This is a genomic window from Nocardia sp. NPDC020380, from assembly GCF_044386975.1.
GTDB lineage: Bacteria > Actinomycetota > Actinomycetes > Mycobacteriales > Mycobacteriaceae > Nocardia.
Genome location: NZ_JBIRVQ010000015.1, coordinates 1 through 110,727 on the forward strand (window position 1 = coordinate 1; position 110,727 = coordinate 110,727).

The 110,727-nt window shown below is 67.9% G+C and carries 120 protein-coding genes, 1 tRNA gene and 1 riboswitch (1 of these 122 only partly in view); of the genes, 72 read left to right on the forward strand and 49 right to left on the reverse strand.

The window, feature by feature from the left end; genetic code table 11:
* Positions 1–521: 521 nt before the first annotated feature.
* From ACH438_RS35010 to ACH438_RS35020, 3 genes are all read right to left on the reverse strand, one after another.
* Positions 522–1,025, reverse strand: a complete 504-nt coding sequence (locus tag ACH438_RS35010) for a GrpB family protein (RefSeq protein ID WP_397013278.1) — start codon at positions 1,023–1,025, stop codon at positions 522–524.
* Positions 1,026–1,371: 346 nt separating this feature from the next.
* Positions 1,372–2,283, reverse strand: coding sequence for a hypothetical protein (locus ACH438_RS35015; RefSeq protein ID WP_397013884.1), 912 nt, complete (start codon positions 2,281–2,283; stop codon positions 1,372–1,374).
* Between the two features lie 719 nt (positions 2,284–3,002).
* Positions 3,003–3,869 (reverse strand): helix-turn-helix transcriptional regulator, encoded by an 867-nt coding sequence (locus ACH438_RS35020; RefSeq protein WP_397013280.1) that lies wholly within the window; start codon positions 3,867–3,869, stop codon positions 3,003–3,005.
* A 123-nt stretch (positions 3,870–3,992) separates the two neighbouring features.
* Here ACH438_RS35020 and ACH438_RS35025 point away from each other — a divergent pair, with 123 nt between their 5' ends.
* Complete coding sequence (locus ACH438_RS35025; RefSeq protein ID WP_397013282.1) at positions 3,993–4,715, forward strand: SDR family oxidoreductase; 723 nt, start codon at positions 3,993–3,995, stop codon at positions 4,713–4,715.
* A 7-nt stretch (positions 4,716–4,722) separates the two neighbouring features.
* Here ACH438_RS35025 and ACH438_RS35030 read toward each other — a convergent pair whose 3' ends face one another.
* Both ACH438_RS35030 and ACH438_RS35035 read right to left on the reverse strand, forming a co-directional pair.
* A complete protein-coding gene (locus ACH438_RS35030; protein WP_397013284.1) occupies positions 4,723–5,379 on the reverse strand; it encodes a maleylpyruvate isomerase N-terminal domain-containing protein in 657 nt (218 codons plus the stop codon).
* A gap of 9 nt (positions 5,380–5,388) precedes the next feature.
* Positions 5,389–5,532, reverse strand: a complete 144-nt coding sequence (locus ACH438_RS35035) for a hypothetical protein (RefSeq protein WP_397013286.1) — start codon at positions 5,530–5,532, stop codon at positions 5,389–5,391.
* A 95-nt stretch (positions 5,533–5,627) separates the two neighbouring features.
* Between ACH438_RS35035 and ACH438_RS35040 the strand changes: the two genes are divergently transcribed.
* Positions 5,628–6,113 (forward strand): nitroreductase/quinone reductase family protein, encoded by a 486-nt coding sequence (locus ACH438_RS35040; RefSeq protein WP_397013288.1) that lies wholly within the window; start codon positions 5,628–5,630, stop codon positions 6,111–6,113.
* A gap of 8 nt (positions 6,114–6,121) precedes the next feature.
* Here ACH438_RS35040 and ACH438_RS35045 read toward each other — a convergent pair whose 3' ends face one another.
* Entirely contained in the window at positions 6,122–6,853 is a 732-nt protein-coding gene (locus tag ACH438_RS35045; RefSeq protein WP_397013290.1) for a TetR/AcrR family transcriptional regulator, read from the reverse strand.
* 129 nt (positions 6,854–6,982) lie between these two features.
* Between ACH438_RS35045 and ACH438_RS35050 the strand changes: the two genes are divergently transcribed.
* Positions 6,983–7,360: a VOC family protein gene (locus ACH438_RS35050; protein ID WP_397013292.1), complete on the forward strand. Its 378-nt coding sequence runs from the start codon at positions 6,983–6,985 to the stop codon at positions 7,358–7,360.
* Between the two features lie 61 nt (positions 7,361–7,421).
* Here the strand turns inward: ACH438_RS35050 and ACH438_RS35055 are convergent, their stop codons facing one another.
* Positions 7,422–8,117: a response regulator transcription factor gene (locus ACH438_RS35055; protein WP_397013294.1), complete on the reverse strand. Its 696-nt coding sequence runs from the start codon at positions 8,115–8,117 to the stop codon at positions 7,422–7,424.
* Positions 8,118–8,335: 218 nt separating this feature from the next.
* On the opposite strand from ACH438_RS35055, the gene ACH438_RS35060 reads away from it, so the two are divergent.
* A complete protein-coding gene (locus tag ACH438_RS35060) occupies positions 8,336–9,580 on the forward strand; it encodes a DUF2235 domain-containing protein (protein ID WP_397013296.1) in 1,245 nt (414 codons plus the stop codon).
* Here the strand turns inward: ACH438_RS35060 and treY are convergent.
* The 3 genes from treY to ACH438_RS35075 are packed head-to-tail and all read right to left on the reverse strand — an operon-like array spanning position 9,566 to position 15,078.
* Complete coding sequence (gene treY / locus ACH438_RS35065) at positions 9,566–11,974, reverse strand: malto-oligosyltrehalose synthase (protein WP_397013850.1); 2,409 nt, start codon at positions 11,972–11,974, stop codon at positions 9,566–9,568. The two genes, ACH438_RS35060 and treY, sit on opposite strands and share 15 nt — an antisense overlap.
* 11 nt (positions 11,975–11,985) lie before the next feature.
* The gene (gene glgX, locus ACH438_RS35070) at positions 11,986–14,103 is read right to left on the reverse strand and encodes a glycogen debranching protein GlgX (protein WP_397013298.1); all 2,118 of its coding nucleotides are present in this window, start codon (positions 14,101–14,103) and stop codon (positions 11,986–11,988) included.
* 33 nt (positions 14,104–14,136) lie between these two features.
* Positions 14,137–15,078 (reverse strand): GNAT family N-acetyltransferase, encoded by a 942-nt coding sequence (locus tag ACH438_RS35075; RefSeq protein WP_397013300.1) that lies wholly within the window; start codon positions 15,076–15,078, stop codon positions 14,137–14,139.
* A 109-nt stretch (positions 15,079–15,187) separates the two neighbouring features.
* On the opposite strand from ACH438_RS35075, the gene ACH438_RS35080 reads away from it, so the two are divergent.
* From ACH438_RS35080 to ACH438_RS35095, 4 genes are all read left to right on the forward strand, one after another.
* A complete protein-coding gene (locus tag ACH438_RS35080; protein ID WP_397013302.1) occupies positions 15,188–16,456 on the forward strand; it encodes an adenosylmethionine--8-amino-7-oxononanoate transaminase in 1,269 nt (422 codons plus the stop codon).
* 74 nt (positions 16,457–16,530) lie between these two features.
* Positions 16,531–17,028 carry a MarR family winged helix-turn-helix transcriptional regulator gene (locus tag ACH438_RS35085; protein WP_397013304.1) on the forward strand — a complete coding sequence of 166 codons (498 nt, stop codon included), beginning with the start codon at positions 16,531–16,533 and terminating at the stop codon, positions 17,026–17,028.
* Complete coding sequence (locus ACH438_RS35090) at positions 17,025–17,861, forward strand: ABC transporter ATP-binding protein (RefSeq protein WP_397013306.1); 837 nt, start codon at positions 17,025–17,027, stop codon at positions 17,859–17,861. Before ACH438_RS35085 ends, ACH438_RS35090 begins: the two co-directional genes overlap by 4 nt.
* Positions 17,821–18,666 (forward strand): ABC transporter permease, encoded by an 846-nt coding sequence (locus ACH438_RS35095; protein ID WP_397013308.1) that lies wholly within the window; start codon positions 17,821–17,823, stop codon positions 18,664–18,666. The genes ACH438_RS35090 and ACH438_RS35095 overlap by 41 nt, the downstream gene beginning before the upstream one ends.
* 36 nt (positions 18,667–18,702) lie before the next feature.
* Here the strand turns inward: ACH438_RS35095 and ACH438_RS35100 are convergent, their stop codons facing one another.
* A complete protein-coding gene (locus ACH438_RS35100; protein ID WP_397013310.1) occupies positions 18,703–19,014 on the reverse strand; it encodes a hypothetical protein in 312 nt (103 codons plus the stop codon).
* Between the two features lie 76 nt (positions 19,015–19,090).
* Here ACH438_RS35100 and ACH438_RS35105 point away from each other — a divergent pair, with 76 nt between their 5' ends.
* Both ACH438_RS35105 and bioD read left to right on the forward strand, forming a co-directional pair.
* Positions 19,091–20,245, forward strand: a complete 1,155-nt coding sequence (locus tag ACH438_RS35105) for an 8-amino-7-oxononanoate synthase (protein WP_397013312.1) — start codon at positions 19,091–19,093, stop codon at positions 20,243–20,245.
* Between the two features lie 37 nt (positions 20,246–20,282).
* Entirely contained in the window at positions 20,283–20,966 is a 684-nt protein-coding gene (gene bioD, locus ACH438_RS35110) for a dethiobiotin synthase (protein WP_397013314.1), read from the forward strand.
* Between the two features lie 10 nt (positions 20,967–20,976).
* Here bioD and ACH438_RS35115 read toward each other — a convergent pair whose 3' ends face one another.
* Complete coding sequence (locus ACH438_RS35115) at positions 20,977–21,174, reverse strand: TetR-like C-terminal domain-containing protein (protein WP_397013316.1); 198 nt, start codon at positions 21,172–21,174, stop codon at positions 20,977–20,979.
* Positions 21,175–21,214: 40 nt separating this feature from the next.
* Here ACH438_RS35115 and ACH438_RS35120 point away from each other — a divergent pair, with 40 nt between their 5' ends.
* Entirely contained in the window at positions 21,215–21,385 is a 171-nt protein-coding gene (locus ACH438_RS35120) for a hypothetical protein (protein ID WP_397013318.1), read from the forward strand.
* 157 nt (positions 21,386–21,542) lie between these two features.
* On the opposite strand, the gene ACH438_RS35125 is transcribed toward ACH438_RS35120, so the two are convergent.
* Complete coding sequence (locus ACH438_RS35125) at positions 21,543–22,118, reverse strand: TetR/AcrR family transcriptional regulator (protein WP_397013320.1); 576 nt, start codon at positions 22,116–22,118, stop codon at positions 21,543–21,545.
* Between the two features lie 389 nt (positions 22,119–22,507).
* On the opposite strand from ACH438_RS35125, the gene ACH438_RS35130 reads away from it, so the two are divergent.
* The 6 genes from ACH438_RS35130 (at position 22,508) to ACH438_RS35155 (ending at position 28,900) form a co-directional block, all read left to right on the forward strand.
* A complete protein-coding gene (locus tag ACH438_RS35130) occupies positions 22,508–23,716 on the forward strand; it encodes a DUF1800 family protein (RefSeq protein WP_397013323.1) in 1,209 nt (402 codons plus the stop codon).
* Positions 23,717–23,733: 17 nt separating this feature from the next.
* Positions 23,734–24,975 (forward strand): DUF1501 domain-containing protein, encoded by a 1,242-nt coding sequence (locus tag ACH438_RS35135; RefSeq protein WP_397013326.1) that lies wholly within the window; start codon positions 23,734–23,736, stop codon positions 24,973–24,975.
* Positions 24,972–25,661 carry a response regulator transcription factor gene (locus ACH438_RS35140; RefSeq protein ID WP_397013329.1) on the forward strand — a complete coding sequence of 230 codons (690 nt, stop codon included), beginning with the start codon at positions 24,972–24,974 and terminating at the stop codon, positions 25,659–25,661. The genes ACH438_RS35135 and ACH438_RS35140 overlap by 4 nt, the downstream gene beginning before the upstream one ends.
* 2 nt (positions 25,662–25,663) lie before the next feature.
* The gene (locus tag ACH438_RS35145; RefSeq protein WP_397013333.1) at positions 25,664–27,025 is read left to right on the forward strand and encodes a sensor histidine kinase; all 1,362 of its coding nucleotides are present in this window, start codon (positions 25,664–25,666) and stop codon (positions 27,023–27,025) included.
* Between the two features lie 165 nt (positions 27,026–27,190).
* Complete coding sequence (locus ACH438_RS35150) at positions 27,191–27,667, forward strand: SRPBCC domain-containing protein (protein WP_397013337.1); 477 nt, start codon at positions 27,191–27,193, stop codon at positions 27,665–27,667.
* Between the two features lie 84 nt (positions 27,668–27,751).
* A complete protein-coding gene (locus tag ACH438_RS35155; protein ID WP_397013340.1) occupies positions 27,752–28,900 on the forward strand; it encodes an alpha/beta fold hydrolase in 1,149 nt (382 codons plus the stop codon).
* Here ACH438_RS35155 and ACH438_RS35160 read toward each other — a convergent pair whose 3' ends face one another.
* From ACH438_RS35160 to ACH438_RS35175, 4 genes are all read right to left on the reverse strand, one after another.
* Positions 28,901–29,926, reverse strand: coding sequence for an ABC transporter substrate-binding protein (locus ACH438_RS35160; protein WP_397013852.1), 1,026 nt, complete (start codon positions 29,924–29,926; stop codon positions 28,901–28,903).
* An 8-nt stretch (positions 29,927–29,934) separates the two neighbouring features.
* Positions 29,935–30,732, reverse strand: a complete 798-nt coding sequence (locus ACH438_RS35165; protein WP_397013343.1) for an ABC transporter ATP-binding protein — start codon at positions 30,730–30,732, stop codon at positions 29,935–29,937.
* The gene (locus tag ACH438_RS35170) at positions 30,729–31,760 is read right to left on the reverse strand and encodes a FecCD family ABC transporter permease (protein ID WP_397013346.1); all 1,032 of its coding nucleotides are present in this window, start codon (positions 31,758–31,760) and stop codon (positions 30,729–30,731) included. The genes ACH438_RS35165 and ACH438_RS35170 overlap by 4 nt, the downstream gene beginning before the upstream one ends.
* Positions 31,761–31,792: 32 nt before the next feature.
* Positions 31,793–31,928: riboswitch (cobalamin riboswitch) on the reverse strand.
* Position 31,929: 1 nt separating this feature from the next.
* Entirely contained in the window at positions 31,930–32,514 is a 585-nt protein-coding gene (locus tag ACH438_RS35175) for a TetR/AcrR family transcriptional regulator C-terminal domain-containing protein (RefSeq protein WP_397013348.1), read from the reverse strand.
* A 140-nt stretch (positions 32,515–32,654) separates the two neighbouring features.
* Between ACH438_RS35175 and bioB the strand changes: the two genes are divergently transcribed.
* From bioB to ACH438_RS35210, 7 genes are all read left to right on the forward strand, one after another.
* Complete coding sequence (bioB, locus tag ACH438_RS35180) at positions 32,655–33,692, forward strand: biotin synthase BioB (RefSeq protein ID WP_397013350.1); 1,038 nt, start codon at positions 32,655–32,657, stop codon at positions 33,690–33,692.
* Positions 33,693–33,822: 130 nt separating this feature from the next.
* Positions 33,823–34,038, forward strand: coding sequence for a hypothetical protein (locus ACH438_RS35185; RefSeq protein WP_397013854.1), 216 nt, complete (start codon positions 33,823–33,825; stop codon positions 34,036–34,038).
* Positions 34,038–34,763 carry a DUF2567 domain-containing protein gene (locus ACH438_RS35190; protein WP_397013352.1) on the forward strand — a complete coding sequence of 242 codons (726 nt, stop codon included), beginning with the start codon at positions 34,038–34,040 and terminating at the stop codon, positions 34,761–34,763. Before ACH438_RS35185 ends, ACH438_RS35190 begins: the two co-directional genes overlap by 1 nt.
* A 60-nt stretch (positions 34,764–34,823) precedes the next feature.
* Positions 34,824–35,057 carry a hypothetical protein gene (locus tag ACH438_RS35195; RefSeq protein ID WP_397013354.1) on the forward strand — a complete coding sequence of 78 codons (234 nt, stop codon included), beginning with the start codon at positions 34,824–34,826 and terminating at the stop codon, positions 35,055–35,057.
* A 90-nt stretch (positions 35,058–35,147) separates the two neighbouring features.
* Positions 35,148–35,519 (forward strand): MmpS family transport accessory protein, encoded by a 372-nt coding sequence (locus ACH438_RS35200; protein ID WP_397013356.1) that lies wholly within the window; start codon positions 35,148–35,150, stop codon positions 35,517–35,519.
* Positions 35,520–35,926: 407 nt separating this feature from the next.
* Positions 35,927–36,589: an HAD-IA family hydrolase gene (locus ACH438_RS35205; RefSeq protein ID WP_397013358.1), complete on the forward strand. Its 663-nt coding sequence runs from the start codon at positions 35,927–35,929 to the stop codon at positions 36,587–36,589.
* A gap of 159 nt (positions 36,590–36,748) precedes the next feature.
* Positions 36,749–37,123, forward strand: a complete 375-nt coding sequence (locus ACH438_RS35210) for a nitroreductase family deazaflavin-dependent oxidoreductase (RefSeq protein ID WP_397013360.1) — start codon at positions 36,749–36,751, stop codon at positions 37,121–37,123.
* 5 nt (positions 37,124–37,128) lie between these two features.
* Here ACH438_RS35210 and ACH438_RS35215 read toward each other — a convergent pair whose 3' ends face one another.
* Positions 37,129–38,205 (reverse strand): methyltransferase, encoded by a 1,077-nt coding sequence (locus ACH438_RS35215; RefSeq protein ID WP_397013856.1) that lies wholly within the window; start codon positions 38,203–38,205, stop codon positions 37,129–37,131.
* Positions 38,148–39,020, reverse strand: coding sequence for an FAD-dependent monooxygenase (locus tag ACH438_RS35220; RefSeq protein WP_397013362.1), 873 nt, complete (start codon positions 39,018–39,020; stop codon positions 38,148–38,150). Before ACH438_RS35220 ends, ACH438_RS35215 begins: the two co-directional genes overlap by 58 nt.
* 250 nt (positions 39,021–39,270) lie before the next feature.
* Here ACH438_RS35220 and ACH438_RS35225 point away from each other — a divergent pair, with 250 nt between their 5' ends.
* Positions 39,271–39,804, forward strand: coding sequence for a DUF6069 family protein (locus ACH438_RS35225; RefSeq protein WP_397013364.1), 534 nt, complete (start codon positions 39,271–39,273; stop codon positions 39,802–39,804).
* Here the strand turns inward: ACH438_RS35225 and ACH438_RS35230 are convergent.
* A complete protein-coding gene (locus ACH438_RS35230) occupies positions 39,767–40,513 on the reverse strand; it encodes an NrtR DNA-binding winged helix domain-containing protein (protein WP_397013366.1) in 747 nt (248 codons plus the stop codon). The two genes, ACH438_RS35225 and ACH438_RS35230, sit on opposite strands and share 38 nt — an antisense overlap.
* A gap of 78 nt (positions 40,514–40,591) precedes the next feature.
* Here ACH438_RS35230 and nadA point away from each other — a divergent pair, with 78 nt between their 5' ends.
* The 3 genes from nadA (at position 40,592) to nadC (ending at position 44,313) form a co-directional block, all read left to right on the forward strand.
* Positions 40,592–41,653 carry a quinolinate synthase NadA gene (nadA, locus tag ACH438_RS35235; RefSeq protein WP_397013368.1) on the forward strand — a complete coding sequence of 354 codons (1,062 nt, stop codon included), beginning with the start codon at positions 40,592–40,594 and terminating at the stop codon, positions 41,651–41,653.
* 52 nt (positions 41,654–41,705) lie between these two features.
* On the forward strand, positions 41,706–43,367 hold the full coding sequence (locus ACH438_RS35240; RefSeq protein WP_397013370.1) for an L-aspartate oxidase: 1,662 nt from the start codon (positions 41,706–41,708) through the stop codon (positions 43,365–43,367).
* Between the two features lie 85 nt (positions 43,368–43,452).
* Entirely contained in the window at positions 43,453–44,313 is an 861-nt protein-coding gene (gene nadC, locus ACH438_RS35245) for a carboxylating nicotinate-nucleotide diphosphorylase (protein WP_397013372.1), read from the forward strand.
* A 32-nt stretch (positions 44,314–44,345) separates the two neighbouring features.
* On the opposite strand, the gene ACH438_RS35250 is transcribed toward nadC, so the two are convergent.
* The 4 genes from ACH438_RS35250 to ACH438_RS35265 all read right to left on the reverse strand — a co-directional run bounded on the left by ACH438_RS35250 (position 44,346) and on the right by ACH438_RS35265 (position 47,297).
* Positions 44,346–44,510 (reverse strand): hypothetical protein, encoded by a 165-nt coding sequence (locus ACH438_RS35250; protein WP_397013374.1) that lies wholly within the window; start codon positions 44,508–44,510, stop codon positions 44,346–44,348.
* A 147-nt stretch (positions 44,511–44,657) separates the two neighbouring features.
* Positions 44,658–45,143, reverse strand: coding sequence for a tellurite resistance TerB family protein (locus ACH438_RS35255; RefSeq protein ID WP_397013376.1), 486 nt, complete (start codon positions 45,141–45,143; stop codon positions 44,658–44,660).
* Between the two features lie 187 nt (positions 45,144–45,330).
* Entirely contained in the window at positions 45,331–46,509 is a 1,179-nt protein-coding gene (locus ACH438_RS35260; protein ID WP_397013378.1) for a winged helix DNA-binding domain-containing protein, read from the reverse strand.
* A gap of 68 nt (positions 46,510–46,577) precedes the next feature.
* The gene (locus ACH438_RS35265; RefSeq protein ID WP_397013380.1) at positions 46,578–47,297 is read right to left on the reverse strand and encodes an SDR family NAD(P)-dependent oxidoreductase; all 720 of its coding nucleotides are present in this window, start codon (positions 47,295–47,297) and stop codon (positions 46,578–46,580) included.
* Positions 47,298–47,380: 83 nt separating this feature from the next.
* On the opposite strand from ACH438_RS35265, the gene ACH438_RS35270 reads away from it, so the two are divergent.
* Entirely contained in the window at positions 47,381–48,028 is a 648-nt protein-coding gene (locus ACH438_RS35270; RefSeq protein WP_397013382.1) for a TetR/AcrR family transcriptional regulator, read from the forward strand.
* Between the two features lie 40 nt (positions 48,029–48,068).
* Complete coding sequence (locus ACH438_RS35275; RefSeq protein WP_397013385.1) at positions 48,069–49,031, forward strand: alpha/beta hydrolase family protein; 963 nt, start codon at positions 48,069–48,071, stop codon at positions 49,029–49,031.
* A 12-nt stretch (positions 49,032–49,043) separates the two neighbouring features.
* On the opposite strand, the gene ACH438_RS35280 is transcribed toward ACH438_RS35275, so the two are convergent.
* On the reverse strand, positions 49,044–51,533 hold the full coding sequence (locus ACH438_RS35280) for an FtsX-like permease family protein (RefSeq protein WP_397013388.1): 2,490 nt from the start codon (positions 51,531–51,533) through the stop codon (positions 49,044–49,046).
* Positions 51,534–51,677: 144 nt separating this feature from the next.
* Here ACH438_RS35280 and ACH438_RS35285 point away from each other — a divergent pair, with 144 nt between their 5' ends.
* From ACH438_RS35285 to ACH438_RS35300, 4 genes are all read left to right on the forward strand, one after another.
* Entirely contained in the window at positions 51,678–52,610 is a 933-nt protein-coding gene (locus ACH438_RS35285; protein WP_397013390.1) for an NAD-dependent epimerase/dehydratase family protein, read from the forward strand.
* A gap of 85 nt (positions 52,611–52,695) precedes the next feature.
* Entirely contained in the window at positions 52,696–53,577 is an 882-nt protein-coding gene (locus ACH438_RS35290; protein ID WP_397013392.1) for an arylamine N-acetyltransferase, read from the forward strand.
* A gap of 293 nt (positions 53,578–53,870) precedes the next feature.
* Positions 53,871–55,430 (forward strand): serine/threonine-protein kinase, encoded by a 1,560-nt coding sequence (locus ACH438_RS35295; RefSeq protein WP_397013858.1) that lies wholly within the window; start codon positions 53,871–53,873, stop codon positions 55,428–55,430.
* 70 nt (positions 55,431–55,500) lie between these two features.
* Positions 55,501–56,100, forward strand: a complete 600-nt coding sequence (locus ACH438_RS35300; protein WP_397013396.1) for a maleylpyruvate isomerase family mycothiol-dependent enzyme — start codon at positions 55,501–55,503, stop codon at positions 56,098–56,100.
* A gap of 47 nt (positions 56,101–56,147) precedes the next feature.
* Here ACH438_RS35300 and ACH438_RS35305 read toward each other — a convergent pair whose 3' ends face one another.
* Positions 56,148–57,038, reverse strand: coding sequence for a helix-turn-helix transcriptional regulator (locus tag ACH438_RS35305; protein ID WP_397013400.1), 891 nt, complete (start codon positions 57,036–57,038; stop codon positions 56,148–56,150).
* A 146-nt stretch (positions 57,039–57,184) separates the two neighbouring features.
* Between ACH438_RS35305 and ACH438_RS35310 the strand changes: the two genes are divergently transcribed.
* The 3 genes from ACH438_RS35310 (at position 57,185) to yidC (ending at position 58,683) form a co-directional block, all read left to right on the forward strand.
* Positions 57,185–57,472, forward strand: coding sequence for a putative quinol monooxygenase (locus tag ACH438_RS35310; RefSeq protein WP_397013405.1), 288 nt, complete (start codon positions 57,185–57,187; stop codon positions 57,470–57,472).
* 47 nt (positions 57,473–57,519) lie between these two features.
* The gene (locus ACH438_RS35315) at positions 57,520–57,813 is read left to right on the forward strand and encodes a DUF6412 domain-containing protein (RefSeq protein ID WP_397013409.1); all 294 of its coding nucleotides are present in this window, start codon (positions 57,520–57,522) and stop codon (positions 57,811–57,813) included.
* A 72-nt stretch (positions 57,814–57,885) separates the two neighbouring features.
* Positions 57,886–58,683 (forward strand): membrane protein insertase YidC, encoded by a 798-nt coding sequence (yidC, locus tag ACH438_RS35320; RefSeq protein WP_397013413.1) that lies wholly within the window; start codon positions 57,886–57,888, stop codon positions 58,681–58,683.
* Here yidC and ACH438_RS35325 read toward each other — a convergent pair.
* From ACH438_RS35325 to ACH438_RS35350, 6 genes are all read right to left on the reverse strand, one after another.
* Positions 58,620–60,437, reverse strand: coding sequence for a hypothetical protein (locus ACH438_RS35325; protein WP_397013416.1), 1,818 nt, complete (start codon positions 60,435–60,437; stop codon positions 58,620–58,622). The two genes, yidC and ACH438_RS35325, sit on opposite strands and share 64 nt — an antisense overlap.
* Positions 60,438–60,458: 21 nt before the next feature.
* Positions 60,459–61,037 (reverse strand): hypothetical protein, encoded by a 579-nt coding sequence (locus ACH438_RS35330; protein WP_397013418.1) that lies wholly within the window; start codon positions 61,035–61,037, stop codon positions 60,459–60,461.
* Positions 61,038–61,077: 40 nt separating this feature from the next.
* A complete protein-coding gene (locus ACH438_RS35335) occupies positions 61,078–61,365 on the reverse strand; it encodes a hypothetical protein (RefSeq protein WP_397013420.1) in 288 nt (95 codons plus the stop codon).
* Between the two features lie 43 nt (positions 61,366–61,408).
* Positions 61,409–61,948 (reverse strand): hypothetical protein, encoded by a 540-nt coding sequence (locus ACH438_RS35340; protein ID WP_397013422.1) that lies wholly within the window; start codon positions 61,946–61,948, stop codon positions 61,409–61,411.
* 70 nt (positions 61,949–62,018) lie between these two features.
* Positions 62,019–66,392 (reverse strand): hypothetical protein, encoded by a 4,374-nt coding sequence (locus ACH438_RS35345; RefSeq protein WP_397013424.1) that lies wholly within the window; start codon positions 66,390–66,392, stop codon positions 62,019–62,021.
* 79 nt (positions 66,393–66,471) lie between these two features.
* Positions 66,472–66,780, reverse strand: coding sequence for a hypothetical protein (locus tag ACH438_RS35350; RefSeq protein ID WP_397013426.1), 309 nt, complete (start codon positions 66,778–66,780; stop codon positions 66,472–66,474).
* A gap of 196 nt (positions 66,781–66,976) precedes the next feature.
* On the opposite strand from ACH438_RS35350, the gene ACH438_RS35355 reads away from it, so the two are divergent.
* The 5 genes from ACH438_RS35355 (at position 66,977) to hisH (ending at position 71,543) form a co-directional block, all read left to right on the forward strand.
* Positions 66,977–67,699, forward strand: a complete 723-nt coding sequence (locus tag ACH438_RS35355) for a DsbA family protein (protein WP_397013860.1) — start codon at positions 66,977–66,979, stop codon at positions 67,697–67,699.
* 79 nt (positions 67,700–67,778) lie between these two features.
* Positions 67,779–69,116, forward strand: coding sequence for a histidinol dehydrogenase (gene hisD / locus ACH438_RS35360; RefSeq protein WP_397013428.1), 1,338 nt, complete (start codon positions 67,779–67,781; stop codon positions 69,114–69,116).
* Positions 69,117–69,145: 29 nt separating this feature from the next.
* Entirely contained in the window at positions 69,146–70,267 is a 1,122-nt protein-coding gene (locus ACH438_RS35365) for a histidinol-phosphate transaminase (protein WP_397013430.1), read from the forward strand.
* On the forward strand, positions 70,264–70,908 hold the full coding sequence (hisB, locus tag ACH438_RS35370; protein WP_397013432.1) for an imidazoleglycerol-phosphate dehydratase HisB: 645 nt from the start codon (positions 70,264–70,266) through the stop codon (positions 70,906–70,908). Before ACH438_RS35365 ends, hisB begins: the two co-directional genes overlap by 4 nt.
* Positions 70,905–71,543, forward strand: coding sequence for an imidazole glycerol phosphate synthase subunit HisH (gene hisH, locus ACH438_RS35375; protein WP_397013434.1), 639 nt, complete (start codon positions 70,905–70,907; stop codon positions 71,541–71,543). The genes hisB and hisH overlap by 4 nt, the downstream gene beginning before the upstream one ends.
* Before the next feature lie 26 nt (positions 71,544–71,569).
* Here hisH and ACH438_RS35380 read toward each other — a convergent pair whose 3' ends face one another.
* On the reverse strand, positions 71,570–72,031 hold the full coding sequence (locus tag ACH438_RS35380) for a hypothetical protein (protein WP_397013436.1): 462 nt from the start codon (positions 72,029–72,031) through the stop codon (positions 71,570–71,572).
* Between the two features lie 173 nt (positions 72,032–72,204).
* Between ACH438_RS35380 and ACH438_RS35385 the strand changes: the two genes are divergently transcribed.
* The gene (locus ACH438_RS35385) at positions 72,205–72,657 is read left to right on the forward strand and encodes a MarR family winged helix-turn-helix transcriptional regulator (protein ID WP_397013438.1); all 453 of its coding nucleotides are present in this window, start codon (positions 72,205–72,207) and stop codon (positions 72,655–72,657) included.
* Positions 72,658–72,669: 12 nt separating this feature from the next.
* Here the strand turns inward: ACH438_RS35385 and ACH438_RS35390 are convergent, their stop codons facing one another.
* Entirely contained in the window at positions 72,670–73,344 is a 675-nt protein-coding gene (locus tag ACH438_RS35390) for an LppP/LprE family lipoprotein (RefSeq protein WP_397013441.1), read from the reverse strand.
* A 126-nt stretch (positions 73,345–73,470) separates the two neighbouring features.
* Here ACH438_RS35390 and priA point away from each other — a divergent pair, with 126 nt between their 5' ends.
* Genes priA through hisI form a run of 4 tightly spaced genes read left to right on the forward strand, consistent with a single transcriptional unit; the run spans position 73,471 to position 76,177 of the window.
* Complete coding sequence (priA, locus tag ACH438_RS35395) at positions 73,471–74,202, forward strand: bifunctional 1-(5-phosphoribosyl)-5-((5-phosphoribosylamino)methylideneamino)imidazole-4-carboxamide isomerase/phosphoribosylanthranilate isomerase PriA (protein WP_397013443.1); 732 nt, start codon at positions 73,471–73,473, stop codon at positions 74,200–74,202.
* 4 nt (positions 74,203–74,206) lie between these two features.
* A complete protein-coding gene (locus ACH438_RS35400) occupies positions 74,207–75,022 on the forward strand; it encodes an inositol monophosphatase family protein (protein WP_397013445.1) in 816 nt (271 codons plus the stop codon).
* A gap of 16 nt (positions 75,023–75,038) precedes the next feature.
* The gene (hisF, locus tag ACH438_RS35405; RefSeq protein ID WP_397013447.1) at positions 75,039–75,812 is read left to right on the forward strand and encodes an imidazole glycerol phosphate synthase subunit HisF; all 774 of its coding nucleotides are present in this window, start codon (positions 75,039–75,041) and stop codon (positions 75,810–75,812) included.
* Positions 75,809–76,177 (forward strand): phosphoribosyl-AMP cyclohydrolase, encoded by a 369-nt coding sequence (gene hisI, locus ACH438_RS35410; protein WP_397013449.1) that lies wholly within the window; start codon positions 75,809–75,811, stop codon positions 76,175–76,177. The genes hisF and hisI overlap by 4 nt, the downstream gene beginning before the upstream one ends.
* 48 nt (positions 76,178–76,225) lie before the next feature.
* On the opposite strand, the gene ACH438_RS35415 is transcribed toward hisI, so the two are convergent.
* From ACH438_RS35415 to ACH438_RS35430, 4 genes are all read right to left on the reverse strand, one after another.
* Positions 76,226–76,723, reverse strand: a complete 498-nt coding sequence (locus tag ACH438_RS35415) for a MarR family winged helix-turn-helix transcriptional regulator (RefSeq protein WP_397013862.1) — start codon at positions 76,721–76,723, stop codon at positions 76,226–76,228.
* A gap of 190 nt (positions 76,724–76,913) precedes the next feature.
* On the reverse strand, positions 76,914–77,510 hold the full coding sequence (locus tag ACH438_RS35420; protein WP_397013451.1) for a permease: 597 nt from the start codon (positions 77,508–77,510) through the stop codon (positions 76,914–76,916).
* Between the two features lie 81 nt (positions 77,511–77,591).
* Positions 77,592–78,050, reverse strand: coding sequence for a peroxiredoxin (locus ACH438_RS35425; RefSeq protein WP_397013453.1), 459 nt, complete (start codon positions 78,048–78,050; stop codon positions 77,592–77,594).
* 143 nt (positions 78,051–78,193) lie between these two features.
* Complete coding sequence (locus tag ACH438_RS35430) at positions 78,194–78,499, reverse strand: hypothetical protein (protein WP_397013455.1); 306 nt, start codon at positions 78,497–78,499, stop codon at positions 78,194–78,196.
* A 172-nt stretch (positions 78,500–78,671) separates the two neighbouring features.
* Between ACH438_RS35430 and ACH438_RS35435 the strand changes: the two genes are divergently transcribed.
* From ACH438_RS35435 to ACH438_RS35490, 12 genes are all read left to right on the forward strand, one after another.
* Complete coding sequence (locus tag ACH438_RS35435) at positions 78,672–80,237, forward strand: anthranilate synthase component I (RefSeq protein ID WP_397013457.1); 1,566 nt, start codon at positions 78,672–78,674, stop codon at positions 80,235–80,237.
* Entirely contained in the window at positions 80,234–81,109 is an 876-nt protein-coding gene (locus ACH438_RS35440; protein WP_397013459.1) for a TIGR02234 family membrane protein, read from the forward strand. The genes ACH438_RS35435 and ACH438_RS35440 overlap by 4 nt, the downstream gene beginning before the upstream one ends.
* A gap of 149 nt (positions 81,110–81,258) precedes the next feature.
* Positions 81,259–82,077 carry an indole-3-glycerol phosphate synthase TrpC gene (gene trpC, locus ACH438_RS35445; RefSeq protein ID WP_397013462.1) on the forward strand — a complete coding sequence of 273 codons (819 nt, stop codon included), beginning with the start codon at positions 81,259–81,261 and terminating at the stop codon, positions 82,075–82,077.
* A gap of 8 nt (positions 82,078–82,085) precedes the next feature.
* The gene (gene trpB / locus ACH438_RS35450) at positions 82,086–83,372 is read left to right on the forward strand and encodes a tryptophan synthase subunit beta (RefSeq protein ID WP_397013464.1); all 1,287 of its coding nucleotides are present in this window, start codon (positions 82,086–82,088) and stop codon (positions 83,370–83,372) included.
* Entirely contained in the window at positions 83,369–84,169 is an 801-nt protein-coding gene (trpA, locus tag ACH438_RS35455) for a tryptophan synthase subunit alpha (RefSeq protein ID WP_397013467.1), read from the forward strand. The genes trpB and trpA overlap by 4 nt, the downstream gene beginning before the upstream one ends.
* 86 nt (positions 84,170–84,255) lie before the next feature.
* Positions 84,256–85,620, forward strand: coding sequence for a glycerol-3-phosphate transporter (gene glpT / locus ACH438_RS35460; RefSeq protein ID WP_397013471.1), 1,365 nt, complete (start codon positions 84,256–84,258; stop codon positions 85,618–85,620).
* A gap of 49 nt (positions 85,621–85,669) precedes the next feature.
* Positions 85,670–86,881: a prolipoprotein diacylglyceryl transferase gene (lgt, locus tag ACH438_RS35465; RefSeq protein ID WP_397013476.1), complete on the forward strand. Its 1,212-nt coding sequence runs from the start codon at positions 85,670–85,672 to the stop codon at positions 86,879–86,881.
* A 77-nt stretch (positions 86,882–86,958) separates the two neighbouring features.
* Positions 86,959–87,552, forward strand: coding sequence for an NINE protein (locus ACH438_RS35470; protein WP_397013481.1), 594 nt, complete (start codon positions 86,959–86,961; stop codon positions 87,550–87,552).
* 296 nt (positions 87,553–87,848) lie between these two features.
* Positions 87,849–88,607 carry a transporter substrate-binding domain-containing protein gene (locus ACH438_RS35475; RefSeq protein WP_397013485.1) on the forward strand — a complete coding sequence of 253 codons (759 nt, stop codon included), beginning with the start codon at positions 87,849–87,851 and terminating at the stop codon, positions 88,605–88,607.
* Positions 88,608–88,628: 21 nt separating this feature from the next.
* Complete coding sequence (locus tag ACH438_RS35480; RefSeq protein WP_397013489.1) at positions 88,629–89,297, forward strand: amino acid ABC transporter permease; 669 nt, start codon at positions 88,629–88,631, stop codon at positions 89,295–89,297.
* A 90-nt stretch (positions 89,298–89,387) separates the two neighbouring features.
* Positions 89,388–90,809, forward strand: coding sequence for a pyruvate kinase (gene pyk, locus ACH438_RS35485; RefSeq protein ID WP_397013491.1), 1,422 nt, complete (start codon positions 89,388–89,390; stop codon positions 90,807–90,809).
* 12 nt (positions 90,810–90,821) lie between these two features.
* Positions 90,822–91,733 carry an acyl-CoA thioesterase gene (locus tag ACH438_RS35490; RefSeq protein ID WP_397013864.1) on the forward strand — a complete coding sequence of 304 codons (912 nt, stop codon included), beginning with the start codon at positions 90,822–90,824 and terminating at the stop codon, positions 91,731–91,733.
* A gap of 68 nt (positions 91,734–91,801) precedes the next feature.
* Here the strand turns inward: ACH438_RS35490 and ACH438_RS35495 are convergent, their stop codons facing one another.
* The 4 genes from ACH438_RS35495 to ACH438_RS35510 form a co-directional block, all read right to left on the reverse strand.
* Positions 91,802–92,206 (reverse strand): hypothetical protein, encoded by a 405-nt coding sequence (locus ACH438_RS35495; RefSeq protein WP_397013492.1) that lies wholly within the window; start codon positions 92,204–92,206, stop codon positions 91,802–91,804.
* 181 nt (positions 92,207–92,387) lie between these two features.
* Complete coding sequence (locus ACH438_RS35500) at positions 92,388–93,089, reverse strand: low molecular weight phosphatase family protein (protein ID WP_397013494.1); 702 nt, start codon at positions 93,087–93,089, stop codon at positions 92,388–92,390.
* Between the two features lie 51 nt (positions 93,090–93,140).
* Entirely contained in the window at positions 93,141–93,623 is a 483-nt protein-coding gene (locus ACH438_RS35505) for a phenylacetaldoxime dehydratase family protein (RefSeq protein WP_397013496.1), read from the reverse strand.
* Between the two features lie 179 nt (positions 93,624–93,802).
* Positions 93,803–94,720, reverse strand: a complete 918-nt coding sequence (locus ACH438_RS35510; protein WP_397013498.1) for a LysR family transcriptional regulator — start codon at positions 94,718–94,720, stop codon at positions 93,803–93,805.
* Between the two features lie 133 nt (positions 94,721–94,853).
* Between ACH438_RS35510 and ACH438_RS35515 the strand changes: the two genes are divergently transcribed.
* Together ACH438_RS35515 and ACH438_RS35520 are read left to right on the forward strand one after the other, a co-directional pair.
* On the forward strand, positions 94,854–95,171 hold the full coding sequence (locus ACH438_RS35515; RefSeq protein ID WP_397013500.1) for a muconolactone Delta-isomerase family protein: 318 nt from the start codon (positions 94,854–94,856) through the stop codon (positions 95,169–95,171).
* Between the two features lie 10 nt (positions 95,172–95,181).
* A complete protein-coding gene (locus ACH438_RS35520; RefSeq protein WP_397013502.1) occupies positions 95,182–96,360 on the forward strand; it encodes a YbfB/YjiJ family MFS transporter in 1,179 nt (392 codons plus the stop codon).
* 50 nt (positions 96,361–96,410) lie between these two features.
* On the opposite strand, the gene ACH438_RS35525 is transcribed toward ACH438_RS35520, so the two are convergent.
* The 3 genes from ACH438_RS35525 to ACH438_RS35535 are packed head-to-tail and all read right to left on the reverse strand — an operon-like array spanning position 96,411 to position 98,233.
* On the reverse strand, positions 96,411–96,755 hold the full coding sequence (locus ACH438_RS35525) for a hypothetical protein (RefSeq protein WP_397013504.1): 345 nt from the start codon (positions 96,753–96,755) through the stop codon (positions 96,411–96,413).
* Positions 96,756–96,772: 17 nt separating this feature from the next.
* Positions 96,773–97,306, reverse strand: coding sequence for an AAA family ATPase (locus tag ACH438_RS35530; RefSeq protein WP_397013506.1), 534 nt, complete (start codon positions 97,304–97,306; stop codon positions 96,773–96,775).
* 48 nt (positions 97,307–97,354) lie between these two features.
* On the reverse strand, positions 97,355–98,233 hold the full coding sequence (locus tag ACH438_RS35535; RefSeq protein WP_397013508.1) for a hypothetical protein: 879 nt from the start codon (positions 98,231–98,233) through the stop codon (positions 97,355–97,357).
* 432 nt (positions 98,234–98,665) lie between these two features.
* On the opposite strand from ACH438_RS35535, the gene ACH438_RS35540 reads away from it, so the two are divergent.
* The 3 genes from ACH438_RS35540 to ACH438_RS35550 are packed head-to-tail and all read left to right on the forward strand — an operon-like array spanning position 98,666 to position 101,602.
* Positions 98,666–99,007, forward strand: a complete 342-nt coding sequence (locus tag ACH438_RS35540) for a hypothetical protein (protein ID WP_397013510.1) — start codon at positions 98,666–98,668, stop codon at positions 99,005–99,007.
* A 3-nt stretch (positions 99,008–99,010) separates the two neighbouring features.
* On the forward strand, positions 99,011–100,441 hold the full coding sequence (locus ACH438_RS35545) for a hypothetical protein (RefSeq protein WP_397013512.1): 1,431 nt from the start codon (positions 99,011–99,013) through the stop codon (positions 100,439–100,441).
* 12 nt (positions 100,442–100,453) lie between these two features.
* Positions 100,454–101,602, forward strand: coding sequence for a hypothetical protein (locus ACH438_RS35550; RefSeq protein ID WP_397013514.1), 1,149 nt, complete (start codon positions 100,454–100,456; stop codon positions 101,600–101,602).
* A gap of 48 nt (positions 101,603–101,650) precedes the next feature.
* Here the strand turns inward: ACH438_RS35550 and ACH438_RS35555 are convergent, their stop codons facing one another.
* Together ACH438_RS35555 and ACH438_RS35560 are read right to left on the reverse strand one after the other, a co-directional pair.
* Entirely contained in the window at positions 101,651–101,914 is a 264-nt protein-coding gene (locus ACH438_RS35555; protein ID WP_397013516.1) for a hypothetical protein, read from the reverse strand.
* Between the two features lie 563 nt (positions 101,915–102,477).
* On the reverse strand, positions 102,478–103,002 hold the full coding sequence (locus tag ACH438_RS35560; RefSeq protein ID WP_397013518.1) for a lytic polysaccharide monooxygenase auxiliary activity family 9 protein: 525 nt from the start codon (positions 103,000–103,002) through the stop codon (positions 102,478–102,480).
* A gap of 245 nt (positions 103,003–103,247) precedes the next feature.
* Here ACH438_RS35560 and ACH438_RS35565 point away from each other — a divergent pair, with 245 nt between their 5' ends.
* A complete protein-coding gene (locus ACH438_RS35565) occupies positions 103,248–103,661 on the forward strand; it encodes a secondary thiamine-phosphate synthase enzyme YjbQ (protein WP_397013520.1) in 414 nt (137 codons plus the stop codon).
* A gap of 10 nt (positions 103,662–103,671) precedes the next feature.
* Here ACH438_RS35565 and ACH438_RS35570 read toward each other — a convergent pair whose 3' ends face one another.
* Entirely contained in the window at positions 103,672–103,947 is a 276-nt protein-coding gene (locus tag ACH438_RS35570; protein WP_397013522.1) for a hypothetical protein, read from the reverse strand.
* A gap of 13 nt (positions 103,948–103,960) precedes the next feature.
* Here ACH438_RS35570 and ACH438_RS35575 point away from each other — a divergent pair, with 13 nt between their 5' ends.
* On the forward strand, positions 103,961–104,404 hold the full coding sequence (locus ACH438_RS35575) for a tyrosine-type recombinase/integrase (protein WP_397013524.1): 444 nt from the start codon (positions 103,961–103,963) through the stop codon (positions 104,402–104,404).
* A 40-nt stretch (positions 104,405–104,444) separates the two neighbouring features.
* On the opposite strand, the gene ACH438_RS35580 is transcribed toward ACH438_RS35575, so the two are convergent.
* A tRNA-Leu gene (locus ACH438_RS35580) sits at positions 104,445–104,531 on the reverse strand.
* A 222-nt stretch (positions 104,532–104,753) separates the two neighbouring features.
* Here ACH438_RS35580 and ACH438_RS35585 point away from each other — a divergent pair.
* The 6 genes from ACH438_RS35585 to ACH438_RS35610 form a co-directional block, all read left to right on the forward strand.
* Positions 104,754–105,377, forward strand: a complete 624-nt coding sequence (locus tag ACH438_RS35585; RefSeq protein ID WP_397013526.1) for an ANTAR domain-containing response regulator — start codon at positions 104,754–104,756, stop codon at positions 105,375–105,377.
* A 228-nt stretch (positions 105,378–105,605) separates the two neighbouring features.
* A complete protein-coding gene (locus ACH438_RS35590) occupies positions 105,606–106,832 on the forward strand; it encodes a branched-chain amino acid ABC transporter substrate-binding protein (RefSeq protein ID WP_397013528.1) in 1,227 nt (408 codons plus the stop codon).
* 84 nt (positions 106,833–106,916) lie between these two features.
* Positions 106,917–107,966, forward strand: a complete 1,050-nt coding sequence (locus ACH438_RS35595; protein WP_397013530.1) for a branched-chain amino acid ABC transporter permease — start codon at positions 106,917–106,919, stop codon at positions 107,964–107,966.
* Positions 107,963–109,189 (forward strand): branched-chain amino acid ABC transporter permease, encoded by a 1,227-nt coding sequence (locus ACH438_RS35600; protein ID WP_397013533.1) that lies wholly within the window; start codon positions 107,963–107,965, stop codon positions 109,187–109,189. The genes ACH438_RS35595 and ACH438_RS35600 overlap by 4 nt, the downstream gene beginning before the upstream one ends.
* Complete coding sequence (locus ACH438_RS35605; RefSeq protein WP_397013536.1) at positions 109,186–110,154, forward strand: ABC transporter ATP-binding protein; 969 nt, start codon at positions 109,186–109,188, stop codon at positions 110,152–110,154. The genes ACH438_RS35600 and ACH438_RS35605 overlap by 4 nt, the downstream gene beginning before the upstream one ends.
* Positions 110,151–110,727, forward strand: partial view of an ABC transporter ATP-binding protein gene (locus ACH438_RS35610; protein WP_397013539.1) — the 5' portion only. It continues 197 nt past the right edge of the window; the window shows 577 of its 774 coding nt (coding positions 1–577); its start codon is at positions 110,151–110,153; the stop codon falls past the right edge of the window. Before ACH438_RS35605 ends, ACH438_RS35610 begins: the two co-directional genes overlap by 4 nt.

Here is a 110,727-nt window from a genome sequence, read left to right on the forward strand (position 1 = left end):
CGCCAAGTGAACAGCACACCACCTGCACGAGTACGTCGCGAGTCCTCGGCAGCAGTGTCCGGTCGCCTGCCACCTCGGACATCCTGAAATCGGCAGTGCAGTACGTTCCGCCGGCCCCGGCTCGGCTCGTTGATCTTCGCCTCGATCGCGCCGGCCGGTTCGGTCAGCGCGGTCAGCGGCAGATGAGTGCGTTCGCCCGTTGCGTCGAAGTTCAGGGATAGATCAACAGCACACGACTGAGGGGATTTGCCGGAATCTGGTGCGACAGTGCGCTTCTCGTCGTCTCGTGCATGGGGTGGACGCCGTCGAGTGGCACATCAGGGCTGTTCTCTCTCGGCGTTTGCGACCGTCATGTGCCACTCGGCATTCGGCTGCCAGCGCAGGACGTGCCGCCCTGCCTCAGATCGGCTCAGTCCGTTGATCTTCGGCCCGCCAGCGCTGGCCGGTTCGGTTAGCGCGACCAGCGGCAATAGCGTGCGTATGCCTGCGGCTCCGGTCGCCGGTGTTCGTAAACGGCGGGTTCAGACGCGGGTCCGAGTGAGCACGTCCTCGACGAACATGGATTTGGCTTCGGTGTACGCGACGCGGTCAGCGCCGAACCGGTGAGCGTTGGTCTTCTTCAGTTGCGCGTAGACGCGGGCGAGGTCGGGATGGTTGCGCAGCGCGTTGCGGAAGGTGAGGTGGCGGTCGAGTTCGCGACTGTCGGTCGCGCAGACGTAGAGATGGTGGGCCGGGCGGTCGGGCGGTGTGGTGAATGCTTCCCGCTGGGCGATGCCCTGGTTTCCCACGTGCTGGTAGCCCTGTGGCCGCAAGGCGTCGGTGACCGCAGGGAGAAGGTCCCAGGACTCGATGACCACGTCGATGTCGATAATTGGTTTGGCTGCCAGACCCGGCACCGCGGTGCTTCCTACGTGTTCGATGCGCTGCGCGAGTGATCCGAGAACAGTGGCGATCTCGCCGGCGATCTCCTCGAAGGTGAGGGGCCACTGCGGATCGTACTCGGCGATCTCCACTCGATTGTTCATGCGCAGCGCACCCTCCCATGCCTCGGCCAAACACGATACGACATCGAGAGTGCGGTGTAGCTGTCCAGCCGCCGCATGGCCGATTCGATCCGCACGGGTCGCGGCATTTTCGGACGTCCAGATCACCGCCCGTCATGCCGACCCGCGCACCATCATGCGCTACGACCGCGGCCCGTACCAACCTCGACCGCCACGCGGCCTACATGCCTCGGGCACCTAACAACTCAACGCGCGCTCTTGCAGATTTCAGTACGGTCTCTGGCCCCGACCCCGCCGGTAAACGAGACAAACCGGCTGCCGGAGACGTCTGGCAGCCGGTGGTAGCCCTCGTCGTCGAACGGCGGGGTCAATCTCCGGAACGCTGGTGGTTCGCGACTGACAGCGTTTGGTCAATCAGGGCGTCGGTCCAGTTCTTGTCGATAGCAAAAAAGCGGGACGTGTTCGTTGCCGCATCCACGATCTCGACGCGTAGCGGAACCTGATGCTCTTTGACCACCGTGAGCAGGGGAACGCCGTCGATGTAGGTCAACGTCAGTGGCGGCCTATCTTGACTCGGCGGCCTCGTCACGGGTGCCCAAGTCTCGCGGGTTAAGGCGTAGGCGCGGGCAAGCTCTACCAATGCCGCAGACGCATTACCCGGCTGGGCCCCAGCGACATTCACTGCTTCCCCACCAATGGCGTACAACAACTGATCGCGGGCCACGGTTGCAGCAGAGGGCTTAGCCTGGGCCAGCGGTTCACCCTCCGCGCCCTCCACGCTGGATGTATTCGCATCCTCTGCCGTGGTCGACGCTACACGTACGAGAATTATCGGCTCAGCTGCGTCGCAGAGAGTCTCGCCAATGGTGACATCCTTCATGCCAATTAGCGCCGCGATATCTCCCGCCTTTGTCGAGACGTAGGCGCGGGCAAGTTCTACCAATGCCCCTGACGCGTTACCCGATTGAGACTCGGCGACGTTCGCAGCCTCCCTGCCGATGGCATACAGCAACTGATTGCGGGCCACGTTTGCGGCGGACACCGAGTCCAGAGCGACTTGGACTTCGTCGCCGACGTTGATGGTCAGTTCACCTGCATCGTTGATGAACTGCTCCAGCGGTAGGAGTGCCACGGACTTCTTCAGGCCCGAGAGGACGGTTACCCACCGAGCTTCATGGTCGATCGAGAGGACCCTGACGGTCGTCGTTGCCGGGGTGTCCTCCTGCGGAGCGATTGTCTCCGGTGTGGGACCGTTGGTTTGGGGTCGCGGATCTGTCATTCGAATCCTCCTGTGGCCGTTGGTCATTGAGGGACGGATTCCCCGGTAACAGTGTGACGTCGGCGCGGTGCACTGGCAGACAAACGGCAAAATCTGCATCGGTATCGACCTACCCAACGCTTCGAGTCCGGCCGCCAGGCCCGACTTCCACGCCCGGCACGTGCCGTCGCACGATAGTCGGCAATGCCGGACACCGCCGGCGTCTGAGATGATCTCGGCCCGTTGGTCTTCCGGAGTGCCGCGTTAGCCGGTTCGATCGGCGCGGTCCGCGGCAGTGCAGGATTTGGACCGATCGTATAGAGGTTCGGGAAAGATTATCAGTACGCTGCTGAGGGGAATTGCCGGAATCGGCCGCGGCGGTGTATTTCTCGTCGTTCGCGCTGGGCGGAAGCGTGTTCGAGTGGCACCTCGGTGTGAGATTTGGTCCGGATTTTGACGCTCAGGTGCCACTCGGTCATCGGCAATGCAGGATGTTTCGGCTTTCGTGGCGAGCCCTGCCCTATCGAGGGCGCCACGCAAGACGTCTACCTGCCGACACCAGGCAGGTTTGCGGTCAACCCTCGCATACCCGCCTGGTGGTCGCGGTAACGCCACATTTCGGCCGCTGCCGCAGGTCTCGATCGGCCGCGGACTGATCCGGTTTGCCGCCACAGATTCTCGATGCTGGCCCTGCTGACAGAAGCGTGCGCTGTGGCCGTTCAAAACGCTGTTTGGTCCGGTCAGTGCGCGTGGTCGGCCTGGGGCGCTTCGGGGTGGGCGAGTAGCCACTCCACGCGCTTCAGGTCTTCGTCCGTGGCGGGGGTGTAGACGACCATGCGGGTTTCCGGATCGCCGAGTAGGCCGAACGCGGTGACCGAGACCGCGATATCGCCCGCCGAGGCATGCCGGTACACCTTGATCCGATTGACCGGGGCGGCCACATCGTGGAACGACCACATGGCGGCGAATTCCGGACTGGCCGAGGACAGGCGATCGATGAGGGCCGTCCACTCCGGATCCTGTAGGTGCCGGGCGTATCCGGCGCGGAAGGTGGCCACCATATCGGCCAGTTCGGCTTCCCGGTCGGCGCCGAAAGGCGTGCAGCACAAGGGAATCAGGAAGGCCTGCCACAGTACGTTTCGTTCGGCGGGTGGGGCGTCGAGGGTGCGGCTCCACATGACGGCGTAGGGCGCGTTCCAGGCCAGCACGTCGTAGCGGGTGTTGAGGACGCAGGCCGGGTAGGGCGCTAGTTGATCCAGTACGCGCTGTACTTCGGGTTCGACGGCCGGGGCGTCGGTGACGGCCGGCGTCTCGACCAGTTGCGGGACATCGGCCAGTCGGTACAGGTGGGCGCGCTCGATATCGTCCAGCCGCAGGGTGCGCGCGACGGCGTCGAGGACCTGACCGCTCACATTGATCGGCCGGCCCTGCTCCAGCCACGTGTACCAGGTGATGCCCACGCCGGACAGCAGTGCGACCTCCTCGCGGCGCAGGCCGGGGGTGCGGCGGTTCGGGCCGGGCGGCAGGCCCGCCTGGGCGGGGGTGACCCGCTTGCGTCTGCTGCGCAGGAAGTCCGCCAGTTCCGAGCGGCGCGCGGTGCGTGTCATGGCACTCCTGGTAGATCCGGGCACTCCTGGTGTTCGTAGTACCAGTGTCATCAGGCTCTCCCCACGGCAATCCGGCGGCATCGAAGCTGAAGAGCGTCAATACCACTCACGAAGGAGAAACCCATGCGAATCGAGGGTGTCACGGCGCTGGTCACCGGCGCCAACCGGGGATTGGGCCGCGCCTTCACCCGCGTCCTCCTGGAGCGAGGCGCCACTGTGTACGCGGGCGCCCGCAAGCCGGAGGATGTCACCGAACCGGGCGTGATTCCGGTCCGCCTCGATATCACCGATCCCGAGCAGGTCGCGGCCGTGGCGGCCCGCTGTGGTGAGGTGGCGCTGCTGATCAACAATGCCGCCTGCGCGACCCGGAGCCCGCTGGTCGCCACACCCACCTTGGGCGCCGCGCGACTCGAGATGGAGACCAACTACTTCGGCACGCTGTCCATGTGCCGGGCCTTCGCGCCCGTGCTGGCCCGCAATGGTGGTGGGGCGCTGGTCAATATGGGGTCGATCGTGTCCTTCTTCAACAATGGCTCCATGGGTTCCTTCTGTGCGACCAAGGCCGCACTGTGGTCCATGACCAACGGTTTGCGCGTGGAACTCCGTCCGCAGCAGACGCTGGTGGTCTCCGCCCATTCGGGTTTCATCGACACCGAGCTGGCCGCCGGTTTCGATGTTCCCAAACACGACCCGCGCGCGGTCGCGGCCGGCATCCTCGATGCGGTCGAGACCGGTCGTGAGGAAGTCCTCTACGACGAGGCCACCCGCGCGATGAAGGCCGCCCTGCCGGACGACCTCGAGCTCATCTACCCGGAGGTGGAACGCCAATGGCTCGCTCGCGCATAGCGATCGGTCAGCCGAGGTAGAGCGGGAACGGTGCGGGCAGGTCGTCCAGTACGGCCTGCTCCGCCGCGGTCGGCGCGCGCCGGCCGGTGGCGACCAGCAGTACGTCCTTGTCCGAGAACGAATCCGGAAACTGCTCCCCGACAATCTCTTCCAGCATTTCCCGGGTGCGGGCCATGCTCTCCGCGGGCGGATCCTCCGCCTCCGGTAGCTGTGCGATCAGGTCCAGATGGTGCAAGGTCCATTCCAGGACGTAGGCGCCGAGATAGTCACCGACGGTGAGGATTTCGTCCCGCGTCCCGACTCGCACCGCCGGATCGGCGAGCGCGGCCGCCCGTCCGGCCGCGGAACCGACATCGTCGAGATGGAACTTCAGCAATTGCGGATCCCGGTAGGCGGTGGCCAGTCGCACGATGAGCGCATCGAGCTGATCGTCGCCGGTGGGGGCCGTCTCGGTGACGTTCCAGTAGGTCACGGCATCGCGGGTCGGTTCCTTCTCGACCGGTGTCACCAGCGTGATCAGTACGTCCTGCGCGTCGATGATCAAGTGGCACACGAGATCCCGCACCAGCCATCCGGTACACCCGGAGGGCAGTGCGAAGTCCTCGTTCGGAAGTTCGGCGACCGCCGACCGCAATGCTGCCCAAGACCGTGCGAAGAGATCCACACCCCTAACCTATCCGGCGGCGACCGGTTCGCAATCGGGAAGGGCCGCAAGTTGAACCAAGACGGTGTCGCCTTCGGCGGGGACTTCGATGGCGGGGCCGACTGCGTCGGTGAAGGCGTCCATCAGGACTGCACCGACCGCTTCATCGCTCACCACTTGATCGACACCCTGGCCCCCGTACTCCAGCCCCCGCAAACCGATCAGGAATCAAGAAGCCCAGGTCACCGCCTCCTGCCTACCGTAGGTTCATGACCTCGAACAAGCACCTCATCCCCCAGGAATCCCGCAAAACCGCCAAGCCCAAAGCCATCTCACGCTGGTTCATGCGAAAAATGAACGCCCGCACCACCTCCCGCATCCGCCGCGGCGTCGGCACCACCATGGGCATGAACCAACTGATCCTCCACACCGCAGGCCGCCGCACCGGCGCCCCCCGTCAATCCCCGATCACCTGGTTCGAGGACGGCAGCACCCGCCTGATAGTCGCCTCCGGCGCCTTCGGCTTCGACCAGCACGCCCACCCCGACTGGTACCTCAACCTCATGGCCCACCCCAACTCCGCCGCAATAGAACTCCCCACCAACGAAACCCGCCCGGTAACCCCTCACCTCCTCGAAGGCGCCGACCGAGCCCGGGCGTGGCAGCTCATCGTCGCCGCCCAACCCCGCTACGAAAAGTTCCAGCACAAAACCACCCGCGAATACCCCCTCATCCGCCTGGCCTTGCGTGACTGAGGCGACCGTTATGGCCGCGTGTGGGTGTGGGGGAGGTTGTCGATGAGGAGGGTGAGGGTGAAGTCGAAGCGGGCGTGGGCGGTGCCGGAGGTTAGTTCGGCTGCGTAGCGTTTGGTTTGGGGGAAGCGGTCTTCGGGGAGGGCGGTGAAGCGGGTTATGAGGTCTTGGCGGCTGAGGATCCAGTCGTCGCCGGCTTTGGCTTGGCGTTGGGTGACTAGGGAGTGCTCGAGGGCGTAGGCGCTGACGTAGAGGTAGAGGGAGTCGATTGCCCAGGCTGCTGTTTGGGGGTCGACGGCGCCGGCCAGCAGGATGCTGAGCATGCCTTCGCTGACTCGCATGACGTCGAGGTTGGTGGAGACCATGGCCAGGGCGGCTCGGGAGATGCCGGGGTATTGGAGGTATTGGTCGCGGATCTGGGTGCAGACGTCGCGGATTTGTTCGCGCCAGGTTGCCGGATCGGGGTGGGGGAGAACCAGTTGGGCGCAGAGGCGGCCGATGATCAGTTCGTCGATGTCGGCCTTGTTGACGACGTGGGCGTAGAGGGAGGCGGGGCCGGTGTCGAGGACGGCGGCGACGCTGCGCATGGTCAGGGCGTCGTAGCCCTGGGTGGCGACGACCTCGAGGGCGGCGTCGGTGATGCGGTCGACGGTGATCGGCGCTTTCCGGCGGGCCGTCGGCACTGCGGCATCGACCGGTTGGGCGTGCCGGGCGGCGCGGCGCTGCTTCGGATCCACTGGCATGCGGTCGAGTTTACCTTCGGGCGAACATAGTTCGATAATCGGAACTTAGTTTGCGTTCAGCGAACGGGGTTCGTCGGACGACAGGCCCTGCGCCGATGAGTTTCGCGGGGCGGCGACGTCTGCTCTCTTATGACGAAGACGATTTGTACCGCCGTGATCACCATTGCCGTGCCCGTGGCCGACCAGGATCGTAGTAAGGCGTTGTACGAACAGCTCGGGCTGGAGACGCGGTTCGATGCCGAGCTGCAGCCGGGGTTCCGGTGGCTGGAGCTGGGTATGGCGGGGGCGGAGACGACCCTGTCCCTGGTGCAGGCGCGCCCCGACCTGCCGTCCGGCATCGACACCGGAATTCGGTTGGCCACCACGGACGCCCGCGCCGCACACGCGGCGATCGGTGAGCTCGGCTGCACGGTCGGAGAACTGCTGGATTGGGAGAGCGCGCCGTTGATGTTCAGCTTCGCGGACCCGGACGGCAACCGCTTCTACGTGACTCAGGTGGATGAATAGCCGGGGGCACAGCAGAATTCCACCATCCGCACGAGCGTCGCCGCAGACGTGGTCGCCGGCCTCATCCGGCACGCGAGCCGCTGAGCTCGCCGGTGTGCAGCAGGTAGCCCGCCGGTGAGGCGTGGATCATGCTGGGGTCGCCGAGTTTCCGGTCCACGCGGGTGATGACGTCGTCGATGCCGCCGGAATCGTCGCAGTAGACGGCGAATTCGGCGGGCGTCACGACGCTGCCCGCGTGCGCGGCGAGCAGTTCCAGGGCGCAGAATTCGCGCCCGGTCAGCGTGAGCAGAATGCCGCTGCGCTGCACGCGGCGCCGCAGGCGGTCCACCACGAGATCGCCGATGGTGATGACCGGGCCGTGCGCGCGCGCCCGCGTGCCGCAGAGTGTCCGTACGCGCGTGGCGAGTTCGCGTAGTGAGAACGGTTTGGTCAGGTAGTCGTTCACGCCGCCCGCGTAGCCTTCCGCGCGATCGCGGGGGTTGTCGCGCGCGGTCATGATGAGCACCGGGGTGGACTGCCCCGATTCCCGTTGCCGCCGCACCAGTTCCAGTCCGTCGCCGTCGGGCAGTCCGCGGTCGAGGACGAGGCAGTCGTAGTCGTGGGCGCCGGTCTGTTCGCGCGCCTGCGCGAGACTGCGGGTGAGATGCACGGTGAATCCGGCGTCGCGCAGCCCGTCGGCCACCCGCTTGCCCAGCGCCTCGTCGTCCTCGCACACCAGGACCCAGATGTCACGGGAGCTGCTGTCGTCGTCGGGCATGACTCCACCGTGCCACAGCGATCGTGAACGAATCGTGAGCGATCGATGAGCGACCGGCCCGCGTTAACGTTCCGTACGAAAAATGCACGGATCCGGGTCGGCGGTTAACGGACATGCGCGTGCCGCGCGATGACACGCGTAGTGGGTGGCACAGGGGGACAATTCGAGTAGTCCGCTACCCATGAAACCGAACGGTCATTAATGGGAGGGTGACGTTCATGAAAAGGCTGGTGGTGTGCTGCGACGGCACTTGGAAGGCCGAATCCAGCACGACAGTGTCGAACATCGTGAAGATCGCGCAGACGGTCTGCCTGACCGGGGCAGACAAGGCGGGGAACTCGGTCGGGCAGCGCATCTACTACGTCTCGGGTCCCGGCACCCTGGGCTTCACCGCGGACCGCGTACTGGGCGGGGCCTTCGGCCTCGGCCTGGAAGCCAATCTGGCGGCCGCCTACTGGCAGCTCGCCCTCAACTGGGAACCCGGCGACGAGATCTACATCTTCGGATTCAGCCGTGGCGCGTACACCGCCCGCAGCCTGTCCGGAATGATCAACCGCCTCGGCATCCTGACCTACCGGGCCATGATCGACGGCAAATACCCGGAGGCGCTGCGGATCTACCGCACCCCCAAACCGCATCCGGATGCCCCGGACCCGCCGGAATGGGCCGAATTCCGCAGGCAGAACAGCTATCCCGATCCGGTGACCATCAACTTCCTGGGCGTCTTCGACACCGTCGGCGCCATGGGCGTCCCGGGCCTCACCGCCCGCCGGCACCGTTTCCACGACGTGAACCTGTCCCGCATCGTGCTGTGCGCCCGTCAGGCGCTGGCCATGGACGAACGCCGCCGGGTCTTCGCCCCCTGCCTGTGGGAGGTTCCGGCCGGTGAGCAGCAACTCTACGACCGCCCCGATCGGGTGAAACAGGTCTGGTTCGAGGGCGTGCACAGCGATGTCGGCGGCGGCTACGCCGATTGCGGCCTGTCCGATATCACCCTGCGCTGGATGATCGCCGAAGCCGAGGCCGAGGGTCTGGCCTTCGACCACGATCGCCTGGCCGCCCTGCTGAGTACCTGCCCCCGCGATTCGGTGGACCTGCACAATTCGTTGAGCACGGCCTACCGCGTCCTGAACTTCCTGCGCATGCTCCGCAGCCCGCGCAGCATGCGGTTCTACTGGGATTCGTGGCGCAAGATATTGCAACCGCAGGACCAGGACAGCTACCTGGCGGCCACGGTCCAGAATCGCGCCGGTTACCGCCCGGCCAACCTGCGCCGGTGGGCGGACGACCACCCGGGCCCGGTCCCCGCCGAGCTCATCGAGCCGACGGAGACACCGGTGACCGTGCCGCCGCCCGCACCGACCGGTGCGACGCGGACCGGCACCCACCTGCCCGGAACCGGCACCCGCCCGGTCGATTCCGGTGAGCTGCCCGTCACGACCGGCGTGTCAGCGCACCAGTAGCGCGACCGGCAGCCGGGCGAACAGTTTCTCCAGCCGGGCACGGCCGGAGAAGGTGTGCCCGGTGAGCCGGTCGGTCCAATGTCCTTGCGGCAGATCGAGAACCGTGTCCGCCCAGCCGCCGGCTTCGTCGAGCCGGATGCTGTGGCGGGTGGCGGCGACGATCACTTCCGGGCTCTCGCCGACGCGCCCGCGCGCGTAGGAGATGAGGTGGTTGGCGTGATCACCGGACGCGAAGAGCGGCGTGTAGGTGCCGCCCACGAAGCAGTCCGGGCGTTCGCGCCGCAGCCACAGCGCATAGGCCACGATCCACATCTTCACCGCGCCGGTCGGGTCGAGCTCCGGTGTGCCGGTGAGTGATTGCAGCAGCAGCGTGCGGTGGGTGAAGTCGACGGGCCGCCGGTTGTCCGGATCGACGAGGGCGTCCTCCCACAGCTCGCAACCCTGGTAGATGTCCGGGACCCCGGGCCCGCACAGTTGCAGCAGCTTCTGAGCGAGCGAATCCGACCAGGCGTGCGAGGCCAGATCGGTGACGAACTCCCCGAGTTCCGCGCCGACCGGTCCGTCGATGACCGCATCGATCCAGCGGTGCACGGCCGTCTCGAACTCGGTATCCGGTTCCTCCCAGGAGGATTGGGTGCCGGCCTCGCGCACCGCCTTCTCCGCGAACCGGTGGATGCGTTCCCGGAAGCCGGGCACTGCCGCGGCGGTGCGCCCGTCGGCGGGCCAGACGCCGAACATGTTCTGCAGCAGGAACAGTGTGGTCGCCCCGTCGGGTCCGGGTGCGATCTCGTTCCACGCGCTGACCCCGCGCGCCCAGATGTCGGGAACCTGCGAGAGCATGCCGATGCGGGCGCGCACATCCTCGCCGCGCTTGGTGTCGTGGGTGGACAGGGTGGTCATGGTGGCCGGCCAGCGCACCGCCCGCGCGGCATTGGCGAGATGGAATTCGATGAGCGAGCGCCCGAAACGCGCCGGGTCCGCACCCATCTCCTGCAGCGACACCAGCCGCGCGGCACGGTAGAACATGGTGTCCTCCACGGCCTTCGCGGTGATGGCCCCGCCCACCTGATGGAAGCGCGTGGTGGCCTCGCCGTTCACCGACAGGGCGGTCACCAGCACCTGCAATGGCGCGGTGAGTTCGCTGTTGCGCCTTGCCACTTCGGCGACGACCGCGCCGATCATGCCCGCGAGGGGCGCGTAGTCGGTGCGGTACACCGGCATGAAGGACAGCACTTCGATGGTGGCGTTGGTGAGCGCCATGGTGTCGAAGGCGTCGGCGCGGGCATCGCGTTTGACGGCGGCCACCAGCCGCCGCACCTCGGGCACCAGCATGGTCTCGGCGACGGCGCGTTTGATGCGGTGCTCGTTCTCGGCGAACCAGGCGCGGTCGCTGCCGTGCCCGGTGAACTGGCGCGAGAGTTCGGTGAGCTGCTTCTCCCCGTCCGGATCGATGAGCACGCCACCGAGGTCCGCGAGCGCGTCGTAACCGGTGGTGCCGTCGATGGGCAGGGTAGCGTCGAGCGGTTCGCGGTTGGACAGCACCTTCTCCACCAGCAGCAGCCGCCGCGGCCCGATGAGCTTGCGCAGTCGCTGCAGGTATTCGGCGGGCCGGGTGAGCCCGTCCGGATGGTCCACGCGCACACCGTCGATGAGGTCGTGTTCGCACCAGGCGGCGAGTTCGCGGTGGGTGGCCTCGAAGACCGCGGGGTCCTCCTGCCGCAACGCGGCGAGCCCGCCGACGGTGAAGTAGCGCCGGTAGCCGCACAGCCCGGATTTCCAGTTGACCAGGCGGTAGTGCTGTTTGTCGTGGATGCGCAGCGCGTTGTCGCCCTCGGTGCCGGGTGCGATGGGGAAGCGCAGATCGTGCAGTGCCAGCATGGGTTCGGGGCCGGTGCGGTCCACGCTGAGGGCGGCGGGATCGTTCTCGCCGGCGAGCACCGGCAGCGCGATGCGCCCGCCCGCGCCGTTGCCGGGACTCCAGTCGATATCGAAGAACTTGGCGTACTGCGATTCCTTGCCGTTCCGCAGCACATCCCACCACCACGGGTTCTGCCGCGGGTCGGCGACGCTCACGTGGTTGGGGACGATGTCCACGATGAGTCCCATGCCGCGGCTGCGTACTTCATCGGAGAGGGCCTTGAGCCCGCCGGGCCCGCCCAGGGCCGCCGACACGGTGGTCGGGTCGATGATGTCGTAGCCGTGCGTGGAGCCGCGGGCGGCGGTCAGCACCGGTGACAGGTACAGGTGCGAAATCCCCAGTTGCTGCAGGTATTCCGCGATGGCGCGGGCGTCGGCGAAGGTGAGCGCGTCGGGTCGCAGCTGCAGTCGGTAGGTGCTGCGCACGGGCGTCTGCCGGGCTATGGGGCCGGTGTGGTGTTCGATCGAGACGGTCATGGCGGTATCGATCATGCCGTACGACGGAGCACGAGTAGGCAGCGTGCGGGGACTTCCACGCGCGCGGCGGCGGGGCGGGTGGCGGTGTCGGCGGGCGCACCGGTCGGTGTGGAGCAGTCGAGCTCCACCGACCAGGCATTCCCGTAGCCGGAATCGGGGAGGACGAACGGCAGCGTCTGATCGTGTGCGTTGAAGCACAGCAGGAACGAGTCGTCGCCGATGTGCTCACCGCGCGGGCCGGGTTCGCGGATGCCGTCGCCGTTCAGGAACACCGCGAGGGAGCGGCCGAACCCGGTTTCCCAGTCGGCGTCGGTCATGGCCGCGCCGTCGGGGGTGAACCAGGCGATGTCGAGGGGATGATCCTGCCCGGGCGCAGGGCGGCCGTCGAAGAACCGCCGCCGCCGGAAGACCGGGTGCGCGGCGCGCAGAGCGACTGCGCGGCGGGTGAATTCGAGCAGATCGGCGTGGGTGCGCAGCTGCGACCAGTCCATCCAGGACAGGGCGGAATCCTGGCAGTAGGCATTGTTGTTGCCGCGCTGGGTGCGGCCCAGTTCGTCGCCGTGCAGCAGCATGGGCGTGCCCTGCGAGAGCATGAGGGTGGCGAGCAGATTGCGGGATTGCCTGGCGCGCAGGGCGAGTATCTCCGGATCCTCGGTCGGGCCTTCGATGCCGCAGTTCCAGGAGCGATTGTAGGTTTCGCCGTCGTGATTGCCCTCGCCGTTGGCGTCATTGTGTTTGTCGTTGTAGGAGACCAGGTCCGCGAGGGTGAAGCCGTCGTGCGCGGTGACGAAGTTGATGCTGGCGCTGGGGCGGCGGCCGGTGACCTCGTACAGATCGGACGAGCCGGTGAGCCGGGACGCGAATTCGCCCAATGTCGCGGGTTGCCCGCGCCAGTAATCCCGCACGGTGTCACGGTATTTCCCGTTCCATTCGGTCCAGGCGGCCGGGAAATTGCCGACCTGATAACCGCCCTCGCCGACATCCCAGGGTTCGGCGATGAGTTTCACCTGGCTCACCACCGGATCCTGGTGCACCAGATCGAAGAAGGTGGAGAGCCGGTCGACATCGTGCAGTTCGCGGGCGAGGGTGGCGGCCAGATCGAAGCGGAAGCCGTCCACGTGCATGTCCAGCACCCAGTAGCGCAGCGAATCCATGATCAGTTGCAGGGCGTGCGGATGCCGCATGTTGAAGCTGTTGCCGGTGCCGGTGTAGTCCATGTAATGCTGCGGATCATCGTCCACCAGACGGTAATACGCGGCATTGTCGATGCCTCGGAACGAGAGCGTGGGCCCGAATTCATTGCCCTCGGCGGTGTGGTTGTAGACCACGTCCAGGATCACCTCGATGCCCGCCGCGTGAAAGGCGCGCACCATGGCCTTGAATTCGGTGACGGCCGCGCCGGGCGCCGTGCTGGAGGCGTATTCCCGGTGCGGTGCGAAGTAGCCGAAACTGTTGTAGCCCCAATAGTTCCGCAGTCCCCGATCGAGCAGCATCCGATCGTGCAGGAATTGGTGCACGGGCATGAGTTCGACCGCCGTGATCCCGAGCCGCAGCAGGTGTTCCACGATGGCCGGATGCGCCATGCCCGCGAAGGTGCCGCGCAATTCCGGCGGCACCTCCGGGTGCGTGATGGTCATGCCTTTGACGTGTGCCTCGTAGATGACCGTCCGGTGGTAGGGCTGGCGCGGCGCGCGGTCGTCGGCCCAGTCGAAGAACGGGTTGATGACCACTCCGGCCATGGTGTGCCCGAGCGTGTTCTGCCCGTAGTTGTAGGGTGCCGCGGAGGCCCCGTAGTCACCGGCGAAGGCCTTGCCGTAGGGATCGAGCAGCAGTTTGCTCGGATCGCAGCGCAGGCCCAGTTCCGGCTGGAATTTGCCGTGCACCCGGAACCCGTACCGCTGCCCGGGCTCGATGCCGGGCAGGTAGGCGTGCCACATATAGCCGTCGACCTCGTCGAGCGGGATGCGGGTCTCGTGGTCGCCGGCGTCCAGCAGGCACAGTTCCACGCGCCGGGCCACCTCGGAGAACAGCGAGAAATTGGTGCCGGCTCCGTCGTAGGTGGCGCCCAGCGGGTATGCCGTTCCCGGCCATACACCCGGTGGTGTGGTGGTCGGGTTCGCGGGAGCCATGTCCAGACCCTATCGGTCCGGAATGTCGGTCGATCAGAGTGCCCGCCGCCAGGTCTGGCCGACCAGGTCGGCGCCGAAGCTGTGGTGCGGATTCGATTCGGCCAGTGTGAATCCCGCGCGCTGGTAGATGTGCCGGGCGGAGGCCAGGACGTCATTGGTCCACAGCACCATCTCGGTGTATCCGGCGGCCTTCGCGAACCGCAGGCATTCGTCGACGAGTGCGCTGCCGACACCGAGCCCGCGGGCCGAGGGTTCCACCAGCAGCAGGCGCAGGCGGGCGGTGGTGTCGTTCTCGGCCACGCACATGACGCTGCCCACGGAGATGCCGTCGTATTCGGCGATCCAGGTGCGTTCCCGTTGCGGGTCATGGGAATTCAGGAAGTCGGCGACGATGCGGGCCACCAGCTGCTCGTATTCGCCGTTCCAGCCGAATTCCCGGTGGTAGAGCACGGCATTGCGCTGGATGATCCAGCCGTGGTCGCCGGGGCGGGGTTCGCGCAGGGTGACGGCGGGCGGGTCGGCGGGGGTGTCCAGGATGCGTTCGATGGTGGCCATGGCCTCGAGCAATCGGCTGCGGGTGGCGGGGGAGTGGGGTTCCAGGAGGCTCTCGATATCGCGTTGGGACAGCCCGTCGAGTTCGCCGAACAGGGTCCGGCCGGCCTCGGTCAGTTCGACGACCTGCCGGCGCCCGTCGGTGTCGGAGCGTTTGCGGGCGACGAGTCCCTTGTCCTCGAAGCGGGTCAGGATGCGGCTGAGGTACCCGGCGTCCAGGTCCAGGGTGCGGCGCAGCGAGACCACCTCGGCGGCCCCGAAATTGGCCAGTTCGAACAGGATCCGCGCCTCGGTCAGCGAGTATTCGGTGCTCACCAGGCCCTCGCCGAGCACGCCGATGATGCGGGTGTAGTGCCGGTTGAAGGCTCGCACGGCGGAGATCTGCCGATCGTCGACGGCCGCCGCGGCCAGGCTTATCGTCACAATGACTCCAATCCTTTGACTGAGTCAAAGATTACCTCCGGGCGGTCGATCGCGCCCGTGTTCGTGGTAACTTGAACGCTGTTCAAGCCTGCCGTTCGAAGGACGAATCGTGGCACTGACACCGCATGAGATCACCGCCCTCGACGCCGCCCACGTGTGGCATCCCTACGGCGGATTCCCCGCGACCACCGAACCGCTGATCGTCGCCTCGGCGGCCGGCACCCGGCTCACGCTGGCCGACGGACGTGAGCTGATCGACGGCATGAGTTCGTGGTGGGCGGCGGTGCACGGGTATCGGCACCCGGTGCTGGACGCGGCGCTGGTGGCGCAGGCGCAGCGGATGAGTCACGTGATGTTCGGCGGGCTCACCCACGAACCGGCGGTGCGGTTGTCGCAATTGCTGGTCGAGCTGACGCCCGCCGGGCTGGACAAGGTCTTCCTCTGCGACTCCGGATCGGTGTCGGTGGAGGTCGCGGTGAAGATGTGCCTGCAGTACCAGCGCGCGATAGGACGGCCGCGCAAGCATCGGCTGCTCACCTGGCGCGGCGGATACCACGGGGACACGTTCACGCCGATGAGCGTGTGCGATCCCGAGGGCGGCATGCACGCGCTGTGGACCGACATCCTCGCCGAGCAGATCTTCGCGCCCGCACCGCCGAAAGACTACGAGCCCGAGTACGTTTCGGAGCTCGAGCGGTTGATCGCCCGGCACGCGGGCGAACTCGCGGCGGTCATCGTCGAGCCGGTCGTGCAGGGCGCGGGCGGCATGCGTTTCCACGATCCGCGCTACCTGGCCGCGCTGCGACGGATCTGCGACGAACACGACGTGCTGCTGGTGTTCGACGAGATCGCCACCGGATTCGGCCGCACCGGAAGGCTTTTCGCGGCCGAGCATGCCGGGGTGCGGCCGGATGTCATGTGCGTGGGCAAGGCGCTGACCGGTGGCTACCTCACCCTGGCCGCGGCGCTGTGCACGCCGGAGATCGCGGAGACCATCAGCCGCGAGCACGGCGGCCTCATGCACGGGCCGACCTTCATGGGCAATCCGCTCGCCTGCGCGGTGGCGGTGGCGTCGATCGAGCTACTGCTGTCGCGGGATTGGCAGGGGGAAGTGCGCCGCATCGAATTCGAACTGAACGAGGGTCTCGCGCCCGCGCGTGCGATCCCGGGTGTGGCCGATGTCCGGGTGTTCGGTGCGATCGGTGTCATCGAGCTGGATCATCCGGTGGATATGCGCAAGACCACCCATGCCGCAGTGGAATCCGGTGTGTGGCTGCGGCCCTTCCGGAATCTGATCTATTGCATGCCGCCGTTCATCAGCAGCAGCGCCGATGTGCGCGGCATTACCGCGGCCATGGTTGCCGCGGCCTCGGTCTGACCTCTTCGACTGTTCCGCTCGGTTCGAGCGGAACCCTCTCGAAATACCTCTGAATCAGAGGTATTGTGGAGCACGTGCGAGATCCACGCCGCCCAGCCGCATTCGATGAGGCCCACGCCGAACTGTTCACCCTGTTGTTCAGCTCGATGGGCCGCTTGCGGCGGCAGGTGGCGCGGCTGGCCGGACGGTCGTTCGACGAGCCGGGGCTGTCGGGGGCGCAGTCGGAGTTCCTCCGGCTGATCGGGCGGCGGCCCGGGATCTCGGTGAAAGAGGCCGCGGCCGAACTGGGTTCGGCCGCCAACAGCGTCTCCACCCTGGTCACCGAACTGGTGAAGACCGGTCTGGTGCTGCGCGAACCCGATCCGCAGGACCGCCGCACCATGCGGCTGTCCCTGACCCCCGATGCCCAGCGCATTGCCGACGAGACCCGCCGGCAGCGGATCGCGCTGGTCGCCGGCGCCTTCGATCAGCTCACCGACGCCGAACGCGCGGATCTGCGTGCGGGCCTGCGGGTCATGGCGCGGCTGACCGACCTGCTACACGAAGACGAGCACAGCGGAGCCGCCCGATGAGCAATGCACAACCGGCCTTCGAGACCGCGCCGCACTACGCGGTCGAATGCGCCGGCCTCACGCACCGCTACGGCGACAATGTCGTCGTCGACGACCTCACCCTGAGCATCGAGCGCGGCGAGGTGTTCGGCCTGCTCGGCCCGAACGGCGCGGGCAAATCGACCACCATCAAGCTGATCACCACGCTCGCGCCGATCCAGCAGGGGTCGGTCACGGTGTTCGGCCTGAACGTCACCACCCGCGCCGTCGATGTCCGCTACAACCTCGGCTATGTGCCGCAACAGCTTTCGATCGAGGCCGGGTTGACCGGGCGGCAGAACGTGGCCTGGTTCGCGCGGCTGTTCGATGTGCCGCGGCGGGAACGCGACGAGCGGGTGAACGAGGCGATGGCCGCCATGAACCTGCTCGACGTGGCCGACCGGCTTGCGGGTGGCTACTCCGGCGGCATGATCCGCCGCCTCGAACTGGCGCAGGCCCTGGTCAATCGGCCCGCGCTGCTGGTGCTCGACGAGCCCACGGTGGGCCTGGATCCCATTGCGCGCGACAGCGTCTGGGAGCGGGTCGCCGATCTGCGTGCGGAGTACGGCACCACGGTGCTGCTGACGACGCACTACATGGAGGAGGCCGATGCGTTGTGCGATCGGATCGCCTTGCTGCACAAGGGCGTGCTGCGCGCTACCGGATCGCCCGCCGAACTGAAGGCGGGCATCGGCCCCTCCGCCACCCTCGAGGATGTGTTCCGGCATCTCGCGGGCGGTGAGCTCGAAGATTCGACCGAAGGGAATCTGCGCAATGTCCGAAGCACTCGCCGGTCGGCCCGGCGCATGGGCTGATACCGAGTTCACGCCGGTCCTGGCCCCGCGCGGCTGGGCGCGGTTGCCCCGGCTGTTCTCGCGGATCGGGACCTTCGCGCTGGTGGAGATCCAGAAGCTGCGCCACGATCAGACCGAAGTCCTCACGCGCGCAATACAACCCGTGCTGTGGATGGTGATCTTCGGGACCACCTTCTCGCGGATTCGCGCGCTGCCCACCGGGAATGTCAAGTACCTGGATTTCCTGGCGCCGGGCATCATCGCGCAGTCGGCGTTGTTCATCGCGATCTTCTATGGCATTCAGATCATCTGGGATCGCGATGCGGGGATTCTGACCAAACTGCTGGTGACGCCGACGCCGCGGGCGGCCTTGATCGCCGGGAAGTGTTTCGCGGCGGGGGTGCGGGCGATCGCGCAGATCGTGGTGATCTTCATCGTGGCGCTGCTGATGGGCGTCGGGCTGACCGACAATCCGCTGCGCATCCTGTTGACCGTGCCCGCGGTGTTCCTCGGGACCGCGTTCTTCGCGTGCCTGTCGATGACCATCGCCGGGCTGGTGCAGGCGCGCGATCGGCTGATGGGTATCGGTCAGGCCATCACCATGCCGTTGTTCTTCGCGTCGAACGCGCTGTATCCGGTGAGCCTGATGCCGGGCTGGCTGCAGGTGGTCAGCCATGTGAATCCGCTCAGCTACGAGGTGGATGCGCTGCGCGGCCTGATGATCGGGACGCCCGCGAATCTCTGGCTCGATTTCGGGGTGCTGACGGGCGCGGCGGCGCTCGGCGTCGCCACCGCGTCCGCGCTGCTGGGCCGGCTGGTGCGCTGAATCCTGGTGCGCGGAGGATCGCAGCGCACGCGGGGCTCAGCGACTGACCCGTTTTTCGCGGACTTTGTCCGGATTGTCGCTGTCCGAGAGGATCTCCCAGACCTTGAATACACAGTGATAACTGTCCGACCAGCCGCGCGCGATCAACATGTAGGTGTCGCCGTCGCGCAGGATGGTGCGGCGGCTGATCAACTTCGGATGATCGGGAATGAACTTCGAGACAAGGTCGGGCACCTTGGCGAGGGCTTGTTCGCGGGTGCCCACGACCTCGGTGAGGACCTTCGGGGACCAGGTTTTGCTGTCGCCGAAGCCGGCCGTCTGCTCGACCACTATTGCCCAACGTGGCATCGTGCAGCCTCCTTCGCAACACCCAGCATAGTCCGGCCATGGTCACCTGAACGGCGTTCAAGTATGCTCACGAGCTGTGACTGTCGATCCGTTGAGCTGGCTGGACGAGCGGGCCGCCGAGCGCGTGGACGCCGGCCTGCGCCGCGAACTGCGGGCGCGTGCCCCCGAGGCCGCGACCATCGACCTGGCGTCCAACGACTACCTCGGACTGGTACGCCACCCCGAGGTTGTCGAGGGGGCTGTCGAAGCGGTCCGCAAATGGGGTGCGGGCGCGACCGGTTCCCGCTTGGTCACCGGCACCACCACCGAGCATGAACAACTGGAGACCGAACTCGCCGAATTCGTCGGCGCGGAAGCCGGTTTGGTCTTCGCCTCCGGATACGCCGCCAACCTCGGCGCGGTGACGGCGCTGGCCGGGCGTGGGGCACTGGTGGTTTCGGATGCGGGCAGCCACGCGTCGCTGGTGGACGCCTGCCGGCTCTCGCGCGCCCGGGTCGAGATCGCGCCGCATCAGGATCCCGTCGCCGTGGATCGGCTGCTGGCGGGGCGCACCGAGGAACGGGCGCTGGTGATCACCGATTCCGTGTTCAGCGCCGACGGTGACCTCGCGCCGCTGGCCGAACTGCACCGCGTGACAAGGGCGAACGGTGCGGTGCTGCTCGTCGACGAGGCGCACGGCATCGGTGTGCGCGGTGCGGGCGGGCGCGGTTTGGTGCACGAGGTCGGGCTGGCCGGTGAACCGGATCTGGTGATCACCGCGACGCTGTCCAAAGCGCTTGCCGCGCAGGGCGGTGCGGTGCTGGCCAGTGCGCGCATCCGGGCGCACCTCATCGACTCGGCGCGCACCTTCATCTTCGATACCGGGCTGGCGCCCGCCGCCGTGGGCGCGGCCCTGGCGGCCCTGCGCATTCTCCGCAACGATCCGGGAATGGCTGGGTGGGTGCTGGACCGGGCCGCCGATCTGGCTCGGATCGCCGGTGTGCCGCAGCCGGATTCGGCGGTGGTCTCGGTGGTGCTGGGGGAGGCGCAGATCGCCTACGACGCGGCGCAGGCGTGTATCGCCCGTGGTTTGAGCGTCGGCTGCTTCCGGCCGCCGTCGGTGCCGGAGGGCACCTCTCGCCTGCGGCTGACCGCGCGGGCCAATCTCACCGAGGCCGAACTGGCCACCATCGCAACCGTTCTCGGTGAGGTGCTCGCCGAAGCGCGGGCCCGCCGGCAGGTCTCGGCGTAATCACCGTCCATCCTTTCGATCGGGAAGTGACAACCCAGTGAGCATTCTGTTCATCACCGGCACCTCCACCGATGTCGGCAAGACCATCGTGACCGCCGCGCTCGCCGCCACGGCGCGGGCCGCGGGGGCCGAGGTGGCCGTGTGCAAGCCGGCGCAAACCGGTGTGGCCCCAGGGGAACCCGGGGATCTGGCGGTGATCGAGCGGCTGTCCGGTGTGACTCGCACGTTGGAACTTGCTCGGTACCCCGATCCGCTGGCTCCCGATACGGCGGCTCGCCGCTCCGGCCACCCGTTGCTCACTCTCGCCGAAACCGCCGCGGGCATCGAATCCTGCGCGGATGCGGACCTCACGCTGGTGGAGGGGGCGGGAGGGTTGCTAGTCCGGATGGGGGAGTTCACCCTCCTCGACCTGGCTCAGAAGCTCGATGCTCCGGTTCTTCTCGTGACCGCACCCGGTCTGGGCACTCTCAACCACACCGAACTGACCACTCGCGCCCTGCATTCCGCGGGTGTCCGCTGTGCCGGTCTGGTCATCGGCTCCTGGCCTGCCGAGCCCGATCTCGCCTCCGAATGCAACCGCACCGACCTGCCCGCTGTCACCGGCACCGAGATCGTCGGCACGCTCCCGGCGGGCGCAGGTTCCTGGGCCCCGGCCGATTTCACGGCCGCTGCCGGGACCTGGTTCACGCCCGAGTGGGCAGCCGAGTACCTGCGCGCGTAACCCGCACCGGCTATTCGGCGGGGAGTCGGCAGCCACCGGCGCGGACGGCGATCAGGGCGTTGGTCGTGGCACGGTCGGCGACGGCTCGGTCTATCGGTTCCCCGGTGACCAGCAGCCGGTAGTAGATGGGTGCGGTGACCAGGCCCACGAGTTCGCGGACGTCGGTGTCGGCGGGTAGCTGCCCGTGGGCGATCGCGGCGTGGATCATGGCCCGGGCCTCTTCGTAGCGGCGTGCGTACAGCTCGCGTTTGAGTGCGGCGCTGGACCGGACGCTTCCGCACCATCGCAGCGTGGTGCTGCAAGGGCTCGATCACGGCTCGCCCGCCGATCGTAGCCAGACCAATGAGGGCGGCAATCCGGCGGCGGTCGTGCCCGAGCTGCGCCGCTTCTTCGGCGCCACGGATGGGAGTGCGAAATGAGCAAGGCGGCAACGGCATTGGTGATCGGCGGGGGTGTCGCCGGATCAGTGATCGCGCTGGCCCTGCGCAAAGGTGGCATGGACGCCACCGTGTACGAGCGGTATCCCGTGGCCGCGGATCTTCCCGCACCCCTACACCGCATCCCCACCGGAAACCCTCAGCGACTCGCGGCCCCCCAAGCGGCCTCGATCATCGGAAAGATCTCGTCCAGTGCGGCTTCCGGATCAGCGGCTGCGCGAGCCAGCGAGAAGGCGTCGATCACGAATCTCGAGATCGCCCGGCAAGTCATAAGGGTCTGTGTCAGGTCCGGTGCGGCGGCGATGGCCGTTGCAAGGGACTCCGCGTGCCGGAGGCGCATCGACTCCTCGTACTCCCGCAAGGCCGGCGTCTCGTTGATCAGATGCCAGATCGGTGCGGTGCCTTCCCCGCTGCAATGTTGCACCAGGGCGTGGATCTCGCGCCGCAAGGCGGGGATGAGCGGTTCATCGGGTGCACGATCGGTGACCGCCGCGGCGAGGCGCTGCTCGAAGTTCTCATCCTGCTCGAACACCAACGCCTCTTTCGAAGCGAAATGCGAAAACAACGTCGTAACAGCCACATCCGCCTCAGCCGCCACATCCCGAATCCCCACCACGTCAAACCCGCGCTCCAAAAACAACCGCAGCGCAGTATCGGCAATGTTCTGACGCGTAGCAGCCTTCTTGCGCTCACGCCGTCCAAGCGGCACAGTCATCCCCAAATGCTATCAAATACGGATAAGTACCAATTCTCGAAAGCAAACGGTTAGTGCTATGTGTGAAGCTCGTCGCTGGGGGGCTATCTGGTTGAGCGCTCCAGTAGGAGGATGCCGGCTATTACTCCGGCTACGACTACCAAGGGGTAGTGGTCTGAGGAGTGGGCGTAGGTGAAGGTGGAGACGATGACGAGGAGGGCGAAGAGGAAGAGGAGGAGATGTTTCATGGGGCACCGCCTTGGGGGGATTTCAGGGTAGGGGGTGCGGGAGTTGTTGGGGGACTGCCTAACTCGGTGGTGGGCGGTGGTTGGGCGGGGGAGTGGCGGTGGGGCGGGGCACCGGACGGTCGGCTCATGAATTCCTCATGAGGAGTTTGGGATTGTTGCCGCATGGAGGAGTTGGCGGCGGTGGCGCACGTTTTGCGGCGTACCACCTTCGGGCCGTTTCCCGGTCAGGTCGAGGCGCTGGCCGGCGGGGCCGTCGACGCGGTGCTGGGAGCGGCGGCGCTGACGCCGGAAACGCCTGTGTTCGATGAGGATTCGGATACCGGGGCGGCGGGGCCGGTTGCGCGTTGGCTGCGGCTCATGGGCGATCCGGCGGCGGGGGTGCACGAGAAGTTGGTTTGGTTTTGGCATGGGCATTTCACGTCGAGTCACGACAAGGTCGATACGTGGGAGCTCATGTGGCGGCAGCATTTGATCTTGCGGGAGCATGCGCTGGGGAACTTCCGGGACCTTGCGCATGCCATCACCGTGGATGGGGCCATGCTGCAGTGGCTGGATGGGGACGGGGCCAAGGCGGAGGCGCCCAATGAGAATCACGGGCGGGAGCTCATGGAGTTGTTCACCATCGGGCGGGGGCCGTACAGCCAGGCGGATGTGCGGGCGGCGGCGGTGGCCATGTCGGGGTGGAGTGTGGGGGACGGCGGGAAGGTCGAATTCGATGCGGGGAGCGGGAATGCCGCGCCGGTGACGCTGCTCGGGCGGTCGGTGACGGGCGTGCACGATGTGGTCGACGTGGTGTGCGACCGGCCGGAATGTGCTCGGTTCATTGCGGCGAAGCTGCATCTGTTCCTGGTCGGGCAGCCGGCTTCGGAGCAGCGGGTGGGGGAGCTGGCGGCGGTGTTCACCGGTGCGCGACTGGAGATCCGGCCGCTGGTCGAGGCGATACTGCGGAGTCGGGAGTTCGGGCAGGCGGTTTATGCCCGGCCGCGATACCCGGTCGAATGGGTGGTGGCCGCGCTGGGAGTTTGCGGGATCAGTGATACCGCAAAGGCTTTCGAGACCATGACCGCCCTCGGCCAGTCGCCGTTCTATCCGCCGAATGTGGCGGGCTGGCCACCGGGCATGCGGTGGCTGGATCCCGGAGCGGCCGTCGCCCGCGCCCAGCTGGCGGTGGGCGCACCCGTGATCCCGGAGATCGCGGGCGCCACCGATCCCGTCGCGGCGGTGTTCGCGCGGGCGGGCATCCACGACCCGACACCCGCGACACTCACCGCGGCAAGAGATCTCGCCTTCGCCCTCCGCCGCGACCCGAAGTCGGCGGCGACAGCGTTGCTGGGCTTCGTTCTCACCGCACCCGAATTCATCCTCGCGTGAGCTGAACAGGAATTCTCATGGTCGACAGAAGAACAGTGCTGCGCGCCGGTGCCGGTGTGGGCGCGGTGGCCGCGGTCGGCGGTCTGGCCGGGTGCGGGGTGTTCGGGCCCTCGGATATCACGCATCCGCCCGCCACCCTGCGCGCCGCGGCGCCGGACAAGCGGCGGCTGCTGGTGATCGAAATGGCCGGTGGCAGTGACGGATTGTCGATGGCGGTCCCGTACACGGATTCGCGTTATCGAGACCTGCGGCGCGCCACCGCGATCGCCGCGGAGAAGGTGCATCGCCTCGACGGCAATCTCGGACTGCATCCGGCCTTGCGGCAGCTGGCGGCGCAGGGCGTCTCGGTGGTGCCCGGGGTCGGCACCGCGAAACCCGATCTCTCGCATTTCGAGATGCTGCACCGCTGGCAGGCCGGCGATCCCGAGGGCACCGTCCGGCCTGACACCGGATTCCTGGGCCGCCTGTGCGATCACCTCGGCGATCCCAGCGCGCCCGCGGTCGGTGTGGCGCTGGGCGCCGGCGCGAGTCCGGCACTGGCCTGCGCGCACGTCACCACACTGTCCGTCGATCACGATACGGGCGGCCTGTTCCCGGTCTTCGAGGACGAGAACATCCGCGACGCCTGGCTCGCGGCGCAACGCGCCATGGCGCACCCGGATCGCGCCGACACCGCCCCCTTCGCCGTGGCGCGCTCGGGAACCGCTGCGGCACTGCGCTTCTCGGATGTGGCGGCAAAACTGACCCCCGCCGCCGACGGCTACCCGGACAGTGATCTCGGTGTCCAGCTGCGCCTCGCCGCCCGCCTGCTCGCCGACGATCAGCACGGCCTGCGCATCGTCCACGTGCCCATGGGCGCGGACTTCGACACCCACAGCAAGCATCCGACCCGCTACGGCGCGCTCATGAGCGATCTGGACGCCTCCCTCGCGGCCTTGCGCACCGACCTGGCCGCCCGCGGCATCGCCGACCGCGTCCTCATCGCCGCCTACAGCGAGTTCGGCCGCCGCGTGCCCGACAACGGTTCCGACGGTCTCGATCACGGCGCGGCCGGCACCGCCCTGCTGCTCGGCCCGACCAATCCGGGCGTCTTCGGGGAACTGCCGTCGCTGCGCAACCTCGATCCGGACGACAACCTGCGTGCCACGGTCGATATGTCCGAGTTTTACGCGACGCTCGCCGAGAGCTGGTTCGGCATCCCCGCCGGCGACGTATTACCCGGCCGACCCCGCCCGATCCCGGGTGTCGTGGCCGCATGACCACCGGAGATGCTGTAATTGCGCGGGTGCGGGTGCTGGTGTGTGAGGACGACGGAAACCTCGGCGACGAGATCGCCGCGGGTTTGCGAGCGGCCGGTTTCGCCGTCGACCTGGCCCGCGACTACGCGGACGCCGACCTGAAGATCGCGGTCAACACCTACGACTGCCTGGTCATCGACCGCGGCCTGCCCGACGGCGACGGTCTCGACCTGGTCCGCGCCCAGCGCGAATCCGGGCAGCGCACCCCGGTACTCATCCTCACCGCCCGCGACGCCCTGGCCGACCGCCTCGACGGCTTCGCACACGGCGCCGACGACTATGTGGTCAAACCGTTCGCCATGGACGAACTCGCCGCCCGCGTGAGCGCCCTGTGCCGTCGCCAGGAACTCCCCGCCCCCACCCGGACCGTGCTCGGCACGCTGGTGGTGGACCGCCCGCGCCGCCGCGTGCACCGCGCCGGCACCCTGCTCACCTTGACCCCCAAGGAGTTCGGCGTCCTGGAACTGCTCGCGGCCCGTGCGGGCACCGTCGTCTCCCGCGCCGAACTCATCGAATGCTGCTGGGACGAAATGGCCGAACCCGCCTCCAATGTCGTCGATGTGGTCGTCGCGCAGCTGCGCCGCAAACTCGGCGACCCACCACTGATCGACACCGTCCGCGGCGTCGGCTTCACCATCAACCCCTAGACATGACCTTCGCCGATGATCCACACTCCCCGCCGCCGCGGGCCCGCCGCCTGCTGAACGGTCCGCGTGCGGTGTTCACTCGATTGCGCCGCAGGGGCGATGCCGGTTCGCGGGTTGCGCGACCGGCCACGCCCGAGCGGCTGCGGCGTACTCGGTGGCTGTTGACCGCGTTGTTCACCGCGATCACGGCGATTTGCCTGATCGTGCTGGGCGCCGTGGCCGCGACGATCGATGCGCATTCGCGGGACACCGCGCTCGACGGCCGCATCGACCGGGTGGTGACCGGGTTGGCGCGCGAAGTCTATTGGGACGAGGACGGCGTGGCCGATCTCGAAACCGTGCGCACGGATGACGATCTCGCGCAGGGGTCGCGGTCCGTGGTCGTGCTGGTGCGCGATGCGGGCGGCGGCTGGCGAGAAGGGTTCACGCACAAGCGGAATGGGCTGCCCGTCGATCTCACCGAGCTGGCAGGGGAAGTGGCCGATACGACGGATACCGTGTGGCGCACCACAACTGATCGCGGTGGCACCGCGGTGCGGCTCGCCGCGGAACCCGCGTGGGACAACAAGGGTGACGTCGGGGCTGTGGTCATCGCGGGCGCGGATCCCGGACCCTGGATGGCAGATCACCGCAGGCTGGTGCTGGCACTGGAACTCGGTGGCGCGGCGCTGGTGGCGCTGGCCGCCCTCGCAGGGCATCTGCTCTCCGGCGTGAGCATGCGCCCCGCCTTGCGCATGCTGGACGAGCAGGAGCGTTTCCTCTCCGAGGCCTCGCACGAACTGCGCACCCCGCTCGCCACCCTGCGCCTGTATCTCGATGCGGCACTGCGGGATCCGGATGACACCCGCCGCGCGGTGACGGATGCCCGCTCGCTCACCGATCGTATGGGCCGTCTGGTCACCGGCCTGCTGGCGCGCACTCGCACCGAAACCGGATTGGGTGAACTGGATCTGCAGCGGCTGGCCCTCGATCAATTGGTCGAGGGCGTGGTGGCCGAATCCGGCGGTGAGGTGACATTGCATGCGGAACCCACTGTGGTGCAGGCGGATCCGGATCTGCTGTCACTGGCCGTGCGTAATCTGATCGACAATGCGATCGTGCACGGTGGCGGCACCGAGGTCGAGGTGACGGTATCGGCGGGCACGGTGACCGTGCGCGATCACGGGCCGGGCTTGGATCCCGCACTGTCGGACCCGTTCCAGCGCGGTGCGGCCGGTTCGAGCGGCCGTCACGGTATCGGCTTGTCGATCGTGCAGTGGGTGGCGCAGGCCCATTCCGGTTCTGTGGCAATACGATCCGCGGAGGACGGCGGCGCCATCGCTACCCTGACCCTCCCGCTCGCGCCGACGGACCCGCCGCAATAGAGCCCGTCGGTCCGCCGGAAGAGAGCCCGTCGGTCCGCCGGAAGAGAGCCCGTCGATCCGCCGGAAGAGACTGGCCGATCCGGCGAAACAGACCTCGCCGATCCGTCGCGAACAGACCTCGCGAAGACGCCGTAAGAACCCCGCCGCCCGGCGTACTGTGACGGCGTGCCCTCCACCCATGTCGAATGGTTCGTGAGTGCTCCGCGGCCGAATGTCTTTCGGGCGCTACTCGATGCGCGTTCGGTGCGAACGTGGATGGTCCCCGACGGCATGACCGGTCGCGTCCACGAATTCGATCCGAGGGTGGGCGGACGCTTCCGCATCTCGCTCACCTACGACGTGCCGACCGGCGCCGGTAAGACCTCCGCGCACACCGACACCTTCCACGGCGTCTTCACCCGCGTGGTCCCCGATCGCACGGTCGTGCAGACCGTCGAGTTCGAAACCGAGGATCCGGCGCTGCGCGGCGAGATGACCATCAGCTACACCCTCGACGACGCCCCCGGTGGCACCCGCGTGGCCGCCCAGCACGACAACCTACCGCCGGGTCTCTCCCAGCAGGACAACGAAGTCGGCTTCCGCATGTCCCTGGCGAAACTGGCGACGCTGGCCGAGCAGGAGGAACGCCGCCGCCACGGCTGAACGAACCCGGCAGTGCCCTAGCCGATGAAGGTTAACGGCAGGAGTACGAGCATTTCACGGCCGGGGATGTCACAGTGGATTGTTATGGCGCTGCCGGATTTTCCGAATCCGTCCGGATTCGCCGATTACGACGATCGGCGACGGGCGGCGCGCCTGCGTGCCGGCAGGCTGGGGCACGATTGGGTGCACTGGCGCCGGGCACGGTTCATCCTGTTGCGGCTGAGCATGATTCCGGTGGTGGTGCTCACCCTGTTCGCGCAGTACCTGGCCTTGGACGTGATGCCGGAACGGGCGCGGCTGGCGCAGACCCAGCCGGCCGTACTGCCGATCGCCGGCCCGTCCGATCCGCTGGCGAGCGATACCGCCGTCTTCGATCTGGTGGGACTCGGCGTACTCGACGCCTCGGAGACCGCTCGCGCGCTGCCGTCGCTGACCAAACTGGGGTCGGTGTGGGCGGTGCGCTACGACAACACCGGTATCGACACCAAGGTCATCGCCGACCTCATCGTGAAGGTCACCAAGGCGGCCAAGGTGAAGAAGGTGGTGCTCGCCGGGCACAGCATGGGTGGCGTGATCGCGCTCGAGATCGCCGACCACCTGCACACCGGCAGTGATCGCAAGGTGCTCGCCGTGATCCTCGACTGCACGCCCCTCGACCTGTACGCCGTCCGCCCGCAGGCGCGCGACCAGGGTGAGGAACTACTGCGCTGGGTCGGCTGGTTTCCCGGCGCTCGTGAGAGCCGCCTGCTGCGCATGGCGGCGGAGGTCTATGCCCGCCACGAGAGTTTCTCGGGCGGCCGCTACGGTTTCCGGCCGGGCAAGTTCCGGGACGCCGTGCTGGAGGTGCTGCACGAGAAGATCCTGAACACCGACGCCGCCAGCAACGGTCTCATCGAGGACCAGTTCAAGGCCATTGTGGCGGGTGGTGCGGTGGATGATCTGCGGGCGCTGGCCAAACCGGTGGACGGAAAGCCGCGGCCCGCAATCGTTTTCATCCGCCCGCACGATCCGTACCGGGATCCGATCGTGGATGTCGAGTACTCGCATCGGGTGCTGATCGAGCAGGTCGGCGGGGTGGACGGGACCCTGCTGGTGGCGTTCACGCGGCATGCCGGGCACGCCAATCCGATTCAGCATCCGGAGGAGTACAACGGGCTGATCGCACAGCAGGTGGTGCCGTTCATTCGCGAAGTGCAGAGCGATGCGGCTTTATCGGCGATCACCGGGCGCTGATCACTTCACGATGTCGTCGTAGGCGGGCCGAATTCCGGAGGGCGGCACCATGTTCCAGTGCTCCAGTTGAGTACGGACCTGCTCCGCGGCGTCGATGTTCAACGGCCCGCTCGTCCACAGTGCGTACGGGAGATTCAGGAACCTCCCCTCGGTGACGGCACGCAGCTGCTGGATGCCGGGCTTGGCGCGCAGCATGTCCACCTTCTGCTGGAAGGTCTGCGGCGGGTAGTCGACGAAGACGATGGCATCCGGATCGGCGGCGGCCAGGCGCTCCCACGAGACGGAGGTCCAGGTATCGGCGACATCGTCGAGAGCATTGCGCGCCCCGGCCGCCGTCAGTATCGCTTGTGGCGCACCGAATTTGCCGCTGGACATGATGGTGTCGGAGGCGCTGTCGAAAAGGAACAGCGTCGGCGGTTTCGCGGGTTGCGGGGCGGCGTGCAGGGCGGCCAGCCGCCGATCCAGGTCCTCGGTGAGTTCGGTGGCGCGATCCGTGCGCCCGGTGATTCGCCCCAGATCCGTGAGGTCGGTGCGCAATGCCGTCCACGGTTCGACGATCCCGCGCTCGCCGTCGGGGCGGCGGCAGCTCTCGGTGAGCACGTACGGTGCGACACCGGAGGCGCGCAGGGAATCCGGCGTCAGGTTGGCGGCCTCGGAGTAACCGTAGTTCCAGCCCGCGACCATCACATCCGGCCGCTGCGCCAGCACCGTCTCGCGCGAAGGATAATCGGGCGCAACGGAATTCAGCTTGTCGACCGCGTCACCGTAGTGCTTACGCAGGGTGCCCGCATCGCGTTTGAGGCTCGATACGGCAGTCACCTCGTCCTGCGCGCCCAGTGCCAGCACCATCGAGATCAGGTTGCCGTCATTGACGAACATGCGTTTCGCGGGCGACGGGAACCGCTGGTCCACACCGCAATTGCGCACGGTCAGGTCACCGGCGACGGTCTTCGACTGCCCGCAGGCCGCCAGCGTGCCCGCCACCGCGGTGACGGTCAGGATCAGGGATAGCTTCCCCAGGAGCATGCCAGTTCTCAAGACTGAGCCTTTCGCGCGGTAATGAGCAGATGAGAGGTACCGGTCTCGGGATCCGGCACGCGCAGGGCGCGCACCCCGAACACGGTGTCGAGGATTTCGGGCCGCAAAGCGATATCGGGCGTCTCGAGCGGATGCGCTCGTCCGTCGTGCAACACCAGCACCCGGTCGCAATACCGATCGGCGAGCGCCAGATCATGCAGGCTCATGATCACCGTCCGATCCAAAGACTTTGCCAGCGCAAGCAATTCGAGCTGATGCGTGATATCCAGATGATTGGTCGGCTCATCGAGCAGCAATACCGGCGTCTCCTGCACCAGCGCCCGCGCCAGCAGCACCCGCTGCCGCTCCCCACCCGAAAGCCGATGCACCGCCCGCCCCTCGAACCCGGCGAGATCCACCGCCCGCAACGCCTCTCCGACAACCTGTTGCTCGCCGCCCCCACCCGCACCCCAGGGCGGCAGATAAGGCGTCCGTCCCATCGCAACGAGTTCCCCCACCAGCAGATCCGCCTGCGGCCCCTCATCCTGCGCCACCATGGCGAGCAGTCGCGCCCGCCGCCGAGCCGAAACCCGATGCACGGCAACCCCATCGATGAGAACACTGCCGGCGGCAGGCGGCACCAACCCCGCCACCGTGCGCAGCAGCGTCGTCTTACCCGCCCCGTTCGGCCCTACGATGCCGATAGTTTCACCGGCCCGCACCTCGAAATCGACGCCGGAGACGACCGTCCGCCGCCCGGCAATGCAAGCCAGCCCCCGTACCTGCACCGAGCCGCCCGTGCTGTCGTTGTTCATGCGGTTCCGAATCGGTAGGTGCGGCGTCCCATCAGGAGGAGGAAGGCGGGCGCGCCGATGAGGCCGGTGAGGACGCCTACCGGGATTTCGGTGGGGCGGACCAGGACTCTGGTGGCGGTGTCGGCCACTACCAGGAAGAGGGCGCCGCAGAGGGCCGAGGCGGGGAGCAGGATGCGGTGACGCGGGCCCACTATGAGGCGGGCCGCGTGCGGCACTACCAGGCCGACGAAGCCGATCCCGCCGGAGACCGCGACCAGGACGCCCACCAGGACCGCCAGCAGGATGAACAACGCGATCCGCAACTGCCGCACCGGGACTCCGACCGAGGCGGCGGTGTCCGTGCCGAGGTTCAGGACGTCCAGCCAGTTGGCGGAGAGAAACAGCGCGAGGGCACAAGCGGCTACCACGGTGGCGGGGAGCAGGATTCGGGTCCAGTCGGCGCCCGCGAGGCTGCCGAGGAGCCAGAAGAGCACCGATTTGGCGGCGGCGGGATCACCGCTGCGGAAGACGATGTAACTGCTCAGCGCGCTGAAGGCCGAGCCGAGGACGGTGCCGGTCAGGACCAATCGCAAAGGGGTGAGGCCACCCTGGGCTACCGCGATCAGGAAGACGGCCGCGGCTGCTGCCAGGGCCCCGGCCAGCGCGCCTGCGGAGAGCGCCCAGAGCCCCGCTGCGGCAAAGCTTCCCGTGGTGATGACGGCCGCCGCGCCGACGCCCGCGCCCGAGGAGACGCCCAGGAGATACGGATCCGCCAGCGGATTGCGCACCAGCGTCTGCATGCCCGCGCCCGAGACCGCCAGTCCCGCTCCGACGATCGCCGCGAGCAGCGTGCGCGGCACCCGCAACTGCCACACGATGGTGTCGACGCCCAGATTGGCGGGTGCGAGTCCGGTTGCGCGCCGGTGCAGTACGTCCAGCACATCGTGCAGGGGAATGGTTTCGGCGCCGAATCCGGTCGCCACGATCATGGCGGCTAGCAGCAGCGCCGCCAGTACCGGCAGCGCGATCGCCGCCCGGGCACGGCTCATCGACGGAGCTCTCTGGGCAAATCGCGGCCTCTCCCGAGTTAGGTCCGGTGGGGGAGGTCTGACTCGCAGCCCGAAGGTTGCTCACAGTGGCGCGACCGTTCCGGGTTTGCACCGGATTCCCGCACCCACCGGGGATGACGGGACGGACTCTACCGTCCGGAAGTATTGCTCAGCGGATGCGGGTGCCCAGCAGGTGACGCACGCCGCTCACGAACAACTGCAGTCCGAAATCGAAGCGGGCGGTGGCGCCGGTGGTGTCGTAGAGGGGGGAGTGTTCCTCGGCGAGGGCGCCCGCGGAATCCATCTGGATGCGCGACTGCTCGTCGACGGTCTGGCCGAGCACGTAATAGAGGAGCGTGTAGGCCGCGAGATCCGCTTCCTCGCGCGTCATGCCCGCGCGAATGGCGGCGCTGGCCAGTCGTTCCCGCCCCTTGCTGGTGGTGAGCCGGGAAGCGTAAGTGGCCGAGACCAATTCGGCGCCGTCGCGGTAGGCGAGCAGGCAGGAGCGCAGCCGATGCGCGAGTTCGGTCATTTGCCCGGACCATTCGCCCGCACCGACCGGTTCGTCCATGGGTGCGAGCACGCGGTCCGCGACCGCGCCGAGCAGGGCCTGTTTGTTGGGAAAGTGCCAGTACAGCGCCCCCGGCTGCACGTGCAGCGAGCTCGCGAGCCGCCGCATGGTCAGGTCGGCGAGCCCGTACTGGTCGAGAATGGCGATGGCCCCGTCGACCACGTCCGTGCGATGAAGTTGCACTGCAGAATCCGACCCTCTCGTGTTCCGGCTCACGTTCCCGGCTGCTAGCCTACCCTGAACACCGTTCAAGTTGTTCGGCTACACGAGCCGGGCACGTTGCGATGCCCGGCCCGACCGGCCGGACGAAGGGACTCGTAGGCATGACCCAGGCAGCCGTCACCACCGAGGCCGGAAGCACTGCCGGCGACGACATTCTCGCCATCGCCCGTGAGCAGGTGCTCGAACGCGGAGTCGGACTCACCCAGGACCAGACCCTCGAGGTACTGCGACTGGGCGACGACCGGCTCGAAGAACTACTGAGCCTCGCGCACGACGTGCGCATGAAATGGTGCGGACCGGAGGTCGAGGTCGAGGGCATCATCTCGCTCAAGACCGGCGGCTGCCCCGAGGACTGCCACTTCTGTTCGCAGTCCGGCCTTTTCCAGTCCCCGGTGCGCGCCGCGTGGCTCGATATCCCGTCGCTGGTCGAGGCCGCCAAGCAGACCGCCAAGACCGGCGCCACCGAATTCTGCATCGTGGCCGCCGTGCGCGGACCGGACGAGCGGCTCATGGCGCAGGTCGCCGCGGGCGTCGAGGCCATCCGCAACGAGGTCGACATCCAGGTCGCCTGCTCGCTCGGCATGCTCAACCAGGAGCAGGTCGACCAGCTCGCCGCCATGGGCGTGCACCGCTACAACCACAATCTCGAGACCGCGCGCTCGCACTTCCCGAACGTGGTCACCACCCACACCTACGACGAGCGCTGGGAAACCCTGCGCATGGTGCGCGAAGCCGGTATGGAGGTCTGCTGCGGCGGCATCCTCGGCATGGGCGAAACCCTGGAGCAGCGTGCGGAATTCGCCGCGGACCTGGCCACGCTGGAGCCCGACGAGGTGCCGCTGAACTTCCTCAACCCGCGTCCCGGCACGCCGTTCGGTGATCTGGAGGTGCTGCCCGCCGCCGACGCGCTGCGTGCCGTCGCCGCCTTCCGGCTCGCCTTGCCGCGCACCATCCTGCGTTTCGCCGGCGGTCGTGAGATCACGCTCGGCGACCTCGGCGCCAAGCAGGGCATCCTCGGCGGCATCAATGCCGTCATCGTCGGCAACTACCTGACCACGCTGGGCCGGCCCGCCGAAGCCGACCTCGATCTGCTCGGCGAACTCAAGATGCCGATCAAAGCGCTCAACGAAACTCTCTGACCGCGGCGGGGCCTCGGCCCCTCCGACGCCGGTGGACCATGCGGAGCCGGTACCGTGAAGCGGTACCGGCTTCGGCGCAGCTCGACCAGGCTGTTCCACATCGAGACACGAAGGATCCATCGAGGTGATCGTGGAGATAGAGGAGCGCTACAACCCGTTCACGGGTAAGCGGATCGTGCCGGGGCTGGACGATCCGGTGCCGGCCGCCGCCGCACTCGGATTGGAGCCGCCGCGCTACTGCGAACAATGCGGACGCCGGATGATCGTGCAGGTCAGTCCCGACGGCTGGTGGGCGAAATGCTCCCGGCACGGTGTCCTCGACTCCACGCACCTGGAACACCGCTAGTGGCAACCGCATTCGCCGCCGCCGAACCGGGCGGGCTACGCACCGGCCCGCTGATCCGTGAGGTCCGCGCCGCGGTCATCGTGGCCGCGGCCATCGGCGCGGTGAGCGCGCTGGGCGGGGTGATCTGGGCGTATCTCGCACCGGCCGAACAGCTTGCGGTGGTCGACAAGAACCAAGGGGTGGCGCTCACCGGGGAAAGCGTGCACCGGTTCGATGCGCTGGCGATCTTCGTGCTCATCGGGTTCGTGACGGCGGTGATCACGGCGAGCGCGGCGTGGCGGTGGCGCAGTGCGCGCGGGCCGCTGGGGCTGCTCGGCATGTTGCTCGGCTCGGTGGGCGGGGCGGTGCTGATGAAGATCGTGGGCGAGGCGGTGGCCGAGCAGGTGCACACGCGGCCCGCGAATCCGGCGCTGCACACCATCGTGGAATTCGCGCCGTCCGTGGAGAGCTGGGCGGTGATCATCGTGCAGCCGTTGATGGCGGCGCTGGTGATTCTGATCCTCGCGGCATTGAGTACTCGCGACGATCTCGGAACCGGTGAACTGCTGCCGTTCGGCGGCAACCCGCCCGAGCCGGATGTGCTGGCGCCCAACCAATTCGGCTCCGCCATCACGTACGGGCCGTACTACGGTGCCGGTGGTGCGCCGCAGCCGGGCGCGCCGCGCGATCCGATGGTGCCCTTCGAGGCGCCGGGTTCCGCGCCGGAACCGGGCCCCACGCGCTGACGGTAGCGCGCTGCTCCGTGAAATTCGGTGGATGCTGTCACGGTATCCGCCTACCCTGGCGTGGCATCGGCCTCCCTGCGGGTCGAGTTCGACGACACCGTTTTCCAGGGGGAGACCATGAAAGCACCCGCGCCGGCCCATAATCCGGCCGCGAACGATCCGGCGGAACGACCGGACCTGGCGGCGTGGCGGCAACGCCACGAGCTACGCCGTTCCAATGCCGCCCGCCCGATCCCGAGCGCGCGCACCTACCGCCGTTCGACCAAACATCGTAAACGTGAATCGGATAGTTGATCGGTCACTCGCGTTTCCTGTCGGTGGCGTCGATTAATGTTCTCGTTGGGCGGGGGAGAACCGCTCGCCGTTGCGAGACAAGGAAATTCGATGACAATGCTTCGTTGTGCCGCCCTCGCCGTCTGTGCGTCCGCCGTCCTGCTGAGTGCGGGCGCCGGAATCTCGAGTGCGGATGATTCACACCAGGTGCTGTACGAAGCATGGGGGACAGGCACCAACTCGGCCAACCAGGTCGGCTATGTGGGTGGCAACGGCACCGATATTCAGCAAGAAACCAATGTGTCATTGCCGTGGTCCAAAACGGTAACCTCCAGTTCTCTTCCCGTCTGGAACATGGTGGCGCAGAACGCCACGGACAATGGCTCCATCTCGTGCCGTATCACCGTCGACGGCGTAGTCAGAGACACGGAAACCGCGACCGGTGGATATTCCATGGTGACCTGTGCCGTGACCCCACAGTAGTGGCCGTTCCCGCAGGTCGGGCGTAACCTGACAGTGTCGTGATCACGACACTGTCAGGAAGCTAATCGGAATAAGGCGCGGGATCTCCGATGGCCGTAAATTGGTGGCGCGACGCCATTCTGTTACAAATGACCCGCTCGCGAGCAAGCGCAGCGGTAGCCTTTCTCGTCCTCGAGGACGGCACCAACATAATCACCTTCCCCCGCCTCAATTGGGCAATAGTCTTCGGCGCCTTGGCCGCAATACTCGCCGCCGCAGTAGCCCTCATGCTCCTCGTCAGCTCAGCCCGTTTCGAAGCACCACCGACCCCTACTCCACCCCCGCCGGCTGCTTGCCAAATGTTCTGTCCCACAACACCATGAGCCCGCATCATTGCATTGCGCCGACCAAGTGGTTATAACCGGTACATGACGGTTAACTCCACGCTCACCGCCCGCGGCCTACTGCTCGATATGGACGGCACTCTCGTGAACTCCGATGCCGTCGTGGAACGCATCTGGCGACGGTGGGCCGGCGAAAACAATCTGGACCCCGAAGATGTTCTGGCGGTGGCTCATGGACGGCAGGGGTGGTCGACCATGGCCGAGCTCCTTCCGGAGCGCCCGATGGAGGTGAATCACGCCGAGAACGACCGCATGCTGGCCGAGGAGGTCACCAATGTGGATGGCGTGGTGGCAATCCCCGGCGCACCCGAGTTCATGGCGGCCATCGCCGATCTCCCGCACGCCTTGGTGACGTCCGCCAGCCAGGCCCTCGCCGAATCTCGCATGGCCGCGGCCGCCCTGCGTGTCCCCGCCCTGCGCATCACCTCGGAATTGGTCACCGCGAGCAAGCCCGACCCCGAGGGTTTTCTGAAAGCCGCAGCCGAACTGGGCATCTCGCCGGAAGACTGCCTCGTCTTCGAAGACTCCGAAGCCGGCATCGCCGCCGCCAAATCCGCCGGCATGCCAGTGCTCGGTGTAGGCCCCCGCGCCGCCGCCTTCACCCCCACCGCCCATATCCCCGACCTCACCCACCTCCGCATCGAAAACCTGTCCGACGGAACGATCGCCATTCACCTAACCCACTGAGCGCTTCTGATGACCGACGAATCATGTGAGGGCAGAGTGTGTTCGGGTGATACTGGGGGTTCGTAGGTCGATTGGGAGGGGGACGGGATGGCGCGGGATTCGGAGGGTTACCGGCGGAAGGTCAATCGGTTCAACAAAGTTGTGGTTGGGTTGCAGCGGGTGGGGATCGCTGTGGGGCCCATGTATGTGATGACGGTGGTGGGGCGGAAGAGTGGGGAGCCGCGGACCGTGCCGGTGGCGGTGAACTCGATTTCCGGGGAGCGGTACGTCATTCAGGCTTATCGGAAGGCCGACTGGGTGGCGAATGTGCGGGCGGCGGGCACCGCCACGCTACGCCGAGGCAGGCGCTCCGAGGTCGTCCGATTGGTCGAGCTTCCGGTGGATGACCGCCGATCACTCTTGCGCGAGCACATTGCGAACAGTCCGGCTCGGGCCGGGAAGCTGCTGGTGACCACCGGGCTGGTGGATGATCCGAGCCCGGAGGCCGTGGCGGCGGCCGCCGGGCGGATCGCGGTGTTTCGTATCGCGGATTGAGTCCGTCAGTCGTTGCGCACTGAGGCGGGGACTACTTCCAGTAGGGCGAAATCCATGGGGAGGGGCTGGACTTCGCGGAGGTGGAGGTCGGCCGAGGACAGGAGGGCGCGGAAGTGGGGGAGGGTGCGTTCCCGGCCTCCGACATTGCAGAGCATGTGGACGTCCCAGGCGGGGGCGAGGGAGGTTGCGTTGTCGTCGGGGAGCAGGCGTTCGATGACGTAGAGGCGGGCGTGGGCGGGCATGGCGGCGGCGCAGTTGGCGAGGATGCGGTGGCACTCTTCGTCGTTCCAGTCGTGGAGGACGCGGGAGAGCAGGTAGATGTCGGCGCCTGGTGGGATCGCCTCGGTGAAATCGCCTGGTATGAGGTCGCAGCGGGAGAGACAGTCGGCGCGGTCCAGAGCGGCGCGGGCGCCGGTCAGGGTGGAGGCGCGCTCGAAGAGGATGCCGTGCAGGTGTGGCGCGGAACGGAGCAGGCCCGCGAGCAGGGCGCCGTTGCCGCCGGCCACATCCACGACGGTGCGGGCGTCGGTGTGGTCGATGAGGTCGGCCACCTGGCCGAAGATGGTGGCGCTCGAGGCCATGGCGGCGTCGAAGAGTTGCGCGCCATGGGTTGTGGCGGAGAAGTATTCGAATTGATGGCTGCCGAAATGGTGGTCGAAACCCGGGCGACCGGTACGAACAGCGTGACCGAGATGCGCGAACGACTCGTAGAAGGCGCCACCGTAGAGCAGGGCCAGCGGATGCAGCGACCGTTCCGTGGCGGCCGGCAGCAGCGCGCCGGTGTCGGTGAGCTCGAAGCCGGAACCGTTGGGACGCACGATGTCCAGGTCGGTCAGGTAGCGCAGCAATCGGTGCAGGCTGTCCGGGTCGGTACCGGTGTCGCGGGCCAGCTCCGCGGTGGTCGCCCCGGGGAAGGCGGCCAGTCGGTCCGCCACTCCCAGCGCTGCGGTGGTGGCGAGCGCCTGGGTGGCCCAGGCGCCGGTGAGCAGTCGCAGCAGCCGGGTCTGCGGATCGCAGGATTCGGTCAGGTGCTCCGACAGAGCCGCCCGTGCTGGATCGGGTCCAGGATCTCCGAACGCAATCGCACCAGACTGCGTTCGATGATCGGTCCCTGCGACAACGGCCCGTACCGCTCGGCATCCAGCCGCCGCCCCAGTTCCCGCCAGATCCGCGACTCGCTCCAATCATCCGGCGACACACCGGGATCGCATTGCAGGTAGTAGCGGGTGATGTCGGGACTGCGCGGCATCTGCCCGGCGAAACCGTCCGGATGCACCCCGTAGATGACGGTGTGCGTGGTCGGCGGCGCCTGCGCCAGCAATGCGAGCCAGGTGATGTCGTGCTCGCGCGCGGCCCGCACCGACGGTACCGTGCCGCGTGCGACACCCCGGGCGCCATCACAACCGGCCAGATAGTGTGCGGTATAGCGAAGTTCGCGTCCGGCGCCATCACGGGCCAGCACCCACGGCCGGTCGCCCCGCGGATCGCCGAGCGCTTCGACGGTGGTCTCGAAGTGGATGGTCCCGCCGCGCCGCAGCAGCTCCGCGATGAGATCGGTCACCAGCGCCTGCTGCGGGTACACCGTATGCACCCCACCGTCACCCAGCAGGTCGTAGTTCAATTCGAATCGCCCGGCCGCACTGCGGAATTCGCACAGGCTGTGCGTCTTCCCGGTGGCGTTCAGCCCCTCGGCGAGGCCGTGCTCGCGCAGTACGGCGACGCTGTCCGGCGTCAGGAATCCGGCGCGGGCGCGTTGTTCGACATGTTCACGGCTCCGCCGTTCCAGTACGATGCACTCGATTCCCGTCTCGCACAACAGATTCGCCAGTACCAGGCCCGCCGGGCCCGCGCCGAGAATCAGCACGGTGGTGGCGGGGATGTTCGTTCCCTCGAGCACCGGCTCAAGGTAAAGGACGAGTCCGGCAATTCCGTTAAAACCCCGCCGCGTGTCAACTGTCAGTCTGTTCCAGGAGCGACAGATTGGTTCTGAAACAACAGGTTTCACAATGTGGCGACCGGAATGTCCGATCCTCCGAGCCGGGAACCCCCGACTCCACCCATTCGATCGATGCGCACGGGTGCGGCGGGGTACCTTCCGTGCCATGAGCGACTACGACCGGTCCGGTCGCGGTAGGTCGTCTGAACCGTTGACGGAACCCCTGTACAGCCCGCAGCCCCACTACGACCCGAGGTCCTACCACCCCGCGCCCGAGCCGTTGCCGAGGATTCACTCGGGACGGTTGTGGGCGGGCGGGATCGGCACGGCGGTGGTGATGGCGCTACTCATCCTGGTGGCCATCCTGCTGGTCCGCGGTGTCTTCGGCATCCCCGTCCTCGCACCCGAGCACGAGGGCGTGTACGGGACCGCGAACACCACCACCTACGCCCTGGGCGCGGCCGGAATCACCCTGCTGGCCACCGGCATCCTGCACGGACTGCTGGAGTTCATGCCCACCCCGCTCACCTTCTTCTACTGGATCACCGCGCTCGCCACCGCGGCGGCGGTGATCCTGCCCTTCACCGTCTCCGCCGCCCAGGACGAGCAGATCGCCACGGCCGTCATCGATCTGGTAGCGGGCGTGTGCCTGATGAGCGTGCTGGGCACGGTCGCGGCCGGATCGGTGCGCCACCCGGGCGATGGGATCAGCTGGGCGGACGCAGGGCCGCGAACTCGTCGGTGACCCGGATCTCGGAGTCGGTGAAGCGGTAGACCGCCGCCGGGCGGCCGCCGGCGCGACCGGGGGAGGCGGTGGCGCCGGTGGGGGTGATCACCTTGCGGCGGGTCAGGACGCGCTGCAGGTTGGTGGTATCCACGTCGTATCCGAGTGCCGCGCAATAGATTTCGCGCAGCGTGGACAGCGTGAAGGTGGCGGGCGCCAGGCCGAAGGCGATATTCGTGTAGGACAGCTTGCCCGCCAACCGGTTTCGCGCGTGCTGCACGACGATGCCGTGATCGAAGGACATGTGCGGCAGCGCCGACACCGGATGCCAGCGGGTGTCGGACGGGAGTTCCGGCTCGGCGGTCAACGGCACCAGGCCCAGATAGGCCGAGGCGATCCGGCGATCGCCCGGAACCCGGTGCGGATCGCTGAACACCGAGAGCTGCTCCAGATGGGTCAGCTCCCGCACATCGACCTTCTCCGCGAGCTGTCGCGCCGCGGAGGTGCCGAGGTCCTCGTCGTCGCGCAGGCGGCCCCCGGGGAGTGACCAGGTGCCCTTCGCCGGGTCCAGCGCGCGTTCCCACAACAACACCGCGAGTTCGGTCCGCTGATCGGACGGACAGCGTTCTGCGCCTGCCTTAGCGCTCTCACCTGCACTGATGGTTGCCGGGAAGCGACGAACCTGGAACACGGCGGTGAGCGTTTCGTGGATGATGCTACTATGGGCCACGTTTTCGATTGTAAGTCGAAAACCGGTTGTATGCGAATCGGCGGAGGTTGCCGAACGCATGAGAGAAGGAGCCATGCCATGGCTGCACCAGTTGCCACGATGACGCTCGCCGAGCGCATCGCGGAGGGGCCCTCGGGATTCACCGGCGTAGACGCCACCCCAGAGTGGGCGCAGGAGATCAAGCGACTCGCGCGGGAGCGCAATGCCACGATCCTCGCGCACAACTACCAGCTCCCCGAGATCCAGGACATCGCCGACCACGTCGGCGACTCCCTCGCACTCTCCCGGATAGCCGCCGAAGCGCCCGAGGACACCATCGTGTTCTGCGGTGTGCACTTCATGGCCGAGACCGCCAAGATCCTCAGCCCCGAGAAGACGGTCCTCATCCCCGACCAGCGGGCCGGCTGCTCCCTGGCCGACTCCATCACCGCGGACCAGCTCCGCGAATGGAAGGCCGAGCACCCCGACGCGCTGGTGGTGTCGTACGTGAACACCACCGCCGCGGTGAAGGCGCTCACCGACATCTGCTGCACGTCCTCCAATGCCGTCGACGTGGTCGCCTCCATCGACCCGGACCGCGAGGTGCTGTTCCTGCCGGACCAGTTCCTGGGCGCGCACGTCAAGCGCGTCACGGGGCGCGAGAACATCCACATCTGGATGGGCGAATGCCACGTGCACGCCGGCATCAACGGCGACGAACTCAACGAACAGGCCCGCACCCACCCGGACGCCGAGCTCTTCGTGCACCCCGAATGCGGTTGCGCCACTTCGGCGCTCTACCTCGCGGGCGCCGGCGAGTTCCCCGCCGACCGGGTGCACATCCTGTCCACCGGCGGCATGATCGACGCCGCCAAGGCGGCCGCGGCGCGAAGCGCCACAAAGGGCTCAGCGAACCAGGTGCTGGTCGCCACCGAGGTCGGCATGCTGCACCAGCTGCGAAAAGCCGCCCCCGGCATCGACTTCCAGGCCGTCAACGACCGCGCGTCCTGCAAGTACATGAAGATGATCACCCCCGCCGCCCTGCTCCGCTGCCTGCTGGAGAACCGCGACGAGGTGCACGTCGACCCGGAAACCGCCGCCCTGGCCCGCGACTCGGTCCAGCGCATGATCGAAATCGGCAACCCGGGCGGCGGGGAGTAATCCCACCGGCACGGCATCCGGCGGAGAACCGTCCGGGAGAAGGTGACCAACGATGAGTACGTCCGTATCGATTCAGTGGGAGGCCGAGGCCGACCTGGTCGTGGTCGGCGGCGGCGTCGCCGGCCTGACCGCGGCGCGCACGGCCTCGCTGCGCGGACTGCGGGTGCTGACCCTGAGCAAAGGCGGGCCCACCGACACGTCCACGCAGTACGCGCAGGGCGGGATCGCGGTGGTTGCGCCGCAAGGGGATTCGGTGGAATCCCATGTGCGGGACACGGTGGTGGCGGGCGCCGGGCTGTGTGACCCCGACGCCGTGCGATCCGTGGTCGAGGGCGGGGTGGATGCCGTCGCGGCGCTCACCGACCTCGGGGCGGTGTTCGATCTCGGCCGGGACGGGGAGGTTTCCCGCACCCGGGAGGGCGGGCACAGCACGCGGCGGATCATTCACGCCGGCGGCGACGCCACGGGGGCCGAGGTGCAGCGCGCCCTGAACGCGGCCCGGCTGCCGGTGCTGTTCGGGGCCGCGGTGGTGGAGATCATCACCGGGCCGACCGGCGTGCGCGGCGTTGTCGCGGTGTCGGACAAGGGATTCGGCGTGGTGCACACGCCGGCCGTGCTGCTCGCCACCGGCGGGCTCGGGCAGTTGTACGCGTGCAGCACCAACCCGCCCGGCGCCACGGCGGACGGGATCGCGCTGGCCCTGCGTGCCGGGGCGGCGGTCGCCGACCTGGAATTCGTGCAGTTCCACCCGACTGTCCTGTTCACTCCCGGCGGGCTGGGGCGACGACCGCTCATCAGCGAGGCCGTCCGTGGCGAAGGCGCGATTCTCGTCGACTCCGAAGGCAATTCGGTGACCGCGGGCGTCCACCCGCGCGGCGACCTCGCACCCCGCGACGTGGTCTCGAGAGCCATCGCCGCCCGCCTGCAGGAACTCGGCACCGACCACGTCTACCTCGACGCGCGCTCGATAGACGGCTTCCCGCAACGCTTCCCGAACATCACCGCCTCCTGCCTGGCCGCGGGCATCGACCCGCAGACCGGCCTGATCCCGGTGGCTCCCGCCGCCCACTTCCAATGCGGCGGCATCGTCACCGACCCGCACGGCCGCACCACCGTCCGCGGCCTCTACGCCGCCGGCGAAGTGGCGCGCACCGGGCTGCACGGCGCCAACCGACTGGCCTCCAACAGCCTGCTGGAAGGCCTGGTAGTAGGCGGCCGCGCCGGTCACGCCGCGGCCGAGCGACTCGGCGAACCCACCGGCATCACCGATATCGCCCCCATCCAACTACCCAAGGCCGACCGAAAGCTCCTGCAGGAGCTCATGACCCAGCACGCCAATATCGTCCGCGACGGCAACGGCCTGCGCGCCGCCGTCCTCCGCGTCATGCAACTCCTCACCGACGCCGACGCCAACCTGACCCTCGGCGATCGGGACACGGCCACGACGGACTTCACGCCCTGCGAGTCGGGCAAGTTCGAAGTGGCGGGAGTTATTCGGGCCCTGGAGGATTCGGCGCTGACTCTCACCGCCCGGTCCCTGCTGATCGCCGCCGCGGCTCGTACCGAGAGCCGCGGTTGCCACACCCGCTCGGACTACCCGAACTCGCGGGAAGAACTCCACCGCAGCACCGCCGTCCGCCTGGGCCCCGGCGGCCGCCCTCAGCTGGTCGCCGAGGGATTCGCGCCGGCGCACGCCCTGAGGTCCGCGTCATGAGGCCGCCCCGGGGCCGGAAGACCCTGGGAACGGCCAGGATTCGCATTATCGCCACCAGCTTTGTGATCGAAAGAGGAGTGCAGCAATGACTCTCGATGCCGGATTGGATCGTGACGCGGTCGTCGCTCTCATTCGGACCGCCCTCGAGGAGGATCTGCGGTTCGGGCCCGATATCACCACGCAGGCCACGGTGCCCGCGGACGCGGTGGCCAAGGCGGCCATGGTGTCCCGGCAGCCGGGGACGGTGGCGGGGCTGGACGTGGGCCTGCTCGTGCTGGACGAGGTGATCGGGGCGGGGAATTATCAAGTCACCGAACAGATTCCGGACGGGACGCGGGTGCAGGCGGGGGATACCGTGCTGGTGCTCGAGGCGCCGACCCGGGGGCTGCTGACGGCCGAGCGAACCATGCTGAACCTGGTGTGCCATCTGTCCGGCATCGCCACCACGACCTCGGCGTGGGTGGATGCCGTCGAGGGCACGAACTGCCGGATTCGCGACAGCCGCAAGACACTTCCGGGGCTGCGCGCCCTGCAGAAGTACGCGGTGCGGGTCGGCGGCGGCGTGAATCACCGCATGGGCCTCGGTGACGCGGCGCTCATCAAGGACAACCATGTGGTGGCGGCCGGGTCGGTGGTGGCGGCGCTGCGGGCGGTGCGGGAGCTGCGGCCGGATATCGATTGCGAGGTCGAGGTCGACAGCCTCGAACAGCTCGATGAGGTGCTGGCCGAAAAGCCGCAGCTGGTGCTGCTGGACAACTTCCCGCTGTGGGCCACCCAGTCGGCGGTGCAGCGCCGCAAGAACCGGTCACCGGAGACGAAACTCGAGTCCTCGGGCGGGCTTTCGCTCGCCGCCGCCGGTGACTACGCCCGCACCGGAGTGGACTATCTCGCCGTCGGCGCGCTCACCCATTCCATCAAGGTGCTGGACCTCGGTCTGGATATGTGAGAGGACCCGGACGAATCGGGCGGCTGCTCCGCTCAGCGGCTGTTCGGCGGGGTTTCGGCCAGCCAGCCGGTACCGCCGCAGACGGAGCAGAAGTCCGGCCCGCAGCGGCCGGAACCGATGCACATACCGCAGTACCGCCAGCCGCGGTTGGGGTGCACGGTATCGAGCAGGATATTCACGAAGCCTTGGATCGCCATGCCGGAACGCACCTCTCGCTCGGACTCAAACGCACCTAGCGTGCGGTGTTTGCCCGCCGTTGTCCAGCGGAATCCAGCGGTCTTTACGGTTTCCTCGAGGAGTTCGAGGAGGTTTGTCCATTAGGTCCCGAATTGGCCTGTCAAGGACTAGAGACTGAACTCCTGTGGGTCCAGATACAGCACCTGGCAAGCCTCCTTGACGGCAAGGGTCTCGTTCGCTGTGAATTCGCTACCGGCGCTACCGATCAGCAGCGCAAGCTGGACAACTGCCCGAGCCTGCGCCGGATTACCCGTCACGCCCGCGATTTCCTGCATGACGTACGCCCGCCCGAACGCCGGATCCATGGCGATCCGGGAGCAGTTGTCCTCGAACAGATTCCGCAACGCCTCCCCGGGAAAGTGCTGCAACAGCACCTCGGCCCCCAGCCGCTGCGCCACCCGCATGCGCGCCGCCGGATCCGCGGTCCCCGCCGCGCTCGCCACCAGGGCACACAGCCCCACGGTGGCATCCCGAAATGAGTCACCGCGCAACTCGTTTCGCTGCGCGAGCAACTGCTCCCGCCAGTGCGGCGCGGGATCCGGCGGATGCCCGGACGCGGCGGCATCGGTGACGAGACGGTGCGAGAAGGCCATGACACACACTCCGAAAAACTCCCGGACCGACAGACCCCCGTGGCCGAGCCCGGACTGTGCAAAGGTACGAACCCGACATTAACAGTCTGCCGACCGACAGGCTCGCCGCTGATGCCGAGCAAGCTGGACGCTACCTATCCCGAACGGCGTCCGACCAACGGACCGCGTCGCCCTCGCGCATCTCCCGCTAGGCGCTGAGCTCTCGCTCGAGCGGTGTGCGGAAGCGCGGGGTGGGGCGCACCTCGCCGTACCACTCACCCAGGCGGGCGGCCTCCGCGGCGATCGCGGTCTTCGCCGCCGAACCCGCGTCCTCCAGGAGCCGCCAGGCGATCTCACCATCGGGCCGCTGCGCCCAGCCGCCCACGATCCGGCCGTCCCACCAGATCGACGGCCCGATATTGCCGCTGCGATCGAACAGGGACGCCGCATGCGGGCCGAGGAACCAGTCCCGCGACTGCCAGCCCATCGGCGTCGGATCCAGCGCGGGCAGCAGCGCCGCCCACGGTTCCGGCGCCGCGGTCGGCTCGAGATCATCGGCCAGCACCAGACCGGTGACACCGTCCAGATCGACCTCGGCGATAGCCAAGTGCGCCAACGCCTTCCGCACCTCGGCGACGGTCCAGCCGGTCCACCACTTGAGATCGGTCAACGGCGCCGGACCGAACGTCCGCAACCAGGCCCGCACCAGCTCGACCCGCGCCTCCCCGGCGGCCAGCGCCGGAATGCCTTGCGGCAGCCAGGATTCGACGGGCGCCCAGGAATACTGACTGCTCGACCAGGAACCGTTCGGCCGCCCGCGCACGATCCGCCCCTCGCAGCCCAGCGTGACCAGCACCCAGGTGGTGATATTGGTCGGCTTCGCATACGGCTTGTCCGGCGCGGTGTTCACCTGCGTGCGCAGCCGCGGCACCTCCTTGCTCAACTGCGCCCCGGTGGCACTGCCGCGCGCCAGCAGTGCGGCATGCGTCTCCTCTTCGACCTCGCGCCACCAGTCCGCGATCCGCCCCTCGACCGCCCCCGACTGCTCGAGATACCGCCCATAGGTCCGGCGCTGCTTGGCCGCCAGCTGATCCGCGCACGAACCCTGCAGTGCCGGAACCAATTCGAGCGGCGCGATGAACATGGTGCGGCGCATGGCCAGCATGCGCAGCAGTGTCCGGTCCTCGTACAGCGCCTTCTCCACGTGCGCGGGCTCGATCCCGCGCCCGCGCGCCGCCACCGACAGGAACACCGTCGCCGGATCGGTCGCGTGCAGCACCACCATCGACCGCACCACGTCGTTCACATCATCCGACCGCAGCCCCGGCGCCAGCCGATGCCGCACTGCCACCCGTGCCCGCCGCTCCGCGACATCCATCGAACGCATGATCGAATCCTAGCCTGCGGCGGTGCATCTCAGGTCGGGCACGGGTGCGGATCGCTCCCCGCGGCTGCTCAGGGGTTGGCGGGACGCTCGGGGAAAGTGGCCTCGGGGCTGCCTTTGGCCTGCTGCATCGTCCAGAGCAACCCGGCGAGCACCCGCGGGTCGACCGACGGCATGTCCGGGACATGCGCGCCCGAAGCCCGGGCGGCCTCCCGCGCGGCATGGAAGGGACTGTGCTCGATGGCCGCGCCGATGTAGAGGCCGCCGACGTACACGCCCTTGTCGCCCACCGCGGCGTGCAGCGACTGCAGGTAGTTGCGCTGCGCCGCCAGCGCGAACCCGCCCGCGATGAACGGCATGCCGCGCAGGGCGCTGGCGCCCTGCGCGCTCAGGATCGCGCCGTCACCGCGAACGAGCATGGCCGGCAAGAACTCCCGCACCAACTCCAGCAATGCGTACAGGCCGAGGGGCAGCATGGCCTGGGCGCGTTCCAAGGTCAGCTCGAGCGCAGGGATGAAACCGTTGGCCGCCGCGCCGTAATACAACACGTCGGGATCGCCCGCGGCCGCCCGGATCTGCTCGGCGACACGCGGTATGGCCTCGATATCGGACAGGTCGGCGGTGACCACGTGCGCGATCGCCCCTTTATCGCGCAGTTCTTCCGCCAGCGCGTCGAGCGATTCCTTGTTCCGGGCCACGAGCACGACCGCGTACCCCTCCTCGGCGTAGCGCTCGGCAACGGCTCGGCCGAGGGCGGGACCTGCTCCGAAAACGGCTATGGACTTCGACATAACGCCTCCAATGGGTCGATTACCAGCCAAATTGACGGTACCGTCAACTTGACGGCACCGTCAAGTTGTTAGAGTCGGACCCGATGAGCCCCATGACCGATGCCACCGACCCGGCGAGCGCCGCATCCACCCCGCAGGGCAGTGCCCTGCGCGCCGATGCCGCGCGCAATGTCGACCGGATCCGATCCGCCGCCATCGCGGCCTTCCACGGCCGCGGGCTGAGCACGCCCCTCGAAGAGATCGCCGCGGCCGCCGGCGTCAGCAAGGCGACCATCTACAACCGTTTCGGCGGGCGGCAGGGCTTGATCGATGCCGTCATCGGCGAGCTCGTCGCCACGGAGATGTACGCGATCATGGAAAAGGCCCGGCGCGTACCGGATCCGTGGGAGAGCATCGCCACCTACATCACCGACCGCCGCGATCTGCAGTACCGCGAACCCTCGTTCACCGATGCCCTGCTCATGGCCTACCCGGAATCCCGGCAACTCGTGGCCCTGGCCAATGCGGCCACCGACGCCACCGAGGAACTGGTCCGCCGTGGCCGCGAGGCCGGAGTTCTGCGCCGGGACTTCACTTCCGGCGACCTCTACTACGCCGATATCGCCAACGGGCTCGCACTCCGGAACCTGCCGCCGCCCACCCGCGCGGACTACGACCGGCGTACCCGCTTCTTCCTCGACAGCCTCCGCGACCCCGGGCAGCCGGCGGTCGCCGCCACGCGGCGCACCTGAGGTGCCCGATTCGGCCGCCGCCACATGGGATGATTCGGGCGTGCGAAGTCGGACTCTGCTGGCGGCACTGGGCGTGATCCTGGGCTGGCTCGCGACGACTACCGGTGCGGCGCCGGAGGTTTCGGCCGCAACGGGGGTGTCGATGCGACCGGTCGAACTGACGGTGGACGGCGAGACCGCGACCGGCCGGGTCTACGAACCCGACGGCGGGGCCCGAGCGCTCATCGTGGCCGTGCACGGACATGACGGCAGCGCCGCGGACTTCCCCGATTACATGAGTTCGATCGTGCGCGAGACCGGCGCCGCACTGGTCACCATGGATCAGCGCTCCGATACCGGCCAATGGCGCACCGGCGAATGGAACGTCTGGGCGGGCTGGCGCGACACCGTCGCCGCCACCCAGTGGTACCGCGCCGAACACCCCGGCATCGGGCCGACCGTGCTGTGGGGCTGGAGTCAGGGCGGCGTCACCAGCGGGCTCGCCGCCGCCTACGCACCGCCCGGCACCTACGACTACTGGGTCGACACCTTCGGGCACGCCGGCGATATCACCGCCTGGCTGGAGGCCCCGCTCGCCGGACCCGGCCTGCGCCCGCAGATCGAACGCGATGCCGGCGGCTGCAATCCCTTGACCTGCCCGCAGGCCTACCTGGACCGCTCACCGGCCTTCCTGGCCAATCGAATCGGCGTCCGCCAGGCCGTCCTGCTGCACGGCACCGCCGACCCGCTGGTGCCCTACCCGCAGTCCCTGGAGATGCGGGCCGCGCTCACCCTCACCGGCAAACCCGTCTCCATGTACACGGTCGTCAGCGGCCGCGATCTCGGCGGCAATATCGTGCCCGGCGACCACGGCATCAACCCCGTGTTCTTCGAATCCGGTTGTGCCGTCCAGCGATTGCTGCAGGGCACCGAACCACTCGGCGGCCACGACTACCTCATCGATATCGCCAAGGGCATCGACACCGCGCCGCCCGCCCCGCCGAATGCCAAGTGCGCGGCCTGATCCGGATTCCGGCTAGTCGGCGCTGACCGCGTCGACGATGTTCAATCGGGCCGCGCGCACGGCGGGCGGAATCGAGCCGAGCAGGCTCAAAGTCAATGCGCCGAGCGTGAATACGGCCAGCAACAGCCCCGGCCGGAAGGCCACGTCGATGCCCAGCACATCGGCGGCCAGCAGCGAATAGAAGTATTGATCGGTCAGCCCGAACAGCACCCCCAGCGCCGCACCGACCACACCGATCGCGGCCGCCTCGGCCAGCACCATGCGCAGGGCGAAGCGCCGGCTGGAACCCACGGCCCGCAGAATGCCGAGCTCACGGCGGCGTTCCAGCAGTGCCAAGGTGAGCGTATTCAGCAGTGCCATACCGGAAATCACCGCCACGATCACCAGCATCGCCTGCGACAACGCCAAACCTTGTTGCATGGATTTGCTCACGCCGTCCAGCGCCGCCGCACCCGAGAAGACGAACACGCCCGGCGGCACGACGGCCCGGATCGCGTCGATCAACCGCTGCCGGTTCACACCCGGCGCGGCATCGATCTGGAGCGTGGTGGCGCCGGGCCGGGCGAACCACTCGCGCATGAGATTCAGGCTGATGGCCGCCGTACCGGCCAATGCCGAGAAGTAGGACACCGTCTCGAGTACACGCGTGCGCTGCTCACCGCTGGGCGTCTGCACCGTCAACTCGTCACCGGTCGAAACATGCAGTGTGCGAGCCAGATCCCGGGACAGCACCACACCGTCGCCCTGCAAGAGCCGCTGCTGGATACCGGAATCGAGCTGGCGGTACATGGAGTAGTCCGTATCCGGATCCACGCCGTAGACAAGGGCTTTCGTGCCGCCGAGGGTGGCGAAGGCCATCTGCCCCTGCGTCAGCCTGCCCACGCCGGGCACCGCCGCCACCCGATCGGCCAGGCCCGCGGGCAGCAGATCGGTGGGCGTCATGTCCTCGGCCGAAGCGCTCACCCACGCATCGGCATCCGAGATGGAGGCGAGACTGTCCCGCGCGGCCCGCACCGCATCGGCATTCGCGCCGGTAATGGTCACCGTGAGACCCACGGCAATGGTGACCGTCATCAGCGTCGCCCACACCCGCCGCGGCGCCCGGTCGATATTCACCCCCGCCAGCACCCCGGCCGGCCCGAGCCGCCGCGCGGCCGCCGCGGTCACCCGCACGATCGGTCCCGCGAACGCGAACGCCAGGCAGATGTCCGCACCGAACGCGCACCCCAGCGCGACCGTCGCGAACAGCCCGAGATGCGCCCGCTGGATCAGGATCGCCGCCGCGATCAGCAGTACGCCGGCCACGGCCGCGAGCACCCGCAGCCGCCGCGACACCGTATCCACCCGTGAGGCCCCGACGGGCGCCAGCGCCTCCACCGGCGACACCCGGTACACCTGCCGCGCCGCCACCCCGGACGCCGCGATATTGGTCAGCGTGGCCGCCGCGATCGCGACCGGAATCGCGTACCAGGGCAGGATGTACAGCAGCCGCGCCTGCACCACCTGGGTGAACGCGCCCGGCAGAATCCCGATCGCCCACCGCCCGGCCAGCACCCCGAGGCCCGCGCCGATCGCCCCGCCGATCAGGCCCAGCACGGTCGCCTCCGCGAGTACATCCCGCACGATGGTCTGCTTGCGCCCGCCGATGGCCCGCAACATGGAGATCACCGGCCGCCGCCCGGCCAGCGCCATGCTCATGGTGTTGTAGATGAGGAAGGCCGCCACCACGAACGCCATGCCCGCACCCATGGACGAGATGAATCGCACCATGGTGACGCCGCTCCCGGTCTGCGCCGCCTTGGCGCTCGGCGCCGCCACCAGGGCCCGCCCGGCCACCGCCGCCGTCACCGCCGAAGTCAGCCGCGCCGCATCGGTATTCGGGGCCGCCACCACCAGCACCGAATCCAGCTGACCGACTCGATCGGTGATCCGCTGCGCCAGCGGCAACGGCGCCACCAGGTAGTGCCCGCCGTTCAACTGCGACAACTGCTTGCCCGCCGGCACCGCCGCGATGGTCACCCGGACCGGACCCAATTGCACCGCTTGATCTTTCGTGAACCCGGCCGCCGGCCCCGCCAGCACCCCGTTCGGCACGCCGAGCAGCGCGCCGAGCTGATCCGGCTGCACCGCGCTGTTCAGGTCACTGTGCAGGGCGGCGCTGGACGCGTCCACCCCGAGCACCAGCAGCCGATTCGAATCCGGTCCGACGCTCGCCTGCAGCATGGGCACCGCCGCCACGACACCGGGCACCGCCGCGACCGAATCCCGCACCGAGGCCGCGAATCCCGCGTCGGTGACCCCCGAAACCTCCAGCGCCGCAGTGCCCGACAGCCCCGAGGACAGGCGCGCCACCGACCCGGTGAGCGAGCCCGAGATCCCGAACACCGCGACCAGCAGCGCCGAGGACACCGCCATGACCAGAAGCGACGCCGCCGTCCGTCCCCAGTGGGTGGTGAACTCGCGAATATTGAACAGCCGCAGCCGGTCCAGCAGCGCGATCATGGGTTCGAGGCTAGGGGCCTGTGGTACCGCTGTCCATGTCCCGGCAGCTTGCTGTCCGCAAAGGTCACGGTGGCGTATCGGACGCTAATCTCGGTAGGGAACGAGGGACGGGCGAGACAGGGCTGGTACGTGATGAAAGTCGTGGTGGCAGGAGCAACCGGAGCAATCGGGCGACCACTGGTCACAGCCCTGCAGCAGTCCGGGCATCAGGTCTACGGGCTCACCCGGGGCGGGCGCGGCGCGGAGGTCATCCGCGCGCTCGGCGGCACCCCGCTGGTGGCCAATGTGATGGACCGCCAGGACCTCCTGCACGCCACCGAACGCCTCTCCGCCGACGCGGTGATCCATCAGCTCACCGCCTACCGGCACTCGCCGCCCACCCACTATCACAGCCCGGGACTGCTGCGCACCAACGCACTTCGCGCCACCGGCAGCCGGAACCTGGTGGAACTCGCCGAAAGAGCCGGGGCCACACGGTACGTCACCCAATCCCTGATCCTCGGCTACGGCATCCGCGACCACGGACCGGGACCCGTCACCGAGGCGGCGCCGTTCGGGCGGATACCCGGGGACGTCAACGACTCCGTCATCGGCTCGCTGCACGAGGCCGAGTCGTACGCCTGGCGCGTGTCCGGCATCGACGGAATCGCGCTGCGCTACGGGCTCTTCTACGGTCCCGGCGCCTCCGACACCTTCGTGCGCGCGCTGAAGGCGCGCCTGCTCCCGGTCGCGTCGTCCGGCACCGGATACATCGGCTGGACGCATGTGGAGGACGCCGCCGCGGCCACCGTCGCCGCGCTCGAACACGGGCGCGGCGGGCAGGCCTACAACATCGTCGACGACGAGCCCGTCACGTGGGACACCATGTTCGACGCCATGGCCGCCACCGTCGGCGCGCGTCCGCCGCTGCGCATGCCCGGCCGGCTGCTACGCCTGGGATCACCGCTGGCGGCCGCGCAGATGCTCGATCTGTCGATCCGGCCCGCCAATGCCAAGGCGAAGAGCGAACTCGGCTGGAAGCCCACCTACCCGACCTATCGGGAGGGCCTCCCCACCATCGCGAACGCCGTGCACTGAGGCGCACCGGAACAGTCTCGCCCCGAACGGGGTTGTGCACGACAGATCTTGAAGGTCGGGATGTGCGGACGGCGAGAGGACAGCGATGAGCGACGCGGTGGATCCGTCCTACCGGTGGAACGGCGCGGAACTGGATCTGGACGCCTATCTGGCCCGGATCGGATACGACGGTGAGCGCACGCCCACCCTCGCCACCTTGCGCGGTCTGGTCTACGCGCACACCACCACCATCCCGTTCGAGAATCTCGAGATCATCCTCGGCCGCGGCGTACCCCTGGACATGGAACCCCTGCAGGACAAGCTGATCCGCCGCCCGCGCGGCGGCTACTGCTACGAGCAGGTCGGCGTGTTCGCGGCCGCGCTGGAACGCCTCGGCTTCGAATTCACCGGTATCTCCGGCCGGGTCGTCATGGGCGCGCACGGACTGCTGCCCGCCACCCACGCCCTGCTGCGCGTGCGGACCGCCGACGACCCGCACGCGTGGCTGGTCGACGTGGGTTTCGGCGCGGGCCCGCTGGAACCGGTCGAGCTCACCGCCGGCCGCGGCGAATTCGCGCTCGGCGCATGGCGGTTCGCGCTGAACCTGGCGTACGGCCCGGTGGGGGAGGAGGAGTGGACGCTGCGGCAGTTCGGCCGGGACGGCTGGATCGACCGGTACACCTTCACGGTGAATCCGCAGTACCGCATCGACTACGTGGTCGGAAGTCACTATGTGGCCACCGCGCCGCGATCGCCGTTCAATCAGCGCCCGTTCGTGCAGCGGTTCCTGCCGGTGGCGCATCACGTGCTCGACGACACCACCTGGACCACCGCCTACCCCGACGGGACCGAGGAGATGCGGGCGCTGGAGCCGGCCGAGTTGCCGAAGGTGCTCGCGGAGGTGTTCGACATCGAGCTCGATGCGGCCGATGCGGCGCTGCTGGTCCGGGCCGAGTGGCCCGCGGCGGTGGCGCGGCGGGTGCGGTGATAGCTGGGAGCGAAAGCGGGCGGAACAGCAACCAATAGAACCGAAGGGTTTGTTTTTACTCTCGACAAGGCTCTGAGCAGCGATTTCGCGTAGCCGGTCACACAACGGTCACCCCGCTGCGGCGTAGATCTCACCGAGATCTCGCTCATATCTCACGCTGACGTCGGCGGGACGCTCGCGGCCCGCTACACTCGTGCGGGGAAACACGCGGGCAACCGCGATTTATCAGTCGTCTCGGAGAACCACGGAGTAGTGCCATCGAAACCGGCCAAAAGATCGCAGGGCATTACCGCCTGGTCGAACGGATTGGTAGCGGCGGCACAGGTGTCGTCTGGCGTGCCGTCGACGAGCGGCTGGAACGTTCGGTGGCGGTCAAACAGATCCTCACCCAGCCGAGCCTGTCGCAGGCCGATAAGGACATCGTGCGTCAGCGCGCGGCCCGCGAGGCCCGCAATGCCGCCCGATTCCAGCACCCCAACGCGATCGTCGTATTCGACATCACCGAGCACGAGGGCGACCCGTGCCTGGTCATGGAATATCTGCCCTCGCAGAGCCTCGCCGTGGTGTTGTCCGCGCAGGGCACGCTGCCGCTGCCGCAGGTAGCCCGCATCGGCGAAGCCGTCGCCTCCGCACTGATCGCCGCGCACCGCGCCGGCATCGTGCACCGCGACGTCAAGCCGGGCAACATCCTGCTCGGCGACAACGGGGCGGTGAAGATCACCGACTTCGGCATCGCCAAATCCAAGGGTGACGTGACCCTCACCGCGACCGGGCTCATCTCCGGCACCGCCGCCTACCTCGCCCCCGAGGTCGCGCGCGGCGCCGAACCGACCCCGGCCGCCGACGTCTTCGCCCTGGGCGCAACGCTTTTCCACGCCCTCGAAGGCGAACCGCCCTACGGCACCAACCCCAACCCGCTGGCCCTGCTCTACGCGGCCGCCAACGGTCAGATCAGCGAGCCCCGCAATGCCGGGCCGCTGAGCGACCTGCTGCTCGCACTGCTGAGCTTCGAGCCGGAAGACCGGCCCAGCATGCTCGAAGTGCGCGACATCATGGCCGAATTCGCCGAGATCGGGCCCGATGCGGAAGCCACCCGCGTCCTGCAATACCGGCGCAACGGCGAGGCCACCCCGCCGCCCAGCGCCCCCGCCCGCCAGGCGCCGCAACGCCAGGCCACCCGGCAGCTGGACCGGCGGCAATCGCAGGCCGCCGACATCCCCACCGGCGCCATGAGCGCCGCCGCGCTGCTGGAAACTCCACCGCCGCGCCGGCCCGCCGGTCCGCCCACCCAGTCCACCCCGCTGCCCGACTACGAACCCGACGGCGGCGGCTCGAAACGGAAGCTGATCTGGATCGCGCTCGTCGCGGCCGTCGTGGTCATCGGCGGCGTGGTGTTCGGCATCCTGAGCTCCGGCTCCAGCAGCTCCGGCAACCAGACCGGCGGCACCTCCGCGGCCAAGACCTCCACCTCAGCCACGGCCGGCCAGCCGTCCACCGGCGGGCTCGGGCAGACCAAGAGCGCCGGGCAGGTCGACGTCGGCACCGCCGCGGACATCATCGACAAGTTCTATGGCGACCTCGTCAATCTGAGCTTCTCGGACGCCTATTCGCTGCTCACGCCCGCCGCCCAGCAGGTGTACGGCAGCCAGCAGGCCTTCCAGCAGTACTGGACCGACAACCGGGTCACCCGCTACTCCAGCATCTCCGGCGCCCGCGGCAACGACAGCGTCAATGCCGATGGCTCCGTGGACATGTCGCTCGCCAACCTGACCTACGGCAGCAAGAGCAAGGGCTTCACCCTCCGCGTCGTCGACTCCGGCCAGGGCCCCAAGATCGACAGCGACACCCGCTAGCACCCGGTGCGGCGCAGCTGCGCCGCACCGGACTCTTTCCGGATCGCCCTGCGGTGGTTAGCCTTTCGTCATGACTGTGCGGGGGATGCTCGACGACGAGCGCGGCGAACTGGTGGAACTGCTGCGCTCACTCACCGAAACCGAATGGGAAACGCCTTCGCTGTGTATGGGCTGGCAGGTGCGCGACGTCGTCGGCCACCTGCAGGCCGACAGCATTTCCCTGGCGGCGTATCTACTACTGGGCCTGCGTAATCCCTCCGTGAACCGGATCAATCAGGCCCTCGTCGACCGGTTTCGGGCACTGCCGACCGCCGAATTGGTGGACCGGCTGGACCGGCCCGACGGCTGGTTCGCACGCTGCGCGCCACGCTTGGCGCTCGCCGATATGTTCGTGCACCAGCAGGACATTCGCCGCCCGCTCGGCTACGCGCGCAAGGTGCCCGCCGAACGACTGGCCGCGGTCCTCGACAAACCCGACCCCTACGCGAATCCGCGGAAGTACTTGAAGGGATTGCGCTGGGAAGCCACCGACACCAAGTGGAGCAAGGGGTCGGGACCGCTGGTGCGCGGGCCGGGCGAAGCGCTGGCGCTGGCCATGGTCGGGCGCGGCATCGCACTGGACGATCTGGAAGGCGACGGCGTGCCGGCACTGCGGGCCCGCATGGCCTGAGACTCGTTCAGCAGGTCGGGGTAGGGGATGTCCGGGAGCAGGAGGTGTCAGGACTGGGCGTCCCGACGCTGCGCCACCGTCGGGCAGCTGGGGACGAATGCCACGTCAGCGGCCCAATCCGCGAGCAAACGCAACGCGGTTTCGGAAGGCGAGCCCGGTTCGACCGTGTAGGCGATGAGGGCCTGATCCGGGGCGTCGGGCAGGCGCAGGGTTTCGAAACCCAGGTCGATGCGGCCGACCACCGGGTGCAGGTAGACGTAGCGGCCGTGGGTCTTGTCCTTGAGTTCGTGCTGCTCCCAGAGCGCACGGAATTCGGGGCTGGCCCGGTGCAGGTCGTCGATGAGGGTGGCGATGCCGGGGTCGCCGGGATTGCGGGCGGCGTCCAGGCGCAGGTAGGCGACCACATCGGCGGCCTTGGCGGGCCAATCCTCGTAGAGTTCGCGCATGCCCTCGTCCAGGAAGACCAGGCGGGCCTTGTTGCGTTCCGCGGGCGGCAGCGCACCGAAATCGGTGGTGAGGGCGGCCGCCAGGCGGTTCCACGCCAGGATGTTCGTGCCGCGTCCGACGACGTAGGCGGGGACGTCGGTGGCGGCGTCGACCAGTCGTTTCAGGCCGGGCCGGACCTGCTGCGCGGAGGCGGGTTCCTCGCCGGACCAGGGCCGGGCCAGGCGGTAGAGGTGATCGCGTTCGATCGGATTCAATCGCAGCGCCCGCGCCACCGCATCCAGTACGGATTCGGAGAAGTGCAGGGTGCGGCCCTGTTCCAGGCGCACATAGTGGTCGACGCTGACCCCGGCCAGCAGGGCCAGTTCCTCGCGGCGCAGCCCCGGTACGCGGCGGCGGGCGCCGTGATCGATCAGGCCCACCTCCTCCGGGCGCAGGCGGGCGCGGCGGGAGCGCAGGAATTCGCCGAGTTCGGCACGCCGGTCCAAGGTCATGTGACCAGTATCCAGACCGGGCCGATCCGGAGCCTGGTCGTCGCGTGCCCAGGATCGTCCGGCTCTGTTTACCGGGTGCGCGGCACACCAGAGTTGGTGACAGGCCGGAACGGATCCGGCATCCGGAAAGAAATCAGGAGCACCCCATGTCGCTGCACGTCGTCGCCGAACTCCGCGCCACCGAAGGCCACGAGGACCGGCTGCGGACCGCACTGGAGTCGATGATCGAGCCGTCCCTCACCGAACCGGGCTGCCTCGCCTACCAGCCCTTCGCCAACCCGAACGATCCGGCGCACATGGTCGTGGTCGAGGAGTGGACCAGCGCCGAGGCACTCGAGGAACACTTCCGCACCCCGCACTTCGAACATGTCGCCGGCGTGCTCGACGGGATTCTCGGCGAACCCATGGTCATCCGCCGCCTCGTCGCCGAGTAGTACGCCGTTCGCGTGCGGCCGGGTGCACCGGTACGCTCGGATCCGTGATGACGCGGATTCGATCGACGGCGCTGCTGCTGTGCGCGCTCGTGGTCTCCGCGTGGGCGGTCCTCTATCTGGCCGCCGCGCAACCCAACTCGCTGCTGGTGCTCGGCGCGGCCGTGCTGATCGCCACCCTCGCCGCGACCCTCGTCACCGCCCGCGCGGTAGCGCCGGTCACCGCGACCTACGGGCCGCCGGAATCGGCGAGCCGGCGGCGGCGCGGGGCCTTCCTGCGGCAGAGCAATCCCGACACCGAGGGGCGCCCGCGTCCGCGCGCGCCAGGAACAGTCCTCGCCTGACCGTGCCCTTCCGCGGCATCGGCCGGGCAGACGACTGTCCCCGTTCGCACCATCCTCGTGAGGTGTCCTGCCATGCTCGATTTCATCTACTACCCCGTGTCCGCCGTGCTGTGGTTGTGGCACACGGCCTTCTCCGCGGTGCTCGGCACGGGCAGCGGGCTCGCCTGGGTGCTCGCCATCGTCTTCCTCGTCATGACCTTGCGCGCCCTGCTCATCCGGCCGTTCATGGCGCAGTTGCGCTTCCAGCGGACCATGGCCGAAATACAGCCCGAGATCAAGGAGATCCAGCGCAAGCACGCCGGTGACCGGGAGAAACAGGCCGCCGAGATCCAGCAACTCCAGCAGGAGAAGGGGTTCAACGTCCTGCTCGGGTGCCTGCCGCTGCTGGGGCAGTCGCTGGTGTTCATCGGGCTGTATCACGTGCTGCGCTCGTTCAAGAATCCGCACGTCGCCAACTACGTGTTCTCGACCACGCAGGTGCAGTCGTTCCTCGACGCCAAGTTGTTCGGGGTGCACCTCAGCGCGACCCTGACCACGGCGGGCGGCGCGCTGGGATCGGTTGCGGCGGTGGCGATTCCGCTCATGATCATCGCCGCCGTGGCCACCTATTTCAGCGCGCGCGCCTCGGTGGCGCGGCAGCCGCGGCCCGCCAATGACGCGGCGGCACAGCAGACGCGGATCATGAACATGCTGTCGCAGTGGGTGTTCCCGCTGGGCGTGCTGGTCTTCGGGCCGGTCATGCCGGTCGCCATCCTGCTGTACTTCGTCACCCAGAACGCGTGGACCTTCGGGCAGCAGCACCTGATCTACGGGCGCGAGGACAGGGCCAAGGCCGAGGTCCCGGTCCGCGCGACCGGCGTGGAAGGCTGATCGCCCGGGATCGCCCGCACGCTCACCGCGGCGCCGCGCTGCTCCTCCGTGGTCGAGGCGCGCGCCACGAACAATGCCACGGCCAGCACCACCGCGATCGCCACCAGCACCGCGATCACCACCTGGACCAGGCGGCGGCGCAGCAGGCGGCGGCGGTGCCGGGCCATGGAATCGGACAGGAACTCGCGCGCCAGCCGATTCGGCGTACCCGTGCGCCGCAACCAGGCCATGGCATCGTCGAGCCGGGCCCGCCGGTACAGCAGCCGCGGCGGGCGGCCCTGCCGCGACCATTCGCGGGCATCGGCCTCGATGCGCGGGCGCAGGGCCGCGAATTCCCGTTCCTCGCTGAGCCATTCGGTCATGCGCGGCCACGCGGTGAGCATGAGATCGTGTACCAGTTCGATCCGGTCCTTGCGCCGCACCAGGAACTGCGCACGGGTCAGCCAGGCGATCACGGCGGCGGTCGCCGCGGGATCCTCGGACTCCTGGATCAGCAGGTCGGGGGAGATGCGGTCGCGTTGCGCGGCGGTCGGGCCGATGAAGGTGAGCGCCACCAGCACATGCCGGGTCGCCACCCGGTCCCGCTCGTTCAGGCGATCCCAGATCAGCTCGCAGCCCTTCGCGAAAGCGCCGTCGACGCCACCGCATTCGCGATAGGCCTCCAGCGTGAGCGTGCTGCCGGTGCGATGCGCCCAGGTCTGCGAGAGCACATACGACAGCATCGGCAACCGGATCGGGCTGTGCGGATCGAAGACGGCCAGATCGTGCAACAGCACCTCGACCAGGCTGTCCTCCACCTTCAGCCCGACCGCCGCGGCCGGGCGCGTGATCGCCTCGCGCAGCTCGGCTTCCGTCATCGGCTCCAGCAGCATGGTCGGCCTGCGCAGGGTCGCGGCCAGCGCCGGCTGCCGGGTCAGTTCGGTGAGATACGCGCTGTCGCAGGAGATGACGACGGTGGTGCGCGGCTCGGCCTGCGGTGCGGCCGAATCGGACTCGGCCTGCGGTGCGGCCAATTCCGTGAGGCGTTCCAGGAAACGCTGGGTCTCCTCGGGGGTGCCCTTGATGAACAACCGCTCGATCCGATCCACCACCAGGAGCCGATGCCCGCGTGGCGCCGCATCCAGGACCGCATCCAGATCGTCGTGCGGGGTGATCCGGATCGGTTCGCGCGCACCCGGATTCCCGAGCAGTCCCGCCGACAGCAGTGACGATTTGCCGAGTCCCCGTGCGCCGCACAACACCACCAGCGCCGGATCCGGACCGGACTCCGCGGCGATGATCAGATCCCACAGCCGCCGCAGCGCACCCTCGCGACCGAAGAACAGGTCGGCTTCCGCCTGCCGGCAGGAGCCGAGGCCGTGATAGGGCGCGCGGCCGCGGTTCACCGCGGGTTCGGGGCTGGTGCGGGCCGCCTGCCAATCCGCGCGCCAGCGTTTGAGATCCAGCAGGCCGGCGTCCAGCCGCGCATCCGGCGGGCGGGAGCCCACCTCGCGGATCAGCACCTCCAGCACCGGCAGCACCGATTCGAAGGCGGCGGGCGTGCGATTACCGCGCCGCCAGTCGCTGATCCGCTGCGCGGTGATCGGCGTGCAGCCGGGCCGCAGCCGGGTATTGGCCGCGCGGATCACGGATTTCACCGTGGAGTCGCGGGCCGCCGCGAACAGGGCCGTCAGCCGCGCCGCGAAGACGGCGCGGCTGTCCGGGCCGCCCGCCTCCCCGCCGGGCGAATCCGCCTGGCGGGGAAGCCGATCCACTCCGGACTCCGGCAACGGTCCCTACCGGCCGTCCGTGCCGGACAGTGGCGCGTTCGCCGGAGCCGGATGGGCGCCGGCACGGCTCGGCGGCCCGAAGGCCGGGCCGGGTCCCGTGCCGGGCTGCGGCGAGACGGTCGAATCGGCGAAAACCGTTGAGCAGGACAACCGCATTCCCTCCACCGATGTGTCGAGTGCGTGCAAGGACCGCTGGACCGATTCGACGGTGTCCGCGGTGGGGGCGGTGCCGTCGATGGCCTGCGCGAGGTGCGTCAATGCGTCGTGCAGTGCGGTGCCGGCGTCGGCGACGGCCGTGAACGCCCGGCGGGACAGCGGCGATGTCATCGTATCCGTCGCGGCGCCGAACCGGGTGTCGATGGCGGCCGACAGGCGTGCCGCCTCCTGGACCCGGCGTTCCACCTCGGCGGTGTCGCCGCGGTCGGAGGCGGGGCCGATGCCGTTCAGCTGATCGGACAGGGACTTGAAGGTGTCCTGCAGGCCGCTCGCTGCGTGGCCGCCGGTGCTGCAGTCGGCGGTGTCCGGGTCGGGCGGGGCGGCGTCGTCCGGCTGTTTCGTGCAGCCGGCCAGGGCGGCGACGGTCATCGTGCAACCTACGATGACCGTCGCCACCTGCCGTCCCGTGCTACGCGACATGAGACAACCCCGTCAGCACGGCATCCTGCACCGCGGGCAGGAATCCCAGATTCGCCACCAGCGCCATCCCGACCCCGAGCCGGATCCGCCGATGCCGGTTCCACCAGCCCACCCGGCCGCGGATGCGGCGATGGTTGTGCGCGATGGTCGCGGCGTCGGCGGCGTTCTCCTCGTAGTATCCGAAAGCCACGGGGGCGGAACGGATATCGAGCAGGCCGCCGATCGGATCCACGGTGCTCGCACCGGTGCCGCCGGTCGTGAACTGCGTTTCCCGCATGGCGAACTCCTCTGCGTCGGAACGGATCTGGTGCCGGAACGGATCAGGAGATGACGTCGGTCCAGGGCCGCAGCAGGGCGTCGTAGACGTCCTGGGTGAAGCGGCCGCGGCCGACCAGGTCGCTCAGCACCGCCGCGGTGACGGCCTGGCTCACCACGGTCAGCGTGCCGATCGAGCCCAGCGACTGCAGCAGGCCGGCGATATCGCCGCCGGTCGCCGCCGGAGTGGCCGAAACCGCCTGGCCCGCCACCATTCCGGCGGTCTGCACATTGCGGGTGCGGCCGAATTCCTTGGCCGTCTCGGTCGCGATCTGCAGGGGCTGCGGATCGGTGTCCTGCTGCTGGCCCAGGCCGGCCAGCAGGCCCGCCAGGCCGCCACCGCCGCCGGTGAAGGCGGCCATGCCGGCCTGCATCTGCTTGCCCGCCTCCGCGTTCATCTTCTCCCGCTCCTCGGCGGTGAGCTGGGCGGCGCGTTCCACGATGGAGACCACGGTCCGCCACTGCGGGCCGTACAGGTATTCCAGGTGCAGGGACGGGTCGAACGGGTCGAACGGGATGGTCTGATCGGTCGATTCGGTGTTCATGACGAGCTCCTTCTCTGGATGTTTGGCCTCGAGGTGAAAGGGCCTGGATGGGAAGGGATTTCGATACTGCTCAGACACCGACCTCGACCAACTGGCGAGTATCGCTGTCCCGCAGGCCATCCGCGGCATCGACGCCCACCAACGGAATGTCGGCATGCGCCACGGCCGCGGCGGCCGGGGTTTCGGACGCGACGGGGCCCATGAGCCCCGCCAGCGAGGCGAGCACCTGATCCAGGCTCGCCGTATCGGTGATGTTGTCCAAGAACTGCGTCCCCGTAGCCGCCGCCCCACCCCCGGTCGCCCCACTCATCGCCGACCGGATAGCGGAAATCAGATACGACCGGAACGCCGGATCCAGCAACACCAGCAAAGGCAGCAACACCAACGCCACCAAAGCCAGCAACGCCAAAGCCGCCAGCGGCAGACCGACACTCAGCGCAACCCCACCGAACAACAACGGCACCCCGACGGCGACAGCGCCACCGACCGTCACCACCGCAGCCGCGAGCCCGGCCAGTCCCAGCGCGATACCGCCGGCCACAGCCACCGCGGCAGCCACTGCCACCGCAGCCGCGACCGCGAGAGCGATACCCGCGACCACCGCGGCGGCGGCCAGCGCAGCAATACCCACTGCAATGGCGCCGGCCACCGCCACCGCGGCAGCCACTGCCACCGCAGCCGCTATCGCGAGGCCGACCGCGACGGCGATGCCCGCAGCCACCACGGCGGCGAGGCCCAAAGCGATTGCGCCACCGACAACTACCGCTGCGGCCACTGCTACGCCGGCTGCGATTGCGAGGGCGACGCCTGCGGCCACCGCTGCGGCGGCCAGTGCCGCTACGCCGAGGGCGATTGCGCCCGCGATCGCTACCGCGACGGCTATCGCGGCAGCCACCGCTACCGCCGCGGCGATTGCGAGGCCGGCGGCCACGGCCAGGCCGGCTGCCACCACTCCGGCGACGCCCAGTGCGATGGCGCCACCCACGACGACCGCCGCGAGTCCGGCCACTGCCGCCAGGGTGCCGACGATGCCCACGGCCAGTCCGGCGCCGGCGGCGAGGGCCGCCAGGATCGGCAGGCCGATCGCTGCGGCGAAGAGGCCCACCGGAATTGCCAGCAGGATGAGGGGGAGCAAGGCCAGGGCGATCAGGCCCACGATGGCCAGGGGGACGCCGAGCGCGAGCAGGGGCAGGCCGAAGACTGCCACGATTGCCGCGCCGATGGCTATCACCGGCGCTGCCGCCGCGGCGAGCGCGCCGAGTGCGGCCAGGGCCAGGATCGGAATGACCGCTGCGGCAAGGGCTGCCAAGGCAGCGGCGATCGGGGCCAAGGCCAGCGCCGCCAGTACACCCAGAATCACCGGGGCCGAGAAGTCGATGACCATGGATACCAGCCATGCGGCGACCACGATGCCCTTGAAAGCGAACCAGAGACCACCGGCCAGCACGAGGGCGAAGAGCGGAATTCCGAAGAGGCCCAGGGCCATTACGGCCAGGGCCGCGCCTGCCACCGTCAGGCCGGCCACCGCGAAGGGGGCCCAGATCGCCGCCAGTACGAGGGCGATGATCGGGGACAGTGCGGTGGACAGGATCGGGGCGAACGGGCCCACGATCAGGAACGGCAGGCTGAATACGATGGCCACTGCCAGTGCGGCAACGCCGACCGGGAGCATGGCCACGACCGCCGCGAGTGCAACGGCCAGTGCCAGCACTGTGCCTGCCACGCCTACCGCGCCGAGCAGTGCGAGCCCGGCGAGGATGACGGCGCCGATCACCGGGAACACCGCGAGCGTCGCGACGATCGCGATCGGGATGGCCACCAGCAGGAACGGCGGGAACAGGCTGGCCGCATACACGAACGAGCCGATGATCAGCAATGCCGCCAGCGCGACCGGAATGCCGCTGGCCACCGTCAGCACGGCGACCAGTCCGCCGAGCAGACCGGCGACGATGCCCGTGCCCGCAATGCCGCCCAGCACGATGAACAGCTGCGCCGCGAGCAGGAAAGGCAAGGCCAGCAAGGCAAGTGGCGGGTTGATGAGGATCAGGCCGAGCAGCGAGACGGTCAGCATGGCGAAGCTGAGCACATTGATCGCCAGCCCGCCCACGGCCACCACCGCGACCGCGGCCACCGCCAGCGCGATCATGCCCGCCATGAGCACGATGAACGGCAGCAGGGTGAAGGTGAAGTTCAATGCCACCAGGCCCATCACTGCCGCGGCCGCGATCGCCGCGAACGCGATCAACGCGGGCAGTACGAACGGAATCGTGTACGGCATCAACAGCATCAGCAGGCCGCCCGCGATCACCGTGCCCGAGGCCCAGGTGATGCCCAGCACCAGGATCAGCGTCGTGCAGAGGGCGACCAGGAAGCCGGACGCGCCCACCGCGGTGAACAGGAACAGCAGCCCGAGCGCGACGGGCAGTCCGACGAGCACCGCCAGCAGCACCGGCGCCAGCAGCGGTCCGAGGATCGGAATCGCGAAAACCAGTGCGGCGGTGGCGATCAGCCCCATACCGGCGGCCACGACAGTGGCGATTACACCGGCCGCCGCCAGAATCAGCGTGGCCGCTGCCGCGCCGAACCACAGCACCACGGCGGCAGCGAGTTTGATGGCCAGCGCCGCCAGTGACAGCGCCAGCAGCCCGATCACGGCCGCCGAGGCGACCACGGACAGCGAGATCAGCCCGGCCAGCAGCACCGCGCCGAGCGCGATCCCGGACCCGAGCGCCATGGCGCCGAGCACGATCACTCCGGCCAGCCCCAACACCGCCAAGATAGGCAGGCTGATCAGCCCGAACGGCGTGAAGAACGAGGCCACCACCATCACCGCGAACAACGCCAGCGCGACCAGCCCGGCAACACCCAGCGTGCCGAATACCGCCGCGGCCACGGCGAGTAGCCCGAATACCAGGAACCCCAGCGCCGCGGTGAACACGACCGGCGCGATGAAGAAGCCCAGGAACGGCACCAGGATCGACCCCACCAGCCCCGCCGCCAGCAGTGCGACGAAAATGCCTGCGACAGAGGTGATTCCGACGCCCAGCAGCACGGCTGCCAGCGCGACGCCGCCGGCCACGATGAGCGCGAGGGTGACGATCCCCGCCACCAGCAGCACCGGCGCCAGCACCTGGAAGGCCACGAACAGCACCGGCAGCGCGATGAGCAGTACCGGGATGGCGATGATCGCCAGCACGATGAGCACCGGAATCGCCAGCACCGCGAGGATGATTCCGCCGATGATCAGCGCGCCGATCACCAAGGGCGCCAGCAGGATCGCGCCCAGCACCACGATCGCGCCTATACCGATCGCGCCGATCGCCAGCGCACCCGCGAACAGCAGCGGCACGATCGCGAACAGTCCCACGATGGGCAAGGCCAGCAGCGGCAGCGCCGCATCCCGGCGAACCCCGTTGCCGGTGATCAGGTCTCGCAGTTCGTGCAGGATCGGCGCGAAGGCCGCGGCCGGATCCTGCATGAACCCGAGCACCGGCGTCAGGAAGCCCAGCATGGGCGCGAGCCCGCCCAGCGCGGGCGCCGCGAAGCCCATGACGGCCGCACCCAGCGCGTCCAGCCCCGCGCCCGGATTCGAGGTGAGGTTGCGCAGGGTCTCGGCGAGATGCTGCAGCGGATCGCCGTCGCCGACCGTATTGCCCAGCAGCGGTTGCAGCACCTCACGCAGACCCTGCGAGGCCTCCGCGCCGTCCACCGGGAAGCCGAAGAGCGCACGGCCGCGGTTGATCAGTTCGGCGATCGGATCGCCGGACCCGTCGCGCCGCGTACCCGCCGCCTCCACGGCCTGATCGACGAAGCTCAGCAGATCCTCGACCGGCTGCCGCAGCGGCCCCGAGGGGAACGCGGTGTCGGCCCAGCCCGCCAGCTTGGACAGATCCAGCCCGGATCCCACCACTTGCGCTGCGACGGAAGCGATTTCATTGACGGGTGCGCCGACCGGCCCGAGCAGCCCGGAGAAGTCGCCGCCGGGCGCGGGATCACCGGCGGCCGGCGCGGCCCCGACGGTCCGGGTGGGCGCCGGCATCGCGGGCGCGGGTGCGGCATTCTGCGGTGCCATCCCGTACCCGGGCGCTTGATTGCCGAAGGCGTTCACGGCCTGATCGATCACGTTCTGCGCGGCGGACCCCAGATCGGGCCCGAGCACATTCCCCATGTCCGGAATCGGCAGATCCGGGATCGGGAGCCCGATATCCGGCGTCTGCGGGTTGCCGACGGCCTGCTGGGTGCCGAGCCCGGGTACCAGTGGCGCGGTCGGCGGGAGTTGCGGCAGGGCGGGCAGCTGCGCCTCGGCGTGGCCGGTCGACACCATGGCGGTGGCCAGCGAGGCGAAGGCGGCGGCCGCGTAGAGGCCGCGGCGGTTGCGTTTGCATTCCTTGCGGTGCTTGGCGGCCTGCTTGGTCGTGTGGGCACGGGTGAGTGATGCGGTCATGGGAGGAACCTTTCGATCGACGCGGAATCCGGCCGGGGCCGGACCTTGCCGAGCTCGCGCAGAGCTCCCGTGGAACGGCTCAGGCCGGGCCGGTCTCGCCGTATGCGCAGTTGGCCTGGGAGACGCCGCCGTCGGCGCCCAGGGTGGGCCCGATGCGGGTGTGCAGCAGTCCGCCGATATCGCGGCAGCTGATGAAGGCGTGCTGCCCGTGTCCGGCGCCGGGCGGGCAGGTGAGGGTGGTCTGGTTGGGCACCGAGGTATCGGTGACGCACCCGTCGGGCGCCGGGTCGGCCGAAGCCACCAGATCTACCGGCTTGCCGAACGCAATGCCCGTGAGGGCCAGCACCGCCATGGCAACGAATGCCACGAGTTTGCCGATGGAGTTCATGGGGTAAGGGTCCGAAGCGGTGGCCAGGAGGGTCAATGTGGGCCGGGTTACATGACCTGGGTTTTCCCTGCTGAAGTACCTGATACAGCTTGTCCGCAGAGGATTCTTATTACGCCCTTTTAACGAGTTCGGGGATTGACGTAATTGGTGTCACCAGATCCTGATCAATTGACTAGCAATATCATGGCAAACCGTGATGATGAATCGAAGTGGCCGGAAAGTCGCGAATGCCGCGAACCAGCGTCGCCTGCTCACGCCCGCCCGGGCGGCCGGGGTCGTGGTGCTCGTCGCGCTCATCGCGGTGATCACCACGATGGTCGTGCACCGGCAGCAGGACAAGGATCGGGCCGCCGCCGCGGTGGCCCCGCCCGCGGTCTTCACCGCCGACGGCCGGCTGCGCTTCGGCGACGCACCCCTCACCGTCACCGTCATCACCGACTTCCAATGCCCGGTGTGCAGGCAATTCACGGCAACCACCGAGCCCACCCTGAACGACATGGTCAAGGCCGGCACCGTCGCCGTCGAATACGACACCGTCGCCGTTCTCGACCGCGCGTCCAAGGACAACTACTCCTCCCGCGCGGCTGATGCCGGCACCTGCGTGGCCGTCGCGAACAAGGACGCCTGGCTCGACTTCGACCAGAAACTCTTCGCCGCCCAGCCCGCCGAAGGCGGTAACGGACTCAGCGCGGACAAGCTCATCGAGATCGCCGGGCAGGCCGGTGTGACCGGTCCCGACGTGGCGTCCTGCATCCGCGACGACCGGTACAGCGGCTTCGTGAAGTCGCACGCGCAACATGCGATCGATGCCGGTCTGACCCATGTTCCGGTGGTCAAGGTGGGTGATCAGGTGGTCGAGAACCTCACCCCCGACGGCCTGCGCGCGGCCATCGACCGGGCACGATCGGCGGCCAAGTAGGCTGATAGCTGGTCGCAAGCAGTTTCGGCTGCCTGCCGGACCATTTCGATTCAGCACAGACAAAGGACTGCACAGCGCTATGACCAGCCGCATCGAGCTCGCCCGCGTGGATCTCCGCGGACGTACTCCCACTGCTGCCGAACTGCGCGCGGCTCTGCCGCGTGGGGGCGTCGACGTGGACTCGGTGCTGCATCATGTGCGGCCGGTCGTGGAGGCCATCCGCGATCGGGGCGTCGAGGCCGCGCTGGAATTCAGCGAGAAGTTCGACGGCGTGCGGCCCGCGAGTGTGCGCGTGCCCGCCGCCGAACTGGACAAGGCGCTCGCCGAACTGGATCCGGCCGTGCGCGCCGCCCTCGAGGTCGCCATCGAACGCACCCGCAAGGTGCACAACGATCAGCGCCGCACCGACAAGACCACCCAGGTGGTGCCCGGCGGTACCGTCACCGAACGCTGGGTGCCGGTCGAGCGGGTCGGCCTGTACGTGCCGGGCGGCAATGCCGTCTACCCGTCCTCGGTCGTCATGAACGTGGTGCCGGCGCAGGCCGCGGGCGTGGAGTCGCTGGTGGTGGCCTCGCCGCCGCAGGCGCAGTTCGCGGGCCTGCCGCACCCGACCATCCTGGCCGCGGCCAAGCTGCTCGGCGTCACCGAGGTGTGGGCGGTCGGCGGGGCGCAGGCCGTGGCGCTGCTGTCCTACGGCGGCGTCGACACCGATGGCGCGCAGCTGGAACCGGTCGACCTGATCACCGGTCCGGGCAATATCTACGTGACCGCCGCCAAGCGGCTGTGCCGCGGACTGGTCGGCATCGATGCCGAGGCCGGGCCCACCGAGATCGCGATCCTGGCCGATGCCACCGCCGATCCGGTCCACGTCGCGGCCGACCTGATCTCGCAGGCCGAGCACGATGTGCTGGCGGCCAGCGTGCTGGTCACCGACAGCGTGGAACTGGCCGACGCCGTGGACGTGGCGCTGACCGCGCAGATGGCGGTCGTCAAGCACCACGACCGGGTCACGGAAGCCTTGACGGGCAAGCAGTCCGGCACCGTGCTGGTCGACGACATCACCCAGGGGCTGCGCGTGGTCAACGCCTACGCGGCCGAGCACCTGGAGATCCAGACCGCTGATGCCGCGGCCGTCGCCGCCCGGGTGCGCAGTGCCGGAGCGGTTTTCGTGGGCGCGTGGTCGCCGGTATCGCTGGGCGACTACTGCGCGGGCTCCAATCACGTCTTGCCGACCGCCGGATGTGCCCGGCACTCTTCGGGTTTGAGCGTGCAGACCTTCCTGCGCGGGATCCACGTGGTCGAGTACTCCGAGGCCGCGCTGAAGGATGTCTCCGGACATGTTGTGGCGCTGGCGAATGCGGAGGATCTGCCCGCGCACGGTCAGGCCGTGCAGGCGCGTTTCGGGGAGCTGCGGTGAATGCCGAGGCGAGCCTTGAATCAGGCACTGTGACCGTTCCGGGATCGAACATTTCGCTGGACGATCTGCCGCTGCGGGAGAACCTGCGCGGCAAGAGTCCTTACGGCGCACCGCAATTGACGGTGCCGGTACAGCTGAACACCAACGAGAACCCGCACCCGCCGAGTAAGGCGCTGGTCGACGATGTCGCCGAGTCCGTGCGCGCCGCCGCCGCGGACCTGCACCGCTACCCGGATCGTGACGCGGTCGGGCTGCGCGGCGATCTGGCCGCGTACCTGACCCGGCAGACCGGCGTCGCCGTGGATACCGCGAACGTGTGGGCGGCCAACGGCTCCAACGAGATCCTGCAGCAGCTGCTGCAGGCGTTCGGCGGACCGGGCCGCAGCGCACTGGGTTTCGTGCCCTCGTACTCGATGCACCCGATCATCTCCGAGGGCATCGACACCGAGTGGGTCGAAGCCAAGCGCAATGGCGACTTCTCCCTCGACATCGACTACGCGGTCATGGTGCTCGGTGAGCGTCGTCCCGACGTCGTGTTCGTGACCAGCCCCAATAACCCGACGGGGCACAGCATTCCGCAGGACGACCTGGTCCGGATCCTGGAGGCCGCGACCGGCATCGTGGTGGTCGACGAGGCGTACGGCGAGTTCTCCAGCGCGCCCAGCGCCATCGAGCTCATCGACCGGTATCCGGCCAAGCTGGTGGTGAGCCGCACCATGAGCAAGGCGTTCGCCTTCGCGGGCGGACGGCTCGGCTACCTGGTGGCCGCGCCTGCGGTCATCGACGCCATGCTGCTGGTGCGCCTGCCCTACCACCTGTCCGTGGTCACGCAGGCCGCCGCGCGTGCGGCTTTGCGGCACGCCGACGAAACCCTCGGCAGCGTCCACGAATTGGCGGCGCAGCGGGATCGGGTCATGGCCGCGTTGCGTGAGCAGGGCTACGACGTCATCCCCTCGGATGCCAACTTCGTGCTCTTCGGCCGTTTCACCGATGCCCCGCGCGCCTGGCAGCGCTACCTCGACGAGGGTGTGCTCATCCGCGATGTCGGCATCCCCGGCTATCTGCGCACCACCATCGGCCTGGCCGCCGAGAACGACGAATTCCTGCGCGTGAGCGCCACACTGGTCGCGACCGAGCTGGTCGCCCCATGAGCACGGAAGCGAGCCTGCCCGTGAGCACGGACCGTATCGCCCGCGTCGAACGCACCACCCGCGAATCCAGCATCGTGGTGGAGCTGAACCTCGACGGGTCCGGGAAGACCGATATCTCCACCGGCGTCCCGTTCTACGACCACATGCTGACCGCCTTCGGCCAGCACGGCAGCTTCGATCTGACCGTGCAGGCCAAGGGCGATATCGAGATCGAGGCGCACCACACGGTCGAGGACACGGCCATCGTGATCGGCCAGGCGCTGGCGCAGGCGCTCGGCGACAAGAGGGGCATCCGCCGCTTCGGCGACTGCTACATCCCCATGGACGAGACCCTCGCGCACGCGGTGGTGGATGTGTCCGGCCGCCCGTACTGCGTGCACGACGGTGAGCCGGAACGCATGCTGTCCATCGTGATTCCGAGCGCGGGCCCGGGCGCCTCGTACTCGACGGTCCTGAACCGGCACGTCTTCGAGTCGATCGCGCTGAACGCTCGCATCGCCCTGCATGTCCGCGTCCTGTACGGCCGGGATCAGCACCACATCACCGAGGCCGAATTCAAGGCGGTGGCAAGGGCTTTGCGCGCCGCCGTCGAATACGACCCGCGTGTCACCGGCATCCCTTCCACGAAGGGGACACTGTGAGCAAGAAACTCGCGCTGCTGGACTACGGTTCCGGCAACCTGCACTCCGCTGCCCGGGCCCTGGCCCGGACCGGGGCCGAGGTGACGGTCACCGCCGATGCCGAAATCGCCTTGAACGCGGACGGTCTCGTGGTTCCCGGTGTCGGCGCCTATGCCGCCTGCATGGCCGGTCTGAAGGCCGTCCGCGGCGAACGCATCATCGGCAAACGCCTGGCCGGTTCGCGTCCTGTCCTCGGCATCTGCGTCGGCATGCAGATCCTCTTCGAGCGCGGTGTCGAGTTCGGCATCGAAACCGAGGGCTGCGCCGAATGGCCGGGCGTGGTAGAGCGTTTGGACGCCCCCGTCCTCCCGCACATGGGCTGGAATACGGTCCAGGCTCCCGAGGACTCGGTCCTCTTCGCGGGCATGGACGCGGACACCCGCTTCTACTTCGTCCACTCCTATGCGGCCCGCAAATGGGAGTGGGACGACAACTCCGGCAGCCACCTGAACCCGGCCAAACTGACCTGGTCCGATCACGGCGGCCCCTTCCTGGCGGCGGTCGAGAACGGCCCCTTGTCGGCCACCCAATTCCACCCGGAGAAGTCCGGTGACGCCGGCGCTCAACTGCTCCGGAACTGGGTCGCCGCCCTGTAATTCGCCGCGTACCCCGGTGCGAGCGGTCAGCTGTTGCCGCTCACCGGGGTGCCCCGGCTGACCAGCCAGTTCCCGTGCTCGTAGTCGAGCCCGACCGACATGACGACATGCTTGGTCTGCGTGCCGCTGTCGGAGGTGATGGTCTCGTAGGAGTCGTAGCTGCCCTCGGCATGCCCGTGATCCACGGAGGTGACGGTGCAGTCCGGCGTTCCGATCTCCCCGCGCGCATGCGTGGAGATGATGTTGTCCCGCAGCGAGTCCTTCCAGAGCTGCTTGAACCAGCTCTGGAAGTCGCCCGTGCTCCGGTCCACCACCCGCTGCCAGTACCCGTCGGCGTCCCGATAGGTGTAGTTCCCCATGTTCCGCGCGAAATCGCAGATGGCACTGCGTACTTCGCCGGAGTCCGCGGCCGCCGGCCCGGCGAGCGCGATGCCCGCGGCACCGATCGCCGAAATCGCCAATGTCATCGCGATGGCAGGTTTCGTCACGATGGTGTCCTCCAGGAGCTGCTAGGTATCCCGCCCGGTCACCCGGACGAGATCAACCATAATGATCAACCCTGGCACCTGCCTGAGTGCTGACAGCGCGTGCCACGCCCGCCGATTCCCGCACCGTCGCCGGACCGTGGGTCGCGCCAACGAAGCGTTGCTAGAGTGCCCGCATGCAGATTGCGCACGAGGGTGCGTCCGGCCGGCTCCGCGCCCTGCCCACCCGCCTCGTGAACCAGGTCGCCCTCATCGCCAACCGCGCCACCGACAAGGCCCTCGGCGACACCGGCTCCCGCCGCTACCACTACGCCCTCCTGGTCACCCTCGACGAGATCGGCCCCGCCAGCCAAGCCGACCTGGCCCGCCGCACCGGCATAGACCGCAGCGACGTGGTGGCCGCCCTCAACGAACTGGCCGCCCGGAACCTGGTCCGCCGCAACCCCGATCCCGCCGACCGCCGCCGCAACGTCATCACCCTCACCCCGTCCGGCATCGCCCACCTCCACGACCTCGACGACCGCCTGGAAGCCGCTCAACGCGAACTCCTCCCCGGCTTCTCCGCCGCCGAACGCGCCAACTTCGTCCTGCTCCTCACCCGGATCCTGGAGCAGCACAGCAAGAGCTGATCGAGCGGGGCGCTACGAGTCGGCGGAGCAGCGCTGGGTGCCGGGGGTGCTGGTGCCGTTGACGATCTCCGGGGGTTTGCCGATGGTGATGACTTGTTGTCCGTCCCAGTGGAATTGGACGCAGTAGAAGGTGCCGTCGCTGCAGGCGTCGCAGGTGCCGGGGATCATGTAGCGGAGGCCTACCGTGTCGGCGGTGGTGCGGGATTTGTCGACGCTGATGAAGGCGTTCCATTCGGGGGTGGCGGGGCCCACGTAGGTGCCGTTGTGGAAGAGGAGGGCCTGCATGGGGGAGCTGGCGGTGGCGCCTTGGATGGTGACCAGTGCCGCCGACAAGGGGGAGCAGATGGTGTTGGCGTCGGGGGCGGCGCCGGACGGCGGGAGGCCCCATTGCCAGGTGCTGCCAGGGGAGTTCTGGACGGGGGCGAGGGTGGCGGCCGCGTCGTGGATCACGGTGGCGGAGGGGTGGCAGTCCTGGCCCGTGGTGGTGCGGCGGGCGGGGACTGTCGTGGTGCCGGGCACGCCGGTCGCGGGCGCCGCGAGGGTGGCGGTGACCTGCGTGAGGACGGTCGAGGACAGTGCGGTGGGCAGGGTGCTGGGTGCGGACTGGTTGGTCGATCCACCGTCGCAGCCCGAGATCAGTGCGATGGCGGCCAGCCCGGCGCTGGCGATGATGGTCGGTCGGAACATGGTTCCTGCTCTCTACCCCGTCGGCGAATACCTCTCCGGTGTAAATCGGTTGTCGCGTGCCGGTATTAACCGGCATTTCCCCAGGCCGCCGCCGAGCCATCGTACGGCTACCAATAGGATGCTCCCGTGAGTCTTGTGCTGCTACCTGCCGTCGATGTCGCCAATGGTGAGGCCGTGCGCCTGGTTCAGGGGGAGGCGGGCAGCGAAACCGGTTACGGTTCGCCGCTCGACGCCGCCCTGGCGTGGCAGCACGGTGGCGCCGAATGGGTGCATCTGGTGGATCTGGACGCGGCGTTCGGCAAAGGCAGCAATCGGGAACTGCTGGCGCAGGTCATCGCTCAGCTCGATGTGAAGGTCGAACTGTCCGGCGGTATCCGCGACGACGATTCGCTGAAGGCGGCCCTGGCCACCGGTTGCGCGCGCGTGAATATCGGCACCGCGGCCATCGAGAACCCGGAATGGTGCGCCCGCGCCATCGGCGAGTACGGCGACCAGATCGCCGTCGGCCTGGACGTGAAGCTCATCGACGGTGAGTGGCGGCTGCGCGGCCGCGGCTGGGTCAGCGACGGCGGCGACCTGTGGGAGACCCTGGAACGCCTGGAACAGCAGGGCTGCTCGCGCTACGTGGTCACCGACGTGAGCAAGGACGGCACCCTGACCGGCCCGAACCTGGACCTGCTCGCGCATGTCGCGAACGCGGCCAGCGCGCCGGTCATCGCCTCCGGTGGCGTCTCCACCCTCGACGACCTGCGCGCCATCGCGACGCTGGTGGACGAGGGCGTGGAGGGTGCGATCATCGGCAAGGCCCTGTACGCGGGCCGGTTCACCTTGCCCGAAGCTCTCGCAGCGGTCAGCTAGCCGGATGACCGACCTCGCCGAGCTGCTCGGCATCGCCCGCGATGTGCTCGACGGCGCCTCCTCCCGTTTCGTGGAGGGTGTGGGTGCGCCCAGTGCGGTTCAGAAGGGCCGCAACGACTTCGCCACCGAGGTCGACCTGGAACTGGAGCGCACCATCTCGCGGCAGTTGAGCGAGTGCACCGGAATCCCGGTGCACGGTGAGGAATTCGGCGGACCGCAGCTGCTGACGGGCACCTCCTGGGTGCTCGACCCGATCGACGGCACCTTCAATTACTCTGCGGGACACCCGCTTTCGGGCATGCTGCTGGCGCTGGTGCAGGAGGGCGTGCCGGTGCTCGGCCTGACCTGGCTGCCCGGTCTGGGTCAGCGCTATGCCGCCGCGGTCGGCGGCCCGGTCTACCTGAACGGCCAGCCGCTGCCGCGCCTGGAGCCGAGCAAACTGTCCGCCGCCATGATCGGTTTCGGTTCCTTCAATATCGATGGCGCGGGCCGGGTTCCGGGCATCTTCCGGTTCAACCTGCTGGGCGCGCTGAGCCGGTTGTCCGGCCGGGTCCGCATGCACGGATCCACCGGCATCGACCTGGCGTACACGGCGTCCGGAATTCTGGGCGGCGCCGTGGTGTTCGGACATCATCCGTGGGACAACGCCGCGGGCGTGGCCATGGTGCGGGCGGCCGGCGGTGTGGTCACCGACCTGCTGGGCCGCGAGTGGACCATCGAATCGGGTTCGGTGCTGGCCGCCGCGCCCGGAGTGCACGAGGAGTTACTGGACCTGATCAGCGAGACCGCCGATCGCGTCCGGGGAGAGGTGGAGCAATGAAGACAGGGGTAGTGCAATGACGCTGGCAGTACGCGTCATCCCGTGCCTGGATGTGGACGCGGGCCGGGTGGTCAAGGGCGTGAACTTCGAAAACCTCAGGGACGCGGGCGATCCCGTGGAACTGGCCGCCGCCTACGACGCCCAGGGCGCCGACGAACTCACCTTCCTGGATGTCACCGCCTCCACCGGCGACCGCGGCACCATGATCGACGTGGTGACCCGCACCGCCGAGCAGATCTTCATCCCGCTCACCGTGGGCGGCGGCGTCCGCACCGTCGAGGACGTGGATCGCCTGCTGCGCGCCGGCGCGGACAAGGTGTCGGTGAACACCGCCGCCATCGCCCGCCCCGAGGTGCTGCGCGAGATGTCGGAGCGGTTCGGCTCGCAGTGCATCGTGCTGTCGGTGGACGCCCGCACGGTCCCGGCCGGGGAGCGGCCGACGCCGTCCGGCTGGGAGGTCACCACGCACGGCGGTAAGCGCGGCACCGGCATCGACGCCGTCGAATGGGCCCTCCGCGGCGCCGAACTCGGTGTCGGCGAGATCCTGCTCAATTCGATGGACGCCGACGGCACCAAGGCCGGTTTCGACCTGCCCATGATCCGGCACGTGCGGTCGGCGGTCTCGGTCCCGGTCATCGCCTCCGGTGGCGCGGGCAAGGTCGCGGACTTCGCCCCGGCCGTCGAGGCGGGCGCGGACGCGGTGCTGGCGGCCAGCGTCTTCCACTTCGGTGATCTGACGATCGGCCAGGTCAAGGACGCCATGCGGGCGGAAGGTATCGTGGTCCGGTGAGTCTCGATCCCGCTATCGCCACCCGTCTCAAGCGCAATGAGGACGGCTTGTTCGCCGCCATCGCGCAGGAGAAGGACACCGGCGATGTGCTCATGATGGCGTGGATGGACGACGAGGCCCTGGCCCGCACCCTGGAAACCCGCAAGGGCACGTACTACTCGCGTTCGCGGCAGCAGTACTGGGTGAAGGGCGAGACCTCCGGCCACACCCAGTACGTGCACGAGGTCCGTCTCGACTGCGACGGCGACACGGTGCTGCTCATCGTCGATCAGGAAGGCGCGGCCTGCCACACCGGCACGCACACCTGCTTCGACACGGATGTCCTGCTGGCGCAGGGCGATGTGCTGCTCGCCGACGAGAACTGAGTTCTGTTCGGCAAGCCCTGCGCCGCAACGGTTTCCGGCTCCGGGCCGCTAGCGGTTCTCACGTAATTCGCTGTCGATGTGGCTCATCGGCCGGCCGGAGCGGCCGATGCCGCGGGCCATGCCCTTCTCCAGTTGGGTCATCAGGGTCTCGCCCAGTTCGAGCAGTTGCCGGGTCTGTTCCTTGTCGAGTCCGTCGAAGACCAAGCCGCGCACCGTCTCCAGGTAGCCGGGCGCGGCCTCGGTGACCTTGCGGAAGCCGGCGTCGGTGAGGACGGCCTGGGCGCCGCGGCGTCCGGTGACGGTGACGCGCTGGGCCCAGCCCAGGCGTTCGAGTTTGGATACGACATGTGAAAGGCGCGATAGCGATGCGTTTGCCTTTTGGGCAAGCTCGCTCAGTTGCAATCGGTGGCCTGGTTCTTCGGAGAGCAGGGTCATCACGAAGTATTCGAAATGGGTAATCCCGGACTCACGTTGGAGCTGGGTGTCCAGTGCCGCGGGCAGTCTGGTGGTGAGCGAGACAAGGGTACGCCAAGCTCGCTGTTCCATGGGATTCAACCACTTGGTCACCGTGCGCGCCCTCTCGTAGCAGCCAAGTGACGTGTTGTGCCGACCGGTCCGGGAACTGGGGGGAGCAGCGACGACGAGTCACCCGCACGTCAAAGTTTGCCACGATTTCGCTCAGTGCGCACGAGGTTACTGAATGACGTGACATCGATCACGCGTGTCGGACTGGAATTCAGTTCGCGCCGGGTTCTGGAGGATTTGGCGGAGTTTCCACGGGAACGCCCGGCTTTTCCGGTACGGCACGCTGCTTTTCGGCACGATGGCGGCGGAATCGCCTGCGCACCAAGAGAAATGCCACCAAGAGGAACAGCACGGCGGCGATGATCGCGCCCACCAGGGCCGCGCCGCGGAATCCGGGCGCGTCGACATCGAGGATGCGCTCGCCGGCGTGTGCGGCGTTCGAATCGCCGAGCACGATGGTCAAGGTCATCAGATTCGGGACGGCGACGACGATCGCGAGAACCGCTGCGGCGCCCGCAATGAACGGACCGCCCCGTTTCCGCCAGAACAGCCCGGCGAACAACAAGAGCAGCAACGGCACCAGCGTGCACAGTGCGCCCATGATCAGGCCGTACCAGATGCCCTTGGCGAAACTGCCGTGCACCCATTCCGCGATCCGCTGCGCCCACCAGCGCGGAATGAACGCGGCCAGGATCAGATAGGTCACCCACACCACCACCGCCGCCACGACGAGCGCGATGATGCGATTGCGCCACGTGACGAAGGTGGAGTGCTTCCGCTCCGGTAGTTCCGCACTGGGCGTAGTCATAGCCTCAGCGTATGCCCGCGGGTCCGCCGCAGCCGTAGCGCCACTCCGGCGTAACGGACAAAAAGGGCTCGCGAGCGGGGATCAGGAGCGGCTGCGGAGGAACTCGAGGGCGTCGTCCGCGTGCACATTGGCGCGCAGTTCGCTCGAGATGACCTTCGCGATCGTCCGGTCCGGGTCGATGATGAAGGTCGTCCGCTTCACTGGCACCAGCGCGCCCAGCAGCCCGCGCTTCACGCCGAATTCGGCCGCGACCTTCGCACCGGGATCCGACAGCACCGGGTAACCGAGGCCCTGCTTGGCGGCGAATCCGGACTGGACATCCACCGAATCGGCGCTGATGCCGACGCACGATGCGCCGAGAGACTTGAATTCCGTTGCCAGATCCCGGAAGTGGCACGCCTCGGCGGTGCACACGGGGGTATTGGCGGCGGGGTAGAAGAAGAGCACCACGGGACCGTCCGCGAGTAGCGACTCGAGCGAACGCGCGGTGCCCGACTGATCCGGAAGCTCGAAGTTCGGGGCGAGCTGGCCTGCCTTCATGCTGCGTACACTACGCGATTACATCGCGCACAAGCTATACGCCGCAGGGTGCGGAAACCGGTGCTGCCACACCCCGCGATGCGCGGCGGACACGCGACGGCCCGCGGACCGGACGTCCACGGGCCGAAAGCATTTGGCACGGTTCACACGCCGATGAGGGCGGCGACCTCCGGGTTCTTGATCTCCATGACATCGAGGATGCCGTGTGCGCGCAAGAAGGGCTTGAGCTCCCGGATGCGGTCGGTGTGCTCTGCGTACTCGTCCGGGAAGCTGCGCGGATCCAGCGCCTCCAGGGCCTTCACATAGGTGACGAAGGAGGCAATGGCGGAGTACTTACCGCCCGGGTTCATGTTCATCATCCGCGGCGGCTGGCCGGGGATGCTCCCCATGCCCTGCTGCGGAACTGCGTGCCGTGGACCCTCCGGTGCTACCGGCTGCGAGGGGTACATCTGATTTGAACTCCTCTCGTTTGGGATACCGCGTGCGACCTGTTGTTTTACTGCTGGAGCAGATCGCGACGAGTGTAGTGGTGACCGCATCGTGTATTCGCTCCAGGTGGGGGTTCGGCTGGGGGAGGAGAGCGATTTAGATACCGTCCGCCGGGCCTGGAATGATGAGCCCATGCACGGCGCGCACGGTTCCACCCAGACGTCCGGAATCACCTCGACCACCTCCCGCGAGCAGTTCCGCCTGCTAGCGGCCGATCACCGGGTCGTTCCGGTGACCCGAAAGGTCTTGGCGGACTCGGAGACTCCGCTCTCGGCCTACCGCAAACTGGCCGCCGACCGGGCGGGCACCTTCCTGCTCGAGTCCGCCGAGAACGGGCGGTCGTGGTCGCGATGGTCGTTCATCGGCGCGGGCAGTCCGACCGCCCTGACCGTGGTGGACGGGCAGGCGGCATGGCTCGGGCAGGTGCCCGCGGACGCGCCCGCCGGCGGCGATCCGCTGCTGGCGCTGCGCGAGACGCTGCAGCTGCTGCGCACCGAACGACTGCCCGGCCTGCCCCCGCTGACCGGCGGCATGGTCGGCTACCTCGGTTACGACACCGTGCGCCGGCTGGAACGCCTGCCCAGCATCGCCACCGACGACCTGAAGGTCCCGGAGATGGTCATGCTGCTGGCCACCGACCTGGCCGCCTTCGACCACCACGAAGGCGCGATCACCCTCATCGCCAACGCCGTCAACTGGAACGGCAACGACGAGCACGTGGACCAGGCCTACGACGACGCGGTCGCCCGCCTGGACCGCATGACCGAGGCCCTGGCCGCGCCCGCCGAATCCACCGTCTCGGTCTTCGACCGCCCCGAACCGGACTATCGCCGCCAGCGCACCACCGAGGAGTTCGGTGCGGGCGTACGCCGCCTGGTCAAGGAGATCGAGGCGGGCGAGGCCTTCCAGGTGGTGCTGTCGCAGCGCTTCGAAATGGATTACAGCGGTACGCCGCTGGACCTGTACCGCATGCTGCGCGCCTCCAACCCGAGCCCGTACATGTACCTGCTGCACGTGCCGGACGGCTCGGGCGGCACCGCGTTCTCCATCGTCGGTTCCAGCCCCGAATCGCTGGTGACGGTGAAGGAGGGCATCGCGACCACGCACCCGATCGCGGGCACCCGGTGGCGCGGCGCCTCCGAGGAGGACGACCTGCTGCTGGAGAAGGACCTGCTGGCCGACGCGAAGGAGAACGCCGAGCACCTCATGCTCGTCGACCTCGGCCGCAACGATCTCGGCCGCGTCTGCGAGCCCGGCACCGTGCGCGTCACGGAGTACCGCCACGTCGAGCGCTACTCCCACGTCATGCACCTGGTCTCCACGGTCTCCGGCCGCCTGACCGCGGGCAAGACCGCCTTCGACGCCGTCGAGGCCTGTTTCCCCGCGGGCACCCTGTCCGGCGCCCCGAAAGTGCGGGCCATGGAGTTGATCGAGGAACTCGAACCCACCCGCCGCGGCGTCTACGCGGGCGTGGTCGGCTATCTCGATTTCGCGGGTGACGCCGACACCGCCATCGCCATCCGTACCGCCCTCCTCAAGGACGGCACCGCCTACGTCCAGGCCGGCGCCGGCATCGTCGCCGACTCCAACCCGGACTACGAGGACCTCGAATCCCGCAACAAGGCCATGGCCGTCCTCAAGGCCATCGCCGCCGCGGAAACGGTCCGCGCCTACCGCCCGAACGGATCCGGGCAATGACCGCTCCCGACCCGGACGGCGACACGAAAGATCCGGTAGCGCAAGGGAACTCCGGCTCGGATCGGTCGGCGGCCGAGCGCGCCATGCAGGCGGATCTGGACGAGGCGGCCGCCGACGTGGCGCAGGCCGAGGCGGATGCGCGCGCGGCCGAGACGCAGGGCGGCAGCAAGCGGCGGCCGATCGGGGCGGTGGTGCTGCTGGCGATCGCGGCGGCGCTGCTGTGGGCTTCCTCGCGGATGACGTGGGTGTCCCTGGAGGTCACCAGCGACAAGGGCCTGCCCAAGACCGTGCATCTCAACGGCAGCACTTGGTTCGGGGCCTTGACGCCACTGGCCTTGGTGCTGCTGGCCACCATCGCGGCCGTGTTCGCCACCAAGGGCTGGATGCGGCGGCTGGTGGGCGTGGTGATCGCGGTGCTGGCCGCGGTCGCGGCCGTCCCGGGATTCGCCCTGCTCGTGGGCAAGGGGAAGACCGCTGAGCGGGCCGCCACGCTGGCCGAACTGCGCACGTGGGAGACCGGGGGAGCGGAGACGACGGCGACCCTGCCCGCCCTGCTGGCGGTCGTGGGCGCGATCGCGGCGTTCCTGGCGGGTCTGCTGCTCACGCGCATGCCGTCGGAGTCGGCGCAGATGTCCGGGAAGTACGACAATCCGGTCTTCCGGAAGTCCGCGGCGGCCGAGCAGGTTGCCGAGCATCACGCCGTGAATCGCGCCTCGGAATCCGGGTCACAGCCCGCCGCCGCGGGCGAGTTGTCCGGTCGCGTGCTGTGGGATGCGCTGGATGCGGGTGCGGATCCGACCGACGATCAAGCCAATACTCCTGCCGCGCACGAGGATCCGGGCAGCGGGAGCACCGGCCGCGGGCCGCGGTGAGCTGGGGGTGAGAGCGGTATAAGACCACGGACCGGCCCCGCCGTCAACGGCAGGAACATAGCCATTTACTCTTTATCAGCATCGGTGAGACAGCGCCTGGGGGGATTCTCAGGCAGCAAGTCCGTCTCCCCAGAAAGGATTCGAGCCAGATGACGGTACTCGACTCGATTCTCGACGGGGTCCGCGCGGATGTGGCCGCTCGGGAAGCCCTCCTGGATTTCCAGGCCGTGAAGGCCGCCGCCGCGAAGGCCCCCTCCGCACGTGACGCCAAGGCCGCGCTGCACGGCGAGGGCATCGGAGTGATCGCGGAGGTCAAGCGGGCCAGCCCGTCGAAGGGCGCGCTCGCGGACATTCCGGACCCCGCCGTATTGGCCCGCGCCTACGAGGACGGCGGCGCGCGCATCATCAGCGTGCTGACCGAACAGCGCCGCTTCCACGGCTCCCTGTCGGATCTGGACGCGGTCCGCGCGGTGGTGGATATCCCCATCCTGCGCAAGGACTTCATCGTCGGCCCGTACCAGATCCACGAGGCGCGCGCGCACGGCGCGGATGTCATCCTGCTGATCGTGGCGGCCCTGCAGCAGGACGTGCTGTCCGCGCTGATCGACCGCACCGAATCGCTGGGCATGACCGCCCTCGTCGAGGTGCACACCGAGGAGGAAGCGGACCGCGCGCTCGATGCCGGCGCCTCCGTCATCGGTGTGAACGCCCGCAACCTGAAGACCCTCGAGGTGGACCGGGATGTGTTCGCGCGCATCGCCCCCGGCCTGCCGAGCGAAGTGATCCGCATCGCCGAATCCGGTATCCGCGGCACCGCCGATCTGCTGGCCTACGCGGGCGCGGGCGCGGATGCCGTGCTCGTCGGCGAGGGCCTGGTGACCAGTGGCGATCCGCGGGCCGCGGTGGCCGAGCTGGTGACCGCCGGAACCCATCCGTCCTGCCCCAAGCCGGTGCGCCGGGGCCGGTGAAAGAACCGATGACTCAGACCGACGGAATCCATTCCGGCAAGAACACTCTCGGCCTCCCGCAGGCCAGCGCGGGTGTCGCGCACAAGAGCCACGAGCCGGATCGTGGCGGCCACTTCGGCGTCTACGGCGGCCGGCACGTGCCCGAGGCGCTGATGGCCGTGATCGAAGAGGTCACCGCCGAATACGAGAAGTGCCGGGTAGATCCGAGCTTCCTGAACGAGCTGGACCGCCTGCAGCGCGACTACACCGGCCGCCCCTCGCCGGTGTTCGAGTGCAAGAACCTGGCGCAGCACGCGGGCGGCGCCCGCCTCGTGCTGAAGCGGGAAGACCTGAACCACACCGGTTCTCACAAAATCAACAATGTGCTCGGCCAGGCCCTGCTGGCCAAGCGCATGGGCAAGACCCGCGTCATCGCGGAGACGGGCGCGGGCCAGCACGGCGTCGCCACCGCCACCGCGTGCGCGCTGCTGGGCCTGGACTGCGTCATCTACATGGGCGCGGTCGACACCGTCCGGCAGCAGCTGAACGTGGCCCGCATGCGCCTGCTCGGCGCCGAGGTCATCAGTGTCACAACGGGTTCGCAGACCTTGAAGGACGCGATCAACGAGGCGCTGCGCGACTGGGTCACCAATGCGGAGCAGACCTACTACTGCTTCGGCACCGCCGCGGGCCCGCATCCGTTCCCGCTCATGGTGCGCGACTTCCAGCGCGTCGTCGGACTGGAGGCGCGGGAGCAGATCCAGGCGCTCACCGGCCGGCTGCCGGATGCCGTAACCGCTTGTGTCGGTGGCGGTTCCAATGCGATCGGCATCTTCCACGCGTTCATCGACGATCCGGGCGTGCGCCTGATCGGCTACGAGGCCGCGGGCGACGGCGTCGAAACCGGCCGTCACGCAGCGACTTTCACCGGTGGCACGCCGGGCGCCTTCCAGGGCGCGTACTCGTACCTGCTGCAGGACGAGGACGGCCAGACCATCGAATCGCATTCGATCTCGGCGGGTCTGGACTACCCGGGCGTGGGCCCGGAGCACGCGTACCTGAAGGACACCGGCCGCGCCGAGTACCGTCCGGTCACCGATACCGAGGCCATGGACGCGCTGCTGTTGCTGAGCCGCGCCGAGGGCATCATCCCGGCCATCGAGTCCGCGCACGCGGTCGCCGGTGCGCTGCGGCTCGGTAAGGAATTGGGCGAGGGCGCAATCATTCTGGTGAACCTGTCCGGTCGCGGCGACAAGGACATGGACACCGCCGCCCGCTGGTTCGGGCTTTTCGACAAGCCGGAGGATCACCAGTGAGCCAGCAGTCCCGTCTCGCGAACACCTTCGCGGCCTGCCGCGAGGAGAACCGCGCCGCGCTGATCGGCTACCTGCCCGCCGGGTACCCGGATGTGCAGGGTTCCATCGACGTGTGCCGGGCCATGGTCGAATCCGGTTGTGACGTCATCGAAGTCGGTGTCGCGTACTCCGATCCGGTGATGGACGGCCCGACCATCCAGCACGCCGCCGAACAGGCCCTCGCCGGTGGCGTCCGGGTCCGCGACGTGTTCAAGGTCGTGGAGGCCATCTCGCAGGCCGGCGGCAAGGCCGTGGTGATGACCTACTGGAACCCGGTGCTGCAGTACGGCGTCGACCGGTTCTCGCGGGATCTGGCGACGGCGGGCGGCCTCGGGCTGATCACGCCGAACCTGATCCCGGAGGAGGCGGACGACTGGTTCGTGGCCTCGTCCACGCACAATCTGGATCGCATCTTCCTGGTGGCGCCGTCCTCGACCGAGGAGCGGCTGGTCAAAACCCTCGAAGCTTCAAGGGGGTTCGTGTACGCGGCCTCCACCATGGGTGTCACGGGCGCCCGCGACGCGGTGTCGTCCATGGCGCCCGCGCTGTGCGCGCGCATCCGCAGTCACTCCGATATTCCGATCGGTGTCGGCCTGGGTGTGCGCAATGGTGCGCAGGCGGCCGAAATCGCTTCTTACGCAGACGGTGTCATCGTCGGTTCGGCGCTGGTGTCGGCTGCGGCGCAGGGCCTGGACGCGGTGCGGGCGCTGACGGCGGAGTTGGCGCAGGGCGTGCGTTCGGCGACTGCCTCGCTGTAGCCCGACCGGGTCGATGTCGCCTTACCGGGTCGCCGTAGTCCTGCCATTTGGAAATGTGCGAGACATTTAGTTAATATCCAGCTATTATGCTGAGCTTTCTCGCACCCGCACCCCACCGGGAGCGGCTGCCCGACAAAGACGTCGACCCGCTCTACAAGCGGCTGCGCTGGCAGATCTTCATCGGCATCTTCTTCGGCTACGCCGCCTACTACCTGGTCCGCAAGAACTTCGCCCTCGCGATCCCGTATCTGACCGACGGCACCAACGGTGACTACACCAAAGGCCAGATGGGCCTGGTGCTTTCGGCGATCTCGCTCGCGTACGGCGTCTCCAAGTTCGTCATGGGCCTGGTCTCGGACCGCTCCAATCCACGGCTCTTCCTGCCGCTCGGCCTGATCCTGTCGGCCGGCGTCATGGTGTTCATGGGCTTCGTGGACTGGTCGACCTCCAGCGTGCTGATCATGTTCGTGCTGCTGTTCATCTGCGGCTGGTTCCAGGGCATGGGCTGGCCGCCCGCCGGGCGCACCATGGTGCACTGGTGGTCGCAGGGGGAGCGCGGCCGCATCGTCTCCGTGTGGAACACCGCGCACAATGTCGGCGGTGGCCTGCCGCCGCTGCTGTTCCTGCTGGGTATGGCCTGGTTCCACGACTGGCGGTCCGCGTTCTACATGCCGGCGTTCTGCGCGATCGTGGTCGCGATCATCGCGTACTTCCTCATGCGGGACACCCCGCAGTCGGCAGGCCTGCCGCCGATCGAGGAGTACAAGAACGACTACCCGCCCGACTATTCGGCCGAGGACGAGAAGGAGCTCTCCGCCAAGGAGATCTTCCGCAAGTACATCCTGCCCAACAAGTTGTTGTGGTGCATCGCCTTCGCGAACGTCTTCGTGTACCTGCTGCGCTACGGCGTGCTGGACTGGTCGCCGACCTACCTCAAAGAGGTCAAGCACTTCACCCTCGACAAGTCCTCGTGGGCGTACTTCCTCTACGAGTACGCCGGTATTCCGGGCACACTGCTCGCGGGATGGATGTCGGACAAGGTGTTTCGCGGTAATCGCGGCGCCACCGGCGTGTTCTTCATGGGCCTGGTGACGCTCGCGACCGTGGTGTTCTGGATGGCGCCCGCGGACAATCCGGCGATCAGCATGGGCTGCATGATCGTGATCGGCTTCCTCATCTACGGACCGGTCATGCTGATCGGCCTGCACGCACTGGAATTGGTGTCGAAGAAGGCGGCGGGCTCGGCCGCGGGCTTCACCGGCCTGTTCGGCTACCTGGGCGGTTCGGTCGCCGCGAGCGCGGTGATCGGGTTCGTGGTGGATCACTTCGGCTGGAACGGCGGCTTCACGATTCTCATCGGCGGCGGCATCGGCGCGGTACTGCTGCTGATCCTGACCATGGTCAGCGAGAAGAAGCACAAGCGACAGCTGGAACTCCTCGACGTGAAATAGCTACACGTGGTGTCCGGCGCCATTGCGTATTCGACTACGGTGGGGTCTCGTGACCATACTCGCCCTGGCCGATCATCTTCCGGCCTCCGCCGACGTGCTGGCCTACATTCCCAGTCCCCCGCGGGGCGTCTGGGATATCGGGGGCTTCCCGCTGCGCGCGTATGCGCTGTGCATCATCTTCGGCATCGTCGTGGCCATCTGGTGGGGCGAGAAGCGCTGGCAGCAGCGTGGCGGGCAGGGCGGCATGGTGCTGGACGTGGCCATGTTCGCGGTGCCGTTCGGCCTGATCGGCGGGCGGCTGTACCACGTGGCCACCGACAATCAGAAGTACTTCGGGCCGGGCGGGCATCCGATCGACGCCCTGAAGATCTGGCAGGGCGGCCTGGGTATCTGGGGTGCGGTGCTGCTGGGCGGTTTCGGCGCCTGGATCGCCTGCCGGGTGTACCGGATTCCGTTGCCCGCCTTCGGTGATGCGATCGCGCCGGGCATTCTGCTGGCGCAGGCGATCGGGCGGTTCGGCAACTACTTCAATCAAGAGTTGTACGGCCGGCCGACCTCCATGCCGTGGGGTCTGGAGATCTACTTCCGCTACGACTCCAACGGCAATCTGGACATGATGAACGGTGTGTCCAACGGCCAGGTGCAGGCCATCGTGCAGCCGACGTTCCTGTACGAGCTGGTGTGGAATGTGCTCGGGGTGGGATTGCTGATCTATCTGGATCGCAAGTTCCGCATCGGGCACGGGCGGTTGTTCGCCTTGTATGTGGCGGTGTACTGCTTCGGCCGGTTCTTTGTCGAGTTGCTGCGCAATGACGAGGCGACGCATATCGCGGGTATCCGCATCAATTCGTTCACCTCGGGCATCGTGTTCATTTGTGCCGTGGCGTATTTCGTGTTCGCCACCAAGGGGCGGGAGACCGCGGAGCAGGTGGCGGCGGGGGTGGATCGGCCCTGGCCGTGGCAGTTCGCGGCCATACGCGCTTACGGCGCCGAGACCGCGGTCGCCGCCGAGACCACCGAAAACGCTTCCGGGACCGAAGAGTCCGAAGAGTCCGAAGCCGACGAGCCGGTGGCGGAATCCGAGGCCCCGGACGCCTCCGAATCCCCCTCGGAAGACGGCGAATCCGCGAAGGATCTTGATAACCCCGAGGACGCGGAACGCGATAACTCTGCAGAATCCGGCGGTTCCGAGCCGGGGGAGACGGAGTCCGCTGCGTCCGACACGACGAAAAAGGTCGAGTCGGACAAGAATGGCTCCTGACCACCGCGCGGCGAAACCCGCACGGCGGGTTCAGCACGGTGGGGCCGAGCCGCAGGGGCGGCCCGCGATTCAGGAGGATGCGAGTGACCGATCCCTATAACCAGCAGCCCGGTCAGGGCCCGCAATACGGCGCGCCGGGCACCGGCCCGCAGTACGGTCAAGCGCAGGGAGGTGGAGCGCAGCCATACCAGCAGCAGCCCTACGCCGCGCCGGGGCAGCCGCCGTTCGACGCGCCCGCGGGGCAGCAGTTCGGCGCCGCGCCCGGTCAGCCGGGCCAGTACGGTCAGCCGGGCCAGTACGGTCAGCCGGGCCAGTACGGTCAGCCGGGCCAGTACGGTCAGCCCGCTCCGTACGGTCAGCCGGCGCCCTACGGCCAGCTCGGCCCGTACGGTCAGCCCGGTTTCAGCGGTGACCCGGAGGCTCCCTACGGCCGGGACGTCTACGGTGTCCCGCTGTCGGACAAGAGCAAGCTGACCGCGGGCCTGCTGCAGATCTTCCTGGGCGGCTTCGGGATCGGCCGTTTCTACCTGGGCTACACCACGATCGGCGTACTGCAGATCGTGGTCACCGTCTTCACTTGCGGCATCGGCGCGATCTGGCCGCTGGTCGACGGCATCTTGATGCTGGTCGGCAAGGTGCCTGACCCCGAGGGCCGCCCGCTGCGCGACTGACAAACCGTCATGTTCGCGGCGCGTCTCGTTCTGGACTGCGCTCCGCCTCCCCGCGCTTGGAGCGGGGGAGCGAAGCGGAGGAGGGAAGAACGAGACCTCCAGCGCCGCGAACACGCCCGTAGCGGAGCGGAGGGCAAATCGGGCGCAGCGCCTGTTCGCCGATATCATCGTTGCGCTGGTTTGCGCAAGGGTTTCCCGCATCAGGATGATTTCTGCGCAGGCCGGTCGGTATCCGGCGTACCCTTTGTCGGTTATTTGTCGCGTGGTCCGGCCACGCCCGAGGAGAGGTCCCCTACGTGCGCCGTAAGCTCGTCGCCGCCGTGCTCGCCGTTGTCGCCGCCACCGCCGCGCTCACCGCGTGCAGCAGCTCCAGCGACTCGAACGTGCTGAAAGTCGGGACCGAGGGCACCTACAGCCCCTTCAGCTACCAGGACAGCAGCGGCCAGCTCACCGGCTACGACATCGACGTCATCAAGGCCGTGGGCGACAAGCTCGGCCGCAAGGTGGAATTCACCCAGGCGCCGTGGGATTCGCTGTTCGCCGCGCTGGACTCCAAGCGCGTCGACCTCATCGCCAACCAGGTGACCGTCAATGACGCACGGCAGCAGAAGTATTCGCTGTCCGACCCGTACACCGTGTCCGAGGGCGTCATCGTCACCAAGACCGGCAACAACGGCATCCACGCCCTGACCGACCTCGGCGGCAAGACCTGCGCGCAGTCCGAGACCAGCAACTGGGCCGGCGTCGCCAAGGACGCGGGCTGCAAGATCGAGGCCATCCCCGGCTTCGTGGAGGCGGTGCAGCTGCTGCAGAGCGGTCGCGCGGACGCCACCGTCAACGACACCCTCGCCGTGAACGCCTTCACCAAGGCGAAGGGCACCGGCGTGGTCCAGGTGGTCGGCAAGACGGGCCAGACCTCCAAGCAGGCCTTCGCCGGCCGCAAGGACGAGCAGGACCTCACCGCGAAGATCAATACCGCGCTGCAGCAGCTGTCCGCCGACGGCACCCTCGCGAAGATCTCCGAGAAGTACTTCGGCACCGACGTCAGCAAGTAAGCCGGACAGCGTAATTCGACAATGGACGCCTCCACCTGGGCTCTCATCAAGCACAACCTGTGGCCCATGCTGCAGGCCACCGTCGATAAGACCTTGCCGCTCACGGCGATCAGCTTCGTCATCGGGCTGGTGATCGCGCTGTTCGTGGCGCTGGCCCGGATGTCGTCGATCCGGCCGCTGTCGTGGCTGGCGCGGTTCTACATCTCGATCATTCGCGGCACGCCGCTGCTGGTGCAGCTGTTCATCATCTTCTACGGCCTGCCGCAGTTCCACATCGTGCTGGACCCGTTCCCGGCGGCGATCATCGCCTTCAGCCTCAATGTGGGCGGGTATGCGGCGGAAGTGGTTCGCGCGTCGATTCTTTCGGTCGCGAACGGGCAGTGGGAGGCGTCCTACGCGGTCGGCATGACCTATCCGCAGGCGCTGCGGATGATCATCCTGCCGCAGGCGTCGCGCATTGCCGTACCGCCGCTGTCGAACACGCTCATCTCGTTGGTGAAGGACACCTCGCTGGCGTCCACCATCCTTGTCACCGAGTTGTTGCGCACCGCGCAATCGGCGGCCGCGCCGACGTTCGACTACTTCGCGCTGTATGGCGTTGCCGCTATCTACTACTGGGTAATTTGCCTGGTCCTAGGTTTCGGGCAGACCCGGCTCGAGACCCGCCTGGCCCGCCATGTCGCACGTTGACCAGGGATTAGCTGTTCGCCTTCGATATATCTTGCTGAACACCCCGTGCCCGTAGAGCAGGACATTCGTCACAGGTCTAGGGTTGAGCGCGTGATGCGACGAACGAAGATTGTGTGCACCCTCGGACCAGCAGTGTCATCCGAGGATCGTATTCGTGAACTCGTCGAGAGCGGCATGGACGTAGCTCGGCTGAACTTCAGCCACGGTGAGCATTCCGACCATGCCGAGAACTACAAGAAGGTGCGGCAGGCCAGCGATACGCTCGGTCGCGCCGTCGGTATCCTCGCCGATCTCCAGGGACCGAAGATCCGCCTGGGCCGGTTCATCGACGGCAAAACCGTCTGGGCCACGGGCGAGGAAATCCGCATCACCGTCGATGACATCGAAGGTACTCACGACCGAGTTTCCACTACCTACAAACAACTGGCCAAGGACGCCAAGCCGGGCGATCGCCTGCTGGTCGACGATGGCAAACTCGGGCTCACCGTGGTCCGCGTGGACGGCAATGACGTCGTCTGCCGCGTGACCGAAGGCGGCCCGGTCTCCAACAACAAGGGCGTCTCCCTGCCCGGCATGGACATCTCCGTGCCGGCTCTGTCCGAAAAGGACATCGAAGACCTGGAATTCGCGCTGAAGCTCGGAGTCGACTTCATCGCACTGTCTTTCGTGCGCTCGCCCTCCGATGTGGAGCTGGTGCACGACATCATGGATCGGGTCGGCCGCCGCGTGCCGGTCATCGGCAAGCTCGAAAAGCCCGAAGCCATCGACAATCTGGAAGCCATCGTGCTGGCCTTCGACGCCGTCATGGTCGCCCGTGGCGACCTCGGCGTGGAGCTGCCGCTGGAGCAGGTGCCGCTGGTGCAGAAGCGGGCCGTGCAGATGGCCCGCGAGAACGCCAAGCCGGTCATCGTGGCCACTCAGATGCTGGAATCCATGATCACCAACTCGCGCCCCACCCGCGCCGAGGCCTCCGACGTGGCCAACGCGGTGCTCGACGGCGCGGACGCGGTCATGCTCTCCGGTGAAACCTCCGTGGGCGAGTACCCGATCGAGGCCGTGCGCACCATGGCCCGCATCGTGCACGCCGTGGAATCCGAGTCCTCGACCCGGGTGCCGCCGCTGACCCACGTGCCCCGCACCAAGCGCGGCGTCATCTCCTACGCGGCCCGCGATATCGGCGAGCGGCTCAATGCCAAAGCGCTGGTGGCGTTTACGCAGTCCGGCGACACCGTGCGCCGCCTCGCGCGCCTGCACACCCCGCTGCCGTTGCTCGCCTTCACCCCGCAGCCCGCGATTCGCAGCCAGCTCTCCTTGACGTGGGGCGTGGAAACCTTCATCGTTCCTACGGTGGCCACGACCGACGAGATGATCCACCAGGTGGACAACGCGTTGCTGTCTATCGGGCGGTACAAGAAGGGCGACCTCGTCGTCATCGTGGCCGGCTCCCCGCCGGGTACCGTCGGGTCCACCAACCTGATCCACGTGCATCGCATCGGCGAGGAGGACCACTAGGTGAGTGCGTCGCTGGACGAGACGTCACACGACGTCGTCGCGGACCCCGAGGGGGCCGGTCGCTCCGACGATCTGCGGGAGCTCTTGAGCATCCTGGATCTCGAGGAGAACGGTCCCGACATCTTCGTCGGACATCATCCGGAGAAGGTGTGGAGCCGCACGTTCGGCGGCCAGCTGGTCTCCCAGGCGCTGATCGCGGCCGGGCGGACCGTCGGACCGGAACGCCCGGTCCACGCGATCAACGCGCACTTCGTGCGCGGCGGCGACCCCAAGCAGCCGATCGAATACCACGTCGACCGGCACCGTGACGGGCGCTCCTTCGCCAACCGGACGGTCACCGCGTACCAGGACGGGCAGGAACTGTTCGTCATGCTCGCGGCCTTCCAGGACTACGGCAAGGGCCTCGAACACGGGTCGCCGCTGCCCGACGTGGCGGACCCGGAAGGGCTTCCGCGCGTGGAGGAGTCGTTCGCAGGGCTCGAGGACAAGCTCGAAATGTTCGTGAAGGCGCCGCATCCCATCGAGATGCGGTACACGAACGATCCGGCCTGGATCCTCAAGGGCACGGGCGAGACCCTCGACCACAACCGCGTCTGGATGCGGACCGACGGCGCACTGCCCGAGGATCCGCTGATTCACGTTGCGGCGCTGGCGTATTCGTCCGACACCACGGTGCTGGATTCGATCATCACCACCCACGGCCTGTCCTGGGGGTTCGACCGGATCATCGCCGCCACGGTGAACCACTCCATCTGGTTCCACCGGCCCTTCCGCTTCGACGACTGGGCGCTCTACGCGACCGAGTCGCCGGTAGCGGCGGGCTCCCGTGGTCTGGCTCGCGGGCATTTCTATTCGCGCAGCGGCGAACTGATCGCGACCACCGTGCAAGAAGGCGTCATCCGCCACTTCCCGGCCCGCCGCTGAATCGAGGCGGTCCGGAAGGACAGCGAAATTCAGGCCGCACCCGACGGGTGCGGCCTGTTTCGTTTTTTCTAGATCAGTTCGCGGTTCTCTTCGAGGTCGAAGTTCTCCCGCTGCAGGGCATGCACGATGTAGGGGACAGCCGGCTCACCCTCGGAGAGTCCGAGAATCAGCTTCTGTTCCAGCTTTGCGATACCCGCCTTGGTGAGTTTCCGTGCTTCCCCAACGAGACTCAGTGCGATCTCGTATGTGCGGCGCGGCCCCGGATCTTTGCCGGGATGCTCCAGCCGCCACTGGGTTTCGAGCAGCGTATGCGTGGGTTCATCGCATTCCACGGGAAGCGTGAAGCGCCACGCGAAGATATCTCGGTCGGCCACGTATTCGTCGACCACGCGGCACACCGTCTTGGTGACGCGTTCCAAGGTCTGGGGTGTCACATAAACATGGAGCGAAACATCCGAAATTCGCTTCGGCATGTCCTTGGTCCTGTTCTTGTGTCGAACCACCGGCGGTGGTGTTCCGCGCGGAAGTGTAATCCCTTACCGGACCATCCGGGCAACCAGGTCCATTGACACGCGGGGAATCCGGTTCGTCCCGTCACTACAGTACGCCTTCTCGCGGCGTGGTGATCCGGCCCGTGAGCGGCGGGATGCGTTCCTACCCGACCGATTCCACCGAGCGGCGCATCGGTTGCACTGACAGATTGGGTGATTCGGCGTGTTTGGCCGGTTCGGCGTTGCGCGCCGGATCGGCCTGACCGCCCGGAATGACCAGCAGCGGCGGCCGTTGCGTGCCCGCGCCGTCCCCGCCGCCGCGATGCGGGATGGTGGCCTGCGGATGCTGATGTGCGTGCAGCGCCAGCAGCAAGGGCACCAGCGCGTCCGCGATCGCGTCACCGACCTCGGTGAAGGCGTGCGGGGAGAGGCCGACCGGGTCGGAGATGTTCTCGCGGCCCACGTAGGCGAGATCGTCACGGGCGGCGTGCAGTCCGAGCACACTGCGCGCGCCGGACACCTTGGCGATCCGGTAGGCCTCGAGCAACGTGAAGGTGCGGGGCAGTGCCTCGGGCACCTGATCGCGCACCTGGTCGCGGATCTTGTCGGTCATGGTGAGCACGAGATCGGAGCGGTGCACCATCTCGGGCTTCAGGCGGCGGGCCTTGAAATTGTTCGCGTCGCCGCCGAGGCCGACAATCGTCTGCGCCGCAAGGGGTTCCACGGGAAAGCCGACCAATGCGCGAACGCCCGCACTCTCCGCGGTGAGATCATCGAGCCCGTGCTCTGCTGCGACCGCGAGGGTCAATCGTTCCGCAATGACGGATCTGCAGACATTTCCACTACAAACGAACAGCACGTGCACGAACTCAACTTAGTCCCGCCGAGATCTGTTCGAAATGCTTCCGAGACCGAATCACACCTTTTGCCCGGGATGTTCATCTCGTGGCCGAGTGTCGGTCGTCTTCCGTTCGTGCAACCGCCCGCGAGCAGGCACGACGGGCGCGAAACGGGCCAGTCCCGCGGGCACATTCATATCATCGTAGATGGAATCGATTCCACCGCTAAGGAAATAGGCTTCGTGCCAGAATCCTGTTCCACCGGAATCCCGCAGGAATTTCTGCCACCAGATCCGATGCGGCTCCGAACGCGTCCACCGCTCCAGGCTTTCCGGGTCGCGCCAATATTGCCGGGCGCCCCAATGCGGCGGGAACAGTGACCAGATCACGTCCTCGTGTGAGAGCAATCCGTCGGGTCGATCATGATGCGATCGATACAGCTTCGGCCCGATGCCGAGCAGCCTCAACATACCGAGCGGTCTGCGCACGCGCATGCCCAGCAGGATCACGACCAGATCCGGATACTCCGACAGGTCCGCGGTCAGCCTGTTCACCCGCATTAGCCCTCCGCACCTCGCACCGGCTCCTGCAGGTCTACGAACGATCCGCGGTCCCGGTTCGAAACGTCGATGTTTGGCGGCGTGACCTGCAGTGTAGGCCCATTTCCGGGCCGAGATGAGGGTTCCTGGCGGACACCGGAATTCGATCGGCCGCCTGATCGGCTGAGAGGTGCGGGCTCTCAGCGGCAGCGATGGGGATCGTTCGCCGGCAACCACGCCTCGGGGCCGTGCATGCGGGTCGCGTCGACGCCGGCGCAGAGCGCGTCCATGACCGCGAGCACGCCGGCCCGCTGCTCGTCGGCGCCGCAGACCAGGGACCACGTCCAATACACCTCGGGCGCAACGATCTCGCGCCGGACCAGATCGGCCGGGATCGGGGCCGCCATGTCCTTGGGGGAGCGGAGTACCGGGCGGTCGCTGCGCCGGACGTGGTCGAAGAACGCCGAACCGGTGATGCCGCTGTCGGCAATGCGCCGCACGGCCGCGCCGGTGTCGTGCGCGAGCTGCTCGGCGTAGAGATTCCACTGCGCCCACGAGGTGACGTCATCGCTGAGCAGGACGACGATGCCGGCCGCCGGAACCGGTCCGCTCTCGGGGCCTGTCGAGACCGCGTGCAATCGGTCCGCACCCAGCAGCCTTGCCCGTAAACCCAACTCCGCCAGGTCTTCCGAACGCACCCAGCACACGGCGAGATCCAGGCTCCCGTCCGCCACTCGTGCCGCCTGCGTATGCGACGGCGCCACCCACGCATCGATGTGAACGCGCGCGACCGCCGTGGCGTGCGCGGTCAGATCCGGTGGCAGCCAGCTCACATAACCCAGCCGCACCGCCTCCGTGCCCGACAACTGCCGGGCCCGCACCCGCAACTCGTCCGCCCGGCCCAGTAGCGCCCGGGCATCCGGCAGCAAGGCCGAACCGGCCGTCGTCAAGGTCACCGACCGCCGATCCCGATCGAACAGCCGCACGCCGAGATCCCGCTCCAGCGCCTTGATCTGCTGCGACAACGACGGCCCGGCGATCAGCAACCGGGCCGCGGCCCGGCCGAAGTTCAACTCCTCGGCCACCGCCACGAAGTACCGCAACTGCCGCAACTCCATTTGCCGATCGTATGCCTGTAGGAGGCAGCGCCTCGCACAGGTAAGGAAGCAGGTCGTGGCGCCGGCGAGCACGCGGGCGGACGATGAGTTCGCGGCACCTCACGTGCCCGTCACCTATGGACGGAGAAATCCGATGCGCGAGTTCCTGGTCGAGATCACCACCGACAAAATCCCCGCGGGCACCACCGGGGAAGAGATCGCCGAGCGCCGCGCCGCCGAAGCCGTCCGCGCACACGAACTGGCCGCCACCGGGCACCTCGCCCGGCTCTGGCGGCCCGTCGGGGAGGCCCGCAGCATCGGCATCTGGCGCGCCACCGACGAGGCCGAAGTGCACGAGAAGGTGCTCGGCACGCTGCCGCTGCATCCCTGGATGACAGCGCGGGTGACCGCTCTCGAACCACATCCGAACGATCCGGGCGCGGGCGATGCCGCTGCGGCACGGGATATCTGAGGGGTCTGATATGGGGTCACTATCGGTGCAACTGCCCGCGGCGCGGGATTCCACGATCGAATCACCCTGGCGGACAGTCGTTCAGGCGGGGGCGTCGCTGGCCGCCGCCATGGGGGTGGGGCGGTTCGTCTACACGCCGATACTTCCGTTGATGCAGGAACGGGCGGGGTTGTCGGCCGTCGGCGGCGCGCATCTCGCGACCGCCAACTACGTCGGGTATCTACTGGGCGCCTTGGCGGGCATCGCCTTTCCCGGCGTCTCCCGCTCGCCTATGGCGTTCCGCGCAGCGTTCGTGGCGCTGATCGCGAGCCTGGTCGCCATGCCCGCCACGGAGAACACGGTTGCATGGATGGGCCTGCGTCTCATCGCCGGGGCGACGAGTGCGCTGATCTTCGTGATCACCGTCAATGCCCTGCACGCCTGCCTGCGCGGTCACCCGGGGCACCTGTCCGGCTGGGCCTTCGGCGGTATCGGTGCGGGTATCGCCCTGTCCGGGGTGCTGGTGCTCGTGCTGCACTCGATCGGTGATTGGCGATCGGCGTGGATTGCGTCGGCCGTGGCGGCGGCGGTACTCGCGGCGGCCGCCTGGGGCATCCGGCTCACACCCGACCCGGTGCCCGCATCGGATCCCATTGTGGCCGAGCCACTGCCGCCCCGCCGCTGGGGAATGTTCGCGGCGCTCTTCACCTCGTACACGCTGGAGGGCGTCGGCTACATCATCGCCGGGACTTTCCTGGTGGCCGCGATCGCGCAGACATCCTCCGGCGCGCTCGGCAGCAGCGCCTGGGTGCTGGTGGGCGTGGCGGCGATCCCGTCGGCCGCTTTCTGGGCCTGGCTTGCGCACCGCCGATCCAGTGCACTGCTGCTGATCACGGCACTGCTGCTGCAGGCCATCGGCATTGCGCTCCCCGCCCTGACGCCGTCCCCGATAGCCGCCCTGATCTCCGCGGTCCTGTTCGGCGCCACCTTCGTCGGCATCGTCGCCCTGTCCTTGGCAACCGGTGCGGCCCTGCGCTTCCCGCACGCGGTGGCCCTACTGACGACGGGCTACTCGGTCGGCCAGATCGCCGGCCCCCTCCTGGCCGCCCCGCTACTGCACACCGGCTATCGCCCGGCCATGGCCATGGCCTTGGCCGCTGCCATCATCCTCGCCGCCGCCTGCGCGACCATCCCATTGCGCAAGGCGTAAACGAAAAGCCCGCCATAGCGGGCTTTTCGGCGTATCGACGATGGGCGTTCCTATGCGGACCCGCCGGGCCCCGGCTGCACCTGGACCTGAATGGGATCCAGATCTACCCCATTACAGAAGGCGTTCACGGTATGCGGCCCACCGGCAATCGGGCTGACCACCTTCGAAGCGACGCCTGGGTCCGCGAACACCAGAAACTGCGAGTTCGGCACGATGTTCCCATCCACCCGCACATCGCAGTTCGCGCCGGCGCCATCGGCCTGCACGGTGAGTTCGATCTGCCCCACCCCGCCGACCGCGCTGGATCCGGTCGCCTGTGCTCCGGCCACCGCCCCACCGGTCAGCAACATCCATCCCGCAATGCCCGCTACCGCACACACTCGGATTCGGTTCATGGGATTGACCCTACGGCTCACCGGACGATCGGTTCGGCCCGGGTGAGAATCTCGTCCACGGTCTCGGTGACCGTGAGGTCGGAGGTGTCGAGCCACAGTCCGAGCCGCGGGGTACCTGCCCGCAGACCGGTATCGAGGTCGGCCACCGTGAAGGTTCCGTACGCCTTCTTGGCGCGGCCGTCCTCGCGGCGTTCCACGACCGCCGGTCGCGGCGCGAGGACAACCACATACAGCGGATCGGTGCGGATCTGCTCGATCAGGTAGGGCAGCATGTCGCCGAGCACCACATCCTGCAGTACGGCGGTGAACCCTGCCGCCGCATACGTATCCGCCGTCTGTGCCGCCAGCCGATGCCGGAGCCGCAATTGCGCGAGCGCCTCCGGGCTCGGATCCGGTGTCATCTCCTCGCGTCCGCCGACCACGAAGCGGCGGAACGCATCCCCGCGGACGTGCGCGGATCGTGGCAGGCGCTCGGCGAGCGCCTGGGCCACAGTCGATTTCCCGGCCGCTTGAATACCGGTGAGCAGATAGATCGCGGGGTCCTCGAACATGATCACGAACGTATCGAGCCGGCGCTGTCGTCGCAGCTGTATTTCGGGCTAGGCCTTGGCCTGAGCCGCTGCCGCCGAGGTCGGTTCGAGGACGCTCTGCAGCGGGGCGACCGCCGCGGTGAGGGCGGCGCCGCCGGCGGTCCAGCTGACGTCGGAGGGTTGCGTGGTCAGGACCGCCACGGCGTAGCGCAGCGGCTGGCCCGGGCCGGATCCGACGAGGCCGGTGGTGTCGAGGGTGGTGGAGGTGTCCAGGGTCATCCAGCCCTGCTTGATCGCCCAGGTGTCGCCGGTCATGGCGTCGGGGATGCCGAAGAACTGGTTGGTGCCGTCGGCCGCGATCTGGTCGGCGCCGCCGAGCGCGTTCATGATCAGGTCGCGGGAGGGTTCGGGCACCACGGTGGTGATGTAGTGGTAGATGGTGACGACATCCTGTGGCGTGGTGAGGGTTTCACCCCACTCGTCGGGGTCGAGGGGCGGCTGCGTGTTCGTGAGGCCGATGAGGCTCACCATGCGGCTGACGATGGCGTCCCCGCCGTTCGCATCCCACAGCGAGTCGGCGATATTGTCGTCGCTCGCCGACAGCATCTGCGAGATCTCCGCCGAGGTCGCCGAATCCGGCTGCCAGCCTTGACTGTTGAGCGCATCCAGCGCGATCAGCAACTTCACCACCGACGCCGTGTAGAACTGCTGCCCGGTATTGAGCCCGACCAGTTGCGTCCCGGTCGCGGTATCGGTGACATCGATCCCCACCTGCGTCCCCGGCGAAGCGGCCTGCACCGCCGCCTGCATCGCCTGCGCCAGCTGAGTAGCCGCGGCCGGCGTCAACGCCACCGCCTGCGCGGTAGCGGCAAACCCGGTAGCCGCCGGCGCGGCCGCAGCTGCCGCACCGGCCACCGCCTCCGGCCCATGGGCATGCGCGATGGCCACCGGCGCTCCGAAAATCGCCGCTCCGGTAATGACCGCCGCACCCACCCCCGCTCCCACTCGCCGCCACACCCGTGCCCCCGGCCCCTGCATCCGATTCCGACTCATACTTCTTATTTCGTCCGGAACCTGCCCCGATACGGTGAGCCCGCTGTGATCCAGCTGTGAGCCTCAAACCCCTGTCCAGCCCACACCACAATCGCCGCCACCGCCCGCATCGGAGCCGCCGATCTACGTCGCGAACGGCACTCGCTCTGGCATGACCCTGACCGGACTCGATATTCTGCACCAAGGGCATTGGACAGGTGAGTGAAGATCGCCCGGTCAGAAGGTGAATCGGGCAGGATCGCGCGCGGAATCCCTGGTGGCGGTACAGAATCAGGTTATTCCCATGTCCACGGGTATGGGGGAGGGGGCTACTGATGAGGGGTAACAGTGACTGAGGAATCCGTTCGCTTCGACTTCGACGCGGCCGCCGCCTATACCAAGGCCGCCGACGAGGCCGCCGGACTGCTGCGTACCGCGGCGGGACAGGCGACCACGGTGGCGGGCATCGACCTATCCGGGTTGGGTGCGCTGGGAAGGGAATTCGCCGCCGCATGGAATACCGCGTGGAGCGCCCACGCGGGGACACTCGGGACTGCCGGTGTGCTCACCGACGGATACGGGCAGGCGATCACCACCTGGGGCCGGGTGCTGGGACAGGTCGATCGGGACAGCGCGGGGCAGATCACTGCCGCGGGCGACGGCACCGATCCCTCGCGGGTGGAGGTATAGACGGTGGCTACCACCGGTACCCAGGACGGCGATACGACCGTCACCGTGACCGAACCCGCCCTCGTGACCAGGCTCGTCGCGCCACTGCTCGAATTGCGGGCCTCGCTGGGAGACGGTGCGCGGCCGGATGGTTCGGCGTTCGACGCGCTGGCCGCCGCCGGAACCAGCACCAGGAACAGTGACGATCCGCATCGGGCCGGGGCCCAGGCGCTGACCGATGCGGGGACCGCGCTGGCGGCGGTGTCGGCGATCAACCGCACCCGCACCCAGGTCGCGGGGCTCGCCGACGTGTCCGATCAGCTGGCGCCCATTCTGTCCGACGCCTACGACACCCGCGACCGGGCCGCGCAGAGCCTCGACGTGCTGATCGCCGATTTCCGCAGCAAGGCAACCAACCTCGTGCAGAACGCGCGTTCGCAGGCCGATCTGGATCCGATCCTGGCCATGGCGGCGGACTACATTCGCGACGGCGTGGGCGTGGTCAAGCAGGCCGACGGCGAAATGGATGCGCACACCGCCAAGGTGCAGCAGATCTCGGATGATTCACCGCAGCTCACCATTCCGCCCGCGGTCCAGAACGGCGTCGACCCGAATGCGGCCGCGCCCGCCTCGAACACCGATGGCAGCCCGCAGAACAGCCAGTACCCGAATCCGGGGCAGACCAGCCCGGACACGAACAACGACGGGTGGAACAACAACAGCAGCTGGAACAACAATGGCTGGAACAACAATGGCGGTTGGAACAACGGCTGGAACAATAACGGCGGTTGGAACAATGGCTGGGATTCCGGTCAGAACAGCGGCGTCAATTACATGAATTCGCCGCTGGCCCGGACCGATCCGCAGTTGGCCGCCCAGTTGACCCTGCAGCAGGCGCTGATCGCCGGCGGCGTCACCCTCGGTTCCGGGCTGATCAGCGCGGGCGTCACCATCGGCGGGAATCTGGTCGACAAGGTCGGTGAGGTCGTCACCCATGTGATCGACAAGGGCGCGGAGATCGGTGAGAAGGGTATCGACACCCTCGCCGGCAAGGGCGCCGACCAACTGCAGCAAGCCATCAACCCCAATGCCAACCCCGCGGCTCCGGGCGCGGCCAATCCGGCTGCCCCGAACAACAACAATCTGTTCCCGGGTCTGGCGCCCGCGGCGCCCTCCGGCGGCGACCCCAACGCTGCCGCACCCGCCGCTCCGGATACCTCGACGATCATCGGTGGCGCACCGTCGCATCCGAATACGGTCGCCCCGTCAGTACCCGATACGAATGACGGCGGCGCCCCGGCCGCGCAGCCGCAGGCGGGCGTGCCCGCGGATCCGAATGCCGGCAGCCCCGGCGGTGTCGTCCCGCCGGTCACCGCGAAGCCCCAGCCCGACACCGACAAGACAACGCCGCGCAGGGACGGCCAAGCCGGCGTCACCCCGCAGCCCGCCAATTAGTAGGAGGGTGCGGTGAATACCGAAAACCCTTTCGCCTTCGAGGGATTACCCGGTTTCGCGGGCGTATCCGATCCGGCACCGACCGGTCGGCACGCGCGGCTCGATGACGAAAGCCATGCCAACGGCATCGCATCCCGCGGCCGCCACCACACCGACTACGACGACTACTTCGAAGAACCGGTGGATATCGTGGATCGCAGCTGGACCAACCTGCCCATCGTCAAATCCGTCCCGCCCGAGGAGGAAGCCGAGCGCGTGCGGCCGTTCCTACCCGGCGATCCCGACGAGCAGGCCGCCGTCTACGGCCCGCCCATCCGCGCGGTCGATCCCGTGATCGGCACCGACGCAACCGATGTCGAGGTCCGGACCGCCACCGCGCTCGGCCGCACCACCCGGGTCGGCGCCTGGGACGAATGGCTCGCCCGCCCCCGCCGCCCCGGCGACTACGACGACGAGGAAGAACACGACGGCGCGCACGGCGAAACCTGGGGTGACGTCGCGCGCCGCGGCTTCGTCGACCGCACCGGCGGCCGCCGTACCCTGCTCGACCGATTACGCGGCACCGAAGACGATTTCGACCCGGACCCGGAACCCGGCCGCGGCGCGAATATCGTGCTCGGCGTCCTGGCCGCCGCGGCCGTGATCATCGTGGCGATCGTCATCATCTCGGTCAATGCGGGCATGGACAAGAACAAGACCGGCCACTCGCCGCTGGCCGTGCCGTCCGCCGCTCCGGCCCCGGCCCCCACCCTCGCCGGCACCCCCGAGCCCTACCCGCACGCCACCACGGACTGCCTCGGCACTCACACCGACGCCCTCACGGTCGGCGCCGGCCCAGGCGACCCCACCACCGGCCCGGGCGCGATCCTCGGCTTCGAATGGGGCTACTACGTCGACCGGAATGCCGCTCGCGCAAGAGATTTCGTCGCCTCCGACAGTACGGTGAGCGACACCAAGACCATCCAGTCCGGCATCGACAGCGTCCCCGCCGACACCCGCTACTGCGTCCACATCACCGGCGCCGACCACGACCCCAACACCTGGAATGTGGTCCTGTCCGAACAGTTCCCGACCGACAAGACCCCCCGTCAGTGGCCGCAGACCATCACCACCCGCACCGACCACGGGCGGGTCCTGATCACCGGCATCCGCGCCGAGTGACCTCCGGAACCCGCCCGCGCCGGAACACGCGGTGCCGCCCGCGGGTGCCTAACCGCTGAGGCTGGGCAGCAGCCCGCCCAATCCGCCACCGGGAGCATTGGATCCGCCCTGATCATCACCGGGCGGGTTGGAATCGCCGTCCTGATCATGGTTCTGGTTGTACATCGGACTCGCCGGATTGGCCGGATTCAACGGACTGTTCGGATCACCCGGATTCGCCCACAAGCAACTGAAATCCGTCAGCGCACACGGCTCCTGATTCGGCAACGGCGGCGGCGCCGGAATCGGATCAGGCGTAGTCGGCGGCGGCACCGGCGTAGTCGGCGACGAAGGAATATTGGGCCCACCAGGATTCACCGCCCCCGGCGCTCCCGGCGTCGTCCCCGGCCCCGTATCGGTCCCCGGCGGAGTCCCTGCCCCAGCCCCGGCTCCCGCTCCCGCTCCAGCCCCAGCGCCTGCCCCGGCTCCCGCCCCAGCCCCGGCTCCATCCCCGGCGCCCGCCCCCAACCCGGCGCCTGCCCCCGCTCCCGCCCCGCCGGCATCACCGGCCCCCAGTCCGGCCCCGGCCCCGGCGCCCGCACCACCACCGCCGGTATCGAGCAGGTCAGGCGAACTCGGCGAGGGCGCACTGGGCACATCCCCGGTGCCGATATCAGCAGAAGCAACAACCGGCACCGAAGCAAGTGCACCAGCCATCAACACGGCAGCAAAAACACGACTTAAACGAGGCACGAGTGAAGTGGACAACTGCTCTCCTACAACTCATCCGGCCCGCCGCCATCCGGCGAACCTCAGCCTCGACCCAATCAACCCACCATCCGAGAACGATCGGACTCCGGTGCCAATCTCCTGTGAGTCCGACCAGTTTCTTGTGTTCAGGATGGGTTGGCTATCTGGAGGTCTACGCAGGAGTAGAAGGCGTTGGGGGTGTCGGCGATGTTCCAGATGCCGATCAGTTTTTGGCGGCCGGGGAATTTGGTGAGGTCGATGGTGTGGGTGACGGTCGAGTCGGGCGGGGGCTGGTTGTTGCCGTCGATGACGGCTACTCGGGTGTTGCCGATCCAGTATTCGTAGTTGAGGGTGCGGTGGCGGGCGGTGAAGGTCCAGGTGAAAGTGACTGTGCCGTCGGTGTTGTAGGCCTGCCAGGGTTTGGTGTCGTCGTCGAGTTCGGCCCAGCGGGGGTCGCCGGCGCTGCAGTTGAGTTGGCCTTTGGGACCTTCGACGCTTTGGGGTTCGTATTTGATGGGGCCGCAGGGGAGGACTTCTTCGGCGCATTGCGCCTGGCGGCTCGAGGGGGAGGAGATGTAGCCGTGGGCATTGGCCGCGCCGGCGGGTAGCACGGCGACGAGGAATGGCGCGATGCCCGCGGCGCCGAGGATGGACAGTCTGCTGCGATTCATGGGGTACTCCTTGCCGAGATGGGGCGGCAGGGGCCGGCGTGCTGTCCCAGGAATTGAGCGATCCAGACCATCTTCAGGGGGTATCGGGGGACGGTCAAGGATGTTCAAAATTGGCGAATAGCGCTCCCTGGCAATTGATTTCGAATGATTGACCGTAATGCGGCCCGCGTTCTCGGCTGGCGCGAATACCCAGATGAACGGGCCGCATACCGGTGCTCCCGGGGCGTGCGAGGACGATGGTTCCCATGGAGAGCAGGCTGATCGAGGTGAAGACCGGTCGGAGCGAGGTCGTCCAGGACCTCACACCGCAGTGTGCGGCTTTTCTGCAGGAAACCGCGCCGGACCGGGACGGGCTGCTGCACGTGTTCGTGCCGCACGCGACCGCGGGCATCGCGCTGATCGAACTCGGTGCGGGCAGCGATGACGACCTGCTCGCCGCGCTGCGCGACCTGCTGCCCGCCGATGATCGCTGGCGGCACGCCCACGGCTCACGCGGGCACGGACGCTCGCATGTGATGCCCGCGCTGATCGCGCCCTACGCCAGCATTCCGGTGCTGCGCGGTGAAATGGCGCTGGGCACTTGGCAATCCGTCGCGTTCGTCGACCTCAATGTCGACAACCCGGTGCGGCACGTGCGATTGTCCTTCCTGGCGGGCTGAAACCGGCTGCTCAGGGTGCCGGCACGAGTCCCGCCTCCCGGCACCAGGCGACGGTGTCGCGCAGCGTCTGCTCCAACGGCCGGAAGGTCGCGCCGAGTTCGCGGACGGCCTTCGCCGAACTGGTCGGATTGTTGTGATGCAGCGTCCGAACGCCTTTGACGTTCACCAGCGCCGGAACTCCGCGCAGCCGGGCGATGGTCTGCGAGACCCACGCGACGGCGAGGGCGATCGCATAGGGCGTCTTGCGGGCCATCGCACTGCGGGGCTGGGCGATAGATACGGACACGCAGCGGATCACGGTGGCCCGGTCAGCGACTCCCGTCACGGACCGGGGATATGTGGAGACCGATACCAAGAACCACACCACTCGTGCCGTGCCGATCCCTGCCTCTTTGGTGAAAGAGCTCCGCGTGCTGCTCGCCGACTGCGAGCCGGACGCGCTCGTCTTCCCCAGTCATAAGGGCGGCTTCGTGACGTCCACCGAGTTCCGCTGGGTGTTCGACCGGGCGGCGAAGGATGTCGGTCTGGACGGTGTTGTGCCGCACGCGCTTCGGCACACAGCCGCCTCGCTGGCCATCAGCGCCGGCGCGAATATCAAAGTGGTGCAGCGGATGTTGGGGCACAAGACCGCGACGCTGACCCTCGACCTGTACGGGCACCTGTTCCCAGATGATCTCGACGCGGTAGCTGAGGGGATGGAAGCCGGGGCGCGAGCCGCTGCGGGCCGCCTGCGGGCCGGTTGAATCAAAACGGCGGGCGTGATCAGTGATCACGCCCGCCACCTGGTGCCGAGTGTGGGACTCGAACCCACACGTCCTTCCGGACAACGGTTTTTGAGACCGTCGCGTCTGCCAGTTCCGCCAACCCGGCGCACCGGGGAGAAAGCATAGCCGGTGTAGGGGGTTAGTCACTAATCGAGGGGGTGGGGGGATCACACGGTTGTGATACTGGTCGGTTTGCGCTGGGTAGATGGGTTGTGCGGGGAGGTGGACGGTACGCTTTGGGGTACTCGGGTGCGTGCCGGTCCCGCGAGGGGTGCGCCGGACGCGGTGGCATCGAGTGTTGGCAATCGGAGCGACTAGGGGTTCATCTATGGGAACGACAGCAGGGGGCGGTTCGAAGAAGGATGGTGCGGTGTCCGCCCCCAAGCGGGTGGTGGTTGCCGAGGACGAGGCGCTTATCCGGATGGATCTCGTGGAGATGCTCTCCGAGGAGGGTTATCTGGTGGTGGGTGAGGCGGGGGACGGCCAGCAGGCCGTCGACCTGGCCGAGGAGTTGCGTCCCGATCTGGTGATCATGGACGTGAAGATGCCGCGCCGCGACGGTATAGACGCCGCGGCCGAGATCGCCTCGAAACGCCTTGCGCCGGTGGTGATCCTGACCGCCTTCAGTCAGCGTGACCTGGTGGAGCGGGCCCGCGACGCCGGCGCGATGGCCTACCTCGTGAAGCCGTTCACCAAATCGGATCTGGTTCCGGCCATCGAATTGGCCGCATCCAGATTCCATGAGATCGCGGCGCTCGAGAGCGAGGTCGCGAATCTGACGGATCGCCTCGAAACCCGCAAGCTGGTGGAGCGTGCCAAGGGTGTGCTGATGCAGACCCAGGGCCTCTCGGAACCGCAGGCCTTCAAATGGATTCAGCGCACCGCCATGGATCGCCGCACCACCATGAAGGCAGTGGCCGAGGTGGTTTTGGAGAACCTCGCGCCGAAGTGAGGCGTAGTTAGCCCGCAGATCGCCCTGCTGTTGCCATGAATGAGCTGTAGTAATTTACAGCCCGGCAACACAGGGCGTTCTTTGTTTGTTGCGATGTCACATGAATGATTCGAATGTGATGCGGACCTAACGTGGCGGGGCTATGTTCTGGACGGGCCGATCGATGGGGCGGCCCTCCTCGGTGACCCGAGGGAGCAGAGAACATAGAGGTGAATCGTGCTTGGTTCAATGACTCGCACGTCTGCCTTGCGGCACAGCCGCATGGCAAGACTGGTGGTCGTCGGAGCTGTAGCGGTACTTGCGCTCGGGGCTGCCGGATGTAGTAGTAAATCCACCAGCAACAGTGCCGGCAGCAATCTGAGCATCCAGCCGTTGGCTCAGCTGGACAAGGACGGCAAGGAAGTTCCGCAGTCCAGCAATGCCGCGGCGGCGAATCCCGCCAGCGATGGCAAGGACAAGTGCGCGCCACAGACGATTGCCATGGCGGGTCCGTTGACCGGCGGCAACGCCAACCTCGGTCTCAATATCGTTCGCGGTGTGAAACTGGCGATCGACCTGCACAACAAGGCCAACCCGGATTGCCAGGTGACGGTCAAGCAGTTCGACACCGAGGGCGACCCGCAGAAGGCCACCCAGGTCATTCCGACCATCATCAACGACCCGTCGATCGTGGCCCTGATCGGCCCGACCTTCTCGGGTGAAACCAAGGCCACGGGTCAGATCCTCAGCGATGCCGGTCTGCTGTCTCTGACTCCCTCGGCCACCAACGTCACCCTCACCCAGAACGGCTGGAAGACCTTCTTCCGCGGCCTGGCCAATGACGGCGTGCAGGGCCCGACCGACGCCAAGTACCTCGCCGCCTCCGGGAAGTACAAGAAGATCTGCGTCGTCCAGGACGACTCGGATTACGGTACGGGCCTGGCCAAGACGCTGAACGCGGGTCTCGGCCCGCTGGCCGATGCCAGCTGCGCGGCCCAGGTCAAGACGGGCGACAAGGACTTCTCGGCGACGGTCTCCAAGCTGGCCGCCGCGAAGCCGGACGCCATCTACTACGCCGGCTACTACGCCGAGGCGTCCCCGTTCGTGTCGCAGCTGCGCTCGGGCGGCGTGACCGCCACCTTCGTCTCCGACGACGGCACCAAGGACGAGGAATTCGTGAAGCAGGCCGGTGACGCCTCGAAGGGCGCGCTGCTGTCCTGCCCGTGCGCCCCGTCGTCCGACACCTTCGCGACCCAGTTCAAGTCGGACAGCGGTTTCGACCCCGGCACCTACTCGGTCGAGGGCTACGACCTCGCCACGATCGTGATGAAGGGCATCGCCGCCGGAAACGTCACCCGGCCCGCACTGGTCAACTATGTGCGCAATTACGACGGCCAGGGCCTGGCCCGCGAATACAAATGGGATGCCACGGGCGAGCTTTCGAATGCCCTGATCTGGATGTACGAGGTCAAGTAAGTCCTCGAAGAGTCCCACCGATTCGGTTAACGGCGTGCGCCGGCGATCCCGGCGCTCGCCGTTTCCTCTACGGCGAGAGAACGAATGTCTTCATCCCTTTTCGCTGATGCGACCCTGCTGGCCAACGGGACCATCAATTTCGACGTCTCCGACCTGTTTCACCAGTTCTGGCGACTCACCATCGACGGCCTCGAATACGGCTCGATTTACGCGTTGGTAGCGGTTGGCTATACCTTGGTCTACGGTGTCCTCCGGCTGATCAATTTCGCGCATTCGGAAGTATTCATGGTGGGCATGTTCGGCCAGTATGTCGGCCTCATGATCCTCGGCTTCAGCCCCAGCGGCGACGTCTATTCCGAAGGCATGGCCCTCACCATCGTTTATCTGCTCGTGGCCCTGGTGTTCGGCATGGCCGTGTCCGGCGGCACCGCGGTCGCGCTGGAGCGCATCGCCTACCGGCCGTTGCGCAAGCGCGGGGCCAAACCCCTGATCTTCCTGATCACGGCGATCGGCATGTCGTTCATCCTGCAGGAAATCGTGCACGTCGTGCTGCCGAAACTCACCTCGGGCATGTCGACGCCGCTGGGCGGCACCAATGCCCAGCATCCGATCAAGCTGGTGGCGCCCACCACCGAGTTCTCGATCTTCGGCGCCCAGGTCAGCAATGTGACCCTGGTGATCATCGCGTCGGCGGTGGTCCTGGCCGCCGTCACCGAAATCCTCATCAACCGAACGAAATTCGGCCGCGGCATTCGCGCCGTGGCACAGGATCCCGATACCGCGACCCTGATGGGCGTCTCGCGGGAACGGATCATCATGACCACCTTCCTGCTCGGTGGCCTGCTGGCCGGCGCGGCGGCGCTGCTGTACACCTTCAAGGTGCCGCAGGGCATCATCTACAACGGCGGATTCATCCTGGGCATCAAGGCATTCAGCGCGGCGGTGCTCGGCGGTATCGGCAATCTGCGCGGCGCCCTGCTGGGCGGTCTGCTGCTCGGGCTGGCGGAGGACTACGGGCAGATCGTCTTCGGCAGCCAGTGGCGCGATGTGATCGCGTTCGTGGTGCTGGTGGTCGTGCTCATGTTCCGGCCCACCGGCATTCTCGGTGAGAGCCTGGGGAGGGCGCGGGTATGACCGACACTCTCACTCCGCCCGCGGCCCCGAAACGCGGCCGCGGGGCCGGGGACGCCATTCGCTATTGGTGGGGCGGGCTGTCGCGGCCCGCGCAGTGGGGCATCGGCGTGCCGGTGATCATCGTGCTCGCCCTGATCCCCTTGTTCCCGCCGCCGCTGCTGAACACCCCGGGCACCAGTTTCGGTGGCGTGATGGCGCAGTTCGCCATGACGGCGCTGATCGCGGTCGGCCTGAATGTCGTTGTCGGCCAGACAGGTCTGCTCGACCTCGGATACGTCGGCTTCTATGCGGTCGGCGCGTACACGGTCGGTCTGCTCACCAGTCCCAACAGTCCGTGGAACGCCACCGGCAGCTGGCTGAACGATAAATGGGCGTGGGTCATCTGTGTCCCGCTGGCCATCATCTTCACCGCGGCGACCGGTCTCATCCTGGGCACGCCGACGCTGCGGCTGCGCGGCGACTACCTGGCCATCGTGACCCTCGGCTTCGGTGAGATCGTGCGACTGCTCGCCGACAATCTGGGCGATGTCACCAACGGCAGCCTCGGTCTGTCCCGCATCGCCTATCCGCGGGTCGGCGTCTCCAGCACGCACCCGAACGGCTACTTCTCCTCCGGCAACCTGGGCGACAGCAACAGCTGGAACCTGCTGGACCGCGCCAACTCCGGCGTCTGGTGGTTCTGGGTCGGCATGATCCTGGTGGTCGTCGTACTGCTGTTCGTCGGCAATCTGGAGCGCAGCCGCGTCGGCCGCGCCTGGGTCGCGATCCGCGAGGACGAGGACGTCGCCGAGATGATGGGCGTGCCCACCTTCAAGTTCAAGCTGTGGGCGTTCATGATCGGCGCGGGCATCGGCGGCATGTCGGGCGCGCTGTACGCGGGCCAGGTGCAGTTCATCAACCCGACCGGCTTCAACATCATCAACTCGATGCTGTTCCTGTGCGCGGTGGTGATCGGCGGTCAGGGCAACAAGCTCGGCGTCATCGTCGGCGCGTTCGTGATCGTCTATCTGCCCAACCGTTTCATGTCGGTGAACCTGGGCGGGGAATCCCTGGGTGACTACAAGTACCTGTTCTACGGCGTCACCCTGGTGATCGTGATGATCTTCCGCCCGCAGGGCCTGTTCCCGGTGCGGCAGAAGCTGCTCACCTACGGGCGCAAGGTGTTCCGTGCGATGCACCGCGAACCGCAGGTGGCCGTGCAGACGAGCGGAGGACCGCGATGACCGGACCGGACGAGGGCGGCGCGCTGTTCGACAACGAGGACATGGCGGCCGGATACACGAAACCCGATATCGAACCCAGCGCGGGGACCCTGGATGTCACCGAGGTGCTGCCCGTGCTCGGGGATGCCGGTGTGGTGGCGGAAGTCGTTGCGCCGCACCGGGAAATCGAGACCGCCGTCGGTGCGCCACTGCTCAGCACCAACGGCCTGACGGTGAAGTTCGGCGGTCTCACCGCCCTCGACGATGTCACCTTCGACATTCGGCGCGGCGAGATCCTCGGCATGATCGGGCCCAACGGCGCCGGCAAGACCACCTGCTTCAATGCCATCACCGGTGTCTACCGGCCGTCGTCGGGCACGGTGTCCTTCGACGGCAAGCCGCTGGCCAAGTCCAAGCGGAACGAGATCACCCGGCTCGGCATCGCCCGCACCTTCCAGAACATCCGGTTGTTCCAGGAGATGACGGCGCTGGAGAACGTGGTCGTCGGCACCGACGCACGGCACAAGACCTCGGTGCCGGGTGCCGTGTTCCGGACCGCGCGGCATCGCCGCGAGGAGAAGGACGCCGTCGAACGCGGTATGGCGCTGCTGGAATTCGTGGGCATCGCACCGCGCGCTGTCGAGAAGGCCCGCAACCTCTCCTACGGTGATCAGCGCCGCTTGGAGATCGCCCGCGCGCTGGCGACCGAGCCGAAACTGCTGTGCCTGGACGAGCCGGCCGCCGGTTTCAATCCGAGCGAGAAGGCCTCGCTCATGGATCTGATCCGCAAGATCCGCGACGACGGGTTCACCGTGCTGCTCATCGAGCACGACATGCGCCTCGTCATGGGTGTGACGGACCGGATCGTGGTGCTGGAGTTCGGCCGCAAGATCGCCGACGGCCTGCCGTCACAGATCCGCGAGGACCCCAAGGTGATCGCCGCCTATCTCGGCGTGCCCGACGAGGAGGCAGGTGAGGACCAGTGACCACTTCCGAGCAGACCGGCGCCAGGGGCCAGCTCCCGCCGCCCGATCCGAACGCCCTGCTGCAGGTCGACGACCTGGTGGTCAGCTACGGCAGAATCCAAGCCCTGCACGGCATTTCACTGTCCGTGGCACAGGGTGAACTGGTGACACTGCTGGGCGCCAACGGTGCGGGCAAGACCACCACCATGCGCGCCCTGTCCGGCCTGCTGCCGCTCACCCGCGGCCGCATCATGTTCGAGGGCCGCGACATCACCCGCGTGAAGGCGCATCAGCGGGTGGGCCTGGGCCTCATCCAGGCGCCCGAGGGCCGCGGCGTGTTCCCCGGCATGACGGTGCAGGAGAACCTCGAGATGGGTTCGTACGGGCGGCCTTTCAAGGACAAGGCCGAACAGCAGCGCACCCTGGACTGGATCTTCGACCTGTTCCCGCGCGTGCAGGAACGCCGCAAACAGGTCGGCGGCACCCTGTCCGGTGGTGAACAGCAGATGGTGGCCATCGCCCGCGCCCTGATGGCCCGCCCGAAGCTGCTGCTGCTCGACGAGCCGTCGATGGGCTTGGCCCCCATGGTGATTC

What these genes read in the sequence shown, in the direction of transcription:
- ACH438_RS35315 (WP_397013409.1), top strand. Translation starts at nt 57,520, where the DNA reads ATGACGCGGATTCGATCGACGGCGCTGCTGCTGTGCGCGCTCGTGGTC.
- hisD (WP_397013428.1), top strand. Translation starts at nt 67,779, where the DNA reads ATGACCAGCCGCATCGAGCTCGCCCGCGTGGATCTCCGCGGACGTACT.
- ACH438_RS35020 (WP_397013280.1), bottom strand. Translation starts at nt 3,869, where the DNA reads ATGACACGCACCGCGCGCCGCTCGGAACTGGCGGACTTCCTGCGCAGC.
- ACH438_RS35060 (WP_397013296.1), top strand. Translation starts at nt 8,336, where the DNA reads ATGAAAAGGCTGGTGGTGTGCTGCGACGGCACTTGGAAGGCCGAATCC.
- ACH438_RS35335 (WP_397013420.1), bottom strand. Translation starts at nt 61,365, where the DNA reads ATGCGGGAAACGCAGTTCACGACCGGCGGCACCGGTGCGAGCACCGTG.
- hisB (WP_397013432.1), top strand. Translation starts at nt 70,264, where the DNA reads ATGAGCACGGAAGCGAGCCTGCCCGTGAGCACGGACCGTATCGCCCGC.
- ACH438_RS35010 (WP_397013278.1), bottom strand. Translation starts at nt 1,025, where the DNA reads ATGAACAATCGAGTGGAGATCGCCGAGTACGATCCGCAGTGGCCCCTC.
- ACH438_RS35440 (WP_397013459.1), top strand. Translation starts at nt 80,234, where the DNA reads ATGACCGCTCCCGACCCGGACGGCGACACGAAAGATCCGGTAGCGCAA.
- glgX (WP_397013298.1), bottom strand. Translation starts at nt 14,103, where the DNA reads ATGGCTCCCGCGAACCCGACCACCACACCACCGGGTGTATGGCCGGGA.
- ACH438_RS35330 (WP_397013418.1), bottom strand. Translation starts at nt 61,037, where the DNA reads ATGACCGTCGCCGCCCTGGCCGGCTGCACGAAACAGCCGGACGACGCC.
- ACH438_RS35560 (WP_397013518.1), bottom strand. Translation starts at nt 103,002, where the DNA reads ATGAATCGCAGCAGACTGTCCATCCTCGGCGCCGCGGGCATCGCGCCA.
- ACH438_RS35415 (WP_397013862.1), bottom strand. Translation starts at nt 76,723, where the DNA reads ATGGAACAGCGAGCTTGGCGTACCCTTGTCTCGCTCACCACCAGACTG.
- ACH438_RS35050 (WP_397013292.1), top strand. Translation starts at nt 6,983, where the DNA reads ATGACGAAGACGATTTGTACCGCCGTGATCACCATTGCCGTGCCCGTG.
- ACH438_RS35600 (WP_397013533.1), top strand. Translation starts at nt 107,963, where the DNA reads ATGACCGACACTCTCACTCCGCCCGCGGCCCCGAAACGCGGCCGCGGG.
- ACH438_RS35045 (WP_397013290.1), bottom strand. Translation starts at nt 6,853, where the DNA reads ATGCCAGTGGATCCGAAGCAGCGCCGCGCCGCCCGGCACGCCCAACCG.
- ACH438_RS35135 (WP_397013326.1), top strand. Translation starts at nt 23,734, where the DNA reads ATGGTCGACAGAAGAACAGTGCTGCGCGCCGGTGCCGGTGTGGGCGCG.
- ACH438_RS35585 (WP_397013526.1), top strand. Translation starts at nt 104,754, where the DNA reads ATGGGAACGACAGCAGGGGGCGGTTCGAAGAAGGATGGTGCGGTGTCC.
- ACH438_RS35265 (WP_397013380.1), bottom strand. Translation starts at nt 47,297, where the DNA reads ATGTCGAAGTCCATAGCCGTTTTCGGAGCAGGTCCCGCCCTCGGCCGA.
- ACH438_RS35160 (WP_397013852.1), bottom strand. Translation starts at nt 29,926, where the DNA reads ATGCTCCTGGGGAAGCTATCCCTGATCCTGACCGTCACCGCGGTGGCG.
- ACH438_RS35505 (WP_397013496.1), bottom strand. Translation starts at nt 93,623, where the DNA reads ATGCGGGTGAACAGGCTGACCGCGGACCTGTCGGAGTATCCGGATCTG.
- ACH438_RS35140 (WP_397013329.1), top strand. Translation starts at nt 24,972, where the DNA reads ATGACCACCGGAGATGCTGTAATTGCGCGGGTGCGGGTGCTGGTGTGT.
- ACH438_RS35255 (WP_397013376.1), bottom strand. Translation starts at nt 45,143, where the DNA reads ATGGCCTTCTCGCACCGTCTCGTCACCGATGCCGCCGCGTCCGGGCAT.
- ACH438_RS35125 (WP_397013320.1), bottom strand. Translation starts at nt 22,118, where the DNA reads ATGACTGTGCCGCTTGGACGGCGTGAGCGCAAGAAGGCTGCTACGCGT.
- ACH438_RS35130 (WP_397013323.1), top strand. Translation starts at nt 22,508, where the DNA reads ATGGAGGAGTTGGCGGCGGTGGCGCACGTTTTGCGGCGTACCACCTTC.
- ACH438_RS35090 (WP_397013306.1), top strand. Translation starts at nt 17,025, where the DNA reads ATGAGCAATGCACAACCGGCCTTCGAGACCGCGCCGCACTACGCGGTC.
- ACH438_RS35055 (WP_397013294.1), bottom strand. Translation starts at nt 8,117, where the DNA reads ATGCCCGACGACGACAGCAGCTCCCGTGACATCTGGGTCCTGGTGTGC.
- ACH438_RS35015 (WP_397013884.1), bottom strand. Translation starts at nt 2,283, where the DNA reads ATGACAGATCCGCGACCCCAAACCAACGGTCCCACACCGGAGACAATC.
- ACH438_RS35300 (WP_397013396.1), top strand. Translation starts at nt 55,501, where the DNA reads ATGACTGTGCGGGGGATGCTCGACGACGAGCGCGGCGAACTGGTGGAA.
- ACH438_RS35310 (WP_397013405.1), top strand. Translation starts at nt 57,185, where the DNA reads ATGTCGCTGCACGTCGTCGCCGAACTCCGCGCCACCGAAGGCCACGAG.
- ACH438_RS35115 (WP_397013316.1), bottom strand. Translation starts at nt 21,174, where the DNA reads ATGATCCACGCCGCGATCGCCCACGGGCAGCTACCCGCCGACACCGAC.
- ACH438_RS35530 (WP_397013506.1), bottom strand. Translation starts at nt 97,306, where the DNA reads ATGTTCGAGGACCCCGCGATCTATCTGCTCACCGGTATTCAAGCGGCC.
- ACH438_RS35280 (WP_397013388.1), bottom strand. Translation starts at nt 51,533, where the DNA reads ATGATCGCGCTGCTGGACCGGCTGCGGCTGTTCAATATTCGCGAGTTC.
- yidC (WP_397013413.1), top strand. Translation starts at nt 57,886, where the DNA reads ATGCTCGATTTCATCTACTACCCCGTGTCCGCCGTGCTGTGGTTGTGG.
- glpT (WP_397013471.1), top strand. Translation starts at nt 84,256, where the DNA reads ATGCTGAGCTTTCTCGCACCCGCACCCCACCGGGAGCGGCTGCCCGAC.
- ACH438_RS35100 (WP_397013310.1), bottom strand. Translation starts at nt 19,014, where the DNA reads ATGCCACGTTGGGCAATAGTGGTCGAGCAGACGGCCGGCTTCGGCGAC.
- ACH438_RS35470 (WP_397013481.1), top strand. Translation starts at nt 86,959, where the DNA reads ATGCGAGTGACCGATCCCTATAACCAGCAGCCCGGTCAGGGCCCGCAA.
- ACH438_RS35095 (WP_397013308.1), top strand. Translation starts at nt 17,821, where the DNA reads ATGTCCGAAGCACTCGCCGGTCGGCCCGGCGCATGGGCTGATACCGAG.
- ACH438_RS35205 (WP_397013358.1), top strand. Translation starts at nt 35,927, where the DNA reads ATGACGGTTAACTCCACGCTCACCGCCCGCGGCCTACTGCTCGATATG.
- ACH438_RS35520 (WP_397013502.1), top strand. Translation starts at nt 95,182, where the DNA reads ATGGGGTCACTATCGGTGCAACTGCCCGCGGCGCGGGATTCCACGATC.
- ACH438_RS35420 (WP_397013451.1), bottom strand. Translation starts at nt 77,510, where the DNA reads ATGACTACGCCCAGTGCGGAACTACCGGAGCGGAAGCACTCCACCTTC.
- ACH438_RS35025 (WP_397013282.1), top strand. Translation starts at nt 3,993, where the DNA reads ATGCGAATCGAGGGTGTCACGGCGCTGGTCACCGGCGCCAACCGGGGA.
- nadA (WP_397013368.1), top strand. Translation starts at nt 40,592, where the DNA reads ATGGCTGCACCAGTTGCCACGATGACGCTCGCCGAGCGCATCGCGGAG.
- ACH438_RS35260 (WP_397013378.1), bottom strand. Translation starts at nt 46,509, where the DNA reads ATGCGTTCGATGGATGTCGCGGAGCGGCGGGCACGGGTGGCAGTGCGG.
- ACH438_RS35200 (WP_397013356.1), top strand. Translation starts at nt 35,148, where the DNA reads ATGACAATGCTTCGTTGTGCCGCCCTCGCCGTCTGTGCGTCCGCCGTC.
- ACH438_RS35590 (WP_397013528.1), top strand. Translation starts at nt 105,606, where the DNA reads ATGACTCGCACGTCTGCCTTGCGGCACAGCCGCATGGCAAGACTGGTG.
- ACH438_RS35240 (WP_397013370.1), top strand. Translation starts at nt 41,706, where the DNA reads ATGAGTACGTCCGTATCGATTCAGTGGGAGGCCGAGGCCGACCTGGTC.
- ACH438_RS35145 (WP_397013333.1), top strand. Translation starts at nt 25,664, where the DNA reads ATGACCTTCGCCGATGATCCACACTCCCCGCCGCCGCGGGCCCGCCGC.
- ACH438_RS35525 (WP_397013504.1), bottom strand. Translation starts at nt 96,755, where the DNA reads ATGAACCGAATCCGAGTGTGTGCGGTAGCGGGCATTGCGGGATGGATG.
- ACH438_RS35250 (WP_397013374.1), bottom strand. Translation starts at nt 44,510, where the DNA reads ATGGCGATCCAAGGCTTCGTGAATATCCTGCTCGATACCGTGCACCCC.
- nadC (WP_397013372.1), top strand. Translation starts at nt 43,453, where the DNA reads ATGACTCTCGATGCCGGATTGGATCGTGACGCGGTCGTCGCTCTCATT.
- ACH438_RS35340 (WP_397013422.1), bottom strand. Translation starts at nt 61,948, where the DNA reads ATGAACACCGAATCGACCGATCAGACCATCCCGTTCGACCCGTTCGAC.
- ACH438_RS35400 (WP_397013445.1), top strand. Translation starts at nt 74,207, where the DNA reads ATGACCGACCTCGCCGAGCTGCTCGGCATCGCCCGCGATGTGCTCGAC.
- hisF (WP_397013447.1), top strand. Translation starts at nt 75,039, where the DNA reads ATGACGCTGGCAGTACGCGTCATCCCGTGCCTGGATGTGGACGCGGGC.
- trpC (WP_397013462.1), top strand. Translation starts at nt 81,259, where the DNA reads ATGACGGTACTCGACTCGATTCTCGACGGGGTCCGCGCGGATGTGGCC.
- ACH438_RS35165 (WP_397013343.1), bottom strand. Translation starts at nt 30,732, where the DNA reads ATGAACAACGACAGCACGGGCGGCTCGGTGCAGGTACGGGGGCTGGCT.
- ACH438_RS35565 (WP_397013520.1), top strand. Translation starts at nt 103,248, where the DNA reads ATGGAGAGCAGGCTGATCGAGGTGAAGACCGGTCGGAGCGAGGTCGTC.
- ACH438_RS35040 (WP_397013288.1), top strand. Translation starts at nt 5,628, where the DNA reads ATGACCTCGAACAAGCACCTCATCCCCCAGGAATCCCGCAAAACCGCC.
- ACH438_RS35155 (WP_397013340.1), top strand. Translation starts at nt 27,752, where the DNA reads ATGGCGCTGCCGGATTTTCCGAATCCGTCCGGATTCGCCGATTACGAC.
- ACH438_RS35430 (WP_397013455.1), bottom strand. Translation starts at nt 78,499, where the DNA reads ATGTACCCCTCGCAGCCGGTAGCACCGGAGGGTCCACGGCACGCAGTT.
- bioB (WP_397013350.1), top strand. Translation starts at nt 32,655, where the DNA reads ATGACCCAGGCAGCCGTCACCACCGAGGCCGGAAGCACTGCCGGCGAC.
- ACH438_RS35170 (WP_397013346.1), bottom strand. Translation starts at nt 31,760, where the DNA reads ATGAGCCGTGCCCGGGCGGCGATCGCGCTGCCGGTACTGGCGGCGCTG.
- ACH438_RS35480 (WP_397013489.1), top strand. Translation starts at nt 88,629, where the DNA reads ATGGACGCCTCCACCTGGGCTCTCATCAAGCACAACCTGTGGCCCATG.
- ACH438_RS35435 (WP_397013457.1), top strand. Translation starts at nt 78,672, where the DNA reads ATGCACGGCGCGCACGGTTCCACCCAGACGTCCGGAATCACCTCGACC.
- ACH438_RS35290 (WP_397013392.1), top strand. Translation starts at nt 52,696, where the DNA reads ATGAGCGACGCGGTGGATCCGTCCTACCGGTGGAACGGCGCGGAACTG.
- ACH438_RS35305 (WP_397013400.1), bottom strand. Translation starts at nt 57,038, where the DNA reads ATGACCTTGGACCGGCGTGCCGAACTCGGCGAATTCCTGCGCTCCCGC.
- ACH438_RS35515 (WP_397013500.1), top strand. Translation starts at nt 94,854, where the DNA reads ATGCGCGAGTTCCTGGTCGAGATCACCACCGACAAAATCCCCGCGGGC.
- ACH438_RS35345 (WP_397013424.1), bottom strand. Translation starts at nt 66,392, where the DNA reads ATGACCGCATCACTCACCCGTGCCCACACGACCAAGCAGGCCGCCAAG.
- trpB (WP_397013464.1), top strand. Translation starts at nt 82,086, where the DNA reads ATGACTCAGACCGACGGAATCCATTCCGGCAAGAACACTCTCGGCCTC.
- ACH438_RS35510 (WP_397013498.1), bottom strand. Translation starts at nt 94,720, where the DNA reads ATGGAGTTGCGGCAGTTGCGGTACTTCGTGGCGGTGGCCGAGGAGTTG.
- ACH438_RS35390 (WP_397013441.1), bottom strand. Translation starts at nt 73,344, where the DNA reads ATGTTCCGACCGACCATCATCGCCAGCGCCGGGCTGGCCGCCATCGCA.
- ACH438_RS35605 (WP_397013536.1), top strand. Translation starts at nt 109,186, where the DNA reads ATGACCGGACCGGACGAGGGCGGCGCGCTGTTCGACAACGAGGACATG.
- ACH438_RS35425 (WP_397013453.1), bottom strand. Translation starts at nt 78,050, where the DNA reads ATGAAGGCAGGCCAGCTCGCCCCGAACTTCGAGCTTCCGGATCAGTCG.
- treY (WP_397013850.1), bottom strand. Translation starts at nt 11,974, where the DNA reads ATGACCGTCTCGATCGAACACCACACCGGCCCCATAGCCCGGCAGACG.
- ACH438_RS35385 (WP_397013438.1), top strand. Translation starts at nt 72,205, where the DNA reads ATGCAGATTGCGCACGAGGGTGCGTCCGGCCGGCTCCGCGCCCTGCCC.
- ACH438_RS35270 (WP_397013382.1), top strand. Translation starts at nt 47,381, where the DNA reads ATGAGCCCCATGACCGATGCCACCGACCCGGCGAGCGCCGCATCCACC.
- ACH438_RS35355 (WP_397013860.1), top strand. Translation starts at nt 66,977, where the DNA reads ATGATGAATCGAAGTGGCCGGAAAGTCGCGAATGCCGCGAACCAGCGT.
- ACH438_RS35495 (WP_397013492.1), bottom strand. Translation starts at nt 92,206, where the DNA reads ATGCCGAAGCGAATTTCGGATGTTTCGCTCCATGTTTATGTGACACCC.
- ACH438_RS35595 (WP_397013530.1), top strand. Translation starts at nt 106,917, where the DNA reads ATGTCTTCATCCCTTTTCGCTGATGCGACCCTGCTGGCCAACGGGACC.
- ACH438_RS35350 (WP_397013426.1), bottom strand. Translation starts at nt 66,780, where the DNA reads ATGAACTCCATCGGCAAACTCGTGGCATTCGTTGCCATGGCGGTGCTG.